Origin of the sequence: Acinetobacter genomosp. 15BJ (genome assembly GCF_000400715.1) — a bacterium.
GTDB lineage: Bacteria > Pseudomonadota > Gammaproteobacteria > Pseudomonadales > Moraxellaceae > Acinetobacter.
The window spans coordinates 360,708-476,050 of sequence record NZ_KE007345.1 but is presented as its reverse complement, the minus strand read 5'-3'; the positions used below and the strand labels follow the sequence as shown (position 1 = coordinate 476,050).

105 protein-coding genes, 2 pseudogenes and 1 riboswitch (2 of these 108 cut by a window edge) are annotated in these 115,343 nt (G+C 40.8%); of the genes and pseudogenes, 70 read left to right on the top strand and 37 right to left on the bottom strand.

Annotation, left to right across the window (positions count from 1 at the left end; translation table 11 throughout):
• A protein-coding gene (locus tag F896_RS17040) for an aKG-HExxH-type peptide beta-hydroxylase (RefSeq protein ID WP_016162473.1) crosses the window boundary here: on the top strand, positions 1-117 show its 3' end. The gene continues 753 nt to the left of window position 1, outside the view; 117 of the gene's 870 nt are visible here — the last part of the coding sequence; the start codon falls outside the window, past its left edge; it ends in the stop codon at positions 115-117.
• A 6-nt stretch (positions 118-123) separates the two neighbouring features.
• Positions 124-1,470, top strand: a complete 1,347-nt coding sequence (locus F896_RS17045; RefSeq protein ID WP_016162472.1) for an ATP-binding cassette domain-containing protein — start codon at positions 124-126, stop codon at positions 1,468-1,470.
• Positions 1,471-2,030: 560 nt separating this feature from the next.
• Here F896_RS17045 and F896_RS17050 read toward each other — a convergent pair.
• Positions 2,031-2,936, bottom strand: coding sequence for a LysR family transcriptional regulator (locus F896_RS17050; protein ID WP_016162471.1), 906 nt, complete (start codon positions 2,934-2,936; stop codon positions 2,031-2,033).
• 96 nt (positions 2,937-3,032) lie between these two features.
• On the opposite strand from F896_RS17050, the gene F896_RS21325 reads away from it, so the two are divergent.
• Positions 3,033-3,158, top strand: a complete 126-nt coding sequence (locus F896_RS21325) for a hypothetical protein (protein WP_016162470.1) — start codon at positions 3,033-3,035, stop codon at positions 3,156-3,158.
• A 403-nt stretch (positions 3,159-3,561) separates the two neighbouring features.
• Here the strand turns inward: F896_RS21325 and F896_RS17055 are convergent, their stop codons facing one another.
• A complete protein-coding gene (locus F896_RS17055; protein ID WP_016162469.1) occupies positions 3,562-3,903 on the bottom strand; it encodes a DHCW motif cupin fold protein in 342 nt (113 codons plus the stop codon).
• A 429-nt stretch (positions 3,904-4,332) separates the two neighbouring features.
• The gene (locus F896_RS17060) at positions 4,333-5,226 is read right to left on the bottom strand and encodes a LysR family transcriptional regulator (RefSeq protein ID WP_016162468.1); all 894 of its coding nucleotides are present in this window, start codon (positions 5,224-5,226) and stop codon (positions 4,333-4,335) included.
• Positions 5,227-5,320: 94 nt separating this feature from the next.
• Between F896_RS17060 and F896_RS17065 the strand changes: the two genes are divergently transcribed.
• A complete protein-coding gene (locus tag F896_RS17065) occupies positions 5,321-5,773 on the top strand; it encodes a PACE efflux transporter (protein ID WP_016162467.1) in 453 nt (150 codons plus the stop codon).
• A gap of 96 nt (positions 5,774-5,869) precedes the next feature.
• Here F896_RS17065 and F896_RS17070 read toward each other — a convergent pair whose 3' ends face one another.
• The 4 genes from F896_RS17070 to F896_RS17085 all read right to left on the bottom strand — a co-directional run bounded on the left by F896_RS17070 (position 5,870) and on the right by F896_RS17085 (position 9,454).
• Positions 5,870-6,337, bottom strand: coding sequence for a DUF2147 domain-containing protein (locus F896_RS17070; RefSeq protein ID WP_016162466.1), 468 nt, complete (start codon positions 6,335-6,337; stop codon positions 5,870-5,872).
• A gap of 109 nt (positions 6,338-6,446) precedes the next feature.
• Positions 6,447-7,805, bottom strand: a complete 1,359-nt coding sequence (gene phoR, locus F896_RS17075; RefSeq protein ID WP_016162465.1) for a phosphate regulon sensor histidine kinase PhoR — start codon at positions 7,803-7,805, stop codon at positions 6,447-6,449.
• A gap of 9 nt (positions 7,806-7,814) precedes the next feature.
• The gene (gene phoB / locus F896_RS17080) at positions 7,815-8,525 is read right to left on the bottom strand and encodes a phosphate regulon transcriptional regulator PhoB (protein ID WP_004803505.1); all 711 of its coding nucleotides are present in this window, start codon (positions 8,523-8,525) and stop codon (positions 7,815-7,817) included.
• 251 nt (positions 8,526-8,776) lie between these two features.
• Positions 8,777-9,454, bottom strand: coding sequence for a TetR/AcrR family transcriptional regulator (locus tag F896_RS17085; protein ID WP_016162464.1), 678 nt, complete (start codon positions 9,452-9,454; stop codon positions 8,777-8,779).
• Positions 9,455-9,754: 300 nt separating this feature from the next.
• Here F896_RS17085 and F896_RS17090 point away from each other — a divergent pair, with 300 nt between their 5' ends.
• On the top strand, positions 9,755-10,582 hold the full coding sequence (locus tag F896_RS17090; protein WP_004657060.1) for an SDR family NAD(P)-dependent oxidoreductase: 828 nt from the start codon (positions 9,755-9,757) through the stop codon (positions 10,580-10,582).
• Positions 10,583-10,647: 65 nt separating this feature from the next.
• On the opposite strand, the gene F896_RS17095 is transcribed toward F896_RS17090, so the two are convergent.
• The 5 genes from F896_RS17095 to F896_RS17115 form a co-directional block, all read right to left on the bottom strand.
• Positions 10,648-12,015 carry an MATE family efflux transporter gene (locus tag F896_RS17095; RefSeq protein WP_016162463.1) on the bottom strand — a complete coding sequence of 456 codons (1,368 nt, stop codon included), beginning with the start codon at positions 12,013-12,015 and terminating at the stop codon, positions 10,648-10,650.
• A gap of 97 nt (positions 12,016-12,112) precedes the next feature.
• On the bottom strand, positions 12,113-13,267 hold the full coding sequence (locus tag F896_RS17100) for a pyridoxal phosphate-dependent aminotransferase (protein WP_016162462.1): 1,155 nt from the start codon (positions 13,265-13,267) through the stop codon (positions 12,113-12,115).
• Positions 13,268-13,512: 245 nt separating this feature from the next.
• Positions 13,513-14,820 carry a DUF445 domain-containing protein gene (locus F896_RS17105; protein ID WP_016162461.1) on the bottom strand — a complete coding sequence of 436 codons (1,308 nt, stop codon included), beginning with the start codon at positions 14,818-14,820 and terminating at the stop codon, positions 13,513-13,515.
• A gap of 18 nt (positions 14,821-14,838) precedes the next feature.
• Complete coding sequence (locus F896_RS17110; protein ID WP_016162460.1) at positions 14,839-15,396, bottom strand: CC0125/CC1285 family lipoprotein; 558 nt, start codon at positions 15,394-15,396, stop codon at positions 14,839-14,841.
• Positions 15,397-15,432: 36 nt separating this feature from the next.
• On the bottom strand, positions 15,433-15,972 hold the full coding sequence (locus F896_RS17115) for a DUF924 family protein (protein WP_016162459.1): 540 nt from the start codon (positions 15,970-15,972) through the stop codon (positions 15,433-15,435).
• A 227-nt stretch (positions 15,973-16,199) separates the two neighbouring features.
• Here F896_RS17115 and gshA point away from each other — a divergent pair, with 227 nt between their 5' ends.
• The 8 genes from gshA to F896_RS17155 all read left to right on the top strand — a co-directional run bounded on the left by gshA (position 16,200) and on the right by F896_RS17155 (position 26,664).
• Positions 16,200-17,774 carry a glutamate--cysteine ligase gene (gene gshA, locus F896_RS17120; RefSeq protein WP_016162458.1) on the top strand — a complete coding sequence of 525 codons (1,575 nt, stop codon included), beginning with the start codon at positions 16,200-16,202 and terminating at the stop codon, positions 17,772-17,774.
• 18 nt (positions 17,775-17,792) lie between these two features.
• On the top strand, positions 17,793-18,299 hold the full coding sequence (locus F896_RS17125) for a disulfide bond formation protein B (protein ID WP_016162457.1): 507 nt from the start codon (positions 17,793-17,795) through the stop codon (positions 18,297-18,299).
• A 177-nt stretch (positions 18,300-18,476) separates the two neighbouring features.
• Positions 18,477-21,878: a type VI secretion system Vgr family protein gene (locus F896_RS17130; protein WP_016162456.1), complete on the top strand. Its 3,402-nt coding sequence runs from the start codon at positions 18,477-18,479 to the stop codon at positions 21,876-21,878.
• Between the two features lie 7 nt (positions 21,879-21,885).
• Positions 21,886-22,419, top strand: a complete 534-nt coding sequence (locus tag F896_RS17135; RefSeq protein WP_016162455.1) for a hypothetical protein — start codon at positions 21,886-21,888, stop codon at positions 22,417-22,419.
• Positions 22,419-24,836, top strand: coding sequence for a hypothetical protein (locus F896_RS17140; protein WP_016162454.1), 2,418 nt, complete (start codon positions 22,419-22,421; stop codon positions 24,834-24,836). Before F896_RS17135 ends, F896_RS17140 begins: the two co-directional genes overlap by 1 nt.
• 2 nt (positions 24,837-24,838) lie before the next feature.
• On the top strand, positions 24,839-25,330 hold the full coding sequence (locus F896_RS17145; RefSeq protein WP_016162453.1) for a hypothetical protein: 492 nt from the start codon (positions 24,839-24,841) through the stop codon (positions 25,328-25,330).
• A 29-nt stretch (positions 25,331-25,359) separates the two neighbouring features.
• Positions 25,360-26,070 (top strand): hypothetical protein, encoded by a 711-nt coding sequence (locus tag F896_RS17150; RefSeq protein ID WP_016162452.1) that lies wholly within the window; start codon positions 25,360-25,362, stop codon positions 26,068-26,070.
• A gap of 45 nt (positions 26,071-26,115) precedes the next feature.
• The gene (locus F896_RS17155) at positions 26,116-26,664 is read left to right on the top strand and encodes a hypothetical protein (RefSeq protein WP_016162451.1); all 549 of its coding nucleotides are present in this window, start codon (positions 26,116-26,118) and stop codon (positions 26,662-26,664) included.
• An 80-nt stretch (positions 26,665-26,744) separates the two neighbouring features.
• Here F896_RS17155 and F896_RS17160 read toward each other — a convergent pair whose 3' ends face one another.
• On the bottom strand, positions 26,745-28,091 hold the full coding sequence (locus F896_RS17160; RefSeq protein ID WP_016162450.1) for a PGAP1-like alpha/beta domain-containing protein: 1,347 nt from the start codon (positions 28,089-28,091) through the stop codon (positions 26,745-26,747).
• Between the two features lie 262 nt (positions 28,092-28,353).
• Between F896_RS17160 and F896_RS17165 the strand changes: the two genes are divergently transcribed.
• Together F896_RS17165 and parE are read left to right on the top strand one after the other, a co-directional pair.
• The gene (locus F896_RS17165; protein ID WP_016162449.1) at positions 28,354-28,944 is read left to right on the top strand and encodes a YqiA/YcfP family alpha/beta fold hydrolase; all 591 of its coding nucleotides are present in this window, start codon (positions 28,354-28,356) and stop codon (positions 28,942-28,944) included.
• A gap of 14 nt (positions 28,945-28,958) precedes the next feature.
• A complete protein-coding gene (parE, locus tag F896_RS17170; RefSeq protein ID WP_004803540.1) occupies positions 28,959-30,842 on the top strand; it encodes a DNA topoisomerase IV subunit B in 1,884 nt (627 codons plus the stop codon).
• A gap of 331 nt (positions 30,843-31,173) precedes the next feature.
• Here the strand turns inward: parE and F896_RS17180 are convergent.
• Positions 31,174-32,339, bottom strand: a protein-coding gene (locus tag F896_RS17180) for an IS3-like element ISAba21 family transposase (RefSeq protein ID WP_085940850.1) whose coding sequence is annotated in 2 segments (ribosomal slippage) — positions 31,174-32,081 and positions 32,081-32,339 — 1,167 coding nt in all. Because the reading frame shifts where the segments join, the coding sequence is not laid out codon by codon here.
• Positions 32,340-32,355: 16 nt separating this feature from the next.
• Here F896_RS17180 and F896_RS20725 point away from each other — a divergent pair.
• The 14 genes from F896_RS20725 (at position 32,356) to urtE (ending at position 49,340) form a co-directional block, all read left to right on the top strand.
• On the top strand, positions 32,356-32,868 hold the full coding sequence (locus tag F896_RS20725) for a hypothetical protein (protein ID WP_016162447.1): 513 nt from the start codon (positions 32,356-32,358) through the stop codon (positions 32,866-32,868).
• Positions 32,858-34,774, top strand: coding sequence for a Mu transposase C-terminal domain-containing protein (locus tag F896_RS17195; RefSeq protein ID WP_016162446.1), 1,917 nt, complete (start codon positions 32,858-32,860; stop codon positions 34,772-34,774). The genes F896_RS20725 and F896_RS17195 overlap by 11 nt, the downstream gene beginning before the upstream one ends.
• Positions 34,774-35,769: a TniB family NTP-binding protein gene (locus F896_RS17200; RefSeq protein ID WP_016162445.1), complete on the top strand. Its 996-nt coding sequence runs from the start codon at positions 34,774-34,776 to the stop codon at positions 35,767-35,769. The genes F896_RS17195 and F896_RS17200 overlap by 1 nt, the downstream gene beginning before the upstream one ends.
• 28 nt (positions 35,770-35,797) lie before the next feature.
• On the top strand, positions 35,798-36,316 hold the full coding sequence (locus F896_RS17205) for a hypothetical protein (RefSeq protein WP_016162444.1): 519 nt from the start codon (positions 35,798-35,800) through the stop codon (positions 36,314-36,316).
• Between the two features lie 67 nt (positions 36,317-36,383).
• Positions 36,384-37,244 carry a TniQ family protein gene (locus F896_RS17210; protein ID WP_016162443.1) on the top strand — a complete coding sequence of 287 codons (861 nt, stop codon included), beginning with the start codon at positions 36,384-36,386 and terminating at the stop codon, positions 37,242-37,244.
• A gap of 758 nt (positions 37,245-38,002) precedes the next feature.
• Positions 38,003-39,259 (top strand): DNA cytosine methyltransferase, encoded by a 1,257-nt coding sequence (locus F896_RS17215; protein WP_016162442.1) that lies wholly within the window; start codon positions 38,003-38,005, stop codon positions 39,257-39,259.
• The gene (locus F896_RS17220) at positions 39,259-41,361 is read left to right on the top strand and encodes an ATP-binding protein (RefSeq protein WP_016162441.1); all 2,103 of its coding nucleotides are present in this window, start codon (positions 39,259-39,261) and stop codon (positions 41,359-41,361) included. The genes F896_RS17215 and F896_RS17220 overlap by 1 nt, the downstream gene beginning before the upstream one ends.
• 22 nt (positions 41,362-41,383) lie before the next feature.
• Positions 41,384-42,766, top strand: a complete 1,383-nt coding sequence (locus F896_RS17225; protein ID WP_016162440.1) for a hypothetical protein — start codon at positions 41,384-41,386, stop codon at positions 42,764-42,766.
• A gap of 107 nt (positions 42,767-42,873) precedes the next feature.
• Positions 42,874-43,338, top strand: coding sequence for a 3'-5' exoribonuclease (locus F896_RS17230; protein WP_016162439.1), 465 nt, complete (start codon positions 42,874-42,876; stop codon positions 43,336-43,338).
• Positions 43,339-43,737: 399 nt separating this feature from the next.
• Positions 43,738-45,018: an urea ABC transporter substrate-binding protein gene (urtA, locus tag F896_RS17235; RefSeq protein WP_004657099.1), complete on the top strand. Its 1,281-nt coding sequence runs from the start codon at positions 43,738-43,740 to the stop codon at positions 45,016-45,018.
• Positions 45,019-45,106: 88 nt separating this feature from the next.
• The gene (gene urtB, locus F896_RS17240) at positions 45,107-46,729 is read left to right on the top strand and encodes an urea ABC transporter permease subunit UrtB (RefSeq protein WP_016162438.1); all 1,623 of its coding nucleotides are present in this window, start codon (positions 45,107-45,109) and stop codon (positions 46,727-46,729) included.
• Between the two features lie 4 nt (positions 46,730-46,733).
• Positions 46,734-47,804 carry an urea ABC transporter permease subunit UrtC gene (gene urtC / locus F896_RS17245; RefSeq protein WP_016162437.1) on the top strand — a complete coding sequence of 357 codons (1,071 nt, stop codon included), beginning with the start codon at positions 46,734-46,736 and terminating at the stop codon, positions 47,802-47,804.
• On the top strand, positions 47,805-48,632 hold the full coding sequence (gene urtD, locus F896_RS17250; protein ID WP_016162436.1) for an urea ABC transporter ATP-binding protein UrtD: 828 nt from the start codon (positions 47,805-47,807) through the stop codon (positions 48,630-48,632).
• Between the two features lie 9 nt (positions 48,633-48,641).
• Positions 48,642-49,340, top strand: coding sequence for an urea ABC transporter ATP-binding subunit UrtE (gene urtE / locus F896_RS17255; RefSeq protein ID WP_016162435.1), 699 nt, complete (start codon positions 48,642-48,644; stop codon positions 49,338-49,340).
• A 290-nt stretch (positions 49,341-49,630) separates the two neighbouring features.
• Here the strand turns inward: urtE and F896_RS17260 are convergent, their stop codons facing one another.
• The 3 genes from F896_RS17260 to F896_RS17270 all read right to left on the bottom strand — a co-directional run bounded on the left by F896_RS17260 (position 49,631) and on the right by F896_RS17270 (position 51,865).
• Positions 49,631-50,371 (bottom strand): hypothetical protein, encoded by a 741-nt coding sequence (locus F896_RS17260; protein WP_016162434.1) that lies wholly within the window; start codon positions 50,369-50,371, stop codon positions 49,631-49,633.
• Between the two features lie 81 nt (positions 50,372-50,452).
• Positions 50,453-51,004 carry a GNAT family N-acetyltransferase gene (locus F896_RS17265; RefSeq protein ID WP_016162433.1) on the bottom strand — a complete coding sequence of 184 codons (552 nt, stop codon included), beginning with the start codon at positions 51,002-51,004 and terminating at the stop codon, positions 50,453-50,455.
• Positions 51,005-51,139: 135 nt separating this feature from the next.
• A complete protein-coding gene (locus tag F896_RS17270; protein WP_005201617.1) occupies positions 51,140-51,865 on the bottom strand; it encodes an outer membrane protein OmpK in 726 nt (241 codons plus the stop codon).
• A gap of 369 nt (positions 51,866-52,234) precedes the next feature.
• On the opposite strand from F896_RS17270, the gene F896_RS17275 reads away from it, so the two are divergent.
• The 5 genes from F896_RS17275 (at position 52,235) to F896_RS17295 (ending at position 56,714) form a co-directional block, all read left to right on the top strand.
• Positions 52,235-52,609: an HPF/RaiA family ribosome-associated protein gene (locus tag F896_RS17275; RefSeq protein WP_016162432.1), complete on the top strand. Its 375-nt coding sequence runs from the start codon at positions 52,235-52,237 to the stop codon at positions 52,607-52,609.
• A 143-nt stretch (positions 52,610-52,752) separates the two neighbouring features.
• A complete protein-coding gene (locus tag F896_RS17280; protein ID WP_004803559.1) occupies positions 52,753-53,298 on the top strand; it encodes an ankyrin repeat domain-containing protein in 546 nt (181 codons plus the stop codon).
• Positions 53,299-53,330: 32 nt separating this feature from the next.
• Positions 53,331-54,098, top strand: coding sequence for a transporter (locus F896_RS17285; RefSeq protein WP_016162431.1), 768 nt, complete (start codon positions 53,331-53,333; stop codon positions 54,096-54,098).
• 73 nt (positions 54,099-54,171) lie between these two features.
• Positions 54,172-56,016: a protein-disulfide reductase DsbD gene (dsbD, locus tag F896_RS17290; RefSeq protein WP_016162430.1), complete on the top strand. Its 1,845-nt coding sequence runs from the start codon at positions 54,172-54,174 to the stop codon at positions 56,014-56,016.
• Positions 56,017-56,018: 2 nt separating this feature from the next.
• On the top strand, positions 56,019-56,714 hold the full coding sequence (locus tag F896_RS17295; RefSeq protein WP_016162429.1) for a glutathione S-transferase family protein: 696 nt from the start codon (positions 56,019-56,021) through the stop codon (positions 56,712-56,714).
• Positions 56,715-56,752: 38 nt separating this feature from the next.
• Here F896_RS17295 and F896_RS17300 read toward each other — a convergent pair whose 3' ends face one another.
• Positions 56,753-57,940: a GGDEF domain-containing protein gene (locus tag F896_RS17300; RefSeq protein WP_016162428.1), complete on the bottom strand. Its 1,188-nt coding sequence runs from the start codon at positions 57,938-57,940 to the stop codon at positions 56,753-56,755.
• Between the two features lie 272 nt (positions 57,941-58,212).
• Complete coding sequence (locus tag F896_RS17305; RefSeq protein ID WP_016162427.1) at positions 58,213-59,124, bottom strand: alpha/beta hydrolase; 912 nt, start codon at positions 59,122-59,124, stop codon at positions 58,213-58,215.
• A gap of 204 nt (positions 59,125-59,328) precedes the next feature.
• On the opposite strand from F896_RS17305, the gene F896_RS17310 reads away from it, so the two are divergent.
• Entirely contained in the window at positions 59,329-59,766 is a 438-nt protein-coding gene (locus F896_RS17310; protein WP_016162426.1) for a DUF2147 domain-containing protein, read from the top strand.
• Positions 59,767-59,834: 68 nt separating this feature from the next.
• Here F896_RS17310 and F896_RS17315 read toward each other — a convergent pair whose 3' ends face one another.
• Both F896_RS17315 and F896_RS17325 read right to left on the bottom strand, forming a co-directional pair.
• A complete protein-coding gene (locus F896_RS17315) occupies positions 59,835-60,185 on the bottom strand; it encodes an arsenate reductase (protein WP_032881991.1) in 351 nt (116 codons plus the stop codon).
• 436 nt (positions 60,186-60,621) lie between these two features.
• The gene (locus F896_RS17325) at positions 60,622-61,446 is read right to left on the bottom strand and encodes an exodeoxyribonuclease III (protein ID WP_016162423.1); all 825 of its coding nucleotides are present in this window, start codon (positions 61,444-61,446) and stop codon (positions 60,622-60,624) included.
• 41 nt (positions 61,447-61,487) lie between these two features.
• On the opposite strand from F896_RS17325, the gene pyrE reads away from it, so the two are divergent.
• Both pyrE and F896_RS17335 read left to right on the top strand, forming a co-directional pair.
• On the top strand, positions 61,488-62,138 hold the full coding sequence (pyrE, locus tag F896_RS17330) for an orotate phosphoribosyltransferase (RefSeq protein ID WP_016162422.1): 651 nt from the start codon (positions 61,488-61,490) through the stop codon (positions 62,136-62,138).
• A gap of 101 nt (positions 62,139-62,239) precedes the next feature.
• Positions 62,240-62,440: a hypothetical protein gene (locus F896_RS17335; protein ID WP_016162421.1), complete on the top strand. Its 201-nt coding sequence runs from the start codon at positions 62,240-62,242 to the stop codon at positions 62,438-62,440.
• Between the two features lie 136 nt (positions 62,441-62,576).
• On the opposite strand, the gene F896_RS17340 is transcribed toward F896_RS17335, so the two are convergent.
• Positions 62,577-63,296 (bottom strand): SDR family oxidoreductase, encoded by a 720-nt coding sequence (locus F896_RS17340; protein WP_016162420.1) that lies wholly within the window; start codon positions 63,294-63,296, stop codon positions 62,577-62,579.
• Between the two features lie 160 nt (positions 63,297-63,456).
• On the opposite strand from F896_RS17340, the gene F896_RS17345 reads away from it, so the two are divergent.
• The gene (locus F896_RS17345; RefSeq protein WP_016162419.1) at positions 63,457-64,350 is read left to right on the top strand and encodes a hypothetical protein; all 894 of its coding nucleotides are present in this window, start codon (positions 63,457-63,459) and stop codon (positions 64,348-64,350) included.
• Here F896_RS17345 and F896_RS17350 read toward each other — a convergent pair.
• Complete coding sequence (locus F896_RS17350) at positions 64,339-64,548, bottom strand: DUF3565 domain-containing protein (RefSeq protein WP_016162418.1); 210 nt, start codon at positions 64,546-64,548, stop codon at positions 64,339-64,341. The genes F896_RS17345 and F896_RS17350 overlap by 12 nt on opposite strands.
• Entirely contained in the window at positions 64,549-65,001 is a 453-nt protein-coding gene (locus F896_RS17355; RefSeq protein WP_016162417.1) for a MarR family winged helix-turn-helix transcriptional regulator, read from the bottom strand.
• A gap of 182 nt (positions 65,002-65,183) precedes the next feature.
• Between F896_RS17355 and F896_RS17360 the strand changes: the two genes are divergently transcribed.
• The 9 genes from F896_RS17360 (at position 65,184) to lpxC (ending at position 75,180) form a co-directional block, all read left to right on the top strand.
• Positions 65,184-65,663, top strand: a complete 480-nt coding sequence (locus F896_RS17360) for a glutathione peroxidase (protein WP_005209477.1) — start codon at positions 65,184-65,186, stop codon at positions 65,661-65,663.
• Between the two features lie 216 nt (positions 65,664-65,879).
• Positions 65,880-66,824 (top strand): glutathione synthase, encoded by a 945-nt coding sequence (gshB, locus tag F896_RS17365; protein WP_016162416.1) that lies wholly within the window; start codon positions 65,880-65,882, stop codon positions 66,822-66,824.
• Positions 66,825-67,051: 227 nt separating this feature from the next.
• Positions 67,052-68,149 (top strand): undecaprenyldiphospho-muramoylpentapeptide beta-N-acetylglucosaminyltransferase, encoded by a 1,098-nt coding sequence (gene murG / locus F896_RS17370; RefSeq protein WP_081401977.1) that lies wholly within the window; start codon positions 67,052-67,054, stop codon positions 68,147-68,149.
• A gap of 13 nt (positions 68,150-68,162) precedes the next feature.
• Positions 68,163-69,614 carry a UDP-N-acetylmuramate--L-alanine ligase gene (gene murC / locus F896_RS17375; protein ID WP_005209474.1) on the top strand — a complete coding sequence of 484 codons (1,452 nt, stop codon included), beginning with the start codon at positions 68,163-68,165 and terminating at the stop codon, positions 69,612-69,614.
• A 91-nt stretch (positions 69,615-69,705) separates the two neighbouring features.
• The gene (locus F896_RS17380; protein WP_016162415.1) at positions 69,706-70,632 is read left to right on the top strand and encodes a D-alanine--D-alanine ligase; all 927 of its coding nucleotides are present in this window, start codon (positions 69,706-69,708) and stop codon (positions 70,630-70,632) included.
• Positions 70,633-70,638: 6 nt separating this feature from the next.
• Entirely contained in the window at positions 70,639-71,496 is an 858-nt protein-coding gene (locus tag F896_RS17385; RefSeq protein WP_016162414.1) for a cell division protein FtsQ/DivIB, read from the top strand.
• Positions 71,497-71,557: 61 nt separating this feature from the next.
• Positions 71,558-72,820, top strand: a complete 1,263-nt coding sequence (gene ftsA, locus F896_RS17390) for a cell division protein FtsA (RefSeq protein ID WP_016162413.1) — start codon at positions 71,558-71,560, stop codon at positions 72,818-72,820.
• A 164-nt stretch (positions 72,821-72,984) separates the two neighbouring features.
• Complete coding sequence (gene ftsZ / locus F896_RS17395; RefSeq protein ID WP_004803609.1) at positions 72,985-74,166, top strand: cell division protein FtsZ; 1,182 nt, start codon at positions 72,985-72,987, stop codon at positions 74,164-74,166.
• Between the two features lie 111 nt (positions 74,167-74,277).
• A complete protein-coding gene (gene lpxC, locus F896_RS17400; RefSeq protein ID WP_004803611.1) occupies positions 74,278-75,180 on the top strand; it encodes a UDP-3-O-acyl-N-acetylglucosamine deacetylase in 903 nt (300 codons plus the stop codon).
• Between the two features lie 98 nt (positions 75,181-75,278).
• Here the strand turns inward: lpxC and F896_RS17405 are convergent, their stop codons facing one another.
• Positions 75,279-75,719, bottom strand: coding sequence for a hypothetical protein (locus tag F896_RS17405; RefSeq protein WP_004803613.1), 441 nt, complete (start codon positions 75,717-75,719; stop codon positions 75,279-75,281).
• 105 nt (positions 75,720-75,824) lie between these two features.
• On the opposite strand from F896_RS17405, the gene F896_RS17410 reads away from it, so the two are divergent.
• The 11 genes and pseudogenes from F896_RS17410 to recJ all read left to right on the top strand — a co-directional run bounded on the left by F896_RS17410 (position 75,825) and on the right by recJ (position 89,547).
• Positions 75,825-76,526: a M23 family metallopeptidase gene (locus tag F896_RS17410; protein WP_005201593.1), complete on the top strand. Its 702-nt coding sequence runs from the start codon at positions 75,825-75,827 to the stop codon at positions 76,524-76,526.
• A gap of 204 nt (positions 76,527-76,730) precedes the next feature.
• Positions 76,731-79,448, top strand: a complete 2,718-nt coding sequence (aceE, locus tag F896_RS17415) for a pyruvate dehydrogenase (acetyl-transferring), homodimeric type (protein WP_016162412.1) — start codon at positions 76,731-76,733, stop codon at positions 79,446-79,448.
• Positions 79,449-79,450: 2 nt separating this feature from the next.
• Positions 79,451-81,403, top strand: a complete 1,953-nt coding sequence (locus F896_RS17420; protein WP_016162411.1) for a 2-oxo acid dehydrogenase subunit E2 — start codon at positions 79,451-79,453, stop codon at positions 81,401-81,403.
• A gap of 122 nt (positions 81,404-81,525) precedes the next feature.
• On the top strand, positions 81,526-81,813 hold the full coding sequence (locus tag F896_RS17425) for a hypothetical protein (RefSeq protein WP_016162410.1): 288 nt from the start codon (positions 81,526-81,528) through the stop codon (positions 81,811-81,813).
• A 34-nt stretch (positions 81,814-81,847) separates the two neighbouring features.
• Positions 81,848-81,988, top strand: a riboswitch (yybP-ykoY riboswitch).
• Positions 81,989-82,072: 84 nt separating this feature from the next.
• Positions 82,073-82,648, top strand: coding sequence for a TMEM165/GDT1 family protein (locus F896_RS17430; protein WP_004657162.1), 576 nt, complete (start codon positions 82,073-82,075; stop codon positions 82,646-82,648).
• Positions 82,649-82,810: 162 nt separating this feature from the next.
• Positions 82,811-83,617 (top strand): oxygen-binding di-iron domain-containing protein, encoded by an 807-nt coding sequence (locus F896_RS17435; protein WP_016162409.1) that lies wholly within the window; start codon positions 82,811-82,813, stop codon positions 83,615-83,617.
• A gap of 127 nt (positions 83,618-83,744) precedes the next feature.
• A pseudogene (locus F896_RS0119590) lies at positions 83,745-84,110 on the top strand (YkgJ family cysteine cluster protein).
• A gap of 141 nt (positions 84,111-84,251) precedes the next feature.
• Positions 84,252-85,718: an IMP dehydrogenase gene (guaB, locus tag F896_RS17440; protein WP_004803627.1), complete on the top strand. Its 1,467-nt coding sequence runs from the start codon at positions 84,252-84,254 to the stop codon at positions 85,716-85,718.
• A 127-nt stretch (positions 85,719-85,845) separates the two neighbouring features.
• Positions 85,846-87,183 carry a phosphoglucosamine mutase gene (glmM, locus tag F896_RS17445; protein WP_016162407.1) on the top strand — a complete coding sequence of 446 codons (1,338 nt, stop codon included), beginning with the start codon at positions 85,846-85,848 and terminating at the stop codon, positions 87,181-87,183.
• Positions 87,184-87,195: 12 nt separating this feature from the next.
• On the top strand, positions 87,196-87,846 hold the full coding sequence (gene pdxH / locus F896_RS17450) for a pyridoxamine 5'-phosphate oxidase (RefSeq protein WP_016162406.1): 651 nt from the start codon (positions 87,196-87,198) through the stop codon (positions 87,844-87,846).
• Complete coding sequence (recJ, locus tag F896_RS17455; protein ID WP_016162405.1) at positions 87,847-89,547, top strand: single-stranded-DNA-specific exonuclease RecJ; 1,701 nt, start codon at positions 87,847-87,849, stop codon at positions 89,545-89,547.
• A 47-nt stretch (positions 89,548-89,594) separates the two neighbouring features.
• Here the strand turns inward: recJ and F896_RS17460 are convergent, their stop codons facing one another.
• On the bottom strand, positions 89,595-90,452 hold the full coding sequence (locus F896_RS17460; RefSeq protein ID WP_016162404.1) for a putative porin: 858 nt from the start codon (positions 90,450-90,452) through the stop codon (positions 89,595-89,597).
• A gap of 206 nt (positions 90,453-90,658) precedes the next feature.
• A complete protein-coding gene (locus F896_RS17465; protein WP_016162403.1) occupies positions 90,659-91,471 on the bottom strand; it encodes a putative porin in 813 nt (270 codons plus the stop codon).
• A 409-nt stretch (positions 91,472-91,880) separates the two neighbouring features.
• Here F896_RS17465 and prfB point away from each other — a divergent pair.
• From prfB to F896_RS17490, 5 genes are all read left to right on the top strand, one after another.
• A protein-coding gene (gene prfB, locus F896_RS17470; protein ID WP_096089470.1) for a peptide chain release factor 2 occupies positions 91,881-92,976 on the top strand; the annotation gives its coding sequence in 2 pieces (ribosomal slippage) (positions 91,881-91,952 and positions 91,954-92,976; 1,095 coding nt in all).
• 162 nt (positions 92,977-93,138) lie between these two features.
• Positions 93,139-93,441 (top strand): ArsR/SmtB family transcription factor, encoded by a 303-nt coding sequence (locus tag F896_RS17475; RefSeq protein WP_010590065.1) that lies wholly within the window; start codon positions 93,139-93,141, stop codon positions 93,439-93,441.
• 27 nt (positions 93,442-93,468) lie between these two features.
• Complete coding sequence (locus F896_RS17480) at positions 93,469-94,533, top strand: alkene reductase (RefSeq protein ID WP_016162402.1); 1,065 nt, start codon at positions 93,469-93,471, stop codon at positions 94,531-94,533.
• A 110-nt stretch (positions 94,534-94,643) separates the two neighbouring features.
• Positions 94,644-95,963: a 3-deoxy-D-manno-octulosonic acid transferase gene (locus tag F896_RS17485; protein WP_016162401.1), complete on the top strand. Its 1,320-nt coding sequence runs from the start codon at positions 94,644-94,646 to the stop codon at positions 95,961-95,963.
• Entirely contained in the window at positions 95,960-96,670 is a 711-nt protein-coding gene (locus F896_RS17490; protein WP_016162400.1) for a 16S rRNA (uracil(1498)-N(3))-methyltransferase, read from the top strand. The genes F896_RS17485 and F896_RS17490 overlap by 4 nt, the downstream gene beginning before the upstream one ends.
• Here F896_RS17490 and F896_RS17495 read toward each other — a convergent pair.
• Together F896_RS17495 and F896_RS17500 are read right to left on the bottom strand one after the other, a co-directional pair.
• A complete protein-coding gene (locus F896_RS17495) occupies positions 96,659-97,630 on the bottom strand; it encodes a mechanosensitive ion channel family protein (protein WP_004803649.1) in 972 nt (323 codons plus the stop codon). The two genes, F896_RS17490 and F896_RS17495, sit on opposite strands and share 12 nt — an antisense overlap.
• A gap of 131 nt (positions 97,631-97,761) precedes the next feature.
• Positions 97,762-98,325 (bottom strand): DUF805 domain-containing protein, encoded by a 564-nt coding sequence (locus F896_RS17500; protein ID WP_016162399.1) that lies wholly within the window; start codon positions 98,323-98,325, stop codon positions 97,762-97,764.
• A 337-nt stretch (positions 98,326-98,662) separates the two neighbouring features.
• Here F896_RS17500 and acs point away from each other — a divergent pair.
• A pseudogene (gene acs, locus F896_RS0119585) lies at positions 98,663-100,608 on the top strand (acetate--CoA ligase).
• Positions 100,609-100,666: 58 nt separating this feature from the next.
• On the opposite strand, the gene F896_RS17505 reads toward acs, so the two are convergent.
• On the bottom strand, positions 100,667-101,209 hold the full coding sequence (locus F896_RS17505) for a cysteine hydrolase family protein (RefSeq protein ID WP_032882019.1): 543 nt from the start codon (positions 101,207-101,209) through the stop codon (positions 100,667-100,669).
• A gap of 104 nt (positions 101,210-101,313) precedes the next feature.
• Between F896_RS17505 and F896_RS17510 the strand changes: the two genes are divergently transcribed.
• Complete coding sequence (locus tag F896_RS17510) at positions 101,314-101,727, top strand: Lrp/AsnC family transcriptional regulator (protein WP_016162395.1); 414 nt, start codon at positions 101,314-101,316, stop codon at positions 101,725-101,727.
• Positions 101,728-101,803: 76 nt separating this feature from the next.
• Here F896_RS17510 and sfnG read toward each other — a convergent pair whose 3' ends face one another.
• The gene (sfnG, locus tag F896_RS17515; RefSeq protein ID WP_016162394.1) at positions 101,804-102,910 is read right to left on the bottom strand and encodes a dimethylsulfone monooxygenase SfnG; all 1,107 of its coding nucleotides are present in this window, start codon (positions 102,908-102,910) and stop codon (positions 101,804-101,806) included.
• A 27-nt stretch (positions 102,911-102,937) separates the two neighbouring features.
• The gene (gene msuE / locus F896_RS17520; RefSeq protein WP_016162393.1) at positions 102,938-103,678 is read right to left on the bottom strand and encodes an FMN reductase; all 741 of its coding nucleotides are present in this window, start codon (positions 103,676-103,678) and stop codon (positions 102,938-102,940) included.
• A gap of 349 nt (positions 103,679-104,027) precedes the next feature.
• On the opposite strand from msuE, the gene F896_RS17525 reads away from it, so the two are divergent.
• The gene (locus tag F896_RS17525; protein ID WP_016162392.1) at positions 104,028-104,663 is read left to right on the top strand and encodes a response regulator transcription factor; all 636 of its coding nucleotides are present in this window, start codon (positions 104,028-104,030) and stop codon (positions 104,661-104,663) included.
• 120 nt (positions 104,664-104,783) lie between these two features.
• Here F896_RS17525 and omp33-36 read toward each other — a convergent pair whose 3' ends face one another.
• Entirely contained in the window at positions 104,784-105,728 is a 945-nt protein-coding gene (gene omp33-36 / locus F896_RS17530; protein ID WP_265596746.1) for a porin Omp33-36, read from the bottom strand.
• Between the two features lie 683 nt (positions 105,729-106,411).
• Between omp33-36 and F896_RS17535 the strand changes: the two genes are divergently transcribed.
• Positions 106,412-107,254 (top strand): OXA-286 family carbapenem-hydrolyzing class D beta-lactamase OXA-673, encoded by an 843-nt coding sequence (locus F896_RS17535; protein ID WP_016162389.1) that lies wholly within the window; start codon positions 106,412-106,414, stop codon positions 107,252-107,254.
• A 344-nt stretch (positions 107,255-107,598) separates the two neighbouring features.
• Here the strand turns inward: F896_RS17535 and F896_RS17540 are convergent, their stop codons facing one another.
• Genes F896_RS17540 through kynU form a run of 4 tightly spaced genes read right to left on the bottom strand, consistent with a single transcriptional unit; the run spans position 107,599 to position 112,244 of the window.
• The gene (locus F896_RS17540) at positions 107,599-108,759 is read right to left on the bottom strand and encodes a porin (protein ID WP_016162388.1); all 1,161 of its coding nucleotides are present in this window, start codon (positions 108,757-108,759) and stop codon (positions 107,599-107,601) included.
• A 24-nt stretch (positions 108,760-108,783) separates the two neighbouring features.
• Positions 108,784-109,539, bottom strand: a complete 756-nt coding sequence (locus F896_RS17545; protein WP_016162387.1) for an alpha/beta hydrolase — start codon at positions 109,537-109,539, stop codon at positions 108,784-108,786.
• Between the two features lie 7 nt (positions 109,540-109,546).
• A complete protein-coding gene (locus F896_RS17550) occupies positions 109,547-110,953 on the bottom strand; it encodes an amino acid permease (RefSeq protein ID WP_016162386.1) in 1,407 nt (468 codons plus the stop codon).
• A 40-nt stretch (positions 110,954-110,993) separates the two neighbouring features.
• Positions 110,994-112,244 (bottom strand): kynureninase, encoded by a 1,251-nt coding sequence (gene kynU, locus F896_RS17555; RefSeq protein WP_016162385.1) that lies wholly within the window; start codon positions 112,242-112,244, stop codon positions 110,994-110,996.
• Positions 112,245-112,391: 147 nt separating this feature from the next.
• Here kynU and gigD point away from each other — a divergent pair, with 147 nt between their 5' ends.
• From gigD to F896_RS17570, 3 genes are all read left to right on the top strand, one after another.
• Positions 112,392-112,844, top strand: a complete 453-nt coding sequence (gigD, locus tag F896_RS17560) for an Lrp/AsnC family transcriptional regulator GigD (protein ID WP_016162384.1) — start codon at positions 112,392-112,394, stop codon at positions 112,842-112,844.
• A 272-nt stretch (positions 112,845-113,116) separates the two neighbouring features.
• Positions 113,117-114,838, top strand: a complete 1,722-nt coding sequence (locus F896_RS17565; RefSeq protein WP_016162383.1) for a GGDEF domain-containing protein — start codon at positions 113,117-113,119, stop codon at positions 114,836-114,838.
• A gap of 55 nt (positions 114,839-114,893) precedes the next feature.
• On the top strand, positions 114,894-115,343 hold the start of the coding sequence (locus tag F896_RS17570; RefSeq protein WP_016162382.1) for a hypothetical protein. It continues 1,263 nt past the right edge of the window; 450 of the gene's 1,713 nt are visible here — the first part of the coding sequence; the start codon lies at positions 114,894-114,896; the stop codon falls past the right edge of the window.

Genomic DNA, 115,343 nt, shown 5'->3' with positions numbered 1-115,343 from the left:
GCGATAAAATCTTTGCAGCACACTATTGCAATAAATGAAAATAAAGGACAAATAGTTCTCCAAGAAAGAGCGAAAAATATTCTAACTAATGTTGAAAATTCAATTGTGAACTTTTAGAAGACTATGAAAAAGAATTATTTTTTAAAAAGAATGTTCTTTCAAAAGGAAGCGACTGTAACGCTTTCTTTGATCGGAATACATCAATTTTTTATAGCATTGTCTGTATATTATTTGACATTGCTAATCCAAAATTATCAAAGTAAAGTTGATTTTAAATACAATTTAATGATGTATTTTTTTTGCATGTTATTTCCTTATATTCCGGCATTTTTGTCATTTATAAGCATGCAAAAATGGATAAATAAGGCCCATTTTGATTTTGTTAAAATATTAATTAAAGGTCCTTTCTTTTTTCCAGCACAATTTAAGAATATAAAATTAAAAGACAAGTTTGATTCAATTATCTCAAGAAATTCATTTGGAACAATAAGTAGCTATTTTGTATTTATTCATGATGCTTTAAGCCTTTTACTAAATAGCATATTCAGTATGTTTGTGATTGGATTATTGTTACCATCTGAACTTGTAGGGGGTTATTTAATTAGTGTGCTTTTAAGTTTTATTATTATTTTTTTAAGCCATAAAAAATTAGATCATGCTGCTGTAGATTCAGAACTTAAATTCATTAACTATAGTTCTTTGTTGGCTAAGGGATGGAGCAATTTAAGTCTTAAAAATAAAATAAACACAAATATATGGAGATCTAATTTAGATAAAGAATCTGAAAATTATTACAAAAGTACAATTTATTTGCAAATTTTAAAACAGTCCATCAATGGGCTTTTAGCCGCAGTAGCTCTAATACCTACAGCTTATTTGATTTATCATATTATATTTAATGGATACGAAGATGCTGCTGTTATTGCGGCTATAATTGTAAACCTTACAAGGATTTTCAATATTTTAAGCTCTTTAAATTCATTATTACATTTATTGATTGAGCTACCTGTTATGAATGCGCATTTCAAGGTTTTGTTTTCATTTGAAGATTTTTTAGACAAAAAAATTAATACAGCCACATCTGGTAATATTACCATTAATGGAGAAAAAATATACGATTATAAAGATGCATTTAATATGATTGAAGCGGCCTCAAATGGAAGGTTTACTTTAAGGGGGAGTAATGGCTCAGGAAAAACAACATTACTTTATTATTTAAAAAATTTATTTGGTGAAAAAGCAATCTTAATGCCAGCTAGCCATAATTTTTTAATGTGGGGAGTTGATGGTAAAGCTCTTTCAACGGGGCAACTTGCAATACAAACAATAAAGGAGTTATATAGTCAGCCTGAAAATATTTTGTTTTTAGATGAGTGGGATGCAAATCTTGATAGTCAAAACAAGTCGGAAATAAATCAACTATTAGATAATCTATCTACCCAAAAAATTATTGTAGAAGTAAGGCATTAATAAAATATTTAGTGACTAGCTGATAGATAGTTGGATTTTTCACCAGTGAAATTAAAGAGATTAGAGAAAAGGGAGGATTGATTATAATAGTCAAGTAAAATCCAACACCAGTATAGAAAAATTGGTAAAAATATTTTATATAGGGGTATTCGTAATTACAAATGAGCAAATTCCCTTATACTTAACCTAATGACCACTATGTGAAATCTTTTGAATTTATTTTTAGAATCAATATCCTATTTTTAAACAATCTAAAGAACTGTTAGAAAGATCAATTTGAAAAAATTATATTTTGTATAAGTAATTTTCATTTAATTAATAAACTAAAAATCCATGTACGTTTTTGCTTACATCGATTAGGGGCAATGTCCCATTTTCAGACTCAGTCGAATTGCCTAATATGAACTCATCAGGAACAGGAAGTTCCAAAACATAAAACAAGAATGATAAGTTTGCGCATCAGGACGTGAGATATGACAGGAGTTATATCTAGTGAAAGGAATACGAAAAAGCCCGACAGGATGTCGGGCTTTTTTCATTTGAGCTAAACTCAGTCAATTTTAGCTCACCTGCTTGGCACTATAATAAGCATGAATCGAGGCTGCACAACGTTCAACGATGAAGTCTTCATCCTTTTTCCAAATGAGTTTCACCTCGCTGAGTGTGTGCTCGTCCTGAATCGGAATCAGTCTGACATTGCTGGGCAAAATCACTTTAAATTCTTCAGGCACAATACAAACGCCAAAACCATTGGCGACCAGTTCCAGTTGAGATCTTTTTCTTGAGTAGATTCTGGTTCTTTTCGGACTAAAACCATTAACCAAACATAAATTGGCTGCTAAATAACTTAAGCCACCACGGGCTTTATGCGGTACAGAAACAAAATTTAATGGCTCCAATTCACGGATCGATATACTTTCTTTTTCACTTAATAATGGGTCTGCGATATGGGCAGCAACATATAAGGGGGCAGTGTATAAACTGATCGAATTGACATCCTTTAAATTATGATAAATCGGGGGGCGAATAAAACCCAGATCAATTGTCCCATTCAACAAATATTCAAGCTGTAATTCAGAGGATAGAGTATTCATTTCGATATCAATATTATGGGTATCACAGAGTTGCTCAAAGATTTCCAACTTGTTTTGATCCAACACAATACTACTGGAATGGGCAATTTTAATGATTCGACCTTCACCACGGCTGATACTTTGAGCACTGACAATTGAACTTTTTAAATGATCGACATTGGTTTTTAAACTTTTATACAGTGCTTCACCTGCAGGTGTGAGTCTAATTTTCTTCTCAGATCGATCAAAAATTTCAAAACCTATTTCTTCTTCTAAATTTTTAATTTGTCTGCTTAGGGCCGATTGAGCAATAAATAGCTTTTCCGAGGCAGCAATAAAACCCCCAGTTTCAACAATTGTGATTAGATAATTGAATTGTTTGAATGTCCACATATCTCAAAATTAGATCAGTGCTTGTTTTTTCTATATTAGATTAGATGGAAGAAATCTTATACCTTTTTTATAGATCCTTGATTCAGGTCGATGACGATGACAATCAGAAATAAGATTTTGACCTTGATTGCTGCTGTAGTGATTTGTCTACTGGCACAAAGCTATGATCAGTATATGGGTGTGATGACGACAGAGCAGACTATTGATTTATTGGGAGATTGATAAATTTTCCGTACTCAGTTCCATATGATCACTGACTTTTTAAAGGGTGAGAAAGCTCAGCAGTGTACGCTTTTTCTTACACAGATTAGGGGCAATGTCCCATTTTCAGCTAAGGCTGAATTGCCTAATATGAACTCATCGGGAACAGGAAGTTCCAAAACATAAAACAAGAATGATAAGTTTGTGCATCAGGATGTGAGATATGACAGGAGTTGTATCTAGTGAAAGGAATACGAAAAAGCCCGACTTGGATGTCGGGCTTTTTTATTGCAAATCTAACAAGTGTTTGAGTGCGTTGGCTTGTTGTTTTATAACCAACAGAATTGCAGTGAATAGGTGTATCACTGAACTTAAGGCTTAAGATTAACTCTTATGTCTTTTACATGAGCCACATAATCTTAACTCAATCAACAATGAGTAATTTAGCTCCATTTAAACTGAAGGATTGGTGCGGTTCGGCATGATCACCAACCTGATAGCTCATTCCTTGAGTTAAAATAAACGTCCTTCCATCTTTTAATCTGCTTTCAAGTTCACCTTCTAAGCAAAATAGAATATGCCCTTTTTCACACCAATGATCAGCTAAGTAATTCGCTGAATATTCTACAATTCTTACTCTAATTTTATTTCCTTCTTCACCAAAGTATTGTGTTTTCCAATACGCTTTTCCAGTTTCTCCACGGTATTCTACCGATTCTATTTTATCCCAGTCAGTCACTTGAAATGGAAAAGGAAAAATATTCATATACTGTTCCAAAGCTTTAGATTTATTCTAAAAATATAGATAAATTTAGCTTTTGCAATACTCTTATTTAAGCGAAGAGCTGTAATGCGCAGGAACATTAATGAAAAAATTTAAATTCAATACTTATTTAGACCATATTAAAAAACTACAAAAGCCATTGATTTAAAATAAGATAGATTCTTTATGAGTGACTTAGATATTCCTTGTCAGATTTTTAAACATAAACCATGTACGCTTTTTCTTACACCAATTCAGGGCAATGTCCCATTTTCAGACTCAATTGAATTGCCTAAGATGAACTCATTAGGAACAGGAAGTTCCAGAACATAAAACAAGAATGATAAGTTTGCGCATCAGGACGTGAGATATGACAGGAGTTGTATCTAATGAAAGGAATACGAAAAAGCCCGACTCGGATGTCGGGCTTTTTTATTTAATATTGATTTGTTTTTCCCATAGCTCAATCAACAGTTGCATGGATTTGCTCAGTGGTTTATAAGCTGGCCAAATCGCATGAATCGGCATATCCAGCCCATTGGTGGTATCGAGAAAAGCTAAGCGCACCAGACTTTGTTTGGCAAAATGTGTTTGCACCACGGAAAGGGGAAAATTACCCCAACCTAAGCCTTGTTCCACCATATCAATCGCCATGGATAAGTTATCGCTATACCAATAAGAATCCGAGACCAATACCCGACTATCAGGTAATGGATAATGCTTGCTGGCCACAATAATCTGTCTGAGTTCAGATAACATGGTGAGTTCATTTTTATTATGTGCTTTGAGTTGTTGCGCATCTTTCGGTGAAACGGCTGCAACAAATTGTTCCATGCCCAGTAAGCGGAAACGTTCATTATTATCGAGTTGTGATGAGCTATAAGCGATATAGAGATCGATCTCGTTCTGGTGTAGCCGTGTTTTGAGCTCTTGTTGTGGTGCGTTGACCATTTCAATATTTAACAAGGGATAACGTTGAATCAGCTGTTCAATCCCTGCCAATAAAAACTTTTGATTCACATCTGCAGCGATGCCAATACAAAGACTGGTCTCGAGTCCCGTTGAAAGTTCAGTCAGATGCAGGTCGAGCTGACGTAATTTGGTCACAATTAGTCGGGCATGCGGTTCGATTGAAAGCGCGACTTCGGTGGGGGCAAGATGATTTTTGCTGCGTTCAAACAATTTTAAATTCAATTCTGCTTCGAGATTGGCAATCGCCATGCTAACTGCGGACGGCACTCGATTTAAGGCGCGTGCTGCTGCAGAAAAATTACCACGATCAATAATCTCAAGAATCAGTTCAAGCTGCTCACGGCTGAGTTTCATGGCAATTTCCTTGTCAGTAAATCTGATGACGATTGACTTTTTTTATCAAATTTAAGGCGTAAAATCCACCCATTATTGATTTTAAGGTGTGGTCATGCAAGGAACTAAGAGAAGAGTCACTTATGTATTTTTCTATGAAGTTTTTAGCTTTTTTATCTGTGCAATGGTGCTGGCAGTGCTTTCGGGCACCACCATCAGCCATACAGGACCTTTATCGATCTTGATTGCGGTGATTGCAGTGACGGTCAATTTCTTTTATAACGCTGTGTTTGAGATGTGGGAAAAGAAGCAGACATCAAAAAAAAGGACAGTACTCAGACGTGTAGCACATGCCATTGGCTTTCAAATTGTTTTGGTGATGATTTTGATTCCCTTGATTGCTTGGTGGATGCAGATCAGTTTAGTCAAAGCCTTCTTGTTGGATTTTAGTTTGATGGTGCTGATTCCATGTTATACCTTTGTTTATAATTACTTTTTTGATCATATTTTTGGTTTACCCAGCCATTTGCTTGAGCCAGCAGCGATGAGTGCCAAAACCAGCGCTTAATTGACAGTTTTATCGTTAAACTCATAAAAAAGAGTGCATAAATTGCACTCTTTTTTATGTGAAATATAAATTATTACTGTGACTGAATTTAAATCATTAAAGTCGAATCCAGGTCATATTGCGGAAACTATTATTGCTTGGGTTTTTGGCATTGATACTCAACATTTTACCTGTTTTACTTAAACGGCCACTCAGGCTGTATTTTTGACCATCATAAGGATTGAGCCAAACGCCTTGTCCAAATTCCTCGTTTTGATTGAGCATTTTCAGTCCTGTTAATACTTCCATGCCGATCATCTGTTGATTCTTTAAGGTGCCCGTACATGCTGTACATACAGTGGGTGCAGCCTCCTTGGCAGAAGGATACATTTTGACAATCACAGCACTGTATTGCTCGGTTGCAGAATGCCTGCGAATGACGATATCTGACAGGTAAGAACCCGTACGTTCATCCACGACTTTCCACGTCCCAATCAGTGGATCAGTCGGTGCAGCGTGAATTGCCAAAGGCGTATTGAGCCCAAGTAAGAAAATACAAGCGCGAAGAAAAGGGATATTTAGCATGAGAATGATATCAAAAAATAGAAATAATGAAATGAAACAACAATTTATTATATTGTTTTAGTGGAATGATCACATCATATTTTAGGGAACTTGGCAGTTCCCTTCGGGTTTAAATCATGCGGTATAAGCGTTCTTTCGGGAACACAGCAGTAAAGGTCGAACCTTCATTTTCTTTAGAGGTAATTTCTAAGTGTGCGCCGTGTTGCATTAACACATGTTTCACAATTGCCAATCCAAGTCCGGTTCCACCCGTTTGACGGCTACGTGCGCTATCAACACGGTAGAAACGTTCTGTTAGACGCGGCAAATGTTTTGGGTTAATCCCAATACCATTATCCTGTACGGTAAAGTACGCATGATCACCATCTTCATGCCAGCCAATGGTGATAATACCGCCTGCAGGGGTGTATTTAATCGCATTGGTGATTAAGTTGCTGAATGCACTGGCAATTTCGATATCAGAACCAATCAGGTCGCAATGGCTATCAATATCTAGATTTAAGGTATGCCCATAATCGAGATTGTAGGCACGAGCATCATCAAAGATCTGGTTCATCAGATTGGCCATATCAATGATCTGATTTTTCGCGACTTTTTTATTATTTTCTAAATTAGATAACAACAATAAATCATTAACCAAAGCATTCATACGCTTGGTTTGTGACTGCATTTGTGTGAAAGCACGTTTCCAGCGCGGGGTAATATCGTCTTGATCAATAAAAGTTTCGATATAACCACTGAGTACGGTAAGCGGTGTACGTAATTCATGTGAAATATTATCAACAAAGTCTTTACGCATTTGCTCGAGATTATGTACTCGTGTGGTGTCATAAGCGACCAATAGGCGACTTTCTCCACCGAAGCGGGTCAGTTTGACTTGCACATAACGATCTTCATCCAGCTGTGCTTGCAGACGGATACCATCAGGAGATTGATCACTGTGGTTAAAATATTCAATAAAACTGGGTTGGCGCAAAATCGACAATAAATTGCGGCCACGGTCCAAGGGACTAATCCCTAACAGTTTTTCAGCGGCAGGATTCCACCATTCGATTTGATGTTGATCATCAATTAAAACCACGGCTTCGGCCAATGCCACCAAAGAAGATTGCGCGCGATCAATCAAACCTACCATTTCAGCTTGAACAATGCGTTCTTGCCGTTGTGCACGGTAGACGTTGAACAGCAATGCGCCCCAGATCCCATTTAGATTTGGAGGGACATCATAAGGCCGATTGGAAATCCATTCATTCACCAGATAAAGCGAGCGGAGCTGTAGCATGAAGAACAGCACAAAGGCGACAAAAATACAGCTCCAGAAGTAACCCACCCCGAATCCGACTAAGCTCGCAATCAATAAGAAAAAAAGTAACAGTCTTAAATCTTGCTTTGCAAAGGTCCATAAACTGCTATAGCGAAAACGTTGGTGTTCACGTGCCAGTTCAGGGACGGGGTAAGGCTCATACATAAAGGATTTTTAACCTACTGCTAAATCTGCTCGTGTCGAGAAACGGTAACCTGTGCCACGAACGGTTTGCACAAAACGATCGACACCAAAAGGCTCTAACACTTTGCGTAAACGACGGATATGCACATCAATGGTACGGTCTTCAATATAGACATTACCACCCCAGACTTGATCTAGGAGTTGAGCACGTGTATAGGCACGCTCAGGATGGGTCATAAAGAAGGCCAATAAACGATATTCAGTTGGACCCATCTCTAAAATACTGTTGCCGAAACTGACGCGCTGGCTAACAGGATCAAGTAATAAGCCATTGGCATCAATCACTTTCTCACCGCTCAATGCATTGGCACGACGTAACACTGCTTTGATACGAGACACCAGTTCACGGGTTGAAAATGGCTTGGTCATGTAATCGTCTGCACCTGCATCAAGACCTTGTACTTTATGGTCTTCTTCACCACGTGCAGTCAGCATGATTACAGGAATCTCTGCCAAGTTCTCATCGCGTTTGAGACGGCGGCATAAATCTACACCACTCACACCACCTGGTAGCATCCAATCCAGCAAAATAAGCGCAGGACGCTGATCAACGATAATCTGATGCGCTTGTTTGGCATCCTCTGCTTGTAAACATTGGAAGCCTGCCATATCTAAAGAGGTATGGATCATTTCGCGGATCGGTAGCTCATCATCGACAATTAAAATATAGTCATCTTTCACAGCGCAATACCCTTAAAATCTGTAACGGTTTAACCGTTTTGTTGTTATGACAGGCTTATTACAAAGATTAATTATGACAATATCATTGCAAAAGAATTAATAAAGTCGAATTTAGCAATAAATTGTGACAATTGTAGGGCAGCATGGTGACGGATTGATGACAATCTGCTTAGCAATAAAGCAAATAAATTCATTTGCTTAACTGAAGTGTAGTTTAACAGCTTTGTTTGTCATAAAACTGTAAAACGATTTTAATTTTTTTGCGAGGTTGTTTCGATAAAAGACAAAAAGACAGCACAACAGGCTGACAAAACATCTTCTAGAGGCTGTTTGAAGCCTTCCGAGACCCAACGAATAATAATATGCGTGACATAACCATTTAAGCCAGTTGCCATCAGCGAGACTTCTTCAGCACTTTGTGGTGCATTCGGCATGGTGATCATCACAAAGCCTTGAATAATACGATCGAACTGGGTCAAAGTCTCTTGAATGGTGGCTTGGTTATGCAGATCTTGCACCAGCATCGCATCAATATAAATAATCCGTGCCATACGTGGATCATCTTTAATCGCACCCAATAAAGCCGACAGACCTGCGGTCACCATATTCTTGGGTTCAGGCGCAGCCATTAAAACGGCTTGGGTTAAACAGGTTTGCATTTTCTCAATCATTTTTAAGAATACGGTTTGAAACAGCTCTTCGCTTTTCTTAAAAGATTCATAAAAATAGCGTTCAGTCAGCTTGGCTTCATTACAGACATCTTTGACGGTGACCGAGAAAAAGCCTTGTGTGCCGTAGGTTGCAATACCTGCTTCAATCAATTTTTCACGGCGTGCTTCTTTGCGCTCGGTTAAAGAAAGACCTTTAAATTGTCGTTCTTTCGCTTCTGTATTTTTTTTCTTGCTTGTCGTTTGATCTTGAGTTGCCATTGAGAAAACCGTTCCCTAAAAAGTCTTTAAATCGTGTGTCTAATATGTGCATTTCAACCATGTTGTGCTGACTAGCATAACCAAATTTTGAAAATATGCTTTGTCTCTTTTAAACATCATCAGTCATGAAATGTAAATAGGCCTATTATGACATGTAGGATGTTGGTTATTGCCATTTGTCTTAAAGCTATAGTGTACTATATTGACAACACGTATTGTCAAAATTATATTGGTTACAGGTTAAACAGCACATGGTCTGAGCGAATATGTGCGTATCATTCGCAGTACAAAGGATAGGCAATGAAAAATTTTAAAAATAAAGTCGCAGCGATCACCGGTGCAGGTTCTGGGATTGGACAACAATTGGCAGTTTTATTGGCGAAACAAGGCTGTCATTTGTCATTGAGTGATATCAATGAAAAAGGTCTGACGCAAACTGTTGAATTAGTGAAGCAATACCCTGTAACAGTGACCACCAAAGTACTTGATGTTTCAAACCGTGATGCGGTAAAACAGTGGGCGCAAGAGACTGTACAGGATCATGGCTCAGTCAATTTGATCTTCAATAACGCAGGCGTAGCACTTGGCTCGACAGTAGAAGGCGCAAGCTATGAAGATTTAGAATGGATCGTTGGGATTAATTTCTGGGGTGTGGTCTATGGCACTAAAGAATTCCTGCCATTCATCAAACAAACCAAAGATGGTCATATCATCAACATCTCTAGTATTTTTGGTTTAACCTCGCAACCAACACAATCAGCGTATAACGCAACTAAATTTGCGGTACGTGGTTTTACTGAATCACTACGTCAGGAATTGGACATTGAGAAGGGTGGTGTCAGCTCACTCTGCGTACATCCGGGTGGGATTCGTACCAATATCGCCAAAGCAGCGAAAATGAATGACAGCTTGAAGAGCTTGGGCATGGACCCGAACAAATCAATCAAGCAGTTTGATAAGTTCCTACGCACCCCACCAGAAGAAGCTGCACGTCAAATTTTAAATGCGGTATTGAAAGATAAACGCCGTTTATTGATTGGGACCGATGCGCGTATTGTGGATTCGTTCCAACGCTTATTCCCAACGGGTTATCAACGTATTGCAGCGCTTGCAACCAAGATGATGTAAGTTGTCATCATTAAAAAAAAGCCATTCTCTGTGAATGGCTTTTTTTTATCCGTCAGAAGGTGGTTTTAGATCAGCACCTTAATTTTGGTCTTCTTCCAAAAGAATTGATAATAAAAGGCTTGGAACAGACATAGACAAACAAAGGACAGCGCATAGGCAATCCAGATTCCTGTTAAGCCCCACAATGAACTAAACCAATACGCACACGGCACTTCGATCAGAACAATTGTGAAAATATTGATGAGCATCGGGATATTGACTGCACCACTGGCACGCATAATCGATGCAAAAATGGCACTGGCGCCAAAGAATAGAATCGACCACAGTACAATAAATAACAGTTGTTGACCCAGCTCAATTACACTGTGATCGGTAATAAACAGCGCCATTAGATATTTTGAGAACAAATAAGCCAGAGCAATCAAACTACCGGTAAATAAGAAATTCATGCCCAAAGCGGTACGGGTGACTTTGGCCAATAAATCAGGTTTACCTGCGCCAATCGCCTGTGCAGCAAAAATCGAAGCGGCAATCGAAATCGACAAGGCTGGAAATTGAATGTAGTTCAGTACCTGATTGACTGCGCCGTAGGCAGCGGTGGCATGTGCACCATAATGGTTAATCAAGCCAATAATCACCAGACCAGCTAAGGAGGTGGTGACCATTTGAATCCCTGTTGGAATACCGAGTTTTAAAATTAATTTACTCAGCTCAGCATCATGACGAATATGTTGCAGCAATAGACTATCAATTTTCAGTGGATGATTTTTATAGTTTAGATAAATTGCTAAGAAAATCAGCACCGCGGCATAACCGATAATGGTTGCAATCGCAGGGGCAACAATACCTAAAGCTGGAAAACCAAAATAACCTTTCAGTAAAACGGGCGTCACGCCTAAACCAATCAAGCTGGTGAGGCTTAGTGCAATTAGTGGCGTCACACTATCACCGACACCCCGCAAGATCGAGGTATAGATAATATAGACGAACAGTAAGGGGCTGCCCACCAACATCCATTGCACATAAGGCAAGGATAGGTGCATCACTTTGGGATCGGTGCCCAGTAACTCCAGAATATGTTTGGCGAAGATTAGTCCCAAGACCGCAATAATGCTGCCGCCGATCAAGGTCATAAACACGGTGGAGCCAATCACAGAACGGACTTTTTCCAGATTTTGTGCACCCCATGCCTGCCCAATCAGCACCGTGGAGCCTGCGGAAATACCGATCACAAAGGCCAATAAAAAGAACAGGATGGGAAAGAATACCGATACAGCAGCAATTGCATTCACACCCATCATTTGTCCGACGAAGATGGTATTAATCGTTCCCGACAGGTTTTGTAAAATATTGGTGGCGATCAGCGGCACCAGAAACACAAAAAAGGTTTTCCAGAGGTTTGGTTGCATCACCAGAGGTTGGCGTGGTGTCATTCAATTTCCTTCAAGCTTCATCCTGAAACGATTGTATTTTTGTCAACATAACATTCTCAGTTGTGTTGAAGATGAGGGTTCAGTTTATTTTTGTTGATCAACATTGTACGAGGATTTCACCTGCGCGTTGTAGTGTTTGATCAGTTTTGGCGAAGCAGAAGCGAATCAAGCGTAGTGATTCTGGTGCTTGTCGATAGAACACCGAAATTGGAATTGCCACAATTTTATGTTGCTCCGCAAGGAATTGGCACATCTCGATATCATTAAGATCAGGACGAATAGCACTGTAATCCAGATTTTGGAAATAGGTGCCTTGAGATGGGATGAAGTCAAAACGTGAATTTTGAATTTGAGCATTGAACAAGTCACGTTTTGCCTGATAAAAGCTAGGCAATTCTTGAATATGCTCAGGGTGTTGTTGCATATAGTTGGCCAGTGCAATCTGGCACGGGGTGGTGCCACAGAAATTGGCAAATTGATAAATCTGGCGGAACAGGCGCATGAGTTGCGGTGAGGCGACACAATAGCCCGTTTTCCAACCAGTGACATGATAGGTTTTACCGAAAGAACCAATCACAAAACTACGTTCACGCAATTCGGGGAATTGCAGTGCGCTATGGTGCTTTTGCCCATCAAAAATTAGATGTTCATAGACTTCATCGGATAACACCACGATATTTTTATCTTGAATCAGCTCAATTAACTGTCGCCAATCCTGTTCTGACCAGATTGCCCCTGTTGGATTATGTGGTGTGTTGACAATGATCATGCGGGTGTTGGCATTGATACTGTCTTTGACCTTTTGCCAATTCACCTGAAAGCTAGGGGCATCTAAATGGATATGTACGGATGTTCCACCTGCCAACTGAACCGCAGGGGCATAGCTGTCATAGCTTGGATCGAAAATAATTACTTCATCACCTGCATGGATACAGGCTTGAATAGCACAGAAAATCGCAATGGTTGCACCAGGGGTGATGGTGATTTCAGTGACTGGATCAAGTTGCAGTTGATCGCGCGTCAAGAATTGCGTAGCCAGTTGTTGTCTTAAGGTCAGTACACCATCGCCAGATGGATATTGGTTATAGCCTGAAAGTGTCGCTTGGCTCAGTGCTTCGAGCAATGCTGGTGGCGCAGGGAAATCGGGGAAGCCTTGGGATAAGTTCAAGGCATTCAGGCGGTGTGCGAGTTCAGTCATGACACTAAAAATGGTGACGCCTTGGCTTGGGAGTTTTGACTGAAGTTGCAACATCGGATGTCCTTTTTAATATCTAATTTCTTTTTTACGATGACTCTGCACAGCCTCGTATGCTGTGAGAAATTATATGTAATTTGCATAGGCATGTTTTACTTTTCAAGGATGAAAAGTAACAAAAATCCTTTGTAGTACTGACGGCCCATCCTTGAGGCCGCAGCACTACGGGCGGCATCCATGCCGCCGCCACGATAGCTGACCTCAATTTAAATTTAGCTAAAGGATTTTAGAATTTGATTTATTTACAAAACATTTTCCACAATGGCACGAATCACACCCAGTGCTAAACCAATAAACGCGCCGACAATGACACCATTGACGCGGATCATATGCAAATCACCGCCAACTTCACTTTCGATTTTGGCAATCATTTCACGTGAATCCCACTCATGGATGCGTTCACTGATATAACGAATGATCTTGTCGCTATACTGTTCACTGAAATTAATGGCTAAGCCGACCATTTTTTCATTCAGTACCTGACGCACTTTTTCATTCTGAATCAGGCTTTCGCCGAGCTGTTGAATCGCAGCTTGTAAATTGGTGGCAATGCCTGAATCTTCCTGCATTAAATCAGTTTTAATCGCATCACATAATATTGCCACAGCGCCACTGATAAAGTTCAATACCTGTGGACTATCAAGCAGCGCATCTTTACCACGATTTAAACGTTGGCTGGCTTCACTATCGGGTTCTGCCAGTTCCAGCATCAAGTTATGCGTGGTGGCTTCAATATCTTGACGCCAAGGATGGTCAGGATTGGCCAGCATCGATTCAACTTTTTCGATCAAGGAGTCAATAGTACGTTGTTGTACATCAATACCGATCCAGCTAGCACCTTTAGCCAGTTTCCAAACACCTAATTCTTGGAATAATTTACGTGATAAATCACGTGCTTCTTCAGGGTGAGACACCATCCATTCATGTGCCAGATCCAGTCCACGTTGTAATACGTCTTGATGGAAATCATTTTCCAGTACGGCACGCAGCATTTCACTGGCCAATTTATTGACCTTGGTACTTCTGACCCATTGCACACTGTTATTTTGCACAAAATGTGCAATTTGATCTTGGCTGACAAATTCAAAAATTCTCGGCACAGTGTGTTGGATCATCTGCACCACATGCTGATTGTTCTTAGGATTAGCCAACCACTGACCTACCGCCAAACTGATATCGGCATTTTGTAGACTACGTTCTACGATCTGTGGGGAGAGGAAATTTTCCTGTACGAAGCGACCCATTGACTCGGCAATACGGGCCTTATTGCGCGGAATAATTTCGGTATGATCACGCAACAGTTTGGGCAGCGGCATTCTGCCGAAAGGGTTGCGGAATAAGACGGTGACTGCATACCAATCGGCTAAGCCACCAACCACGCCTGCTTCTGCACCGAGCATGAAAATATGGATGAGCCATTTATATTCAGGCAGGAAATGTGCCGCGACCATTAAAGCGACCCATGACACCACTGCAATAATCAGTGCCATGGTGGCGAAGTATTTACTTCGTTGTAAGCTTGGGACGTGGATTTCTTCGACTGAACTCATTGAGTCATCCTTTTAATTTCATTTCTTGTTTTGAGGTGGTGCAGGTGGCTGCAACACGTCTCCTGTTGGACTCAAGCCATATTTAGGCCCTAAGGATTGCAAAATCAGTTGTGCATCAAAGGCATCTGGTGATTGCTGCTGTGTCTTAAAGCACTCAATAGTATACGACACTTGAATCGGATCAATATTGACCACTTGTGGGGTATCGTAGAATGGATCCGGCCAAAAGGCTGGATGACGACGATAATAACCATAAGGATAATACGATGGTGTCGGATAAATTACCGCCTGACGAGGTGCTTTATGACGGGCATTGCTTGGATCGTCCACTACGCTAAAATAGCGGAACCCATTTTTGACCGTGGTTTGCGCTGCCTTAAGTAGGGTGATTTCCTCAGCCGTACCATAACTCAAATTATTATCCGTCTGGAAACCAACGCGGTAAGTTTTGTTATTTAACGGATAAGCGGTGAATTGTCCGAGTTGGTCAAAGGTTCTGGGTTTGGAGGGAACCGTTGCACATCCTGCAAATGTCAGTGCGACAAGGAGCGGGGTGCATATTAATAAAGTTTTCATATGCCATTCCTGTGTACAGTGTCGAGGGAGATCGACTTAAAAACTACTATTGGGTTGAGTTAAAAATTCCAGTTCTTCAGCGCTTGAGTGACGACCTAAAATTGCATTGCGATGTGGATAACGACCAAAACGATCAATGATCACTTTATGCTTTTTCTCAAAGTTTAAATTGATTTCATTGCCTAAACGTTGAAATAATTTTAGGGCAAACTCATGTATGAGTTTGGATTCACTATGCATAAACGGCATATAAAGAAAGGAACGTTGCTCAGGACTGAGTTGTGCATCCAACTGCAAACTAATCGCTTCTTGTGAAAGTGTTAAAGCCAAGCTGTCGTAGGCAAAGGCCTGTGCCTGATCTCGATATAAATTTCGTGAGAACTGATCGAGGACAATAATTTCAGCCAAACGCCCTTCAGGCGTTTGGCGCCATGACCACAGCTCCGCCTGAGCAGCTTGCTGATGAATCTCTGCAAAGGACGCACGAATTTTTGCATCAAAATCATCACTTTTGGCAAACCAAAGTGAACGATGCTCAGGGTCAAACCAAAAATTAAGAATGTCTTGCGCTTGCATGGGCGAGTATCCATTGGAAGATTTATTTTTCAATAAAATCACAATTTTTGCGTGTCTTATGTAACAAGATTGTGATAAAAATTGCCAAACTAAATCAGATGACTAGATTGTAATTGTCGTTATAATTGGCTGAGTCGAAGGGATTGGCATGCACATCATGTCTGTAGAATCGACGACGTCGCTACCATGCATGTAGTCGGCTGATCTTGAATAAGCGAGCATAGAATATGAATCAACCCAGCCTTACTTCCTCTGTGATACCAACTTGGGTAGATGCCTCGCTATTAAAGGGGATGTTACGTGGGATTGAGCGTGAAAGCCTACGCATGCAAAGCAATGGATTTTTATCACAACAAAATCACCCAATCGCTTTAGGTTCGGCACTCACACATCCGCATATCACCACTGATTATTCAGAAGCATTGATGGAGTTTATCACGACGCCACAAACGACCATTGCTGCCGCTTTAAATGAGTTGAGTGATATCCATAGCATCGTACATCAACAGTTAGAAGAGGGTGAGAAACTCTGGCCTTTGTCGATGCCATGTATGCTGGATGATAACGAAGAAAATATTAAACTGGCACAATATGGCAGTTCCAATATTGGCCGCTTTAAAACCTTATACCGACGTGGTTTAGGCGTGCGTTACGGGCGCCGTATGCAAACCATTTCAGGCGTTCATTATAATTTGTCCTTTCCAGAACAACTATTTGCAGTTTTGCAGCAGCATGAGAGCAACCCACAATTAAAACAGCTCAGCCTGCAAGATTATCGTAGCCATCGTTATTTTGGTTTGATCCGCAATTTTATTCGCCTGATTCCTTTGGTGATGTATATGCTGGGTGCAAGTCCATCGGTGTGTCGTTGCTTCCTGACAGGTCGTCAACATCACTTACAGCCTTTAGTCAAAGGCACGCTCTATTTGCCTGAAGCGACTGCATTGCGGATGGGACGTTTGGGCTATCAAAACTCAGCACAAAAAGAACTTGGGATTCATTATAACGATCTGCATGATTATTTAGATGGCTTACAAAAAGCCGTGCACACCCCATATCCAGAATTTACTCAGCTCGGTTTAAATGATGAACAGGGCGAGCCGATTCAGATCAATGATCATGTGCTACAGATAGAAAATGAATACTACAGTCTGGTGCGTCCTAAACAGGTGCCACAAGCGGGTGAAACACCTTCACAAGCCTTAAAAAATCGTGGCGTCGGCTACGTCGAATTACGTGCAGTGGATGTGAATCCGTATAGTGCCATTGGCATTGATGAAATCTCGGCAGGCTTTCTTGAAAGTTTAGCCTTGTACTGCTTACTCAAAGACAGTCCAGATTTATTTGCTGAAGAACAAGAACAGATTGATCGTAACCAAACGGAAGTAGTCAATCGTGGTCGTGCGGCAGATGCCAAGATCGAAGAGGGAAACCAGTCGATTGCTTTAAAAGACTGGGCACAAACTCATTTAAATGCAATTCAAGCTTGTGCCAAGATCCTAGACCAAATGGATGGCACCCAGCTATATCAAGATGCCATTCAAGTGATGCAACAACGCCTAGACCATGTCGAAAATACCCCTTCGGCTCATGTGATTGCAGATACCTTGCAACATGGGGGCACATGGAATTTTGGGAGTGTCATGGCGCAGCAACATGTCGATCATTATGACCAGCATCCACTCAGTGAAGAACGCAAACAATATTTTGAACAATTGGCGCAAACTTCGTTGCAAAAACAGGCGCAACTTGAACAAGATAACGACATGAGTTTTGAACAATATCTTGCACAATACCGTTAAAATTTTAGAGGACTTCCCATGCGATGGAATTACCGCTTAGTCAGTGCAGTACTGGTACTGACCAGCATTATTGGTATCTCATTTGCGTTGTATTTAGAACATGTGCAAGGTTTGGATCCTTGTCCACTCTGTATTTTTCAACGCCTTGGCTTAATTGGAATGGGTTTAATTGCGCTTGTCGCATTTATCCATAATCCAGTTTCGAGCGGATTTAAACGTTTTTATGCCTTCTTGGCCACTTTATCGATTGGTTGGTCAGTTGGTGTTGCGGCACGTCATGTTTGGTTGCAAAGTTTACCACCTGATCAGGTTCCAAGTTGTGGGCCTGGCTTAAACTATCTAGTTGATGCCTTGCCAATGAAAACTGTACTACAAGAAGTGCTTTCGGGTTCAGGTGAATGCGCCGCGATAGATTGGACTTTCCTCGGTCAATCGCTACCCGTTTGGTCTCTGGTTTATTTTAGTTTGATTTTATTGATCTGCTTATGGCAATTATTTAGAAACTATAGCGTTACACAAAAATAAGCGAACCGTTATTCTAAATCCTTTTAAAAACCCGAAATATGAATGCATGTTTCGGGTTTTATTTTCTCAATAACTAATCAAGTTGTGCCATTTTGTTGCTTAAAGGCTTTTTTTATGGACAGATAGGTCTGTTTTTTGTAAAGTTCAGCCGATTCCCGTACGATCTGATTATAAAAAATGCTTTTTAATATATTTAATGTATTAGAAAAAATAGGGCTAAATGCACAGAAACGTGCCATTCACGTACAATTTTCTAATAATCTACTGAATAATCAAGTTTTTTTACAACGCATACAAGGCCAGCATCAACTCAATGTGGGTTTGGAAGCCGAGCTGATTTGTCTTTCGACCAATGCCCAGATTCCGCTCAAACAATTTATTGGGACTCAGGTTGCAGTTGATCAGGTCACCGATTCAGGGCAACTGTTTCGCACCACAGGGATTGTAACTGAGGCCAGTTATGGACAAAGCGATGGCGCATTAACGCTGTATAAGCTGACTGTAAACGATGCGACCCATTTATGGCATAAGCGCCGTAATAGCCGTGTTTTTATGAATAAAAGCATTGTGGAAATCACCGAAGTTTTATTCAAGGAATGGCAGCAAAGAAGTCCACTATTTGCGGCAAGTTTGAGTTTGGATCTGAGTGGCTTAAGCCAGAATTATGATATACGCCCATTTGTAATGGGCCATAATGAATCCGACTATTCTTTTCTCACACGCCTATGGCGCAGTGAAGGCATAAACTGGCTGATTGATGAAGCTGAGCTTTTTGTAGCGCATTCAAGTACCCCTGTTAAAGCACAGAAGTTAAGATTGATTGATGATAATAGTCAATATCAAGCTTTGGCTCGACGGAGTATTCGTTATCACCGCAGCAGTGCCACTGAATTCCAAGACAGCATGACCAGTTTTGTGGCCGTGCGTAGCTTGCAGCCGACTGCGGTGCATCTGCAACGTTGGCAGCCCGATGCCTTGGCACAAGAAGAAGGTGCAGGCTCAGTGGTCACCAGCCATAACCATTCGGAAAGTTTTGATTCTGCCAGTTTAAGCCTTGAGCAGGCATGGCATATCAGTCCAGCTTGGATGCAGGACTTAAAGGGTGAAGACCAAGCTACTGCCTCCGGTGGCAGTCAGTTGGAAAAACTGAATCAGCAATTCAATGACATGTACGCCAGTCAAGCCAAATACTTTAAGGCTTATAGTACCGTGCGCGATAGCCAAGTTGGTTATTGGTTTAATCTCAGGGAACATCCTGAAATTGATCAGCATGAAGGGGCCGATCAAGAGTTCCTGATTATTGCCAAGAATTTCTATAATCAAAATAATTTACCGAAAGATTTACAGCAACAAGTCAGTCAACTGCTCAGCCAAAGCCGCTGGGATCAACGAGGCTATGACGACATCGAGCGTCAAGGCAATGAACTGACCTTGATTCGCCGTCAGATCAAAATCACCCCTGAATATGATCCAGAGTTGCATCGTCCGATTGCTTATCCGCAACGCGCCAAAGTGGTCGGGCCAGAAGGGGAAACCATTTATGTGGATGAGTGGGGGCGGATTAAAGTACGCTTTCTGTTTACTCGTAGTGATGATCATGGACATGATGGCGGTGCGGGCAGCAATGACAATGACACCGACTCCGCATGGGTGGATGTCCTTACGCCTTGGGCGGGGGAAGGCTATGGAGCACGCTTCTTGCCGCGTATCGGTGAGGTGGTGGTCATCGACTTCTTTGATGGCAATATCGACCGTCCTTTTGTGACAGGGCGAATCCATGAAGCACAGCGTTCTCCAACCAAATTTGATGTCAAAGGGCAGCTTCCCGACACTAAAAAACTCAGTGGTATCTGCAGTCAGGAAGTGAATGGGAGTGGTTTTAACCAGTTACGCTTTGATGATACGACAGGGCAAATCAGTACCCAGTTACAAAGTAGCCATGCGGCAACACAGTTGAATTTAGGTAATTTAAGTCACCCTAAAGTGCAGGAAAGCAGCAACGGCCGTGGTGAGGGCTTCGAGCTCAGAACCGATGCTTGGGGTGCTGTACGGGCGGGTAAAGGCATGCTGATTAGTACCTATGCCCAAGAACAGGCCATTGCTGATCATCTGGAAGCCGCTCAAGCACAATCTTTGCTGTCACAGGGTTATGACAGTATGAAAATGCTCAGTGAAGTGGCTGCAAAGCAACAGACCGATGCGCTGAATGTGATTAACCGTTTACCGAAGTTTATTCAGTCATTGGAACTTAAAACCACGGGACAAGCATTAGGTAGCACCTTAAATCTATTTAAAGAAGGGATGAGTAATGATCCGATTCATGCTTTAAAGGATTGTGGTGGTTTTATTGAGGATATTGGTGCGCTCGGCGGCAATGCCAAAGGCGCGGTAGAAGAATTTAATGCATTCTTTAGTGATGCCAAAGATGCGGTTGAAAATCTGAAAGAGTTCATTGAAAACGTAGAAGAGCATGGTGCTGATATTGTCAAAGGCAAGCTTGCCAGTATTAAAGATCGGATTCAGCAAAACCCGTTTGAGAGTATTAAAGAAGTCGGAAAGGTTTTGGCCAATGTCGATATTAAAGATTTTGAGCTGATGAGTACCTGTGGCACCTTTAGTAAAGGCAGCAAGTTAGACATCACCCCGTCCAAAGCATTGAGCTCCTTACAGGGCTTTATGGAAGGTTATACCCAAGGTTTGGAAAGTAGTTCCGATACCAAGCAACAAGAGAAAGGCAAGATTTTCAGACAGGCCTTGATGTTGTTGGCATCACCGAATGGGATTGCGTTAACCACGCCTGAAAATATTATTTTGCAGGCTTCTCAGGATATTGCCGAGAGTGCCAGCGGTTCAATTAACTTGAGTGCACAGAAGAATATTATTGGTCATGCACAGGACAAAATCAGTTTGTTTGCTGCACAAAAGGGCTTTAGGGCGTACGCAGCAAAAGGGAAATTGGAGTTGCAGGCGCAGGACGATGCGATTGAAGCAATTGCCAAGAAGGTGGTTAAACTGATTTCTACTGAAGATAAGATTGAAATCACCAGTCCTAAAGAGATTGTACTTACAGCGGGTGGTTCTCAGTTGAAGATCAATGCCAACGGGGTGTTTTCAACCACAGGTGGTAAGTTTGAGAGTAAGGCTGGTCAACATTTGTTTGTGAGTGGGGCAACCGTAAATGCTGAACTGCCTAAAATGCCAGAAAGTGGAATCTTTAGCCGCCGATTTGATTTTAGCGAGTTGATTAATGCGGATTTATTGAAAGATGGATTTAAATATAAAGTTATTAATCACGCTAAGAAAACAGAATACATCGGTTTTCTTGATCAGTTCGCAAGGACGGGGCGGATCTTTAGTGATAACCCAGATAGCGTTGAAATTCTTTTACTCGGTAAGAATGATGACAGTTCAGATAAGCTACAACTGGTTGAAGAAGTGATCACGGAAGGGCAAGGTCATGGTTCAGATGAGGCTTGTTGCGGTGGCGATGATGATCATAACCATGAGCACGATAGTGATGAACATATTGATGATACAGATTTAAAAGCAGATTTTGAAAGTTTTGGACTTAAGGATTAATTTAATAATGAAAACTGTAAAGATAATGATTGGTGCATGTATTTTGCTAAATAGTATAAATTTACATGCAGAAAGTGCTAAAGAATGTATGAAATATTGGAGCGAGCCAGCAGTACAAGTGATTGTATTAGAAGATGTTCAGTGTCCTGATATATGGGAAGATAACTTTAGTAAAGAAAACAAAAAAATAGCAAAAAACATTGGCTTTGATTTAAAAGATAAAAATTGGACATCTACAGGAACATGTAATCATGTTCAGTATAAAAATAAAAATTATTATATTTATTGGGCGGAAATGAAACATAATAAAACTGATCTTATCATGATTTATAATGATATTAATTCATTCGCATATTCAAGGAAAATAGATCGAAAAAAAATTAAAAATGGGTTTAGAAAAGAAGATTCCGTAGATGTGAATTTATCTTGTAGTAAAGTTGGAGAGGATGTAAATATTGTATCCACTCTAAATGGATATTTATTCAAAGAAACATCTATTAGTAATATTTCTAAATATAAGATTAATGACAGGTTTAAATAATGAAAAAGACTATACAGTTTCAAGATGGATCAGTACAAGATTTTGAATTAAATAGAAATGGATTTATACAAGCTGTTAGTTATAAAGAATCAAGTGCTGATTTAAAGTTAGGCTTAAATCACAAATCGAATATAATAGCAGCAGCTAAAAAAAGCTCAGGAGGATATCGTGGTTTTTTTCAAATGGGAGAGTCTGCCTTATTTGAAACTGGATACTATTTAGGAGATTTAGGTGTAGATTTTAGAAAGCTAAATCCAGAGAAAGAGAAGCAAAGAATAGATACGATTAGAGCAACTTTTGATAAAAATGACTGGAAAGGGGAATGGTCAGGTAAAAATGGAATTCATTCATTCAATGATTTTCTTACAAAGCCTGAATTACAATTAATGGCAGTTAGTGATTGGATAAATTATTTATGTAAACGTATGCAGATATTAAACTTCAATCAATATTATGGGAAAATTATTAACGGGGTCGAGGTAACTGAATCAGGAGCAATAGCTAGTGCTCATTTAATGGGTGAAGGAGGGCTAGCAACTTTTCTTGGCTCACCTGTATTTAAGAAAAAATCAGCTGTATCTGATGGTAATGGAACACATATCTCTTCATACTTATCAATGTTCGGTGGCTTTGATTTAGAAAGCTGTTGCAAAAGAAAAATTTATATTACTCTAAAAGATAGTGCAGGTTTAGAATTAAAAAATAAAGAAGTAACAATTGTTTCTAAAAATAATGGTAAATATATTTCAGGCGAAACAAGAGTTAAGGTTAAGAGTGATGAGAATGGTAACCTTCCTGTTATTGTTAGAAACCCAAACACAGAAATAAAAATAGTTGCTGATGGAAAAGAGTCGAATAGTATTATTCAAAAAGCAAATGAAAAACAAAAAGCAACTTTAAGTGATTTTAAAGTTACAAGCCATTCAGCAACTTTAGAGACAGATAGTACGCCTCAACCAAGACCTCAGGTTAATAAAACACCTCAAGAAGTAAGAAATGAACAGGAACAATCTTCGACCTCTCAAGAGGCAGAGGCAACTCCTGCATCTAAAGATGTAAACTTTAATATTGAAATAGTCGAAGGGGATTCTGGTAAAGCAATCTCTAATATGAATTTTTTTCTTACCTACAAAGGTAATATTAAAAAACATACAGCTGATAGTCGTGGGGTCAAGCAAGGCATTATTGCGGAGGAAGGACAAGATGTTGAGGTTTCAGTAGAAGGTGATGGGCAGAAACAGGTTATTCATCATTTTCAAGTAACTACGGCATTAAAAAATACAACAGTCAAAGTGAAGCTTCCTGTACATCCTTTTAATATTTCAGTAACTCAAGACGGCAAACCTGTTCCAAACACATTGTTTAGTCTCTTTTACCGAGGTCGAGAAATACCGAAAAGAACAAATAATCGCGGTGTAATGAATGTACGAATGTTAACGGGTTTTGTTTTTGGCTTTGGTATAAAAGGAAAAAGTTTAGTTTTAAGTCGCGTTGAAAAATCAAGCTCAACTAAACCCTTTACCGTAAATGGTAGTGCTGTTCAGGCATCGAAATTATATGAAATTGCAGATGCAAAACGTAAACAGGCTGAAGATCTAAAAAGACAACAGCAGCAGAAAGATGTTCAGGAAAAGAAAGCAAAAGAAGAAGCGGAAAAAGCGAAAACTGAGCCAGATAAGAAGAATCAAACGAAGCAAAATAATACGTATACTGAAAGTGGAGGAAAGCCATTAACAACGGTAAGTAATCAATCACCGCCAACAAGTGATACGACTCGATATCATATTTATCATGATGGAAAAATCAAAAGAGAGAATAAAGCTGCAACTGGTTTTGCTGAGTTCATTTATTATGACCAGAACGGTAAGACTCATAATTTAGGGAAATCTAAATTTGTTAAGGCGCCTATGCGTAAAGCAGGAAATGAGGTTATCTCTGGGAGCTGCTATCTTATTGATTTTACAAAACATGGCTCTTATAGGAGTGGAAATATTGGATATAAATGGTTTATGACAGGAGGGAATATAAGATTTTATTTAAATGGTATTACCATGTCAGGAGTCCTTGGTACATTCATGAGTCTCGGTTATGAGGAATACCCAAGTTCAGGGGGCAGCCTTATTGATGGTAGTTCACAGGCACCAAGTGTTACGCATCGTAATGGTGAAGCATGTGATTTCAGATACATAGGAAAAAACAATGCGCATAGAACGAACGCAATTTGGACACAAAATAATGATTATGATGAACAAAGGAATATTACTTTAGTTCGTGAGTTAAGAAAGTTTGGCTTTACAGTATTTTATACTCAGGATGGTTATAATAAGAAACCTAAAATATCAGGCACAAGCTATGCAAAAAACCATTATCACCATTTACATATTGGCGCATGTTTGCCTAAAATCGAGGATATTTAATAATGTATAAGCTTTGTATTTTTCCTTTGTGTTTTATCATGATAGCGTGTAATGCCAAAGAAGGAACTAAGACTGTAGATAATAATTATTCATTAAATAATTTATTGTCTGAATTTAAAAATATGAATATAGGCCAAGATTACACTAAGTTGGCAAAAGAAGGTCTTGTAAAACAAGTAGATGATACAGAAATTGTTGATAATTGTTTATATGCAGAAACTAAGGATGAAAATATTAGTTATTTAGTCTTTGATAATAAGCTTTCAACTGCCTCATATCAGAAATCTGAATTTATGGGACTTCCTGTTGCAGATTTAAAATCTAAGGTTAAAGACTTAAGTTTAGTAAAAAGTGCATATGATGACAATACATACTACTTGCAGCGCCAATTAGATAGTAATAATGGTGTTAAATTTTATATTGTTGAGAATAAGGTGACTGAGGTTACATATGGAACACTTGATAAATTGAAATATCAAGAGGGATGTTCATGATAACTTCTTTTTTAAACATCAATTTTTAAATGTTTATTATGAATAAATTTATTTTTTTAAAGATGATAGTTGCTTGTAATTTTTTCTTTAACTTTTGTTATGCAAAAGAAAATTCTTCATGGAATGATTATTTGCAAGATTCTACCCAAGTAAAATCACCTGTGGAATATATAGATGCATATAATAAATATTCAGTTATTAACCCTAATTTAAAAATAAAGTTAACGGATTTTGGTAATATTGATAAAACAAAGAAAAATATTAACTACACATTAAAAAAATATGGTGTCCAAATATTAAATGGTAAGGTTGTTTATGATGTTTTAAGGACAGCAGTGCCTGTGGAGTCTAATGTTGACTTAGCTTTACTATATCACGATAAAGCTATTTTAGCTTTTAGAGTGAGAGAAGTAAGTACTATTAATTATGTTAAAATTCCATTTAAAAGAAATCAAGTCACTACTTTTTTATATAATATAAGGAATAATAATTTTATAGGAATACCCGTTATACACTCTGATAGTGAAGATAAGAGTGAACAAACAGACCTCCTCATGGGCGATCAGGTAACATATGATGCTAAGAAAGGACTGTATACGTATCTTGCAAATGTTAAAACTTATCAAGATGGAAAAATTTTCCCATTCAAGCTTGTTTTGAATAGTAGCTTAAAATGTATTTCTTCAACCTTAGGTTGTGAAACTACAGGTGTTTTAGCAGCTGAAAAAGATATTAAGTAATTCAATTTAGATTTTAGTTCGGTTTTTATTCTAAAGGGGTTTATTATGCATTCTTCTTGTAAAAAATATACGTGTATCCTCGGTTTAGTCAGCCTCAGCATCATAACTGCTTCCTGTAGCACTGCTTCAGAAAAGAAAAATGAGATTTCTCATCAAAACCAAACACAAAAAGCTTCATCACATCTTGCAAAGTTAAAAAATGATGATGGTTTCCTGATCACTTCACTTCCTTATAACTCAAATGCACATCTGAATTGTATTTTATCTGCCCAAAGAATGAATTGTGGCTCAATCAATTTGATTGATAGCAGTCGTCTGATTAAAGTTTATAGCTTTATCAACCCAAGTTATGGTGATTCAGTCGTTTTCCCAGAAACAAGCACGGGTATTTTATTAATTGCATCTCCTTCTTCAAGTAAAGCTGGAAATCCAGAAATAAATCTGACAACGGTAAACAAATTTGGCTTCGTTAAAAGCATTACCTTAGATGCATCTCAAAATATTGTTATTAATCAGAAGTATGAAATTTTATATAAAGAAGATGGAAAAGATCTAAAACTGAAATTAAATGACCAAGGTGAATTTGTGAAGTAAAGCTATTCCTAAGCTGATTGAGCCTGTTACAGCTTTTGAGCGAAAAAAGCTCAGCTAGAACCTAACTGAGCATTTATCGTTTAGGTCTCAACAATGCCTTCTAAATCATCAAAGGTATAGTTATGGGGTACGTTGATCATATGGGTTTGTACACCAGCTTCAACTTTCTCTTTAGCATCTGGATATAACCAGCGTGTGATTTGTTCGGCTACACTGGAGTGATACTGAATTTCAAAATGATTCAGCCCATAGAAAACTGCTTTATGCGTATCAGGCAACTTCAACTGAAAACGTGGATTCTGGTGTTCACCTAAAGCACTCTTCACACTGACCAGATAATCCCCAATTACAGACAGCGCTTTATTACGTAACTTCTCGAACTCTAAAGTCCCTGCAATTAAGAAGGTATTAATATGGGACGGTAGCGGAGCGGGTTTACGATTATCGTCGGCAAAACCAATGCGCGCATCATTATGTTCCCAGTCATCATCACGGACACTGCCATAACGCAGATCAAGTATGCCGTTACTACGCACATTCACCAACTGACCAAGCAAGTTGATAAATGGGAATCCACCGAGTTTGTCTTGTAAAACGAAACCAAAGCGTTCAAGTACTGCACCATGATGTGGCGAACCGATACAAACCAGATTCTCGACCATATGCACCCATTGATACAGATTCTGCTTGCCATAAAACAGGGCACTACGCGAAACCAAGCCGCCCATACTGTGCCCGATTAGATCGATACTGGTAATACGCGGATTACGCTGTACCAAATCCTCTAAGGTATTGGCAAAACTACGGCCATTAGCGGAAATTCGGCGTCCAGTGTTGTAGTTCAAATACAGCATGGTGTTGTTATCACGTTGTGCGAGCAAACGCTCACCAATCCCGCCATAACGATGATTAGACCAGGTTAAATGATTCATACATAAACCATGGGCAAGAATCACCACACGGCCTGTTAGCTCGCCTTGCTGTAATGAACCATAGTGATCATAAAGCACCATTGGCAAAGCCATTGGATTGTGTTGCTTTAAAAAGAAATCACCAAAAATTCCATTCAGCGCACCCACCAAAAAATGCAGGGTTGGGGTTAAGGGTTTGTCATGCAAGACTGGAAATTTTTCAATAATGCGACGTAAATTGGGCGCTAGAAAATGACTGCCATATTTTTGTAGTGCCACATAAGAAAACTGATAAAACTTTTGCAGTTGCGGATGCTTTTGTAATTGTTTGGCTTTTTGTGCACTTAAACCGAGCGTTGTCCTTAATACCTCAGTTTGTACCACTTGGATCAGTTCGTGTACACCACTGAGGCTGGTACTGACCAGCTGTGCCAAACCCTCCAAAACATCTGCCTGACTCGGGGGCGTGCGATCCCACTTACAATAGGTTTCATGCAGAGGTGTTAAACTTGGCATATTGATTTCCCCATCCTTGATATATACCGAAGGTTTGAAGTGATTTTTCTGAATATTGTTTAGATAAACTACAACAAACGCTTACATCTTATGTCTTTCATACGTAATTTTTTTAGAATACTGATGAACGGAGTACAGTATCGTTTTTTGTGTCAGACAATATCTAGCTTATATGTAATTTATATTGTTATTTGTTTAACTATTAATCGAAATAATGTGATTTATTTCACTTTATGTCAAGTCATTGCCTATTTTGGTGTGTATGCAAATTATCTATCTACATGGTTTTCGAAGCAGCCCGATGTCGATAAAAGGGCAACAGTTGCAACAATATTGTGCACAGCATGATGCGATACAAGTGCATTTACCTGATTTAAATCAGCCACCCAATCAAGTGCTAGAACAACTCTCTCAGCTTATCGAAAATTTATCACAGGATAAAGTGGTTTTGGTTGGCAGCAGTCTTGGTGGTTTTTATGCGACATATCTTGTCGCTAAGTATGATTGTGCTGCTGTATTGATTAATCCTGCTATGCGACCATGGCAATTATTTGAAGATTTATTTGGGGTTGAACAAATCCCACTCAAAGTCACTGCATCATGGACACTTGATGCCGATCAACTGCAGCAATTACAATCGATTGCTGACACGAAACTCGTTCATGCTGATAAAATTCTGGTGCTATTGCAACAAGGCGACGAAGTCTTGGATTATCAGCAAGCTCAACGTTATTATAGTGCAGTTCATCCATCATCATTGATTTTAACCGACGCTAATGGTAATCATGCAATGGATGATTTTGAAGAAAAATTACCTTTAATTCTCGAATTTTTATCGGCAGCGATCCAATAAGGAAGTCAGACCAAGTGACACAATACACGGCCCAATCCCTTGAAGTTCTTTCTGGTTTAGATCCTGTTCGTCGTCGACCAGGCATGTATACCGATACCTCACGTCCAAACCATTTGGCGCAAGAGGTGATTGATAATGCAGTCGATGAAGCACTTGCGGGTCATGCCAACCAGATTTGTGTCACGGTCTATGAAGATGGTTCATTGTCAGTCGAAGATAATGGTCGTGGTATGCCAGTCGATATCCATCCAGAATATGGACAAAGTGGCATCGAAATCATTTTGACCAAGCTACATGCGGGTGGCAAATTCAGCACCGATAACTATCAGTTCTCTGGTGGTTTGCATGGCGTCGGGATTTCAGTGGTGAATGCCTTATCGACCCGTGTTGAAGTGGCAGTACAGCGTCAAGGTAATCTGTATCAAATGGCCTTTGAACAAGGCGAGCCCGTTGCGCCTTTGTCGGTTTTAGAAGGTAAGGTCGCTAAGCGTGCCACAGGCACGACCGTGCGTTTCTGGCCTGAAACCAAATATTTTGATAGTCCTAAATTTGCACTTAAAGCACTGAAACATAATTTAAAAGCCAAGGCTGTGTTAGCGGCAGGTTTGAAAATAATTTATGACGATAAAATCAATAACGAAAAGATCGAATGGCAGTTTGAAAATGGTCTGGTCGACTATTTGATGGATGAGCTGCAAGATCGTGACATCTTGCCAGATCCTGCTTTTGTCAGTAGTGGCCAAGCCGACCGCGCTGCCTGTGAATTTGCGATTTGCTGGAATGTGGAAGGTGGCGAGCAGATTCAGGAAAGTTATGTCAACTTGATTCCAACCGCGCAAGGTGGTACCCATGTCAATGGTCTACGTTCGGGTGTAACTGAAGCACTGCGCGAGTTCTGTGAATTACGCAATTTATTGCCACGTAATATGAAGCTCTCTGCGGAAGATGTTTGGGATGGCGTAAATTTTATTCTATCGCTGAAATTCCAAGAGCCGCAATTTTCAGGGCAAACCAAAGAACGTTTATCCAGTCGCGAAGCCTCTAATATTGTGCTGAATATTGCCAAAGATGCGTTTGCCTTATGGCTGAATCAACATGCAGAGATTGCGACACAACTGGCTGAAATGGCGATTGCCAAAGCAGGGCGTCGTTTAAAAGCAGCGAAAAAAGTTGAACGTAAGAAGATTGTGGCAGGTCCAGCGCTGCCTGGAAAACTGGCGGACTGTGTGGGCTTAACCCGTGAGGACAGTGAACTATTTATTGTCGAAGGGGATTCTGCGGGCGGTAGTGCCAAACAGGCACGCGATAAGAATTTCCAAGCGATTATGCCGATTCGTGGAAAAATTCTGAATACATGGGAAGTATCTTCGGATGAAGTATTGGCTTCTCAAGAAGTACATGATATTGCCATCGCGATCGGGGTCGATCCGGGCAGTGATGATCTGTCTGAATTACGTTATGGCAAGATCTGTATCCTTGCCGATGCGGACTCGGATGGTTTGCATATCGCAACCTTATTATGCGCTTTATTCGTCAAACATTTCCCAACCTTGGTTGAAGAAGGTCATCTGTTTGTAGCAATGCCACCGCTCTATCGTATCGATATTGGTAAAGAGGTGTACTATGCCTTGGATGATGACGAGCTTGAAAGCATCCTGAAAAAAGTTAAAGGCAACAAGAATCCGCAGATCACCCGATTTAAAGGTTTGGGCGAGATGAATGCCAGTCAGTTGCGTGAAACCACCATGGACCCGAATACCCGTCGTTTGGTGCAATTGGACTTGGACGATGCACATTTAACCGCAGGTTTATTGGATAAATTGCTGGCGAAAAAACGTTCAGCAGACCGTAAACACTGGTTAGAGCAAAAGGGTAATTTAGCAGATATTACGGTTTAAGTGTAGATTGTAGGATAAGTTTATAAAATTGTAGGAATAGTCTATAAATTATGTAGGATAAACTTATAAAAAAGCTTATAATTTGAACAAGGAAGTTCAGGATGAGCTAGAAAATGAATAGCCCTGCACGCAAAATTCAGAAATCTGCTGTTAAGAACATTGTTCGTTTCCCTTCAATAAAGGCTAATGATGGAAAGACAATTCTTGTTGAGTCCATCTTAGAGTCGAAATATTGTCTTCATTTAGAGTTTGACGCTGAGGTAGAGACATATTTCCCGCAACCTCGAAATGATATGTGCTGAATTAGCAGGAGACTTTCACTTGGGATATGCTAGGCAGCTAACCGATAAAAGTTCTCTGCTATTTGATTTGGCGTTTTAAAATCCAAACTCTTTTGAATTCTTCGCTGATTATAAAATAACACAATGTATTTTGTAATATCTGCTTTAGCTTCATCTCTGGTTTTATAGTTGCAATGATGCACTAATTCATTCTTGAGTATGCCCCAGAAACTTTCAATCGGTGCATTATCGTAACAGTCCCCACGTTTGCTCATTGAACCTTGAAAATCACATTTTTCCAGTATCTTTCGATATTCATGGCTGCAATATTGGCTGCCTCTGTCCGAATGAACAATTAAGCCTTTCGTTGGTTTTTGATTACGAATCGCCATAGTCAGTGCATTGCAAACAAGTTGTGCGGTCATACGCTCATTTAAGCTATAGCCAACCACTTGTTTCGTGTACAGGTCTTTTACTGCTGCCAAGTATAACCAACCTTCAGCAGTCCAAATGTATGTAATATCGCTTGACCATGCAAGATTGGGCTTAGTCATTGAAAACTGTTGCTCTAGTAAATTTGCGTAGATCGCTCGATTATGATCACTCTTCGTAGTTCTTTTGAAACGCTTATGACGCTTACAATACAGCTGGTTGAGCTTTTTTATTTGACGTACAGCATACGTACTGATTTTGATACCTTGCGCTTGTAAATGCTTAGTTAATCGAATATAGCCATAGCTTTGTTTAGTTTCCTCATGAGCTATTTTGACCAAAATTGTCTGTTGATTTCGCTGAACCAATCTTTTATTCATGCCTCGTTTTAGCCAATCATAAAATCGTGACACTGAAACGTGAAGTAATCTAGCCATAAAGCTAATCGGGAATAAATGTCTTTGCTGTTTCATATAGGCGTACCTTACTGACTTTCTTTCGCAAAGTACGCTGCTGCCTTTTTTAGAAATTCACGTTCCATTTCAGCTGTTTTGAGCTGTTGTTTGAGCTTTTTATTTTCTTCGAGTAAGGCATTTAGATCAGGTGAATATTGTTTAGTGCCTGCTAAGGTGCCAGTCTTTGCTTTATTATTCCAATTTGAAAGAGTTTGCATTGAAATGCCAAGTTGTCTGGCTGTTTCCGATACATTGCCTTGATTGGCTTCAATCAATTTTATTGCTTCAACTTTAAATTCTGCGGTGTAAGTCTTCTGTTTCTTGCTCATGGTAAACTCCTGATGAGTGTCTATAGTTTACCAAGTTAAAACCTCCTGTTTTCTCAGCACACATCAAAAATTTGAAATTCCTGATAATGATGGTGAGTGTAGTATCTACACACCTGATTTTGAAATTCTTTATACTTCTGGTGTTAGGAAGTATGCGGAGGTCAAACCCTCTGAATATACTCAAACTGAACATTATCAATCTCTTTTTTCTCGCTTTAATAATTTTTTAAATGATACTAATACTGATTTTTTGATCGTGAGTGAAATTGAAATCTATCAGCAGCCATTACTATCAAACTATGAAAAACTTTATCAATATAAAAAACGCCCTTTATTAAAAATGAAGAATCTTCAGCAGTGTGCAGAAGATATTCATGATTTGATGCCATTAGCGCAGTTAGTGAATAGGCTTGGTGACCGTGCACACTTGAGGGAAATATATTCATGGATTGCGCTAGGGTATTTGCGATTTGATATGAACTCTGAACCATTAAGTATGACAACAGAGGTGAAATTCGATGTCTGCTGAGTTATGGGAACAAGGTGTAATCATTGAATTTAACAAGGGTATTCCTTGTCATCGTGCTATGGTCCGGTCTGTTGGAAAAGCAGAAGTCGTTTTAGTAGATATTGAGAATGGGACCGTATTTAGATTGAGCCGAGAAGAACTAGGTACAGTTTATACTTCAGGAGGCATCAAATTTCTTGCGGAATCACGAGATTTTGGCGATCTTAAGTTTATTGATCTTTCAGAAATTGAGCAGCGTGAAACTAATAGAAAATATAGATATATCAAACGGCTTCAGGAAAATGGTATTAGCAAAATCACTGAGAAAAGTGCCAGAAATACGATAGATGAAGTTGCTTTAGAATTAGGTGAGAAAGCACCACATTGGCAATCAGTAAGAAGTTGGTACGCTAATTTTGTCGAAGCAGGTCTAAAGATACGAGGTCTTTATCCTAAGCATCGATTTAAAGGTCATAGAATTCCTAAGATCGATACAAAAGTTATTGAAATTATTGAAGATGCTGCAAAGCGATATTACACACTTAGCCAGTCGTCAATGGCTTCGGTGGTTCGTAATGTTGAAGCTAAAATTATGTCACACAATTTAGATCACCCTGATGCACCACTTCAGAAACCAACATATCATACTGTTCAGGACCGTGTTTTACGTGGACTGTACCAAACTAAGAGAAAAGGGGGACATGGAGCTCGAGTTTTGCAGGCTGAACTAGCCAAAGCATTAAGTGGAATAACTACTACTAGAGTCTTGGAACGTATTGAGCTTGATCACACTCAGTTGGATATTCATGTTCTGCATGATGATTATAAAACCTTACTTGGTCGGCCTTATATTACTGCTTTGATAGACCATTACTCTGGAATGTTACTTGGATTTCAAATGTCTTTTGAAGAGCCTTCATATGCGTCAGTTTGTTTGGCTTGTTTGAATGCGTTTTTACCAAAAGATGATTGCATGAAAGAGTTGGGATTAAACAGTTTGTGGCCTGCTCACGGTGTTCCTTCTACACTTGTAACAGACAATGGTAATGAGTTTTGGGGACAGAAGTTTATTGCTGTGGCAGATGAATTAGGGGCGGTTTTTCAGTATTGTCCGATTCGTAAAGGTAATTATAAAAGTCGTATTGAACGTTTCTTCGGTATAGTCAATGCACTGGTACTTGATGATTTGCCTGGTGTGGTCAGAAAAATTGGTAAATGTGGAGATGGCTATGATGCAAGGCAGGAAGCTGTGCTCACATTTTCAGAGTTTAAACGCTATTTTGTGAAGTGGGTGACAGAAGATTATCACCATACACCTCTAGAAGACTCAGATTTAACACCTTATGAAATTTGGGCTAGTTCGGAGGAATGCTTTCCAGTACCAGTAGAAGATAAAGAAGAGTTGACTACTATTTTATTGGCGACTACTACACGTACGCTACATAAAGGTGGCATAGAAATTTTTTCGATGAACTATGACTCAAGCCTTCTCAAAGACTTATATAGAAGAGATGGACCTAGAGAGGTAACTGTTAAATACAATCCTTTTGATATTGGTTATATCTTGGTGCTAGATCAGATTAACAAGGTCTATTTAAAAGTAGATTGCCTGAAATATTCTTATGCCTCCAATCTTTCTGAGTTTGAGCATAAGAAGATCCGAGCTGCTGCAAAAGTTGCTCGACAATCCAAATTTGACAACTTGAATCTCCAAAAGACTAAAGTTCAACTTGCTAAAGAACGTGAAGAATATCATGCAAGAAATGTTCGAAGAAATAAGCAAGTAACAACATCTAAAGCCGCAAGGTCAGATAAAACAGGTGTCCCTAATATCAGCCTCGTAGTGGATAATTCACATCGTAAGATGAAAGTTGATTTTGAGGATGATGGAGATAATCTCAGCTTAAATGGATGGAGTATGGGCTAATGAGAACTACTTTCGAGGATCATCCATTCATTAAAAGTCCATTCCTTACGAAGATGGTGAATTTATTTGACTCTTTGCGTAATAAGAAGAAAAAATACGGTGTTGCTTCTTGCATGTTGGTAACTGGAGAATCTGGGAGTGGGAAATCTGAGTTAGCAAAATATTATGCAAAGAATAATCCGAAAATAGAACAAGCAGAGCGAACATATATCCCTGTTTTACACTACGAATTAAGATCAGTTTCTACACCAGAAGAGTTCTTAAGATCACTGTTGGTCACTATTGGCGATCCACAGTGTGGACGGGGTGCGAGAAACAAAGGTGAGCTTTATGAGCGATTGATTACGCTACTTAAGGTAGTTGGTATAGAGTTGCTGATCCTTGATGAAATTCAGGTGATCATTGAGCGTCGTAGTGCAAAGGTTGTCACAGGAATTGCGGATTTATTTAAAGATCTAATCAATGATACAGAAATACCGATTATTTTTATGGGAATGCCTTGGAGTAGATATCTGGTTGAATCAAATCAACAATTAGCACGTCGAATATCATATCGCTACACCATACCACCATTTAGGATCAGCAGTAACGAGGATCGTGATGATTACAGAAGGCTCTTGATGTGCCTGTCAGAGGCATATGGGCTTTCTAAAAAGATTAAATTAGAAGAAATTACAGTGGCTCTAAGGTTTTTTAGTGCAACGAGTGGAAATCTAGCAACTACGGCTAATCTTGTTCGAGATGCTAAGATGATGTCTGAAATGGAAGAGATGAAGGTAGATATGAATTTATTTGCTGAGGTTCTTAGCAGCTATGGTATTGATGAGCGAAACAATGCTTTTTTACAGCCGATTGAAAAGTTGGTCTTAAGAGAACTCATCGTTCATTCAGATTGGCATTTTGGGTATAGAGCAAATAAAAATGCGATCATTGATGCTGAATATGTTGAGTTCGGTGTATCAAAAAGCAATAAAGTGTATTGTTTGGCTGGATAAATGATAAGTTATTTCAAGGTGAAGCATAGTGTTACTTGATCGATCAAGACCAACTGATCAGCAAACCTTTAGCGATTACTTGAATGATTTGGGAATGAAAAATGGTTTCTCTGATATTAAAAGTTTTAAGAAATTTCTAATAAATTCCTCTAGAAAGAGGTATTACATCTATTCTGCTGACAGCGTGGATATATTTAGAGTTATTTCTGGGCTTTTTATTGAACTTGGTATCGATCAAGTCGAAGTATCAGATGTTATGCGGACACAATGTTTCAAGTGTCTTGATAGATATCCAGAAATGTGGTCGTGGAATAAGATAGCTGAAAACGGATGTATAGGGCCAACCTTTACCAGTAAAAAATATAAGCAGCTACAGCAAGTATTTAAGACCAACAATAAAGAGGAATATTGCGGTTTAATAAAATGTTCTATGAGTAAGCTGGGACTAAATAGTTCACCTTTGTCAGATAGACTTTATTTTGCTGATCTAATCCCCGAAGGAACTTTATCTTCAAAGAAATATGGATTAAGAAAGGAATATCTATAAATAGCCTGATAGTCTTAAGATTTTGGTAAGTATTGGATATTTTACTATTTATTATGAGATCATTGAGATGCTTCTCGCCAGACCTAGAATTCAACCAAATGAATGTTTAGTCAGTTATCTGATCCGAATATCAGAGCAAAATGGCTTTAAACACATAGGTCATTTGCTGCATCATGCTGGTTTGGCTTGGAAAAATAACCGTGTACCAGTCCATGAGATTTTAACTGGAGAGTTTGATCTTAATGTGTATTTTTTGCAGCTTGGGTTAACAAGTTGTTCTTCTCAAATTGAGCCAATATTTTATTCTTTTCAACACGTCATTGATACACCCTATCTACTTGTGAAGTATCCAAAGGTATGTCCAGATTGTATCGAAGAATTTGGGTTTTGTAGATTTGAATGGAGCTTATTGCCATACCTTGCATGTGCTCGACATGGAAAATTATTGATAGATGTTCACTATAGTACTGGCAAACGGTTGAATTGGTATCGTCGCTATTTAAATAAATTTGATGATGATACTGATGTTATCAACTCATTAAGTAATGTTGCTCCGTCTGAAGCAATCAAACTCAGCCAATATATTGAAGCACTATTACAAGGAGGAAATAGAATTTCTTGCCCTGAAATTTTGCAAGGTTTGGAGCTCCGAGAATCTCTTAGCATAATTCATTTTATTGCTCATTATAGATCAAGGTTATTGGGTGGTTCATTTCAACCTCTTTCGATAACGAATGGTGAGCTTGCTCAATATTATCAATACGTATGGGAAATGCTTGAAAATTGGCCAGATGCTTACTACAAGTTTCTCAATCAATATCTTGAGCGCCCGATGAGCAATAAGGAGTTGGTGGCTTACATAAACATTTTAGGGATTTATATGAGTCTCTGCATCGTCAGGCGGGGAACAGGGGAATTGCTCGGATAAAAGTTGAATTTGACCATTACATAGAGAGTTATTGGCCTAGTGTCTTAGAACCGGAGCGTATAACACGTATCCAGTTAACTACCCTAGAGCGAAATATTGTTTCCAAAAAAGAAGCTGCCAAAATTCTTAATTGTCATCCAGATAGAGTGGATAAATTAGTACAACAACAAAAGCTTACACCCAGTGTTTTTGAAGGGAAAAAGCACTATTCTCGCGAACAGGTTGAGGATCTTGCAATACAGATATCCTCAAATTGGACGATGGATGAGGCTTGTGAGGAATTACAGCTCACAAGATATCAGCTAAAGCAATTGTTAGACGCTGGTATATTACGTACGCTTCAATGCCCCAGTTCCTTAAATCGGGATTGGATTATTGATAAAATACAATGCCAAGATTTGATCGAGAGTTTATGTCAGAAAGCACGGAAAAGCTCTCCACCTTCGAGGATATTATCAATGGCAAGTATGCAGCGTAGAGGTTACTCAATAGTTCGATTAGTTCTATCTATGCAAGCTGGGTATATTGAATTTGGGCAATACCCTGATATTGATCATCCTTTAAGTTGCAAGCAATTTACAGATTTTACTTTCAAATAGCATTTTGGCCCACTAAAGGTTGATAGTAAGAACCAATAGATCTTCGAATAGGAATCGTTGAGGTGCTAGGGTTTTAGTCTTTTAAATTAGTCTCTATATTTTTGCTAAATCTTAAGTTTCCTGGTATCCTGGCACTTATTTATTTTCTATTGATGTATTATGTCTAGCACTTTAAAATTTCTTGATTTATTCGCTGGTGCTGGCGGCTTGTCAGAGGGATTTATTCGTGCTGGGTTCAAACCAATTGCCCACGTTGAAGCAGATGCTTCAGCATGTTTTACGCTAAAGACACGTCAAGCTTTCCATTGGCTAAAAAATAATAGCTCGATAGATTTATACTCAAAATATTTAAAAAATGAGATCACTCGAAATGAACTGTATTGTGCTGTTCCAATAAGTGAAATCGATTCTGTTATCAACGAATTTATAGGGCCAGACACTCTAGATACAATTTTTCAAAAAGTAGATGAACAACTTGGTAAATCGAAATTAGATTTAATTATTGGGGGACCTCCTTGCCAAGCCTATTCTCTTATTGGTAGAGCACGTGGGAATATGGATGACGATCCACGCAACCATTTATATAAATACTATGCTGAATTTTTGAAAAGATATAAACCTAAATATTTTGTCTTTGAAAATGTATTAGGGCTTCTAACAGCTAAAGATCCAAGCGACGAACTTTATTTCGAGAAAATGAAAAGTTTGTTCATCGAAATCGGTTACTCAATTGAATATCAAGTTTTAGCGGCAAATGAGTATGGTGTTCTTCAAAATCGCAAACGTATTATTTTGGTAGGAAAGAAAGGACATCGTAGTAAAAATTCATTTTATCCGAAGATAGAGAAGTGGATACCTGAAGCTGAAGTATGGGATTTGCTCAAGGATCTTCCTAAGATAAATGCTGGTGGTGGTCAAGCTTTCCCATTAAAACCAATCACCAAGCCATCAAAGTGGCTGAAGCAAGCTCAAATATCTACGACTCTTCCATTAACTTGGCATGAAGCACGTCCGCATTCACAACAAGATTTAGAAATCTATAAATATGCCGTGAATTTATGGAATACTGAAAAAAGACGACTGCACTATGATGATTTACCAGAACATTTAAAAAGTCATAAAGGGCGAAATTCGTTTGTGGATCGGTTTAAAGTAGTTGCTGGTGATTTAGCTGCCTGCCATACTGTTGTTGCACATATCTCTAAGGATGGGCATCATTATATTCATCCTGATATTGAACAAAATCGTTCATTGACACCTAGAGAGGCAGCAAGAATTCAAAGTTTTCCTGATGATTATTATTTTGAAAATGTTTCAGGTAAGCCTGCACGTACAAGTGCTTTTAAACAAATTGGGAATGCTGTTCCTGTTTTACTTGCACAGAAGATTGCCGAAAAATTATTAAAGGATTGGTAATGACTGAAAATTATATTACTTCCGAGGACTTAGCATTTCGCCCACGAGCACGCCTATTACAGATGCTAGGTGATCAGCTAATTGGTTCTCATCGCTTAGCTATTTTTGAATTAGTTAAAAATGCCTATGATGCAGATGCTGATACTGTTTTAATTACTCTTAATAAGGTCAATACTCCAGAGGCTGAAATTATTGTTGAGGATAATGGGGATGGGATGTCATTAGCTATAATCAAAGATATTTGGTTAGTTCCTGCTCATGACCACAAACAAAAACAAAAACTAGATAAAAAAAGAACTCGTTTAAATCGATTGCCGCTAGGCGAAAAGGGTCTAGGGCGCTTTGCAGTACATAAATTAGGAAATGAAATTGAGTTAATTACCAGATCAAAAAATGAAGATGAATGTCTGGTCAAAATTAATTGGTCTGAATTAATTGAAAAACCTTTTCTCGAAGATACTCGTGTTGAGGTCATTACAAGAACACCTCAAGTATTTCTTGGTGAAAATACTGGGACACAAATTAATATACGTGATTTGAGAGAACAAACGTGGACAAGGGGTGATGTAAGAAAGTTACTAAGACAAATTACATCTATTTCAACACCATTTACTGATAAAAGAAGTGATAAGTTTGAGACTTTACTTGAAGTAACTGGTTACCCTGAATGGACTCAAGGCATTCCTGATATTGATATGCTTAAAGAAAGAGCTCCTTGGCATATAAAGTTTGAGTTAAAAGATGGACTTCTAAATTTAGACTATCATTTCAGAGGGGTGCCAGGTATAAGAATAGAGGAACGACAAAAAGAACTTGTAAATGAAAATCTACCATTAGCTGCATCCACAAAGAAACAGAAAAAAGTTGCGATTCCTGAAGACTTCAATGGAATCGGCGAGATATCTGGTGAATTTTATATTTATGACCGAGATAGAAAAATATTATCTAAATTTGGTGAACAACAATTAGTTGAAAATTTTCTAGATGAGAATGGTGGCATCAGAGTTTATCGAGATAATATCCGTGTTTATAATTATGGCGAACCGGGAGATGATTGGTTAGGGTTAGATTTACGTCGTGTAAATGTCCCTGGACGACATATTAGTCGAAATATCATTGTTGGTTCTTTAGATCTGAACATCGAGGATAGTTATGATCTTATAGAAAAAACAAACCGTGAAGGATTTGTTGAAAATGATAGTTACAATCGATTTCAAAATATCATTTTAGCCGTTTTATCAATTGTTGAAACTGAGCGACTAATTGACAAAGAACGTCTTAGAGATGCAACTGAAGAACCTAAAAACATAGAAGTAAAAAAGATAGAAAAACCTTTAGATGATCTTAGAAAGATCGCAAAAAAACATAATTTGTCAGATGAATTAGAACCTTTGATTCAAAAAACAGAAAAAAACTATAACGAAATGCGTGATGTCATGCTTAATACAGGCTTCAATAATATGGGGCTAGCTATAGTATTCCATGAAGTTGAACATGGTGTTAGATCATTATATGCAACAATCGAACATTCTGATGACATCTCATTAATTAAGCAGCATGCTCATGAGTTAGTGAAAATCTTGGATAGTTTTTCTGATTTATTACGCAAGGGTGAGAACAAACCAGCTAGTTTAAAGAATCTTATTAGAAAAGCTCGCGATGTAGCAAAGATAAGATTTAGAAAACACAAAATACAGTTTGTTTGCCCTTTCCTTGAAGAGAATATACCTGATATCGAACAAAGTTTTATTTTTAAAATTCTGATTGGTAGCTTAAATAATATCTTTGATAATTCAATTTACTGGCTACAAACACGATGGCCAGAAGATACTATTGGTCAAAGAAAAATTTACGTAAATGTAACTAATAATTTTTATGGAAAAACAGCCATTATCATTGCTGATAATGGTCCGGGTTTTCAAGATGAACAAGAACAATTAGTAAAACCGTTTTTCACAAGACGACCAAATGGTATGGGAATTGGACTTTATTATATAAATCTTGCGATGGAAGTAAATAAGGGGCGCTTAGTTATTCTTGATGATCAAGATGATGTACCAAATGAGTTTGATGGTGCTGCTATGGCATTAGTATTTGATTGAGATATTCGGGGAAAATAATTTAATGTTAACACCACCAAGATTTGTTGTTTTGGATGACAAGCCAGAGCATTTAACACCAATTATTGAAGCTTTTAAGCACATAGGAACCTCCTGCATCGGACTTCCATATAATGGAGAAACTGATGAACATTTATCTATTGATTTCTATAAAGGTGTAAGAGGGCTTTTTATCGATCTGAATTTAAGTGGTGGCTCTGTTGGAACAAATCAACATTATGCTGAGATTGCTCGTATTTTAGAAACGGTTATTACTAAAGACAATGGACCTTTCATTCTAGTTTTATGGACTGAAAACCCACATGAATGTCCTGCCTTAATAACTTATTTAGAAGAAAGTATTGAAGAAGGTTGCGAGTATTGTAAACCTTTAGCTGTAGAATCTTTATCTAAAACAGAATATATAAATACTATTAAAGATCATCCAGATTTCGGGAAAATTTTTCCTGGTAGAGAGGAAGAGTTTAAAAATATAATTAGAGCTTTTTTCACTACACATCCTCAAATAGCAGTTCTATTCGATTGGGAATCAAAAGTCTTAGAGGCCGTAAATCAAACTCTAATTGAATTAATGAATTTAGTTCCAAATGATAAAAGAAATTTCAATGATTATCCATCTGAAATAGATAAGGTACTCAGTTGTATTGTTAGAGAAACTGTAGGAAAAAGTCATGTTGCAACTGATCCTAAAAAAGCACTTAACTTAGCTATTTATCCTATTTTGGTCGATAAGATACTAAATAACACTCCTAATCAAGAAAATATTCAGCTTTGGAATAATGCTATTACACAAGTCAGATCTGCTTCGATTTCTGATGAAAAAGCTGTTGGGAAATTCAATAAGATGCTTCATCTAGCGGTAACTGGACATGAGTCAATGAGTCCATATGATTGGGGAGCTGTGGTTGAAATACCTTCTGAGATTTTCAATGATGAATTTTGTTTAGGGCACTTTGGATATAATCAAAAATGCCTTATTAAAAACACTTTTTGTTTTAATGGCATAGAAAAGCTCAAACCTATTCTAATACGTTTAGGAGCATCATGTGATTATGCACAAAATAAACAAGGACCTATCCCATATATTTTTGGATTCGTTGTTGAATCAGAAAAATACCATGAAAGAGAACGGGACTTTTTGGATCCAGCTCAAAAATTTATGAGTAAGAAACTCTCAGACTGGGTATCACCATTATTTAGTTATATAGATGCAGATCCAGCATTTTATATAGTTTTAAATCTTCAGTTAGTAATTTCTAAAGTTCAAGGACAACTTGATAGCTATCAGACTCTATATCGGCTTCGAGAACAATTACTCAATCAAGTTATTGTAAGAGCAACCAGTTTTGCTTCTAGGCCTGGCATTAATGAGCTACATGTAGGGTAAATAAACTGGCAAAGCTAAAGTGGGCTTGAATTAAATCATCTAAATTTAGCAATTTTGTAATACTTGATATGCCCTATGCATTACTTTTACATGTTATGAGGTGACTTATGCATCTTTTTTTGGATTGTGAATTTAATGGTTGGCATGACCAAGGTACAGGTGAGTTGATTTCATTAGGCTTGGTATCCGCCAATGGTAAATATGAGTTTTATGAAGTCGTGGGTTGTAAAACCCCTAGTTCATTTGTTTTACAACATGTTATGCCAATTTTAGGGCAATCAGCTATTCCTATGTGGGAGTTAGTTAATAAGCTGTGCAGTTTCTTATGGGAAGTGAACTCTCAAGAAGAGGAGCAGATTACTATCGTAGCTGACTATCCTTCAGATATAGAATTATTTAACCGTATTTTGCTCCTAGGACAAGGGCAATGTATCGATGTGCCAGTATTAGGTTTCTTACTCGATTTGTCGCTCACTACCAAGGATTCTGTGATTCCTCACAATGCATTAGCTGATGCTAGAGCTTTGAGCAAAGATTATATGTTGAAGTATGCCCATAAGATTTTAAAGTGAGTTGATATCGAAATTAGTCACAAAAAGTGGCTTTTTATAGTTTTATCCTACAATTCAATTTATAGACTTATGCTACAAAAGGCTTAGTTGAGCGGGAATTAGGCCATGTTTTTATAAAGTTATCCTACAACTGACATTAAGCTCTTTGTCTCATTGTTAGATTAAAGCCAAGCATCAGCTTGGCTTTTTCTTTTGCTGAACTTTTAATGTCCGAACTGAACAAATTTGCATCATTTTAGGTCGCTGCGTATTTTTTGTATGCAATGTTGTATACAAGATTGAGGGATTAAGGCTTAACTTTTATTTAAATTAATTAAAAACAATAGCTTGTTGTGTTGGCATAAAAATTGAATAACTCCACCCAGTAAAAATCACAATATTGATGGGTGGAGAAACAAGATGCAAAACAAATTGATGTCGATGTCTGTACTGATGGCAGCCATGATGGGGATCGGTCTAGTTGGCTGTTCAAAACCAGCAGAAAAAACAGAACAGACCAAAACAGAAGCCAAAACTGCACCCGCTGCGAGTGGCGATACTATTAAAGTGGGGATTCTACATTCGCTTTCAGGCACCATGGCGATTTCTGAAACGTCATTGAAAGATACTGCCTTGATGACTATTAATGAGATCAATGCCAATGGTGGGGTACTGGGTAAAAAATTAGAACCTGTGATTGTTGACCCTGCATCGGATTGGCCATTATTTGCAGAAAAAGCCCGTCAGTTGATTACCCAAGATAAAGTGGCTGTTATTTTTGGTTGCTGGACATCCGTTTCGCGTAAATCGGTGTTGCCTGTGGTGGAAGAACTGAATGGTTTATTGTTCTATCCAGTGCAATATGAAGGTCAGGAACAGTCTAAAAACATCTTCTATACTGGCGCAGCGCCAAATCAACAAGCGATTCCAGCAGTTGAATATTTGATGGGGGATGAAGGCGGTAAAGCAGAACGTTTTGTGTTACTCGGTACAGATTATGTCTATCCACGCACCACCAATAAAATTTTACGTGCATTCCTGAAATCGAAAGGCGTCGCCGATGCTGACATCATGGAAGAATACACGCCATTTGGTCACAGCAACTATCAAACCATTGTTTCCAATATCAAGAAGTTCTCTGCGGGTAAAAAGACTGCGGTCATTTCGACTATCAATGGCGATTCCAATGTACCGTTCTATCGTGAATTGGGTAACCAAGGCATTAAAGCGTCTGATATTCCAGTCATGGCTTTCTCTGTAGGTGAGGAAGAATTACGTGGTATCGATACCAAACCATTGGTCGGTCATTTAGCGTCATGGAATTATTTCATGTCGGTGAAAAATCCTAAAAATACTGAGTTTGTGAATAAATTCAAACAATATGCGGTGGAATACAAACTTCCAAATGCAGACAAAGTGGTGACCAACGATCCGATGGAAGCGACCTATGTCGGTATTAATATGTGGAAGCAAGCCGTTGAAAAAGCGGGTACGACCGAGGTGGATAAAGTTCGTGATGCGATGGCAGGTCAGACCTTTGCTGCACCATCGGGCTATACCTTAAAAATGGATGAAACTAATCACCATCTACATAAACCCGTAATGATTGGACAGATCCGCGGCGATGGTCAATTCGACGTGGTCTATAAAACACCGCAAACCATCAAGGCAGAGCCTTGGAGTCCGTACATCCCGAAATAATGGGCTTTTAGCCTGCTGTATTTACAGCAGGCATTTTTATTCTGATTTTTTTATTTGATCTATTTAAAACCGTAATAAGGGAAGTTCTATGGCGAAACACTATGTTTTGGCACTGCTCTGCATCATGGCACAGATGATTTTTAGTCCAGCATGGGCAGAAGCCACATCCGCAACAACCGTGACGTCTACAGCTTCTCAAGATGCCATTCAGACCTTTGTGAAGTCCGATTTTGCGACGCGTCGTGCCATGCTCAATCAATGGCCTGCCAGTATTGAACAACTAGATCAACTGGTGGCCTATATTGATCAAAACGAGCTGTATACCGATAGCGCAGGCAATACCTATCTGTTAAAAAATGATGACAAGCTATTCAGCTATCCTGAGCAACAGGCGCTGGAACAATGGCCTGCGGATTTATCCCAAGTGACTTTGGTGAATACCTTACGCAAGGCACTGAATTTTGGTCAAGCCAAGGCCAAACTCAATTCAACAGATGCCTCGCAACGTTTAGCTGCGGTCGATATTTTAGAAAATAATTTGGCAGAACTCGATGTAGCGATGGTGAAGCAGCTTTATCTGAATGAAAAAAATGATCAGGTCAAAGCACGTTTAGCACAGCTCAAAGCCCGTTTGGATTTTAACAGTAACGATGAGTTTACCAAGCTTGAAGCAGTGAAAGTCTTGGCAGATTCAAATCGGCCCGATGTGTTCGCCTTAATCAACCAAACTTTAGAACAACCACAAAACAATCCTGCATTGAAGGCAGCGTTGTTGGATGCACACAATAAAATTAAGACCCGTCTGCAAATCAGTGAGTGGTCAGGTCATGTATTTTCAGGCTTAAGTACTGCCAGCATTTTGTTGCTTGCGGCACTTGGTTTAGCGATTACCTATGGTCTGCTTGGGGTAATTAACATGGCACATGGTGAGCTCATCATGATTGGTGCCTATACCACGTATGTGATCCAGAGCTTTTTTAAAACCCATTTTGCTGGACTAGTCGATTGGTATCTGTTGGCAGCAATTCCTGCGGCATTTTTGGTGAGTGCCTTGATTGGTATGTTGATTGAGCGCACCGTGATTCGCCCGCTGTATGGTCGTCAACTCGAGACTTTACTTGCCACCTTTGGGGTGAGCCTGATCCTGATGCAGTTGGTACGCATGGTGTTTGGTGCGCAGAATGTTGAGGTTTCCAATGTGGCATGGTTGAGTGGTGGGATCGCAGTTACACCGAGCCTGATGTTGCCTTATAACCGTATTGCCATTATTGGTTTTACCGTCGCAGTGTTATTGCTATTGCTGTTCCTACTCAATAAAACCCGTTTTGGTTTATTTGTACGTGCGGTGACGCAAAACCGTCAAATGGCACGCGCTGTTGGTATTCGTTCTGCACGGATTGACATGATGGCTTTTGGTCTGGGGTCAGGCTTGGCAGGTTTGGCAGGTTGTGCCTTGGCACAGGTGGGTAATGTTGGACCAGACCTTGGACAAAACTACATTATTGATGCCTTCCTTGTGGTCGTGGTGGGTGGTGTCGGTCAAGTCTGGGGTGCAGTATTGGCAGCGCTCGGACTGGGGATTAGCGGTACAGTTTTAGAGATTGGTTTAGGGGCTGTTCTCGCAAAAATTATTCTCTTGGTTCTTGTGATTTTGTTTATCCAAAAGCGTCCACAAGGTTTGTTTGCCATTAAAGGCCGGTTTGTGGAGTAAGCCAATGAAAATCACTTCTTTATTTGCCAACAAGCCCTATAGCGCCATGGCGATTGCGCTTTGTTTCGGCGTGCTGTTGTTGTTGCCATGGTTACACCTGCTGTCTCCTGACTCGGCATTTTATCTGTCTGCTTATTGGATCACCTTGATTGGCAAGATCATGTGTTTGGCCTTGGTGGCTCTTGCACTGGATTTGGTTTGGGGTTATGCCGGCATTCTGAGCTTAGGACATGGTTTGTATTTTGCTTTGGGGGGGTATGCCTTTGGTATGTACCTGATGCGCCAATCCGCAGGTGATGGGCTGCCTGATTTTATGCGCTTCCTCAGTTGGACTGAGTTGCCTTGGTATTGGGTCGGCACCGAGCATATTGCGTGGGCTTTAGCACTGGTGGTGCTGGTACCTGGTTTGATCGCGTTTATTTTTGGCTTTTTTGCCTTTCGCTCCAAAATCAAAGGCGTGTATTTCTCGATTATTACCCAAGCCATGACCTTTGCCGCCGCATTACTGTTCTTCCGTAATGAAACAGGCTTTGGGGGCAATAATGGTTTTACGGGTTTTAAGACCATTCTCGGTTTTGATATTACCTCTGCACCGATGCGTGCAACGCTATGCTTTGTGACTGCGTTAATGTTGATGTTGTGCTTCCTTGGCCTGCGTCAACTGATGAATCGTCCTTATGGACGGGTCTTGGGTGCAATTCGAGACAGTGAAAATCGCTTGCAATATCTCGGCTATCGAACGTTGTGGTACAAGCTGTCGGCATGGGTATTGTCCGCGGTGATTGCAGGCATCGCAGGGGCGTTGTATGTGCCACAGGCAGGCATCATTAATCCAAGTGAAATGAACCCCGTCAATTCAATTGAAATGGCGGTGTGGGTGGCTGCGGGTGGACGTGGCACTTTGATTGGTCCGATTTTAGGGGCAGGTTTAATCAATGCTGTGAAAACCTATTTTACTGTGGCTGCGCCAGAAGCATGGTTATTGATCTTGGGCGCACTTTTCATCGTGGTGACCTTGTTCTTGCCTAAGGGCGTCATTGGTTTATTTGACCGTTTTAAAAAGGAGCGTGATTAAATGAGTGATGTATTAATAGACTCTGCTCAACATGGCGGTCAACTTGGTGAGGGCTATGGTCGTGCCAAGCCACAAGGTGCGGATTTTAGTCACGGTATAGCCTTGTATCTGGAAAAAGTCAGTGTCTGGTTTGACTCATTTCGAGCCTTGAATGATTTATCGCTGTACATTGCCGAGGGCGAATTACGCTGCATTATTGGACCGAATGGTGCGGGTAAAACCACCTTGATGGATGTCATAACTGGCAAAACTCGTCCGACCACAGGTACGGCATTTTTTGGGCAAAACTATGATCTTGCCAAAATGAGTACCGAGCAAATTGCTGAGGCGGGCATCGGTCGAAAATTCCAAAAACCAACGGTATTTGAAAATTTTACTGTAATGGAAAATTTACTGCTGGCAGCACCACGAGATAAACGGGTGAAGAAAAGCTTCTTTTCTCGTTTAGATCCAGAAGCGCAATTGGCTTTGGATGAAAGCTTGGAACAGATTCGTTTAAAGGAGTTTGTACATAAGCCAGCGGGTTTGCTCTCACATGGACAAAAACAGTGGTTGGAAATCGGCATGTTGTTGATGCAACGGCCGAAGTTAATTTTACTGGATGAGCCTGTTGCTGGCATGACCGATGCTGAAACTGAGCGCACCGCTGAACTGTGTCTAGAACTCAAAAAAAATCACACGCTAGTAGTGGTGGAGCATGACATGAATTTCATTGACACCATCAGTGAAAAAGTCACGGTATTGGCGCAAGGGGCAATCTTGGCCGAGGGTACATTGGCAGAGGTTCAGGCCAATGACGATGTGATTGAAAAGTATTTAGGACGCTAGGAGAGACACATGCTAGAAGTGAAACAAATTAATCAATTCTATGGTGGCAGTCATATTCTCCGTGATGTGTCTTTTGCTGCGCCTGTGGGTGAATGTAGTGTGGTGCTAGGACGTAACGGCGTGGGCAAAACTACCTTGCTGAAATGCCTCATGGGGATTCTGCCGATTAAGTCAGGGCAGATTCTATTAGATGGTAAAGACATGGCCAAGATGTCCCCTGAGCAACGGGTGCGTGCGGGTTTGGCCTATGTGCCGCAAGGTCGTGATATCTTTTCGACTTTAACGGTAGAAGAAAATATTTTAATTGGCATGGCTAAATTTTCAGGGGCTAAGACGCGTAAGGTACCAAGCCATTTATATGAAATTTTCCCTGTGTTGGATGAAATGAAACACCGCCGTGGCGGTGATTTATCCGGTGGTCAGCAACAGCAGCTTGCGATTGCCCGAGCGTTGGCTTCGGAGCCGAGTGTTTTGATTTTAGATGAACCGACCGAAGGGATTCAGCCCTCGATTATTAAAGATATTGGTCGGGTGATTCGTAAGCTGGCCGATCAGGGCGAAATGGCGATTATTCTGGTAGAGCAGTTTTATGACTTTGCCGAGGAGTTGGCAGATGCGTATACCGTGATGGCGCGTGGGCAGGTGATTGCGCAAGGGCGAGGGGAGGAGATGCCTGAGAAGGGGATTCGAGAGTTGGTGGCGATTTAATATCAATCTCTACATATCACTATTTAGAAAAGTAGATATTAAAAAAATGATTATTTTACGGAGTCATACCAAGTAGTTTTCTAATTTCTAAATAAGCCTTCGGCTAGAGTTACTTTGGTTTTGCCCTGAGAAGCGTTTGAAGCTTCGTAAGGGCAAAAGCATTCTTTATTGCAACTTTTCTTGCGCTTCGCTAAAGCTTTAGTCGCTTTAGCTTGCTCAGGTTGTGAATAACGTTTCCGAGTATCATACTTTTTCTTAAATTTTTTGTAGAGTTTGGGTGTAATGATCACTCATTTGTTTTCAACTTTATAGAACGTCCCGCCAGCATAGACATTGTGTCCAAAGCCACATGAGGACTCGCCATTATGCTGTTCAACCTCAATTTTTTGTCCAAGATTCGCATCATTGGCGAATTGAAGTTTGATCTGACAGTCCTCATAGCGATAGCTGGCTTGCTTTGACTTGATTGGCATGCTGGTTTCAAACTGTCCCATATTGGGTCCATAGATCAGGCCACGTAGTCCAAAGTAATAACCATCAAAGGCAATCGCATATTTATTCAGTTTTTTGCTGACCTTGATGTAATCCCATTGTCCAAAACCATTGGCGCGGACATATGTCCCTTGTAAATCTGAAGATAGTTTTGGTTTAGGGAGCTGTTTTAAGTTGTATTGACTGGTTTTGGAGTCTTTATCTCTAAGAAACCAGACTCTTGCCCATTGTGGTTTGTCCAGTTTGGCATAGCTTAACCCGACATTATTGTTGGCGATTTCAATGTCTCGGTCACTGACCTGAATGCCACTTTCATCAGCATTGGCCTGACAGAAATGTGTCCATGCAGCTTGGTCTTCAAATTGCTTGGCAGCTTTGAGATATTGCTTTTGATCGTAAAACTTTTTACCTGCCTGCGCATATTGCTTTACTTTGGCGCAACCTTGTTGCAATTCTTGTTCAAAAGAAACTTCGGCAAAGCTCGCGCATGAAGCGATTGCAACGGAAATACACAGACCGAGTTGAGATGTTTTAATCATTTTGGCTATTTTTGAAATCAAGTATTGCTTTCATTCTAAGCCACAATTTAGTCGTAGGACAGTAGGGTAACAGTAAGGTTTTTATTGAGATTCTGTGAGTTGCAGTTGCATCCAGACCAAATCCCGCCATGTGCCAAACTTTTGCCCCACTTGTGGCATATAACCTGTCTGGACGAAGCCAAGCTGTTCATGTAACACAATCGAGCCCTTATTTTCACTATCAATCGCAGCCACCATGATATGCATATTTTGCTGTTTGGCCAGATGAATCAGTTGTTGCATCAGGGCTTTGCCCAGACCTTGGCGAGCGTAGCTTGGGTCAACAAAAACAGAATGCTCAATGCTTTGACGATAACCGCTGATGGTCCGAAAAGCAGTGTAATAGGCATAGCCTGCCACTTGATGGCTATTCAGGTCTTCGACCACGATCATGGGAAATTGTTGTTGCTGCATGCTGTAAAAACGTTGCTGATAATCCGCTAAGGAAACCGCCTGATCATTCCAATTCGCTGTGCCATTGAGAATCTCCGCATTATAAATGGCGAGGATTTGTTCGAGGTCATCGACTGTGGCGAAACGAATGTGGAAATGTGCGGCTAAGTTAGAAGAGGTAAGTGCAATATTTTCAGACATGGGCAAAGGTCATCGAATGAGACAAAACAAAAGATAAGGCATTGGGAAAGAGGCAAATCGTTTCAGGTTTATATTCAGCGATACCAACAAAAACAGCAAGGAATTCCTTGCTGTTTTTTTCACATCCTAAAAGGCTTAGAAGTGATATTTGATCAAAGCGCTGACGTTATTTTCGTCACGGTTTTTCATACCAAATTTGTTATTCCAAACAGAATGTTCAACACCTAAATAGAGGCGAGTGTCTGGTGAAATGTGTTTACCCAAGTTCCACTTGTATTGTGTGGTCCAGTTCAATTCACTGGCGTGATCTTTTTCGCCTGTAGACCAGTCAAGGAAACCATCCACCAAGAAATCTTCGTTTGATACTTTAAATGGCAAAGCATAAGCAATGGTCATTTGGTAGTCATCAGCCGTATTTTCATTGTTGGCGCGGTAGAAGTTCACATTCGCATATTGGAAATATGGAATGGCTAAATCGAAACCGACACCATATAAGAAGTTGTCAAAGCTAGCGAAGTCATCATTATTGCTTTCCCAAGTAGTTGAGATCAGCACATCTTTGATTGGACCAAACGCAAGTTTCTGACCTGAAATCTCACCCAAGCTTAAACGCGGAGAAAGTTCGAAATAGGTACTTTTATGGTCATCGCTGCCACGCATACGGTCCATAAAGAAGAATACATCGGCATATTTTACTTTTGCCGCATATTCAACCGTGATCGTTGTTTGCTTTTCATCAACAACTTCGTAGTTTTCACCGTACAAACCAGTCAAGCTGAAATCTTGCCAAATCGGCTTTGCTTGAGTGAAAGCGGCTGTAGATACCAATAAACATGTTGCTGCAAGTTGCTTCAATTGCATTTAAAAAATCTCCCCCCAAAAGGCGTGTAAAGGATACAAGGTATTAAGCAAAAATAAAGCCAAATTTGACCAAATGAACAAAAGAATTGTATATGCCAGAAGCCATCTAAAAGGACGTTAAAGTTAATCATCTTTTTGTTGAAGATTTCATCAAAATGTCAAAAATCAGCTTGCATATTTTGGAGGAAAGTCAGATATTGGAATTATAGAAGATCTTCTTACATACTGAAAAACAACAGATGCAAAGCGAGGAGACAACACGCATTTACACAATCAGAATATACAACTGCACTGAATGACTGCATGCTCAAAGTGTGCAAAGAAAAAAGTTTTGTAGCACCGTCTCACAGAAAAGAGAGGAAGATATTTATGAATATTGAAATCCGTACAGATAAAAACATTCAAGGTAGTGAACGCTTAAACAGTTATGTTCGTGCAGAACTTACACAAGAATTCCAACGTTATAGCGAGCGTATTACACATTTTTCGGTTCATATTAGTGATGAAAATGGGGACAAAACGGGCGATCATGACAAACGTTGTATGATTGAAGCTCGCCCAGCAGGCATGAAACCTATCGCTGTGACTCATAAAGCAGCAAATATTGATAATTCGATTCATGGTGCGATTGATAAGCTAAAACGTAGCTTAGAGCATCTGTATGAGAAAAAAGATCAGCATCGTGGTGGTTTACCTGAATATGTCGATGTAGATGACGATGTAAAAGTGGATGATGAAGCATAAAAATCGACGCATAAAAAAAGCCCTGTTCAGGGCTTTTTTTATGCGTGTATCAAATTTATACATGATTTTTTAGATGGTTTTATAAAATCCTGTCAGGATATTCGGCATAATAGACATATTAAAAAATATTGTGAGAATTGGTCATGTTAAATAAGCAACAGCAGGCCTTGGTGCAAGCCATACAACAACTCGATTTGGACCAAGTGCAATCTTTACTTGCTGAAGGACTCGACCCGAATTTTATTGACCCTGAACAAGGTCCTCCTGTCTCTGTGATTTGCGATGGTTTATTCGTATGGTGGGAACGAATTTGTGAAGCTTATGAAGCAGGCAAGCCTTTCACTGACGAAGAAAAGCAACAACAACTCAAAGTTTATTTAGATATTTTAGATGTATTGATTCAAGCCAAAGCCAATCTACATCTATGGGATTCAGAAGAGTTTTATGGTCCATTGTGGGATGCGGCAAGTTCTGCTTGCGTGCCTGTAGTAGAACGCTTATTGGTTGAAAAAGTAGATCCAAATACCCGTGATGAAGAAGGCTTAACGGTTTTATCATCGATCAGCCAATTGTTCTTTGATTGCGAATTTGATGAAATTGATTGGTCAGAGTCATTGCCAGAAGAGCGTGCAACACTAGAATTGCTACGTGAACATGGTGCAAAAATGTCAAAAGAGCTCAGCGCATAAGCCAAGCCATTAGAAATAGAATGAGGAATAGAATGAAAACATTACAAACATTGAGCTTAATTGCTGCATCTATGCTGACAAGTACCGTTTTTGCGGCTGACTTTTCTTTTGACCGCCCTGGTACGGGGATAGGGACAGGTATTACCCCTGTGGGACAGTTGGCATGGGAACAAGGTTTACCGAGTGTCAATTACCAAGAAGGTAATGTAGATGGGGTCAAAGACAAGACCTTAACCCTGAATGGTGACATGTTGTTGCGTACCGGTTTGGCCGATGGTTTGGAATTGCAATTGGGTTGGCAAGGTCCAGTGTGGCAGCAGTACAAGCGTGCAGGTACGAAAAAAGAAAACAATGGTCTAGGCGATGTCAGCATTGGTTTGAAAAAAGCCATTGATCTAAAAGATGATCGTTTATCCATGGCATTGTTGGCAGAAGCCATCATTGCAACGGGCAATGATGAATTCACCAACCACGATGATATCTATAGTCTCACCTCAGCGGTTGCTTACGAATTTAGCGACTTGATTGGAACTTCGATCACGATGCGTTATGAAGCGCAGAACAGTAACTGGGCAGTGACTGCCATTCCAACCATTGATTATAAAATTGCAGGAAAATTATCGGGTTATTCAGAATTTGTTTATCGTAAAGCGGAGAGCCAAGATTATGAATATGGTCTTGGTACAGGTCTGATTTATGCCTTGAATAATCGCACGCAATTGGATGCAAGCATTGGCGTTGATCTTAATGGCGATCAAAAAGGTTATAACGGTGGCTTCGGCGTATCGGTTTTATTCTAACAATAATGAATTCTCTTAAATTCACTTCTGCATAAGTGGGAGGGAGGTTCAGGAGAGTGATAGTGAGATAATCATGCAAATGTCTGTTCAGATTGGGAAATCTTTCCCGCTGATGCGTTACTTTCTTGGGACTTTATTGTTGTTATGTGGGTCTTTGACTTACGCCCAAGAAAATTCATCGGCGCCATTGCTCAGCCCCGAACAGGCTTTTGCATTTACGGTTGAGTCGACTGCACAGAATCAAGCGCGCTTGCATTGGTCGATTCAGCCGAATTACTATTTATATCAACACAAATTTGAAGTGCAGCAGGGTAACCAGCCCGTCGCACTGACTTTACCGAAAGCGGTAGAGCAGTATGATGAGAACTATGGCCACAGCCAAGTCTATTATCAACAAGCCGAATTTAGTATTCCAACCCAAGCTTCGCAGCATTATCGTGTGACTTGGCAGGGCTGTGCCAAAGACCGTATTTGTTATCCTCCACAAAATATTGAATTTCAAACCGATGCTGATGGCTTGGTCAGTGCACAGAATGTCAGCACAAATACGAAAAAAAGCTTTTTAGATGTAGCACGTTCATCTCAAGCCTTAAATACCCAAACGGCAACAAATGATGAGGCGCAAGCTGAGCCGACGGCAAAAAATTCAAATAATTCAGGTGTGATGGCGCAAGACCAAAAGTGGTCAAGCGCACTCGAACAGCATTCGTTGGCCTATAGCATCTTATTATTCTTAGGCTTAGGAATTTTATTGGCGTTCACGCCATGTTCCTTACCAATGTTACCGATTCTGACCTCATTGATTGTGCGTGACAATAAAGGCGTCAAGGCTTGGTCGATTGCACTGACTTTTGTCGTGAGTATGGCCTTGGTCTATGCGGTATTAGGTTTAATTGCTTCGGCGGCAGGATTGAATTTCCAGCGTTGGTTACAACAGCCTGCAACATTGATTGCATTTAGCTTATTGTTTGTGGTGTTTGCCCTCAATTTATTTGGCCTGTTCGAGTTGAAACTGCCACAGAGCTGGATCAATCGACTGGATCAGATGCAATCCAATCAAAAAGGCGGTACTTTGGTCGGTGCTGGTGTCATGGGCATGATCTCTGCGCTATTGGTCGGGCCATGTATGACCGCACCTTTAGCAGGCGTACTACTATTTATTTCACAAACACAGAGTCAATGGCAAGGTGGGTTGTTGCTGTTTACACTCGGTTTTGGGATGGGCATTCCATTGCTGTTGGCCAGCGTTTTGGGGGCAAAAGCTTTACCCAAAGCAGGTGACTGGATGAATCAAATCAAGGTGATCTTTGCCTTTTTAATGTTGGCCTTGAGCATTTATTTTATTCGTCCTTTATTGCCAGAACTCGCGATTCAAATTCTTAGCTTAATTCTCGGTTTGGCCTTTATTATTTATGCGGCATATCGCCTGTTTGCACAGAAAAGTAAGCTGCAATGGTTGTATGCGATATTACTGATTTTAGCGATTCCAGCATTGGCCTTTAATCAATATCAGCATTTTCAAAGTCTCAATTCGGTTCAGGCAGATAAGCTGGCCGAATGGCATGTGGCAAAAACAGCAGATGAATTTCAGCAGATTTTAGCCAATGCGCCCAAAGACCGTGGCATTGTGGTTGATGTCTATGCGGATTGGTGTGTGGCTTGTCAGCCGATTGAGCATCGCATTCTAAAAGATGCAGAGGTGCAACAGGCCTTGTCTGGTTATTATCTGATTAAAATGGATTTAAGCCATTATGATGCGTCACACCAAGCATTGTTGGCACAAAGGGATATTTTGGGACCACCAACGTATTTATTCTTAGATCAGCAACAACAAGAAATTCGCTCGCTACGCTTAACGGGTGCATTCCAAAAAGCTGAGCTATTACAACAATTGGCTTTATTTAAAGGGAAACAATAACAATGTATCAACTCTTTATCGGCAATAAAAATTACTCCACGTGGTCGATGCGTCCATGGATTTTACTTACACAAGCGGGGATTTCCTTTCAGGAGCATTTGATTCAGTTTGATAGTTTTGAACCTGAAAGTGAATTTAAAACAGAAATTTTAAAACTCAATCCAACGGGTAAAGTGCCTGCGCTTGTGAATGGTGAACTGGTGGTCTGGGATAGTTTGGCGATTTGTGAATATATTGCGGAACAGCATCCTGAACTTGATTTATGGCCACAAGAGAAAACATTACGGGCTAGAGCACGTTGTGTGAGTGCAGAGATGCACAGCGGCTTTCAAAGCCTGCGCAATCTCTGCCCCATGAATGTAGAAGCGGATCTAAGTCATATTGGCAAACAACTCTGGGCCGAACATGCGCAGTTACGTGCCGATGTGGCTCGAATTGATCAGATCTGGTCTGAGCGTCCGAGCGAAGACGGCTTTTTATGTGGGGAGTTTAGTATTGCAGACGCATTCTATGCGCCTGTGGTCATGCGTTTTGAATGCTATCAACTGCCACTCTCCACATCCAGCCAAGCCTATGTGCAAAAAATCTTATCTTTGCCATCGGTACAGCAATGGATTGACGAAGCCAAACAAGAGCAGATGTTTGTGCCTTTTGATGAACCTTATCGTCAACATCGAGAAGAATTTTTGAAAGGTTAATCAACATTGCAATGAAGGCATATTGTGCCTTCATTGTTCTAGCTTGTTGCAAGATCAGTAAATATTTTCACTTGATTACGTCCCGCAGCTTTGACGGCATATAGGGCTTGATCGGCCTGACTGATGATCAAATGTGGCTCATCGGCACTGAGTGAACTACTAATCCCAAAGCTGGCACTCACGCTAAACTCCTGCTTATATTCTGTAATAAAGCGCAGTTGTGATACTGCATGGCGACAGCGTTCAGCTACGTTCTGTGCTTGCATCGTCGGCGTATTAGGCAGCAATAAAATAAACTCCTCGCCACCAAAACGACCAATGATATCTTGATCACGGAGATTACTTGCCAAGCACCGTGCGACTTGGATCAGCACTTGATCGCCCATGCTATGCCCATATTGATCATTAATCGTTTTAAAATGATCAAGATCGAGCAGAATAATGGAATAGAGAGGGTGAGGGTGTTGATGCAACTTATTTAAATAACTACTGATACTACGTCGATTGAGTACATTGGTCAGAGGGTCGAGACGACTGAGAATCTGAATGGTCATTTCCCGCGTTCGCCATTGCGTCAGTAAAATTTCAAATAAGAATAAACATGCCAATAAGATCGGTAATAAGAAAAATACCATACTGCCGACCCAGAATGGATGCATCGGTACTTCATTTAGGCGCTGCATATTAAACAGAGGCGCATAAGTTAGCACCCCAATCATGCTCAGGTAGTTGCATAGCAATAAGGCAAGTGTTGCTGGAATCAAAGCACAATACACCATCCTGCGGTCAAACAGCACTAAGCCTACACCCACCACACTGACATAACCCACCATAGTGGCTGGGCTAAAACTGCCTGCTAAATAGCCTTTATGGCATAGCATTGCAGTAAAAATCTGCACACTGAGGATAGGTAAAACATTCTGCGCCCAAGTTCGATCCTTAAATACATGGCAAGGAATAATCAGCAGCAGCATCACTGTTAGCGTAATCAGACTAGTAATTAAGTGCGAGCGCACAATCCCAAGATTGACCCATTCAGAATACTGTGGATGTATCAGGACAAAAATATCCCAACTGATCCAAAATAGGCTCATAAATGCAGCAAGTATCAGTAATAAAATACTTTTTTTGAGTATGGTCCAATTGACTACAATATGATGTTCCCAAGAAAGCTTAAAGCCCCATCCTTTTGTGTCAGTTGACCGATTAAAACGAATCTTCACCATTGGCATGCATCCTTTTATGCAATGAGATTCCTAGCAACTGTAGATCTGTCGTCAAAATACCGAAGAACGATTATTGAAATAACAATAACATCTTTAGAATGAGAAAAAAGTCTAGCTCTGGGCTTTTTAATGCAAATCAGGACGGGAAAAATTCTTTGATAAATCAGCTCTTATCAGAATATCCAATCAATTTTATTTTATGATGACAAAAGTAAATTAAGAATGACAATGGTCAGACATAGCTGACCATTTTTTGCACGAATATAAGTCGGTTAATCGCGATCGATTGCATGCGCAAATTCAGCAATATCTGCCAAGGCTTGTTTGGCTTCTGGGAACCAGGCATTAAACATCTGGAAATTATGCCACATGCCGGTATACAGCTTGAACTGGACTTTGACATCGGCTTTTTCCGCTTTTTCTCTAAAGCGTTTTGAATCATCCAGTAAAATTTCTTTAGAGCCGACTTGTACCAAGGTGGGTGGAAGCCCTTTTAAATCATCAAACAACGGTGAAACACGTGGATCATCGGCTTGAATATTATCGGTAAGATAATGATTAATACCTGCCTGTAAGGCCTCAATAGACAATAAGGCATCATGTTTTTGGTTAAAGCGTAGCGATTCACTGGTCAAGGTGAGGTCAAGATAAGGCGACATCAGAATCAAGCCACTTGGCATCAACTCAGGTTGCTGTTTGAGACGCAAACACAAGGCCAAAGCAAGGTTAGCACCGCAAGAATCACCTGAGATAATAATATCTTTCGGTTTAATCCCTTGTACCAGCAGCGCTTGATAGACATCGAAAATCGCATCAATGGCTTCAGGATAAGGATGTTCAGGTGCAAGTGGATAATCAACATGAATCACTTGCATTTGGGTACGTGCGGCGATATCTGTCATCAAGGCACGATGCGTATTTAAACTACCAAGGAAAAAAGCACCACCGTGAATGTGGAAAATCAGCTGTGTCGCCGCTGCTTGAGCTTTAATTTCTTCACCACGTACACCAGCTAGGCGTATTGGACGGACTTGTACTGTTGAATCCTGTGGAAATAGACGACACAGTTGATCGAGCAACGGACGTAATGCATTTGGGGCCAAGTTAAATTGACTAGGTGTCCGAATCGTCGCTTTAAGTAAGGATTCAGTAAAATAATATTTCCAAACAGTAGCAAATTTCATAATTTTTCCATATTGTTAGATCAGTATAGCAATAAGAAAGTTCTTGAAAATAAGCTATGTCTAAGCACGACGATAAAATCTGAAAAAATGTGCACTACGACACTCTTACTCAGGTTATACCAAATAGTCATAATCAAGAATTGCAATATTGATTGAAGTTCTCAATACTTTCAGTTTGAAAGACCCCTTAAGGATATTACAAAAATGAAGAAAATTGCTTTAGCATTTGGATTGCTCGGTTTGACAACTTTTGCCAATGCAGCGGATGCGCTGAATGGCAGCGTTTGGCAGACTATTGATGATGAAACAAAACAGCCAAAGGCGATCGTGAAGTTCACGGAGCAAAAGGATGGAACGTTAACGGCGTCGATTCAAAAATATTTAGTGGCAGGTCAGGAAAATGCTTGTTCTAAATGTGAAGGAACTTACCATAACAAACCGCTCAAAGGCGTGACTATTGTGCATAGCCTGAAAAATGTCGGTGGTGTGAATTACGATGGTGGTTCAATTATTGACCCTAAAAATGGCAAAACCTATAAATTGAAAGCTGAAATCATTGAAGGTGGTCAGAAGCTGAAATTACGTGGTTATATTGGTGTTGCTGCTTTAGGTCGTAACCAAACGTGGATTCGTACCAACTAAGCCAGATTTAGATAATAAAAAACCGAGTCTCGTGACTCGGTTTTTTTATTGTTGCTGGTTGATAAAATTTAAGCTGATAAAGCTTGATAAGTGGCCTCATCAAAGCCAATCACGAAACCTTGAGCCGTTTGCAGTACAGGACGCTTAATCAGGCTTGGCTGCGCAATTAGGGCTTCAATCAGGTTCTGTTCATTGCTGGTCGCGTGTGTTTGCTCATCCGCGCTTAATTTGCGCCATGTAGTGCCTTTTTTATTCAGTACTTTGTCTGCACCAATCTCTTTTAACCAGAGCGCTAAAGTATCTGCATCAATGCCTTGTTTTTTATAATCATGAAATTCGTAATTGATGCCGTTGGCTTGTAAGGCATCAAAGGCTTTTTTCATCGAATTACAATTTTTAATGCCGTAAATTTTAAACATACCGAAAACCATAAAAAGAACAAAAGATATGAGTCAAAGCCTAGCGCAAAAGATGGGGTATGTGCCAGTTGAAATTTTTTATCAAGTTTATCGGTAGTGTATGAAGCAAAAATTAAATGACGAAAATGATCATGTGTTTTGAGCAAACCTGCTAAAGACAGATCAAAGAAAGAAAATCTAATATCTAGAAAAGAGAAAACCCGCATATAATCTTCCTGATTATGCGGGTCTCATTTCAACGTCCAATGTCTCATCCATGCAAATAAACTTAATCTAAGTTTATTTTATCTTCCTACGGCGTCCTATCCCTTTTTGGTCATCCTGACCGCTTCCCTGTGCCGTGAAGCTATAATGCCGTTCTAGATGCGAAATAAAAATACACAAAAGCGACAAGTTATGTAAGCTAAAGAAGCGACCAAAGTGAACAAGTGTTCACTTATTCGTGTATTTTATAGTCGATAATGACGGGTGCATGGTCACTAAACCATTGTTCTTTATAGACCCATGCATTTGTTGTACGTGCTTTCCAGTCTGGAGAGCATGAATGGTAGTCAATACGCCACCCAACATTTTTTGCACGTGCTTGACCGCGATTTGACCACCATGAATACAATTCTGCTTCAGGGCGAACTTCGCGGAAAGTATCCACATAACCTAACTCGTCATACATATGATCAAGCCAAGCACGTTCATGTGGCAGTACCCCAGAAGATTTCTGGTTACCTGACCAGTTTTTAATATCGATGCGTTTATGCACGATATTGTAATCCCCACAGACAATGATTGATTTATTTTCATCTCGCCACTGTTTGAGTATTTTGGCGTATTCTTGTAAAAACACGTCTTTGCGTGCTTGCGCTTCGTCACCGCTTGATCCTGATGGCAAGTATAACGAGGCAATATGAACAGTTTGTGACAAGCCTAGATCGAATTCAGCAGCAATAAAACGCCCCTGAGAATCAGCGAGTTCAAAGCCTAAACCATTTTTTACTGACACGAATGGCAGACGGCTATAGATCGCCGTACCTGCATAACCTGCGCGTTCAGCAGGGAACAGGTGGGTATACCAACCTTCAGGTTTAAATTTATCGGTCCATTGTTCATGGGTGATGCGGCTTTCCTGCATACACACCACATCGGCACCCGACTGTTCTAACCATTCGAGTAAGCCTTTGGTGACTGATGAGCGCAAGCCATTTACGTTAATTGAAACGACTCGAAGAATTTTTACATCACTTGGATAGCTATCCTTTGGTATCATACGTCTGTTTAACCTCAATTGAAGAATTTGGAGCACTTTATATGACAACGCCTGTGTCATTTCATCCGCAAGCTTTTATCGAACTCGCATTATCACGTGGAGTGCTTAAATTTGGTGAGTTTACCTTAAAATCAGGCCGTGTCAGTCCTTATTTCTTTAACGCAGGTTTGTTAAACGATGGTGAAGCACTGTCTTTGTTAGCGCAAGGCTATGCCGACAAACTGGTGCAGTGCGATAATGTCGGTGTGATTTTTGGCCCAGCGTATAAAGGGATTCCTTTTGTCGCAGCAACAGCGGTGGCGTTGTCTCAAGTTCATGGCAAAAGCGTACCATGGGGCTTTAACCGTAAAGAAGCCAAAGATCATGGTGAAGGCGGTGTTTTGGTAGGTGCATCGGTTGCAGGTCAAAAAGTTTGGATCATTGATGATGTGATCACTGCGGGAACAGCGATTCGTGAAGTTGTGACTATCTTAAAAAATGCAGGTGCTGAAATTGCAGGTGTATTGGTGGCGTTAGATCGTCAAGAACGTGGTCAAGGTCAGCTTTCTGCGATTCAGGAAGTACAAAAAGAATTAGAAATTCCAGTACATGCATTGATTACCATGAAAGATTTGATGGATTATCTAGATACGAAAGGCGAAAAAGACGCTTTAGCCAATATGCAGGCTTATCGTGAAAAATACGGCATCTAAGTTTTAGATGTAAACGAAAAGGAAGCTGAGGCTTCCTTTTTTATTTATTATGTCTTTATATTTGGAGTAATTGATTATTTAAAAACAGAGAAATTTAATAAATGTATGATTATCAGAAAGAAGCGCTTAAAGCGAAAAAGTTAAAATATTTAATTTTGACGGTTGTATTTTCTATCGCTTCAAGTCTCGCCATTTCATTATCAATACAGCCTTTGATTAGCCTTATGGCTGCTGTTGTATGTTTTATATTGGCTATCTTTTTTGCGATTCAGTACATTAAAGTGGCGAAACAAAAATTATAAAGCTGTAATTGATATGGTTTATAGCCGTTTTAAGCTCAATTGAGTTTGATTTCTCCAGAATTACTATCATGGATACTATCTATCATTTTAAAGATGGTGGAAGAGGTATAATTGGTCTTAGAGATTAAGAGAAAAATCAAACATTCTGATCCAACATCGCAGGCATCAAGATTTCTTTAACACAAGTTGCTTTACTGGTTGAAATAATAAAATGAATCGCCTGAATCACATCGGCTAAAGGGATGAGAGAATATTCAGTCTCTTGTAAAACGTCTTGCATTGGTTTATCAATCTCATACTCACTGGCCAGATAGCCCAAGTTAATTACACTGACTCCAATCAAGTGCTCACGTAAGATTTCTCGTAATGATTGCGCAATGCCCCTTAACGCAAATTTGGTTGCCGAAAAAACAAGTTCTTTACCGTTATGATTATCAACACCCCACGTTGAGCCGATCAGAATAATTTTGGCGTTGTTGGAGAGTTTTAGATTTTCAATGAGAGATTGAATCGACAGTATACAGGTGCTGATATTGGTATGAATGATTTGGTTGATTTCAGCAGCAGAAACCTCTTCAAAATTATAGTTGTCGCTAAATGCCTGTTGCTCCCAGATACCCACATTGTAGATCAGAACATCAAGTTTTTGTTGTCCAATTGTTGCCTTTACATCGCTTACCGCTTGCTCTGGCTTGGATAGATCAGCACAAATCCAGTCTAAGTTTAGAGTTTCTTGTGGTTGGGTGCGAGATACACCATAGATGGTATCTGTTGGTTTTGGTACAGCTTGAACAATGGCTTTACCTAGGCCTTTGCTGACGCCGTATATGAGAAATGTTTTATTCGAATTATCCATCCATCTATCCGTATTCTTTCGATCAAAATACAACTATAAAAGCTCAAGTTGACTTGAGGTCAAGAGGGATTGAAATGCAGGGATGCTGCTATTGATAATATGAGAAATTTGGTGGATTATCAGAATGTAATTTGAAAAAGATATAATCAGCTAGGTTCTTATGACTGAAGATGAATTATTAGAAAGAGCATTGAATTATAGTGCAACGATTCATCAGCCTCATGCGATAAAGTCTTATCAGGCTGCGAAAAATATTTTTACTGTTTTGGGGAATAATGCTATCTGGGCGCAAGCTGATAAATTAATTTTTCAAAGTGAAATATATAATGTGCGCTCATTTACTCAAGATAGCCATGATACACAGTTTTCATTACCTCGTATTCAAAGCATATTGAATAGAAGTATTTATCCCGTTGCGTACTCAGCATTATATCAATGGTATTGCAATTATGGATTTACAAATATTTTTGATCATTATATAAAGTTAGCTGCCTCAAATAATGAATATTTATCTCATAATATAACGATATTATTATCTTTCCAGACTTTGCTGCCTACGTTGAATGAAAAACAGATATACCCTTTTTTAGATCGTTTTACAGAATTTTTAACATCCACTTTTGGTAATACAAGTAAACAACTCCTCTCTGAATCCTTTGATCAAAATATAACTTTTCAAAGTTTACTGGACGAATGTATACATCAACCTAGTTTTTTCGGACATAATTTAATTACACTTACTTGGTTGATGCGGTGTGAAAATCAGATTCCATCTGAATTAATGCGAAAGTTTAAATTTAATCTACACATACAGGCGACTACACCATTAGAAGATCCAGAGGATGAATTGGATGCAGATATTTATAGCCAAAGCTTAGAGGGTGATATAACACAGTTCATGATGAGTTTAGATAATTTAATATTTGGGATCTGTAAAAATTTGCATCAGGTAACACTGGCAGATGCTTTACTTTATCTACAACAGCAATTTCCTATATATACCCCAAAGTTAAACCGTATTACAGATTATCAAATAAGGTTATTAAGACGATAATATTGAGTTTTTTCCTTCCTCACATTTCTTACATTCCAACATCATCCCTAATTTTTCTTTACGTCCTTGTTCGGTTAACACCCAAGGGCGATTTTGCCACGGTGGATCATGGCGCACATGTTGCTCATGCCCACAAGCAAGATCAGCAACGTAATGTCCTTCCTCATCGAGATGAAAACACACAATCGCTTGCTGCATTTAATTTTCCAGACTCTCGAGTTTAGATTGTTCCAAACCCTTTAGAAAACGATGGCATAAGTTATGAATCGCCACTAAATCATTCGGGTCCATACCCAATGAGCAGGCGAGCTTAAACGGAATCAGGGTAATTTCATCTTTTGAAACCAGTGCTTTTTCCAGCAAAATCACTTTTTTCATCCGTTCATCTTCTTTGACCGCAACACGCTTTAAAAACTGCTTTTCTTCAAGTTTTTTAATAATCGGTGTCAGCGTTCCAGAATCAAAAAAAGTCTTTTGCCCAATTTCAGACAACATCACATTGTCTTGTTCATACAAAGCCAGCAATACAATAAATTGCGGATAGGTCAGATCATGTTCCTGCAGCAAAGGGCGATATTGGCGAATCATCGCATTGGTCGCGGAATACATGGCAAAACACACTTGGTTATCCAAAAATGAAACTTCAGCCATGATGATTTGTCCTCGACTCGGTTGTTGAACATTCAGTATAAATTGGATTGCTTGAAAAGTATATTGCGTATAATTAACTTGCACACAAGATAATTGTGTGAAATATTAAATGAGCAAGCTGAATGATTCAGCAAATTATTTTGAGCAAATCCACCATTGGATAGATAGAAGAGAGAACACCTATGAGCAAGATTTATGATTTTCAGGCTGAACTGTTAGAAGGCGAACAAAAGAACCTCGCCGATTACCAAGGCAAAGTGTTATTGGTGGTCAATACGGCGAGTCAGTGTGGTCTAACGCCACAATTTGAAGGTTTGGAAAAGTTATATCAGGACTATCAACAGCAAGGTTTGGTGATTCTCGGTTTTCCATGTAACCAATTTGCCAACCAAGATCCATCCAGCAATGAAGAAATTGGTAGCTTCTGTCAGCGTAATTATGGCGTATCTTTCCCAATGTTTGCCAAGGTCGATGTGAATGGCCCAACCGCACATCCTTTGTATCAATATCTCACTTCTGAAGCCAAAGGTCTGTTAGGCAGCAGCATTAAATGGAACTTCACTAAATTTCTGATCAATCAAAACGGTGAAGTGGTCAAACGCTATGCCCCAATCACCAAACCTGAAAAAATTGCCAAAGATATTCAAAAGCTTTTGGCTTAATTTGAATTTAAAATGCGATGCTTTAAAAATTACTGGCGATGGATTCATTTGCCAGTAAATTTTTATCCCTAATAAAATAGTCTATTCAAGTAAATTGAATCTAGTGATTTGAATAAATTAGATTTTTTTAGATTTAATAATTACATAACTTGTTTAAACATCATCAGTAAACTTCGCTATACTTTTTGCCAAGATTAAAAATACGAGCGTCAGATTATGCGTGTACTGGTCGTGATGGACCCGATTGAAACTGTGAATCTTAAAAAAGATTCAACTATGGCGATGTTATGGGCGGCCAGCCGTCGCGGACATGAATTGGGTTATGCATTACAACACGATTTATATATCGACCAAGGCAAAGCATTTGGCCTGATCTCACCGCTGAAAGTATTTGAAGACTACAACCATTACTATGAGTTGGGTGAGCAACGCAAAGAATCGTTGGCGGATTACGATGTGGTGTTGATGCGTAAAGACCCACCGTTCGACATGAATTTTGTCTATACCACCTATATTTTGGAACAGGCCGAGCGTGAAGGGGTGTGGATTATCAACAAACCACAATCATTACGTGACTGTAATGAAAAGCTATTCGCGACCCAATTCCCTGAATTACAAGTACCCACTTTGGTGACCTCACAACAAAGCCTGATTCGTGAATTTATCAAAGAACATGGTGATGTGATTGTGAAGCCTTTGGATGGGATGGGTGGTATGGGGATTTTCCGTTTATATCAAGATGGGGTAAACATTGGTTCGACTTTGGAAATGCTCACTGAAATGGGTACGCGTCCAATCATGGCGCAACGTTATATCCCTGAAATTGTCGAAGGCGATAAACGCATCTTGCTGGTCAATGGCGAACCGATTCCATATTGCTTGGCGCGGATTCCGCAAAATGGCGAAGTGCGGGGTAACTTGGCCGCAGGTGGTTTAGGTCAAGCTCGTCCACTGACTGAAAATGATAAATTGATTGCGGCAAAAGTCGGTCCATTCCTGCGTGAAAAAGGTCTGGTCTTTGTTGGCTTGGATGTGATCGGTAACTATGTGACTGAAATTAACGTGACCAGTCCAACCTGTATTCGTGAGATCGATGCACAATTTGGCACCTCAATTGCCGATGATCTTTTCGATGTTTTAGAAGCAGGTCGTAAAAACTAAAAAAGTTGCATTTTTGACCGAATTGCCCGTTTGAATGTCAGCGAAATTGGCAGGCAAACGGGCTTTTGTATATCGGCAGAACCTTGTTTTTAACAAAGAATCGAAAAAAGCCCAGCTTTCTGTTGTAAACAGGTGAAATTCGCTTTTCGTGAATGAAACTTTAGGATTAAAATAACTCCCGAAAACAATATACGATAACCTTCTTTTTTGAGTTGAAGAATTAGACCGTGACCAATTCACCGCAGAACAAACCCAAACATGTCATGATGATGGCAGCAGGTACAGGTGGGCATGTGTTTCCCGCGCTTGCTGTTGCCAAACAGCTGCAACAGGAAGGCTGCCAAGTCTCTTGGTTAGCGACGCCTACGGGAATGGAAAATCGGTTGCTGAAAGATCAAAATATTCCGATTTATCAAATTGATATTCAAGGTGTGCGCGGCAATGGCCTTGTCCGTAAAATCAGTGCACCGTTTAAAATTTTAAAAGCCACCCTAAGCGCCATGCGCTATATGAAACAGCTCAAGATTGATGCTGTGGCGGGTTTTGGTGGTTATGTGGCAGGTCCAGGTGGCTTGGCTGCACGTTTGCTGGGTATTCCTGTGCTGATTCATGAGCAAAATGCGATTGCAGGGTTTACCAACACCCAATTGGCACGTATTGCCAAGACCGTGTGTCAGGCTTTTCCAAATACATTTGCAAACAGTGATAAAGTCGTGACCACAGGTAATCCTGTGCGTGCGGAGATTACTGCGATTTTAAATCCTTCTTGGCGCTATCAAACCCGTGAACAAGAACAATTGCCGATCAATCTTCTAATTGTGGGGGGTTCACTGGGCGCACAAGCATTGAATGAGCGTTTGCCTGAGGCTTTGAAAAAGGTCAATGTTCCGCTGAAGGTCTTTCATCAGTGTGGTCAAAACAAGCAAGATGCCACGCGTGCACTATATCAAGGTGCACCTGCGAGTTTGGATATTCAAGTGGAACCCTTTATTCACGATATGGCAAAAGCCTATAGTGAAGCAGATTTGATTATATGCCGTGCTGGTGCTTTAACGGTGACGGAAGTCGCAACCGCAGGTTTGGCGGCGATTTTTGTGCCTTTACCGATTGCGGTGGATGACCACCAAACGGCAAATGCAAAATTCTTGGCCAATGCTGGCGCAGCCAAGATTTGCCAGCAAGCAGACATGACACCTGCTGTTTTAGATGAGTTATTAGCGACCTTATTAAATCGTCAGCTACTCTCTGAAATGGCTGTAAAAGCACGTCAACAAGCACAACCGAATGCAACACAGCATGTGGTTGATCTGATTAAAAAATTGTAATTCGAGTTTATTTATGTCTCCTACAAATCCAAACCAAGCCAAAAAGCTGATTAAAGTGCCAGAAATGCGCCGTATTAAAAATATCCACTTTGTTGGTATTGGTGGTGCGGGGATGTGCGGTATTGCCGAAGTATTGAGTAACCAAGGTTATAAAATTTCAGGCTCAGACATTAAAGCGTCGAAAACCACGGCTCAACTTGAGGCCAATGGTATTAAGGTATTTATTGGGCACTCGGCTGACAATATTAAAAATGCCAATGTACTGGTGGTGTCGACAGCGATTGATCCTGAAAACCCAGAAATTAAAGCAGCCATCGAACAACGTACCCCAATCGTGCGTCGTGCGGAAATGTTGGGTGAGTTGATGCGCTACCGTCACGGGATTGCGGTTGCGGGAACACATGGTAAAACCACGACAACAAGCTTATTGACCACCATGTTGGCGGAAGAAAACCTTGATCCAACTTATGTGATCGGTGGTTTGCTGAATAGCACTGGTGTGAATGCAGCGCTCGGTGAAAGTCGTTTTATCGTGGCAGAAGCAGATGAATCAGATGCATCCTTCTTGTATTTGCAACCGATGGCTGCGATCGTGACCAATATCGATGCGGATCACATGGATACTTATGAAGGCAGCTTTGATAAGTTAAAAGATACCTTTATCCAGTTCTTACATAACCTGCCATTCTATGGTTTGGCTGTGGTCTGTGGCGATGATGCCAATATCCGTGAGATTCTTCCGCGGGTGGGGCGTCCAGTCTTAACCTATGGTTTTGCTGAAGACAACGACATTCGTGCGGTGGATGTTGCACAAGAAGGTATGCAGTCGCATTTTACCGTATTGCGTAAAGACCGTGAGCCATTGCGTGTCACTATCAATCAACCAGGTTTGCATAATGTCTTGAATGCACTTGCTGCGATTGGTGTAGCAACTGATGAAGGCGTGTCTGATGGCGCGATTTGCCGTGCCTTAGAAGGCTTTAGTGGTGTTGGTCGTCGCTTCCAAGTTCAGGGCGAATTTGAGGTTGATGAAGGCTTGGTGAAATTGGTGGATGACTATGGTCACCATCCAAAAGAAGTTGAAGCAACCATTAAAGCAGCACGTGCCAGCCATCCAGACCGTCGTTTGGTAATGTTGTTCCAGCCGCACCGTTTTAGCCGTACCCGTGATTGTTTTGATGACTTTGTTGATGTGTTATCACAAGTGGATCAGTTGTTATTACTGGAAGTTTATCCGGCAGGTGAAAAGCCGATTGTGGGCGCTGATAGTCGTGCTTTAGCGCGTAGTATTCGTCTACGTGGTGAGGTTGAACCAATTTTGGTTGATCCAGTGGAAGGCAATTTACCGAACGTTTTACAAAAAGTGTTACAAGCAAATGACCTGTTATTAACACAAGGCGCGGGTAACGTTGGCGCAATTTCGGTAGAATTGGCTCAGCATCGCTTGTATGCCAAATCCCCCTAACCCCCTTTAACAAAGGGGGAACCCCTCCCTTTTCAAAGGGAGGCGGGGAGGGATTTAATAGAATATATGAAGTTTTTTTAAGGATATAAACGTGTCAAATGCTGCAAAATTCGGCAAAGTTGCTGTGTTGTTTGGTGGGAAGTCGGCTGAGCGTGCTGTGTCATTGGACAGCGGGCAAGCTGTTTTAGAGGCGTTATTACGTTCGGGCGTTCAGGCAGAAGCATTTGACCCACAAGATCGTAGTGTGACTGAATTGGTTGGCTATGATCGTGCTTTTATCGTATTACATGGTCGTGGTGGTGAAGACGGTCAGATCCAAGGTGTATTGGAGTGGTTAAACCTTCCTTATACTGGTACGGGTGTACAAGGTTCTGCGATTGGTATGGATAAAGTTAAAACCAAGCAAATCTGGCAAGGCAGTGATCTGCCAACAGCACCTTATCGTATTGTCACTAAAGATACCGATCTGGATGCAGTGATTGCTGAATTGGGCTTGCCAGTGATTATCAAACCTGTACATGAAGGCTCAAGTGTCGGCATGAGTAAGGTTGAGAAAGCTGAAGATTTTGCTGCGGCAATTGAAAAAGCCACGCAGCATGATGCAGTAGTAATGGCAGAAAAATGGATCACAGGTCGTGAATTCACGATTTCATTCTTAAATGGTCAACCATTACCCGTGATTCGTTTACAGCCACCCGCAGACGTTGCCTTCTATGACTATGAAGCAAAGTATCAGCGTAATGATGTGGAATATGGCATTCCTTGTGGTCTAAGCGAGGCAGAAGAGAAAAGCTTACAAGCATTGTGCTTACGTGCTTTCCAAGCGGTAGGTGCGGAAGGTTGGGGCCGTATTGATGCGATGCAAGACGAGCAGGGTAACTTCTGGTTGTTGGAAGTGAATACTGTTCCGGGAATGACCAGTCACTCTTTGGTGCCAAAAGCAGCGCAAGCTGTAGGTTATAGTTTTGATCAGCTCTGTGTTGCGATTTTAGAGCAAACCTTAGTAACGTCGGCTTAACGATTTATGGCTCAGCTTCCTGCCTCGATGCGCCGTAAAACGCGGCCAGCCATTAGCTCGATTCACGAGAAACCGCCTTCGCCTAAACAAAAAATGGTGAATGCGGGCGGTTGGGTCTTGTTAGTGATTGCATTTGCTGTTTTGGCATTGGGTTTGTTTGGCTTATATAAAGTCATGACCGATGCAAAAGCGGCGCAGTTGCAGGTGGTTGGAACCAATTCTGATATTGAGAACCAACAGTTAGTTCAATATCTGAGTCCAATTATTAAAGATAACTATTTCACTTCAGATTTAGAACAAATTCGAGATCAAGCGTTAAAAGTGTCATGGGTTGATCGTGTGGTAGTGTCACGGGCTTGGCCAAATGCAATTCGGGTACGGGTGATGCCGCGTCATGCGATTGCACGTTGGGGAACAGGGCGTTTGCTCAGTGACAATGGTGATGTATTTAGTGAGGCGGTGCCAACAGCACATCCAAACTTGCCGCTTTTACATGGGCCAGCCAGCCAATCCAAAATGATGATGCGTCGCTATAATGAAATTAATCAGTTATTTCATCCAGCGAATTTGAGATTAAAAGAATTGTATTTAACCGAGCGTATGACGTGGTTCATGCAGTTTGATTCGGGTTTACGGATTATTGTAGACCAAGATCAAACTATGAATAAGTTGCAACGCTTAAGCCATTTGGCACAAACGGATTTAAAACCTGTATGGTCAAAAATCACGGCAATCGATTTGCGTTATCGGAATGGTCTTGCCATTCAGTGGAAAAACGCAACTCCGCCGAAGATTGTCAATGGTCAGTTAGTTGTAACGATTGATGACACAAGCCTTGCAGGGGCAATTCAGGCAAAGCCATAATACGTGGCTTAAAATAAAGGGCAATCGTCCTAAACAACACTAAAGATATGGTATTGAAGTAATGAGTGAAGCTGTTCCCTCAGTTGTTGCGATTGATATTGGGACTCATAAAGTCTCAGTTTTGATTGGTAAGATCCATGCACCAGATAAGATCCAAGTCATTGGCATGGCAACTGCTCGCAACCGAGGTATGGTTAAAGGCAAGATTGTTAGCTTAGACAAGGTCATTGCGGCGATTAAGAATGCGGTATCCGAAGCCGAGGATATGGCTGAGTGTCGTATTCATAGTGCGTGGGTGTCGATTCCAAGTACTGAATTACAAAGTTTTTATGCGTCAGGCCGTACTCCTGTTGCCAACCACGATCATATTATTACGACAAATGAAGTGGTGCGCGCGCTAGAGTTGGCCAAAGCCAGTCATGTATCGCCAGACTATTATCTGGCTAGTGCTGTGCCATTGGGCTTTGAGTTGGGTGATTCAGCGGAATGGGTGCAAAACCCTGTGAATATGTCGGCGCATAGTATGACTGGGCATTATCAGTTAATGATGATGCCGATCAGCACCATGCAAAACCTTGATCGTGCCATGAAAGGGGCCAATATCGGGGTGGAGAAAATGGTGGTGTCTTGCTTGGCAACCGCTGAAGCCAGTCTGCTCAAAGACGAAAAAGAGTATGGTGTGTGTCTGGTTGATATTGGTGCGGGCATTACCAATATTGCAGTGTACCTAGATGGTCGCTTAGCCTTAGCACGGACCTTGCCGCGTGGTGGTGAGAATGTGACGCGTGATATTGCGGCTGTTTTGCAGACCACCACGGAAGAAGCAGAACGCATCAAGATTTTACACGGTTGTGTTGATTTAAGCGTCGTTAAGCCAGATCACATGATTCAAGTGCAAGCGATTGATGGAACACAAACCATCAGTCGTATTGAACTTGCAGAAATCATCATTGCGCGTTATGAAGAAATCTTCACTTTAATCCGTGAAGAATTGGAACATAGCGGTGCGATTCATGGCCTCTATCATGGTGTGGTACTGACTGGCGATTCTTGTCAAATTGAGGGTATGGTGAATTTGGCGCGCCGTATGTTGGGTGTGTCTGCTCATTTGGGCAACCCACCATTACAGGTTTATGCGGATGATCAACATTTAGCTGCATTGCGTCGTTCAATGTACGCAACCGCATCTGGCTTGTTGATGTTTAGCCAAAGTGATTTGCAAGATACGGTTGAAGAGCCAGAAGAAGCAAGTGATCGTAGTTTTGTTGATCGTGTTGCCAATGGTTGGAATGCATTAAATAGCAAATTAAAGGCCATCTTTTAAGTTGTAGTTATTTTTGGGAAAATTTGTTAGGAAGTTGTTCTAAATCAGCCACTGTACTTGACAAGCTAGCGATTATTGAACAGCATCCTAAACATCAGTTGTTTAAAAATCAGGGCAGTAACGGGCTGAAGTAACTGCCATTAATATTAGGAAATCTAAAGGTCATGGCCTCATTTGAATTTATAGAAGATGAACTAGACAATGGCAACGGTCAAGCCCGTTTCACAGTATTTGGCGTTGGTGGTGGTGGCGGTAATGCCGTGCAGCACATGGCGCAATCTGATATCCAAGGTGTAAAGTTCGTTTGTGCAAATACAGACAAACAAGCATTGGATAGTATGAACGCCCCATTCAAAATTCAATTGGGTGAACAAAGTACACGTGGTTTAGGTGCAGGCGCGAATCCAGAAGTGGGTCAAATCGCAGCGGAAGAAAGCCGTGAAGTGATTCGTCAGCATCTTGAAGGTACTGACATGGTGTTTGTCACTGCCGGCATGGGTGGTGGTACAGGTACAGGTGCTGCACCAGTGGTTGCGGAAGTTGCCAAAGAAATGGGTATCTTGACCGTAGGTGTGGTGACTACACCATTCAACTTTGAAGGCCGTCGTCGTCAAAAGTCTGCTGAAAAAGGCATTGATGCTTTAGAAGCACATGTTGATTCATTGATCATCATTCCAAACCAGCGCTTACTCAGCGTTTATGGTGATATTTCAATGAAAGATGCCTATAAAAAGGCAGATGATGTGTTGCTGAATGCAGTGCGTAGTATTTTTGATCTTGTGGTAAACCGTGGTCATATTAACCTTGACTTTGCTGACTTGAAAACAGCGATGAGTACACGTGGTTATGCCATGATGGGTGCTGGTTTAGGTCGTGGTGAAGATCGTGCTCGCCAAGCTGCTGAACAGGCAATCCGTAGCCCATTGCTTGATAATGTGAATATTATTAATGCAAAAGGCGTATTGATTAACATTACGGGCGGGGATGATATTACCCTGCGTGAAACTGAAATCATTACTGATGTCGTGAACCAGATCGTTGATTTGGATGAAGGTGAGATCTTCTATGGTACGGTATTTGACCCAGATGCGCGTGATGAGCTTCGTGTGACTGTTATCGCAACAGGTTTAACCCGTAATGCAAGTGAAGTTGATCAGAAAAGACGTGCTGTAGTTTCACATGCACCGTCTGCTCAAGCGGCTCAGCAACCAGTTGATGAAGATGATGTTCCTGCGATCAGCAAACGTGCAAATACGGATGCACCAGTGGGCGCAACAGCAAGTTCTACGCCACGTTCATCGCCAATGAGCATTCAAGACTATCTAAAAAATCAACAGCGTAAATAATAAAATCATATGTTTAGAGAAGGGGGGTAAGTAATTACCCCCTTTTTTATTTTTTTAAAATGGCAAAATATGCTAAGTTATATCGGTTTTTGCAAATGAAGTTGGTATGGCATGTTGAAACAACGTACTCTCAAACGTGTGGTGAAAGCGAGCGGTATTGGTCTGCACAGTGGTCAAAAGGTGCTGATTAATTTTGTTCCACATCATATTGATGGAGGTATTGTCTTTCGCCGTATCGACTTAAATCCCCCGATTGACCTTCCAGCCAATGCTTTATTGATTCAAGAAGCCTTTATGTGCTCGAATCTGGTTCGTGAAGATATCAAAGTCGGCACTATTGAGCATGTCATGAGTGCGATTGCAGGACTGGGGATTGATAATCTGATAGTTGAAGTCTCTGCATCCGAAGTACCGATTATGGATGGCAGTGCAGGGCCTTTTATTTATTTATTGATGCAAGGTGAATTGGCGGAGCAAGACGCGCCAAAGAAGTTCATTCGCATTTTAAAGCCCGTAGAGGCTTTAATCGACGACAAAAAAGCCATTTTTTCACCACATTCAGGCTTTCAGCTCAACTTTACTATCGATTTTGATCATCCTGCCTTTGCCAAAGAATATCAATCAGCTACGATCGATTTCTCGACGGAAACTTTCGTCTACGAAGTTAGTGAGGCGCGAACTTTTGGCTTTATGAAAGATTTGGATTATTTAAAAGCCAATAATCTGGCTTTGGGTGCGAGCCTTGAAAATGCGATTGGTGTGGATGATACGGGTGTAGTCAATGAGGAAGGCTTGCGCTTTGCCGACGAGTTTGTACGTCATAAAATTCTAGATGCGGTCGGAGACTTATATTTGCTTGGACATCAAATTATTGCCAAGTTTGATGGCTATAAATCGGGGCATGCGCTGAACAATCAGCTATTACGCAATGTTCAAAACGATCCAAGCAGCTATGAAATTGTAACATTTAATAACGAGAGTGATTGTCCAATTCCTTATGTGAGTGTGACATAAGTCATTGTCTTTTATTGCCTATGTTATATTATAACGAATGAATCTGAGATTTTCATCACATAAAATTAGTGTGTATTCCAACACTTAATCTATGCAGTTTACTTTTTATTGCTTGCCAAACGTAGTAAAGCTTGGCTAAGCTTAGGGTCGCTCACATATTCAGCGGCGCTGCGCAATTGCTCTTGGGTCTCTGATGTTAGTGTTTTTGTTGGGGGAGAGGGTTCACGAGAGACAACTGTTTTGTTTCTTAACCGAACTTGAATTTTTCGTAATTCCTTGAGTCCTTCGAGCTGAGCTAACTGCGCAACATAGTGGCTTTGTAAATAGCTGAGTTGACTAATCATTGCTTGATTCTCACCCGTTATGATCAAAACGCCATGTTGATAACAAACAACCTGCCATTGCTCTGGTTGGGGCAGTAAAGGTTGAATAATTTTCGTAAGTTGTTTCCATTGTGTGACTTGCGTCGTCAGAAACGTTAAGTTTCCAGTTTTTATGTGTTGTCCTTTCTGTTGGAAAACGTTGTTAGGGTCAGACATATAACTTCCTCGGAGGTGATGTGTCCATCTTAAGCGTTTGCTTCAGCTGTTATCAAGGAACAGATGATAAAGGAACGTTTGAAGGACGGTTTCAAGAGGTTTTTTATGCATCATACGCGTCGTATTTTACTCGCATTTTCGTTGGCTGCTTCAGCTGCTTCGGTTGCTTTCGCAGATTATCAGAACATTGGTCAAGCCACAGGTGATGACCGCTTAGAGCAATTATCAAAAACCTTAGCTCAAGGTTCTTATACTCATTCTGCTGATATGGATCTGCCAGCCGTATCGAATGTGTCAGTTAAATTACGTGAAAAAACCATTGAATTGAACAATGCAACGATTGAGAAGAAATATGGTCGTTCAGCGATCTCATCTCAAGACAACGCACCGTCATTCTCTGCAAATACAGGTTATTCTTGGTTGGTGAGTCATCCATTACAGGAAGGACGTGTCAGTTCTTCTTGGGGTAACCGCACTTTATTAGGCTCAACACGTCATCATTCTGGTGTTGATCTTGCCGCACCCTCTGGTACGCCAATCTATTCTACTGGCCCTGGTGTGGTGACGAAGTCAGGTTGGGGCACAGGTTATGGTCAGTATGTCGAGATTGATCACGGCAATGGCTATATCACCCGTTATGCTCATGCATCACGTTTAATCGTGAATGCAGGTGATCGCGTGAGTGCAGGTGAGCATATTGCCAATGTGGGTTGTACTGGTCGTTGTACGGGCCCACATTTACATTTTGAAGTAGTCAAAGATGGTCAACGTAAAAATCCATCAACTTACTTAGCAATGTTGCCTTAATGTAATTTGTTAACAGTTGTATATAAATATTCAAAAAAATCGCCTTTATTGGCGATTTTTTATGTGTTTTGTTTCATTTAGGTCAATGACTATTTTGTCAGAAAATAATAAGGCGTTTTGCATTCATCTGGGGCAATAGTTCTATCACAGCAAAACATGATAAAAATAGGGTCGACAAATAACTTAAGGGAAAAGGTGAATTGTATGGCGTTTTATGGCGACTCTGACGCGCAAGAAACCCAAGAATGGCAAGAAGCATTTGATTCAGTATTACAACATATGGGCACGGAACGTGCTGCCTTCTTACTAGAAAAACTCTATCAACGGGCAATTGCGAAACATGTGCCAATCCAGCGCTTAAATACACCTTACCTCAACACCATTTCAGTTGAAGAACAACCAGCGATGCCTGGCGACCAGGATATGGAACGCCGTATCCGTGCCTTGATTCGCTGGAATGCATTGGCAATGGTGTTGCGTGCCAATAAAACGGGCGACGATTTGGGTGGTCACCTTGCAAGTTTCGCATCATCTGCAACTTTGTATGATGTGGGCTTTAACCATTTCTTCCGTGCTGCCTCAAATAATTTCGGCGGCGACATGATTTATTACCAAGGTCATTGTGCCCCTGGTATTTATGCACGTTCTTTCTTGGAAGGGCGTTTAACTGAAGATCAATTAAATAATTTCCGCCGTGAAGTAGGTGGCAATGGTCTTCCAAGTTATCCGCATCCCTATTTAATGCCTGATTACTGGCAGTTCCCAACCGTATCGATGGGTTTGGGTCCTATTATGTCGATTTACCAAGCACACATTCAAAAGTATTTGATGAATCGTGGTTTGATCAAAGAAGAAGATCGTAAAGTCTGGGCTTATCTTGGCGATGGTGAGATGGACGAGCCAGAAAGTACAGGTGCAATTTCACTTGCTGGTCGTGAAAAGCTTGATAACCTCATTTGGGTCGTGAACTGTAACTTACAGCGTCTCGATGGTCCTGTACGTGGTAACGGTAAAATTATTCAAGAATTAGAATCTTTATTCCGTGGTGCGGGCTGGCGTGTCATTAAAGTGGTATGGGGTCGTCATTGGGATCCACTGCTTGCTCAAGATACTTCAGGCGCTTTAAAAGCGGTCATGGACGAAACAGTTGATGGTGAGTACCAGCGCTATCAAGTGAAAGGTGGTGCATATACACGTGAGAAATTCTTTGGCAAGTACCCAGAAGCTGCGGAACTGGTCAAAGATTTAAGTGATGAAGACATCGATAATCTTAACCGTGGTGGTCATGACCCGTACAAAGTTTTTGCTGCCTATGCAGAAGCAATGAAAGCCAAAGGTCAACCAACCGTTATTCTTGCGAAAACGGTTAAAGGTTACGGTCTGTCTGAGGAAATTGAAGCGGTGAACAAAACGCACCAAATCAAAAAAATGCAGATCGACTCTTTGAAATATGTACGTGACCGTTTTAACCTGCCATTTACAGATGATAAGTTAGAAGACCTCCCATTCTATCGCCCAAGTGAAAACTCTCCAGAAATGAAGTACATGAAGGCGCGTCGTGAAGCATTAGGTGGTTACCTACCAGCACGTCGTCGTGAGAGTGAAACTTTAGCGATTCCTGAACTCTCTGTATTTGATGCTGTATTAAATGGTTCAGGTGGTAAAGAACAATCGACCACAATGCTAATGGTTCGTTTAATTGCTGCTTTACTTAAAGAAAAAGCCATTAAAGACCGCGTCGTACCAATCGTGCCAGACGAAGCACGTACTTTTGGTTTGGAAGGGATGTTCCGTCAGCTTGGTATTTATGCCGCTCATGGTCAAAAATATACCCCAGAAGACCAAGAACAGTTAATGCATTACCGTGAAGCAAGTGACGGTCACATGCTGCAAGAAGGAATTAACGAAGCAGGTGCGATGAGTGCATGGGCTGCGTTGGCAACTAGTTATTCAACCAATAACTTGCCAATGATTCCAATGTACATGTACTACTCAATGTTCGGTTTCCAACGTATTGGTGACATTGCATGGGCTGCTGGTGATGCACAAGCACAAGGTTTCTTACTCGGTGCGACTGCTGGCCGTACCACATTGAACGGTGAAGGTTTACAGCACCAAGATGGTCATTCACATATCTTGGCGAACACAATTCCAAACTGTGTATCTTATGATCCATGTTTTGGTTATGAATTGGCTGTGATCGTACATGACGGTTTACAGCGGATGTATGTGAACCAAGAGCGAGTGTTCTATTACTTAACCGTAATGAACGAAAACTACGAGCATCCTGCAATGCCAGAAGGCGCTGAGGAAGGCATTAAACGTGGTATGTACTTGTTCGAAAAAGATGAAAAGGCAACGGTTCAATTACTTGGCTCAGGTGTCATTCTTCGTGAAGTGATTAAAGCTGCGAAAATCTTACGTGATGAATACCAAATCCATTCAAACGTTTGGAGTGTAACAAGCTTCAATGAGTTGTCTCGTGATGGTATGGCGTGTGAAGAATACAACCGCTTACACCCGCTTGCTGAAGAAGAGAAAGAATCTTGGGTATCTAAACAGTTACGTGGCACAGAAGGTGTGGTCGTTTCTGCGACAGACCATATGCGTGCGTACAGCGAACAAATTCGTGCATATCTTCCGGATGGTCGTCCATTTGTTGCATTAGGTACAGATGGTTATGGCCGTTCAGATACACGTGCGAACTTGCGTAGTTTCTTTGGTGTTGATGCTGCGCATATCGTGGTTGCGACTTTGAAAAAATTAGCGGATGAAGGTGAAGTGGATGCTCGTTTAGTTAAAGATGCAATTTCTAACTTTGAGCTAGATACTGACCGTCCAGTGGCATGGGCTCCACAAGCGCATCCGGAAGTTCAGGCCGTTGCTGAATACAATGAAACGCAAACAGGTGAGGGGAAATAATCATGCAAATCCAAGCACCTGATATTGGCGTAGATAAAGCTCTCGTTGCAGAAATCTTGGTCAAAGTGGGCGACCATGTTGCAGTTGACGATAGCCTTCTAGTTTTAGAATCAGATAAGGCAACGGTAGAAGTACCAAGTACTGCGGCAGGGATCGTGAAAAGTATTCTGGTACAGCAAGGCGATGAGGTCACTGAAGGTGTGGCCTTGATCGAGCTTGAGTCTGAAACCGCTGAAGAGGCCCCTGCAAAGGAAGCACCGAAAGCGGAAGCGCCAAAAGCAGAAGCAAAACCTGTAGAAGCTGAAATAAAAGCGCAACCTGCTGTTCCAACAGCGACAGCAAGCCAGATTGTGGATGTAAAAGTTCCAGATATTGGTGTAGAAAAAGCGTTGGTTGCAGAAGTGTTGGTGAAAGTCGGCGATCAGATTGAACCAGAACAAAGTATTGTAGTGGTTGAATCAGACAAAGCGACGGTAGAAGTACCAAGCTCTGTTGCGGGTGTTGTCGAAGCCATTCAAATCAAAGAAGGCGATAGCATTAAAGAAGGCGTGGTATTGATTCAGGTCAAGACCGCGAGCGCTGCAACGCCATCTGAACCGCAAGCAGCTCCAGCTCAAACAGAAGTGCCAGTAGCAACAACAGAAGCACCAGCTGCAACTCATACCTCAACAGGTAATGTTGAAATTGAAGTACCTGATCTAGGTGTAGAAAAAGCACTTGTTTCAGAAATTCTAGTCAATGTGGGTGATCGCGTTGAAGCTCAACAAAGCTTATGCGTGGTTGAGTCAGATAAGGCTTCGGTTGAAGTGCCGAGCTCAGTTGCAGGTATTGTGAAAGCAATTCATGTCTCTGCCAATCAAGAAGTTCGTCAAGGCATGGCTTTGGCAACGATTGAAGTGAGTGGCTCGGCCGCTGCACCAGCAGCAGCGTCAAAAGTTCAACCAGCGGCTACGCCTGCTACTCAAGCTGCAGCAGTAAAACCACAGGCGGCACCGAGTGCGTCAGCGCAAGCTGAGAAGTTGACCAAACAGCAAGAAGCTGACAATGCCAAAGTCTATGCTGGTCCAGCTGTACGAAAACTGGCACGCGAGTTAGGTGTGGTTCTTGGACAGGTGAAAGCATCTGGTGAACATGGCCGTGTGATGAAGGACGATGTTTTTGCCTATGTGAAAACACGTTTGACTGCACTACAGGCTGCATCGACCTCTCAAGCCGCTCCAGTGGCTTCAGGCTTACCTAAGTTGCCAGACTTTAATGCATTTGGTGGTGGTGAAGTGAAAGCGATGACGCGTTTACAGCAAGTGTCTGTACCGCAATTGTCATTGAACAATTTCATTCCACAAGTGACACAATTCGATTTAGCGGACATTACTGAACTCGAAGCATGGCGTGGCGAACTGAAAGATGGTTTTAAAAAGCAAGGTTTGAGCTTAACTATTTTGGCCTTTATTGCCAAAGCGGTTGCACACTTGCTGAAGGAAGAGCCGTATTTTGCTGGGCATTTGGCCGATGATCAGAAGGCAGTGTTGTTGCGTAACGAAATTCATATGGGTATTGCAGTTGCGACCCCAGATGGCTTAACAGTGCCTGTATTGCGTAACCCTGACCAAAAATCAATTAAGCAGATTGCAGCAGAATTGGCTGAACTCAGCCAAAAAGCCCGTGATCGTAAATTGTCACCGAAAGATCTACAAGGTGCCAACTTTACCATTACCAGCCTAGGCAGTATCGGTGGAACAGCATTCACACCATTGGTGAACTGGCCACAAGTGGCGATTTTAGGTATCTCACCTGCCACGATGCAACCTGTGTGGAATGGTAAAGACTTTGATCCGCGCTTAATGTTGCCGTTGTCATTGTCTTATGACCACCGTGTGATTAATGGTGCAGATGCAGCACGTTTTACCAATAAGCTGACTAAGTTGTTAAAAGATATTCGTAGCTTATTGCTCTAATTGTTTTTGCACTTAGAAAACCTCGCTGAAGCGAGGTTTTCTATTTTTAGGCTGAATAAAATATGAATATATCTATGTTATGTTGAACTGAGAATAAATTTTCATTGCTTGAAGGAGCAGGGATGTTGGTGATTTATCGGGTGATGCTGCCTTTATTACTGATTGTTTTTGTGGCGATGGGCTTGTGGGTTAGCTTCTTACATTTTCCATGGGATTGGGTGATGTATGTGGTCATGGGGTTTGAAGTGCTGCTTGCGACTGTCGTCATGGCGATGGAATATCAAGCCCAAGATGTGGGCGGAGCGAGTGGCTGGGGTAGCTTTGGGTTTTTGGGGCTAAGTGCCTATTTGGCCTTTTTGTTGGGTTTTTTACGGGTGTTGGTGTGGAGTTACCAAAAATTTTGGTTTTAGTGATTTAAAACCATTTTATTGTTTGATAGAATGAAGTCACTTCATTGGGGAGTAGCCGCTCTTTACGCAAAGTAAAGAGGTGATGATCAACATAATTGTTCAACTGAACATGGTCATCATAGCAAAGAACCAAGAACAGCTTCTCAGCTGTGCTTTTGTTGGCAAGACCTTTGATTTACCACTCTGCATCAATCTATTTGATTTTGGCTAGCAGGAGGGGTAGGTCATCGGTATATTTTGCTAGCCAGAGCATTCAACTATGTATGAATTTCTCATTTCCACTTCAATTGTTGCCCTTGCTGAAATGGGTGATAAAACACAATTGCTCGCACTCTTGCTTGCAGCACGTTTCCGTAAACCAATTCCGATTTTAATTGCCATTCTATTAGCAACCACGATTAATCATGGTATTTCTGCTGTCTTGGGACAATGGATTACCACCGTACTCAGCCCTGAAATTCTATTATGGATTCTTGCGCTTGGTTTCATCGGGATGGCGATCTGGATGCTGATTCCAGATGAACTGGGGGATGAAACTGAAAATATCAATAAATGGCAGAAATTCGGGGTGTTTGGTGCCACCTTCATCTTATTCTTCTTGGCTGAAATTGGTGATAAAACCCAGATTGCAACAGTTGCTTTAGCGGCACGTTTTGACAGTGTGTTCTGGGTGATGCTAGGCACCACATTTGGGATGATGCTTGCCAATGCCCCTGCGGTATTTATTGGCAATAAGCTGGCGGATAAATTGCCGATTTCATTAATTCATAAAATTGGTGCCGCGATTTTCTTGATTGTGGGTGTTTCAACACTAGTACAGCATTACTTTTTCTAAGTCGTTTGAATTTAAAATCAGTAATGGCCCATCCAAATGTGATGGGCTTTTTCTTATAAATTATGATAAAAGTCCAATATCTGATTGAAACATGAACTAAATCCCATTATTTTATTATGGAATTAAAATATTTCATATTTAAAGAATTTTTCTGGGGTGGTTATGAGTTTTGAGCGGACAACATCGCAAATACTGTTTGATAATGGTACACATAAATGCATTAGTTTTACCAGTTTGGTTAAAGGCGAAGGTATTCAGGCTAATCAATTTTTAATTATTGATCATGAACGTGCAGCGGTTTTGGATCCTGGTGGTGATCTCACTTATGTTCCTTTAACCATGGAACTCAACCGTTATACCAAACTGAAAAATCTCGACTATGTAATGGCCTCGCATCAAGACCCTGACATTATTACCTCAATGCCGCGTTGGTTAGTCTATACCGATGCCAAAGTAGTGGCTTCTAAGCTGTGGGCGCGCTTTTTACCGCATCTTAACTCTGCTTTTATGAGTGAGCGTATGAAGGGGAATTGGGAAGAGCGTCTGATTGAACTGTCCGATACAGGGCAAATTATTCCTTTGGGAGAGTCTGTGATTGTTGCAGTGCCTGCACATTTCCTGCATTCCGTTGGTAATTTCCAGTTTTATGATCCAACTGCCAAAATCCTATTTTCTGGGGATATGGGGGCTTCGATCGTTGACGATGCAAGCCTACCGATTACAGATTTTGAAACACATATCAAAAAGATGAAAGGTTTCCATCAACGGTATATGTGTTCCAATAAGGTGATTCGTTTATGGGTCAATATGGTTCGTCAAATGGATATCGACATGATTGTGCCGCAACATGGAACCGCTTTTGTTGGTAAAGAGATGATCAATCAATTTCTAGACTGGATTGAAACTTTGGAATGTGGCGTAGATTTGATGAATGAATATGTTTTTAGTTTACCGACTGAAATGAGCTAAATTTCTGAGTCAGGAAAATGACTGGGAAATACATAAATCGCTGATTGAGCACTCTTGTCGCTATCAATAAATTTTCTTAGGATTCATCAGATAAAGGATTGAATTTGATAACGAGAATTTTAAGAAAATGTTGTCTCAAATTGCGACACCAGATGCGTGTGTCAGTTGTGGTGCCTGCTGTGCAAATTACCGTGTTTCTTTCTATTGGGCTGAGGCAGAACAGATCCCTGAGAACATGGTTGAACCACTTACAGCTGTTTATTCCTGTATGAAGGGAACCAAGCAAGCACAAGTCAAATGTGTGGCTTTGCAAGGGGAAGTGGGACAGTAAGTGAGCTGTTCCATCTATCCATTTCAGAGTTCAAGTTGCAAGGAAGTGCAGATTGCCGATTCACATTGTAACAAGGCGCGGTTGGTGCACAAACTGATTCCGTTGGTCACGATTGAGCAGCAGCCCTCTGAAAATAATGACAATTATGATCAGGTTTGCTAACAGGAGTTATAGGATTCGGTAGGCATAAACGTGCATCAGAAAGCTTTTTAAGCAGCGCTTGAAATTATTTTCATCATAGAAAATGAAAATCACAGTGAAATTTGTTTATAATAGCTCACGGAAATTACCAGTGAGATTGTTATGCTGACCATCGTTCAAGAAGCGCTAACCTTCGATGATGTCTTATTACTTCCTGCCTACTCAACTGTTCTCCCAAAAGATGTCTCCTTAAAGACACGTTTAACTCGCGGAATTCAACTTAATATCCCTCTCGTTTCTGCTGCAATGGATACCGTGACTGAGTCACGTATGGCAATTGCGATGGCGCAAAATGGTGGTATTGGTATTTTGCACAAAAACATGGATATTGCAGCGCAAGCCGCTGAAGTTCGCCGTGTGAAAAAATTTGAAGCTGGTATGGTGAAAGATCCAATCACTGTTGGCCCTGAAACGACAGTGCGTGAGCTGATTGCGATTACCCAAGCGAATAATATTAGCGGTGTGCCTGTTGTAAAAGATGGCAAAGTGGTGGGGATTGTCACGGGTCGTGATACACGCTTTGAAACCAATCTTGAACAACCTGTAAGCAACATCATGACAGGTCAAGACCGTCTTGTGACTGTTCGTGAAGGCGAGTCTAAAGAAAATATCCAAGCATTATTGCAAAAACACCGTATTGAAAAAGTTTTGGTTGTTGGTGAGAACCATGAGCTTAAAGGCTTAATTACCGTAACTGACTTCCGTAAAGCTGAAAGTTATCCAAACAGCTGTAAAGATGATTTGGGTCGTTTACGTGTTGGTGCTGCGGTGGGTACAGGTGCAGAAACACCAAGTCGTGTAGAAGCTTTGGTCGATGCAGGTGTAGATGCGATTGTGGTGGATACTGCTCATGGTCACTCAGCTGGTGTAATTGAACGTGTTCGTTGGGTAAAAGCTAACTATCCACAAGTTCAAGTCATTGGCGGTAACATTGCAACTGGTGATGCAGCATTGGCATTGCTTGATGCAGGTGCAGATGCTGTGAAAGTCGGTATCGGCCCTGGTTCAATCTGTACGACACGTATTGTGGCTGGTATTGGTATGCCACAGATTTCTGCAATTGATAGCGTTGCAAATGCACTGAAAGATCAAATCCCTTTGATTGCAGATGGTGGTATTCGTTTCTCTGGCGATATGGCGAAAGCAATTGGCGCAGGTGCGAGCACGATTATGGTCGGTTCACTCCTCGCTGGAACAGAAGAAGCACCAGGTGAAGTTGAATTCTTCCAAGGCCGTTACTACAAAGCATACCGTGGCATGGGTTCATTGGGTGCAATGGCGGGTGTATCTGGTTCTGCTGACCGTTACTTCCAAGATGCTAAAGCGGGTGCGGAAAAGTTGGTACCAGAAGGCATTGAAGGTCGAGTGCCATACAAAGGCCCAATGGGTAATATCGTACATCAAATGATGGGTGGTTTACGTTCATCAATGGGTTATACGGGTTCATCTGTCATTGAAGATCTTCGTCAAAATGCAAAATTTGTGAAAATTACTTCAGCAGGCATGTCAGAATCACATGTTCATGACGTGACGATTACCAAGGAAGCGCCAAACTATCGAGTTGGTTGATTTTTGGTAATTTTGTTGACAGAAAAACCGTCAGTCCACTGACGGTTTTTTCGTTTTGGTGTAAAGTGAATCAGATGAAGAAAGATATGGTTCCACACCATATAAAAGATAAGAAAGTGAGTAAAAGATGAGCTATTTTGGTACTGATGGAATTCGCGGCAAATTTGGACAAATGCCAATTACCCCAGAGTTCGCATTAAAACTTGGCTTTGCTGCAGGGAAAGTATTAAAAAGAAATAGTCCTAAAAATAAACCGATTGTGGTGTTGGGGAAAGACACACGCTTATCAGGTTATATTTTAGAAGCAGCTTTACAGGCAGGTTTGAATGCAGCTGGTGTTTATGTACATTTATTGGGCCCACTCCCAACACCTGCCATTGCACATTTAACTCGCGCATTACACGCACATGCTGGGATCGTGATTTCAGCATCACATAATCCTTATTTTGATAACGGTATTAAATTCTTCTCAAGTGCAGGTAAGAAATTACCTGATACGTTGCAAGACGAAATCAATCAGGAACTCGAAAAAGATTTAGTGATTGAAGACACTGCAAATTTGGGTAAAAGTGTTCGTGTTAAAGATGCCAATGGTCGTTATATCGAATTCTGTAAATCGACTTTCCCGTATCACTTTGACTTACGCAATTTAAAAATCGTAGTGGACTGTGCCAATGGTGCAGCCTATAGCGTAGGGCCTTCTGTATTCCGTGAGCTCGGTGCCAAAGTTATTCCTTTATTTAATGAACCTGATGGTTTAAACATTAATGAAAATTGCGGTTCGACTCATCCAGAACAGCTACAAAAAGTAGTGTTGGAACATCAGGCTGATGTTGGTATTGCTTTCGACGGAGATGCTGATCGTGTGGTCATGGTCGATAAAAATGGTCAGTTGATTGATGGTGACCATATTCTCTATATTCTTGCAACACAGGCGAAGAATAAGCCAGCGGGTGTTGTAGGCACCGTGATGAGTAATATGGCACTCGAGTTGGCCCTAGAACAAGCTAAGGTTGGCTTTGTTCGTGCTAAAGTTGGCGATCGCTATGTATTACAAGCCCTAGAAGAAAAGAATTGGGTTACAGGTGGTGAGCCTTCAGGTCATATTCTAACTTTGGATAAGAGCACCACAGGTGATGCGATTATTGCAGCATTACAAGTGCTCACTGTAATGGTGGAACAAGGCAAAGCACTGCATGAGTTGGTTGAAGGCTTTGTGTTATTCCCGCAAGTACTGGTGAATGTTCGTCTACAACACATGATTGATCCATATTCAATTCCAGCCTTGGTTGCAGAATTTGAAAAAGCTGAACAGCAACTGAAAGGTCGAGGTCGTTTGTTGATTCGTAAGTCAGGTACCGAGCCTGTGATTCGTGTCATGGTGGAAGGTGATCAGCAGCAAGAGGTTGAGGCTTTAGCCAACCATTTAGCTGATGCGGTACGCGCTCAAGCCCAAGCTGCTTAAGGGGGAGCCATCATGAGTGATGTCATTAAAGACCTGAGTGAGTTGCGTTTGAGCTATGAGCAGGGTGAATTACATGAAGCCCAGATCAGCGTACAGCCGCATTTACAGTTTCTGAATTGGTTTAATCATGCATTAGCTGCCAATTTACATGAACCCTATGCGATGTCATTAGCGACAGCAAATGCTCAAGGTCGACCGCATGTGCGTACAGTATTATTACGTGGTGCGACAGAAGCAGGTTATGATTTCTATACCAATTATGACAGCCAAAAGGGTTTAGACTTAGCTGACAATCCATATGCGGAGTTGCTGTTTTATTGGCCAAGTCTAGAGCGTCAGATCCGCATTGGTGGCAAGGTCATCAAAATTTCTGAGCAAGAATCGACGGATTATTATCATAAACGTCCGCGTGATAGTCAGATTGCTGCGCATATCAGTACCCCACAAAGTGGGGTAATTGAAAGTCGTGAGTTATTACAACAACGTTTTCAAGCGCTGCAAAGCCAAGTTCAAGATGAGTTGGATAAGCCTGAATTTTGGGGCGGTTATCGCTTAGAAGCAGATTATTATGAGTTTTGGCAAGGGCGACCAAATCGCTTACATGATCGTTTAAGTTATGAAAAACAAAACGGTCTTTGGACTATACAACGTTTGATGCCATAAATGACGCAGATTCAAATTCAAAAAAGACCATTGCTCACACGCCCTGAACAGTTTCAGGGCGTGCCTGCTTTTATTGCTGAAATTTTAGCAAGGCGTGGTGTGCAGTCTGAGCAAGAGCTGGAACTGAAGCTTAAACACTTGCTATCTCCAGAGCTTAAGGGATTGGGGCAGGCAGTTGCATTGATCGATCAAGCCATTGATCAGCAAAAACAGATCGTGATTGTAGGGGACTATGATGCTGATGGCGCGACCAGTACCGCTTTAATGGTTCTGGTTTTGCAAGATATGGGCGCCAAAGTTGAGTATTTGGTTCCTGATCGTTTTAAGTATGGTTATGGGCTCACACCTGCAATTGCTGAATTGGCAAAGCAAAGCTATCAGCCAGATCTTTTGATTACTGTGGATAATGGTATATCGAGCCATGCGGGTGTAGACACGGCTCAGGCTTTAGGTATGCAGGTAATCATTACCGATCACCATTTAACCACCAAGTCGACACCTTGTGCTGAGGCTGTGGTTAATCCGAACCAACTCGGTTGTGAGTTTTCAAGTAAGGCTTTGGCTGGGGTTGGGGTGGCTTTTTATGTATTGGCGAAATTAGCCAGTGCTCGCAGCCAGCAGGGCAAAAGCAGCAGTAAAGTGACCCAGTATCTCGATTTGGTTGCATTGGGTACCTATGCTGATGTCGCCAGTTTGGATTATAACAATCGTATCTTGATTGATGCCGGATTAAAGCGGATTCAGCAACATCAATGTCGTGCGGGTATTTTAGCCTTACTGGATATTGCAGGACGTGACGCAGCCAGTTTACGTGCACAGGATTTAGGTTTTGTGGTGGGCCCGCGAATCAATGCGGCAGGCCGTATGGAAAGCATGCGGATCGGAATTGAGTGTTTACTTGCGGCGGATATGGTAACTGCTTATCCGATTGCACAACAGTTGAATCAGCTCAATATCGAACGCCGTCAAGTTGAAACCGAAATGAAGCAGCAAGCGCTAAGTGCTTTGCAACATATTCAGTTGGAAACAGAGCATTTACCTGCAGCACTGGTGATGTTTGATGAGCAATGGCACCAAGGTGTGATTGGCATTGTGGCTGGGCGTTTAAAAGAGCAATTCCATCGTCCAAGTCTGGTATTTGCTCCCGATGAAGATGGCATTCATATTAAAGGTTCAGCACGGTCGATTGATGGTATTCATATTCGCGATACCATTGAGCAAGTTGCAGAACAATATCCACATTTGGTCAGTCATTTTGGTGGGCATGCCGCTGCAGCGGGTTTAACTCTGAAGAAAGAAAACTTCGATGCATTCAAAATCGCTTTCACCCAAGCGATTGCCGCAATGGATGATGATTTATTCACGGCGACCTTATGGACTGATGGTGAGCTGGGTGATGCAGATTTACATTTAGGGACGCTAGATTGGATTGAGCAACTTGGGCCTTGGGGGCAGAAGTTTCCACTGCCGCAATTTGAGGGGCGATTCAAAATAATCGATTATCGTTGGCTCAAAGAGCAACATTTAAAACTCAAATTAGCGGTCGGCTCACATTCGATTGATGCGATTGCATTTAATGCGATGGACCGTTTTGAATTTAATCCAATGCTGGGTTATGTCGATTTAGTCTACACCTTGGAACGGAATGTCTTTAATGGCAACACCAGCCTACAATTGCAAATCGCTTATTTAAAACAGTAAAAAATCCGCTCTGATGAGCGGATTTTTTAATCGTTACACGTTATTGATTAGAAGCGGACAGTACCGTTGAGACCATAAGAATCAACACCATCTGTTGTGGTATAACCGATGCCTAAAGCAAATTGTGGCGTAAAGAATTTCTGAGCGTGAATATTGAAAACACTGTCTGAATCATCAGCGGTAGAATCTGCAAATGAGATGCCGACACTGAGGGTTGGATCAAGATAAAGATCAGCACCTAGGCGATACGTCGTTTCATCTCCAATATAACTCAGTGCTTCAAAGTTGGTATAGTAACCGCCAATTTGTGAAACATATTTCGCGCGTAAAGAAACAGCGGTATCGTTATTTTCGCCAGATACAATTGCAGCGTTTGAAAGCGTATTGCTAAAGCCGTATTGAGCAACCTGAACTGGATTTAGGCTATCAGATAAATCTGCAACACCCACTGCAAGGAGTAATCCATTGATTGGTAAGAAACCTGCTTCAAGACTGTAGCCATCGCCATTTTCAGAATTAGAGCCTACACCATTAATTGTTGCTTTGACATTGGTACGATGGAGGGCACCAGAAAGATAGAATTGTGAGTTAGGGACGTAGAACTCGCCTTGAAAGCCGATAATATTGAATTGTAAGTCACCAAAATCTTCGTCATCTTTCAGTTTGCTATAAGCATAGCCACCGCCAATATTTGATGCTTTATCTAAGAAAGCAGCCTCTGCCAAAGGCGCATTACGGGTTTGCACAGAGTTAAAATAATATTTCCCGCTGATGACTGCGCTGTTGCCTTTCCCTTCATCCATATTGATATGTTCATATGCACCGTTGGCTTCAGTTTGATAAGCATGGGCATTGATGGCAAAGCCAGCACTTACAAGTGTTGCAAGAAGACTTAATTTTTTCATTCGAATTTCCCCCGATTAAAAATAATACATATTTTGTTACACGGAGTAGTGTATTCAAAAATAGCTAAGCGTCAATTCTTAAATAAAGGATTAAGCTGAAAAAAGATCAGAAAGGGAGGATTGAAAATGATAAGAAAACAGGGGGCAATAAAAAACGCCCTGAATGATTCAGGGCGTTTCCGATGTTACAAACTTCTGTTCAAGTCTTAGAAGCGGTATGCACCACGAATACCAAATGACGTGTAGTCATTATCAATATATGATTTATCGTTACCGAAGCCTACACGGCCTTCTAAACTCACTTGTTGATTGAAGAATTTCTTCGCAGAAATACCCCATTCATTTGAATTGATGATAGTGTCATCATATTTAAGTTTTTGATAATCAACACCAACACTTAAAGTTTTATCGATGAAGTAATCACCTTTCAACTTCACTTCTTTGTTGTCACCAAAAGCAGTATATGCTTCTAAGTTCACGTCATTTTGACCCATTTTAGTCACATACTTCGCACGAAGTGTTGGACTAGTTTCACGGTCGCCATCTTTCACGTCAACAGTCTTCGCACCCGCGGCAACCAATAAACCTGGTGCTGGTAAGTAACCAACTTCCGCTGAATAATGGTTGATTTTTAATTTGTCTTCGTCAGTTGCATATTTAGAATTTGGTTTGATTTCTTCACGGCCAATATTACCGCTTAAATAGAAATCGCTGTTTGGAACAAAGTATTCAATACCTGCGCCATATTGATTGTTTTTGAATGCATCGTCTTTTTCATAAGCGTACTGTGCTTTTACATTGCTCGCACGGTCAAGGAACGCTGCTTCTGCAAGAGGTGCATTACGTGTTTGTACTGGATTAAAATAATATTTGCCGTCTACGCTGAAACGATCACTGTCACCAAAACGATCTTGGTCTTTATAGGTATAAGAACCACCTACCTCAGCTTGATAAGCATGAGCAGTGCCTGTTACTGCGATTGCAGATAAAAGTGCTGATGCAATTGCTAATTTTTTCATGGTTGTTTCCTCATTAAGATTTAAACCAAGTGTTAAACACTGATACATGTTTTGTTACAACTCGAGTCTAGAGTAATTTTCGTGATCGTCAATCTTGATAAAGTAATCAAACAGTACAAATGTAATTGACTTGTAATTTTGACATTTTATCTTATTGATATTGTTTGATAAAAAATCAATGTTTTGATTTATTAAAACTTAGGAGAGATTGTGTGTTTTAGTGTAAATAGTCTAATTTTCATACAAAAACTTGGAGCTAATACATTTGAACAAACATTTTGGGCATAAAATTAAGTAATTAAAAAAATCAATTTTAATAAATAAAGGTATTGAAAATGACATGGCTGTGTCGACCAAAACAGTTATGTTAAAATAGCGGATTAAGTGAAAAAGTTGTGAGAAAACACGCGTGGAAATTAATCCGTATTTAATTCAATTGAAAGATTTATCTGATCGTAGCCAAACACTACGGGGGTATCTTTGACTACGATCTAAAAGCTGAGCGTTTAGAAGAAGTTTTAAGAGAATTAGAAGACCCTGCGATTTGGAATGATCAAAGCCGTGCTCAGGCCATCGCAAAAGAAAAGGGCAGTTTAGAAAACACATTAGGTGTATTTGATCGTCTTGCTGAACAGTTAGATGATGCAAAAGCCATGCTTGACCTTGCAGTTGAAGCGGATGATGAAAGTTTATTGTTGGATGTTCAAGCAGAATTAGACAGTGCTGAACAGGCATTAGGTAATCTTGAATTCCGCCGTATGTTCAGTAATCCGATGGATCCAAATCCGTGCTTCCTTGAAATTCAATCAGGTTCAGGTGGTACAGAAGCGCAAGACTGGGCTTCGATGTTATTGCGCATGTATCTACGCTGGATCGAACGTCATGGCTTTAAAGCTGAATTGATGGAAGTATCAGACGGTGATGTCGCTGGAATTAAATCAGCAACCATTCGTGTGGATGGTGAATTTGCTTATGGTTGGTTACGTACTGAAAGTGGCGTACATCGTTTAGTGCGTAAGTCACCATTTGACAGTAATAACAACCGCCATACTTCATTCTCTGCGGTATTCATTTCCCCTGAGATTGATGACAATATCGAAATTGATATCAATCCATCCGATGTCCGTACCGATACTTACCGTGCTTCGGGTGCAGGTGGTCAGCACATTAACAAAACTGATTCCGCGGTTCGTTTAACTCACGCACCGACAGGTATTGTGGTGGCGTGTCAGAACCAACGTTCACAGCATGCCAACCGTGACCATGCGTGGAAGCAATTACGTGCCAAACTCTATGAATTAGAGATGAGTAAACGTAATGAAGCTGCTCAAGCCTTAGAAGACTCGAAGTCAGATATCGGTTGGGGAAGTCAAATTCGTTCGTATGTCCTAGATGACTCACGTATTAAAGACTTACGTACAGGTGTGGAAAACTCCAATACCAAAGCAGTGCTAGATGGTGACTTAGATAAGTTCATCGAAGCAAGTTTGAAACAAGGTTTATAAGTTTTAATCCAATTGAAACGGCAATCTCGTTCAGCATCGGCTGGTTAATCGAAAAAATATGATATTAATATCGAAAAAAATGGATATTAATATTTAAAAACTTCGATATACTGGTTTCAGGTGCTGAACAAAGCGTTGCCGCTTGAGAAACGTGGTGAGTCTATGGATATTGATGTTATAAGCAAAGCCTTAGCCAATCCATTACGTCGACAGATTTTGCAATGGCTAAAAGAGCCTGAGCAATTTCTACCCGTTGAGCAATGTGGTGGTAGTTTTGAACGGGGTGTATGTGCAGGGCACATCGAACGTTTAGGAAAAGTTGCGCAATCGACCATGTCGAATCATTTGTCTGTACTACAACAGGCAGGTTTGATTAAGGTTGAGAAATATGGACAGTGGTCTTATTTCACGCGCAATGAAGCTTTGATTCAGCAATATATCGAACATTTAAAACAAGCACTTTAAATCGAAGAAGTGTAAGTTGAGGCGATCATGGCTGAACTAAATTCTACTTTGCAAGTAGGTGATTTCACGATTAAAAACCGCTTGGTTTTAGCTCCTTTAACGAGAGCACGTAGTGGTGCACAGCGTATTCCAAACGATTTGATGGTGGAATATTACCAACAACGCGCTAATGCTGGCCTTATTATTACCGAAGCAACAGTGATTAGCCCTAAAGCAGCGGGATATGCCAATACACCAGGCTTATGGTCGCAAGAACAAGCACAGGCATGGCATAAAATTGTTGAAGCCGTACATGCACAAGGTTCAAAAATTGTGGTTCAGTTGTGGCATGTCGGTCGTATTTCACATCCAGACTTATTGGATGGTGATACACCTGTGGCACCAAGTGCGATTCAACCTGCTGGTGAAGTGAGCTTACTTCGTCCAAAGCGTCCTTTTGTGACGCCACGTGCGTTATCGCATGAAGAAATTCAAGAAATCGTTGCACAATATAGAAATGCAGCTGAACAGGCCAAAGCCGCTGGTTTTGATGGTGTGGAATTACACGCAGCCAATGGTTATCTGATTGATCAATTCCTGCAAAGCAGCACCAATCATCGTGATGATGAATACGGCGGTGCAATTGAAAACCGTGCACGTTTATTACTACAAGTTGTAGATACCTTCATCGAAGTATGGGGTGCTGGTCGAGTGGGTGTACATCTTGCCCCACGCGGTGATTCGCACGATATGGGCGATGAAAATCCATTAGCAACGTTTGGTTATGTGGTTGAGCAATTAGATCAACGCAATATTGGTTTTATTTTCACGCGTGAATATGAAGCTGCAGACAGCTTATTGCCACAACTCCGTCCTAAATTTAAAGGCGTGTGGATTGCTAATGAAGGTTTAACGGCGGATTCTGCGAAACGTATTTTGGCAACAGGCCAAGCGGATGCGGTTTCATTCGGTAAACAATATATTGCGAATCCAGATTTATTTGAACGTTTGCAACATGATTTACCTTTAAATCCACTTCAAGCACAAACCTTATATGGGGACGGTGCTGAGGGTTATACCGATTATCCTGCCTTTGAACAGCTGGAAGCATAATTTGCTTTAAAACTTTAAAAAATGACTCATGTGATTTACCAAAATTGCATGAGTTTTTGTTTTAAATTCCGCATAATGGGCAGGAATCACATTGTAAATCATGGTCTCGGATGGCGCAGAACACAGCAGCACAGCAAACACCGTTTTGGTATAACGTTTTATTGGCTTGTATCAAGCCCTTATACCGTTGGAAAATCAAACAACGGGCAGAAAGTGATGCGCTGTTTCAGCAGGAATGTATCGAGCGTTTTGGGCCGTTTCAGCCTGCTAAAAATTTAGGGGCAATTTGGTTTCATACTGTTTCTGTTGGCGAAACCAACGCGGCACAGCCTTTGATAGAACATTATTTAGAATTAGGTCATCCCGTTTTAGTGACCAATACCACCAAGACGGGGCAAGCGCGCGCCAAATCCCTGTTTTTAAAAGCACCCTACCTCGATTTATTTCAGGCGGTATATTTGCCTGTCGATCAAAAAGCATTATTAAAACAATTTTTTAATCTGTATCAACCGAGACTATTGGCATTGGTTGAAACAGAGATCTGGCCCAATCTTATTGCCGAAGCACAACAGCAACAGATTACCTGTATTTTATTGAATGCACGCCTTTCCGAGAAATCAGCCAAAGGTTATGGCAAGGTCCGTCGTTTAACTCAACCCATGCTGCAACAACTGACTTGGTTACTGGCACAAGATGTGGCAACGCAACAGCGTTATGTCAATTTAGGTCTTGATCTTGCCAAAAGTCAGGTGGTTGGCAATATTAAATTTGATATTTCAGCACCAGAACAGTATCTGCAACAAGCACAGCTGTTGAAACAAGATTGGCAATTGGAGAGTCGTCAGATTATTACTTTGGCCAGTACCCATGCGCCTGAAGAACAAAGTTTACTGAAACAATTGCAGTCGCATTTAAATTCAAATCCGAATTTGCTCTGTATTGTGGTGCCTCGTCATCCAGAACGTTTTGATGAAGTGTATCAAGTCTGCCAAAGTTTAAATTTAAAAACTCAACGCCGTAGTCTGCAGCAATCTATTCAAGCGGATACCCAAGTATTTCTTGCTGATAGTATGGGGGAAATGTGGCTCTGGTATGCCTTGAGTCAAGCCTGTTTTGTCGGTGGTTCACTGAATGAGCCAGGTGGTGGGCATAATATTTTAGAGCCGATGGTGTTGAATGTACCCACCGTCATTGGGCCGCGTTATTTCAATTTTCAAACCATTGTGGATGAGTTTGTGGCTCAGCAAGGGATTCTGATTGGAGAGGATGCAGCGCAGGTGGGGCAGCAGTTACTCGCCTGTCTAGGGGATAATGCACAGACTCAGCAACTGGTTACACAGGCTCAGCGGGTTCTACATGCAAATAAAGGCTCACTACAGCAGCATATTCAGTGTCTTGATCACTATTTACAGCAAACAGCATTGTCATGAATATTGTTTTACTCGAGCCAGATCAGTGTGCTTCAGCGGATGTCTGGCAGATTAGCCAGCCTAGGCAATTACAGCATTTAGGTCAGCATTTACAGCTCAATGTTGGTGATACCTTAAAAGTGGGGATTCGTGAAGGTCAGCGCTACCTAACTGAGGTGGTCGCTATCAGCGAAGAATGCATTAGGGTTCGTCCGGTTCAAACAGAAGCGGTTCCTGCAAAGCTTCCCGTGCATCTAATTCTGGCCTTGCCCCGTCCTAAAGTATTACGTCGCATCATGATGGATGCTGTGACTTTGGGGGTGGAACGGATTAGCCTGATTCATAGTTATCGCGTAGATAAAAGCTATTGGCAAACCCCCTTTTTACAGCAACTGAATGATTATGTGACTTTGGGCTTGGAGCAGGCGGGCGATACCATAGCACCCGAAATCCAGCTGTATAAACGTTTTAAACCTTTTGTTGAAGATGTTCTACCGACTTTGATCAGTGCAGAACAGCCTGCTTATGTGGCGCATCCCTATGCAGAGCAGCCAATGCCGTATGCAATTCAGCACTCTTGTAGTTTGATCGTTGGCCCAGAGGGAGGATTTATTCCCTATGAGGTTGATCTACTCATAAAAAACGGCTGCCAAGCGATGAGCTTAGGCAACCGAATTTTGCGAACTGAAACAGCTGTATCGAATATTTTAGGGCGATTATTTGTCTAAAGCATCGCTCAGCTCAGATTGATCACCACGATAGACTTTGACTTCCTGCACTGGATAAGGAATTGAAATTCCTTTTTCGTCAAAGGCAGTCACCACCAATTCTTGGATTTCACTGATAGAGGCTGAGGTGGTGGTTTCAGTGGTATTGACCCACCAGCGTACCGTTAAATTAATTGAGAAATCTGCCAGTGCGGTGACGTTGACCGAGAAGCCCGGTTGACTCAGTACATTTAAATTACGATCCAAAATATCAAGAATAATCTTCTTGGCTTTTTGCATGTCATCTTCATAGCCAATACCGACCACAAACTCACAACGACGACGTTGATAGGCATTATTGACTGTGACTGCACTGGTATACACTGTTGCATTGGGAATCACGATGCGACGGCCATCGGGCGAACGTAGGAATGTTGCGCGGATTTGAATATCTTCCACATTACCTTCTAAACCATTCACCACAATATCATCGCCAATGCGAAACGGTTCGCTGATCAGAATCAGAATCCCAGACAATAAGTTCTGAAAAATATCTTTGAAAGCAAAACCAATCGCAACCGAACCGATTCCCAAAGCACCAATCAATTGACTTGGCGTAAAGCCTGGGATGGCAATCACCAACGCAATTAAGAAGCCAAAGAAGATAATAAAGGTACTACCGACACGATTGAGTACCAATACTAAATTTTGACGGGTATAGCTGCGATTTTCTAAAGTCTTGCGAATAAAGAGTTTAAACAACTTGGTGAGGAGCCAAAAGATAATGAAAACTGTAATCGCGATACCGATATAGGGAATACGCTCCCAAAAGCTGTCCATGATTTTATCAATCGTGGTATAGGCATCGTGATACTTTTCAGTATGGGCCAAGACTGTTTCAGTGGTCTTGGTACTGGCTTGATGAATCAGCGCACCCGTATCTTTTGCCACTTCAGTCAATGTTGTTTGTTCGTTTGCCACAGCAAGATCTCTATTTCGCAAAGGAAGGAGTAAATGAGGGAAGCAATCATAATGAATTTATTGCCAACACGCATGCAAAATTCAGTCTTTGTTTCCCATGAAGATTAAATCAATTCGCTGAATACGGTCGTTTAAAAATATTCGGTCGTATTTTGAATGATTTGTGTTGGTGCTTCCCATAAATCTGGGCTAGCAAAATAATAAGCAAAAACAAACATACCAAACAGCATGAATAAGCTGAACAGAATCATGATCCATGCGAGAATTTTTTCCCATCCACGAGATGGGCGAACATCACCATAGTCATTGCGATGTGGCGTTCCTGGTGCAAGCAAAACATATAAGGTAAACAGCAGCTGAATCACGGGTACCAATAGCAACAAGCATAGCCAGCCAGTCTTATTTAAGTCATGTAAGCGACGAATCAAAAGCACGATTTGCAAATAAAAGGCACCCAGCCACACTGCAATCATGGCAAAGACAGACATGCCTGAAAACGCACTAAATATGGCATCATCGACATTGCTGCTTGCAAAAATACCCGCGAAAGCAAAGATCACGATAAAAGCAGCCAGACAAGCTAAACTGAGCAAACCGTACCAACCTAAATAGCTGAGACGGTTGAAACGACCTTTAGGAGAAAGTGGATGGTCATTGATTGGTTGTACTTGGGTCGTTATTACAGGGTCAAACATAGTGCATTCCTATTTTTCTGATTATTAAATCTTTTAAGCTTTTGGCAATGATCAAAATAATCACTTATTTTAAGAACAAAAAGCATAGACAAGCAGTTCAAATTTAAATTATTTTGAGTAAATTTTTGAAAAGAAATGGATCGTAAAAGCGTCGGCTTTGCTATTTTAGCCTAAAACTAAGACAAGATTGAAAGATTAAAAGCCCTGACATTTCTACGACCAAAGCCGCATTGTTTGCACTTGTAAATGGTGTCAATACTGCAAGTGAGAACAAAACATACCCGTGTAATAGATGAGAACATCTAAGGTATGAGATAAAAAACCAAGGAAGTGAGCTATGAAAGAAATCTACCCAGTGCCTGATAAATTCAAAGAAACGGCAAGAATCTCTGAAGCAGACTATTTCAAACGTTACCAGCATTCGATTGAGCAACCTGAAGCATTTTGGGCAGAGGAAGCCAGCAAGATTGAATGGATCAAACCATTTACACAGGTCAAAAATACCAGTTTTAATCAAGACAATTTTAAAATCGAATGGTTTGCCGATGGTGAGCTGAATGTCTCAGCCAACTGCTTAGATCGACATCTTAAAGATAATCCCTTAAAGCCTGCCATTATTTGGGAAGGTGATCACCCTTCGCGTCATAAAATCATCTCATTTTCTGAACTGCATGATGAAGTCTGTCGTTTTGCCAATGTGCTAAAGAAACAAGGTATTCGCAAAGGCGATCGTGTGGTGCTGTATATGCCTATGGTGCCTGAAGCAGCAATAGCGATGCTGGCCTGTGCACGTATTGGTGCAGTGCATTGTGTGGTGTTTGGTGGCTTCTCTCCAGACTCATTGGCCAGTCGTATTGAAGACTGCCAAGCAAAACTGGTGATTACTGCGGATGCTGGCATGCGCGGTGTGGAAAGTTACTGCCACTGAAAGAAAATGTGGATGCTGCTTTAGAGATTGATGGCACCAGTAGTGTTGAAAACGTGATTGTAGTGCATCGTACAGGTAATCCAATTCAGTTCAATGCACCACGAGATGTTTGGTATCACCTTGCCATCATGGAAGTAGACGAACACTGTCCACCAGAACCAATGAAAGCAGAGGACCCGTTATTCATTCTGTATACCTCTGGTTCTACAGGGAAACCGAAAGGTGTATTACATACCACAGGTGGTTATCTGGTTTATGTGAATACCACCTTTAGAGAAGTCTTTGATCTACGTGAAGATGATGTGTATTGGTGTACTGCCGATGTGGGCTGGATTACAGGACATAGTTATTTACTCTATGGCCCACTGAGTAATGCCACCACCACGGTGATGTTTGAGGGGATTCCACAATATCCAACTTGGGCACGTATCGGTCATGTGATTGATAAGCATAACGTCACCATTCTATATACGGCACCCACTGCGATTCGCGCCATGATGCGTGAAGGCGATGCCTATGTGCGTGAAAGTGATCGGAGTAGTTTACGTTTACTTGGTTCGGTCGGTGAGCCAATCAATCCAGAAGCATGGAATTGGTATCATGAAGTGGTCGGTGAAGGCCGTTGTCCAATTGTCGATACATGGTGGCAAACAGAGACAGGTGGAATTCTAATTTCACCATTGCCGGGTGCAACTGCCTTAAAACCAGGTTCTGCGACACGTCCATTCTTTGGTGTTCAACCAGCACTGGTGGATGGAGAGGGCAATGAGCTAGAAGGTGCGACTGAAGGCAATCTGGTGATTAAGGATTCTTGGCCAGGTCAAATGCGGACTATTTGGGGTGATCCACAACGTTTTATTGAGGCTTATTTCTCGACCTTTAAAAACTACTATTTCACAGGTGATGGTGCACGTCGTGATGCTGATGGCTACTATTGGATTACCGGACGTGTCGATGATGTGCTCAACGTATCGGGGCATCGTTTAGGTACAGCCGAGATAGAGAGTGCTTTAGTCTCGCATGTGGCAGTCGCAGAGGCTGCAGTGGTGGGGATGCCGCATGATATTAAAGGACAGGGGATTTGTACTTTTGTCACTTTACAAGCCGATGTGGCTGAATCTGAGGAGCTACGTAAGGAATTGGTGAATTGGGTGCGTAAAGTGCTTGGGCCTGTGGCAACCCCAGATGCTCTACATTGGGCACCTGCCTTACCTAAAACCCGTTCAGGTAAAATCATGCGCCGTATCTTAAGAAAGATCGCGGCAAATGAGTTGGATAGCTTAGGCGATACCTCGACCCTTGCGGAACCTGCTGTGGTTGATCATTTGATTGCAACGGTTTATCCAAACCGATAAACCCGATTCAAATGTGAAAAGAGCGTTCGATTGAACGCTCTTTTTTTAGCTGTATGATTTAATTGTGCGCTAAAAAATCTGCCGTGTTTTGTACGGTGGCGAAGAAACCCAGTGCAGATAAGAACGCCGTTTGTACATCTGCTGCTTTGACGATTTTACCCTGATGTTCGAGATCACGGGTTGCAGTAGCATCGGCGATGACAATCGGTTGGTAGCCAAGCTCTTTGGCTGCACGTGTCCCTGAGTCAATACAGACATGGGTCATCATACCTGTGATCACTAACTGTTCAACTTGATGCTGTTCAAGGATGGCTTGAAGATTGGTTTCTAGAAAGCTATTTGGGAAATTTTTTTCGACAATCAGTGATTGATTGGTGGCTTTAAGTTGTGGATGTAATTCAACACCGACTGTATTTTCTTGAAAAAAACTGGCTGAAGCTGGATTAATATGCTGAATATAAATAATCGGTAAATTATTTTGAATAAAATGATCTTCTAATTGGTTGGTTTTCGCCAGAGCGAGCTCTGGATTGACCAATTCCATTTTGCCATTTTTAAAATAGTCGTTTTGCACATCAATAATCAGTAAGGCTTGTTTCATCATTTTTACGTCCAGCATTAAGATAAAACAAGAGTAGGGTGAAACTGAGAAATCGGCTATATTCAAATGAAAGCATTGTTGCTGGTTTTCTTTCGTAATGAAAAATGAATATTGAACTTGATCCCATCGATTTAAAAATTATTGAATTGCTGAAACATGATTCGCGTTTAAGTCATAAAGAAATTGGACAGCGGGTACATCGGACTGGGCAGGCGGTTGGAGCTCGTATTGCACAGTTAATGGATGCAGGTATTATCAAAAATTACACTGTCGCGATAAAGTATGAACATAAACAATTCATCCAACTGTTTATGAATGATCAGCAAGCTTTTATTGAGGTTGAACACTTAGTCAAACAATACGAGCAGGTAGATGAATGTTTTAAAATTCTAGGTAATGCCTGTTATATGATTGTTAGCCATTTTAACCCGTCACAATTAAATGAATTCATTGAGCAGCTGTCGAAATGGTGCCGTTATTCGGTTGAAACGGTCATGCGAGAAATTGAGACCCGTTAAAATAAAAAAAGCCCCAAGCCGAGCCTTGGGGAGTATTTGCCATTTCTTTTGTTTTTCTTCTTATTTAATACTGAAACTACGCTGATTTTGCGGCGAGATGATGCTCCTGTTGTTGTTCAAGTTGACGGACGAGGGGTAGAACTTTTTCTCCAAAATATTCAACTTCCTCAATGAAATGCAGAAAGCCTGAAAGCACTAGATCAACACCCACATTTTTTAGGGCCACAATACGTTCCGCAATTTGCTGTGGTGTACCGATCAGATTGGTTTTAAAGCCATCGTTATATTGCACCAAATCATCAAAGGTCGATTTTGCCCAATTGCCCTCACGCTCAGGCGCTGCTGCACCTGCTTCACGAGTGGCATCACCGAAGGCATTCACCGCTTCGACATTGGCTTGCGCAATGATGTCATTCAGTACTGCTTTGGCTTCTTCCTCAGTATCACGTGCGATAATAAAAGCATTGACCCCAATCTTGACTTGTCTGTTGGCTAACTTTGCTTTGCTGCGGACATCATCAACCTGCTTTTTGATTTCTTCAACGCTATTGCCGTTAGTAAAATACCAGTCTGATACACGCGCGGCCATATCACGTGCGGCACGGGAACTGCCGCCTTGAAACACTTCGATATAAGGTTTTTGCAAAGGTTTCGGTTTAAGCGTGTAATTCTGGAATTGGTAATATTTGCCATCAAAGCTGTAATTGTCAGTTGTCCAGATGCCTTTGAGGGTACGAATAAATTCTTCGGAACGAACATAACGTTGATCATGCTCAGGCCAAGGTTCACCAATGGCATCAAATTCGCCACGGAACCAGCCGCTGACGACATTAATCGCAATACGCCCTTGGGTGAGGTAGTCAATGGTTGCCAGTTGTTTAGCCGCAAGTACAGGCTTCCAAGGGCCAGGTAGGATCGCTGCAATCACTTTGAGTTTTTCGGTCTTTGCTAATAAAGCATGACTAAAACTGACCGATTCATGTTGGTTTTCTGCGCCATAGCCAGCGGTAAAACGGATTTGTGTGAGGGCATATTCAAAGCCGCTTCGTTCCGCTGCTTGTGCTAAGCGCACATTATAGTCATAGCTCCAGTCCGTACGTTGTTCAATGTTGCTTACAACGAGACCGCCACTCACATTGGGAACCCAGTAGGCAAATTTAATTGCGGATGCTGTTGTTGTCATCGTTGTATCCTCCATAACAGATATGGTTTATGCGACGTGGGTTAAATTCTTGGTTGATTTTGGGTGTAGGCGAGATTCAGCTGCATCCAGATTTGGTACAGCCGCAGATGGCAAGACTTCTGCTTGTTCGATTTGTTTGTTGATGCCGAGATTCTGATTCGCTAGCTCAGTTTTAGTTTTGATGGCCGCTGCACGTTGGCCTTTGGCTGGTGCCCATTCTAAAATTGGTAAGGCACGTGCCACAGCGAGGGTGACGCGATCAGACAATTGCTCGCTTTTTACCGTATATTCAGGGGTAAAGTCACGATCAGTGGCATAGACGCCGATCGGTAAAGTTTGTGCTTGGAAAAAGCTAAATAAAGGGCGTAATTGATGTTCTAACACCAGTGCATGACGGTCACTGCCACCTGAAGCGGCGAGCAAGACAGGTACATCAACCAAAGCAGTTTGCTCAACAAAGTCGAAGAAATGCTTAAATAAGCCCGTAAACGAAGCACGATAAACAGGGGTGCCGACAATCAATGCATCTGCTGCTTCTACCGCTGCGAGATCATCTTGTACGCGTTGAGGCAGTTGGTTGCGGTAAATGGCTCCACCCAATAAAGGTCCAATTTCACTGAGCTTGACGAAATGTACTTTAATATTAATTGCTTCCGAAAGCTCATCCAGAATCGCCTGAACTAAACTTTCTGTTTTTGATGGGCTATTTAAACCACCAGATACTGCGACAATATTAAGGGGAGTTGTGAGGGTATTGTGATTGGACATAATAACAGCCTAAAAGATCATTTCGAATTGCTATTTATTTATCTACACCGCATGCCAAGCTGTAAAATAAGGAAATGCTGCAAGCTTATCTTTTTTAAAGATATGTCGATAAATCACAATAAATATCAAATTTTAGGTTGTTAATTTTCTGTTTCTATTCAATATTTTTAAATCTGTTTTATGCAAAGATGATTTTAATCAAGTTATATCAATATTTGATTTATTTTGCGGGAAAAGGAAATAAATCATGTCTTGTGCTTGACCTAGCCTTGAATTGAAAATAGGCTTAAGCGGATTGAATTTAAATAAACATCGTACAGTGACGTACTTGCAGATAGCTTAAGCGCTTATGAATATTTTAATTGTAGACGACCATCCTTTATTTAGACATGCTTTGATTCAAGCGGTTCGTTATAGTTTGCCACAGGCGCAGATTCAGGAAACAGCCGATGTTGATGAGTTTTATGCACGTTTAGAGCATGGCGCAGAGCCGGATCTGAATCTTCCGGGTGCATCAGGTTTCTCTGCCTTAGTCTATGTCAGGGCCCAATATCCTGCGATTCCGATTATTGTGGTCTCAGCACATGAAGAGGTTTCGATTATTCAGCGTGCGATTGCGCATGGTGCAATGGGCTATATTCCGAAATCCTCCCATCCAAGCCATATTGGTGAAGCCATCAAGCATGTGTTGGAAGGTGAGATCTGGTTACCACCGAACTTACCGACCCATGCAGGCTTTGATCCGCGTGCAGCCGATGAAACTGCTTTAGCCGAACGTTTACAATCACTCACGCCACAGCAGTTCCGTGTGTTGATGATGGTGGCAGAAGGTTTATTGAATAAGCAAATTGCTTATGAATTAGAGGTTTCAGAAGCCACAATCAAAGCACATGTCACCGCAATTTTCCGCAAACTGGGTGTACAAAATCGTACTCAGGCGGTCTTGGCGATTAGTGCCTTAAATATTGAAGATAAGAAGATGTAAGGTTTAAAGATGAGAAATTTAAGCTCTCATTATATTGAAGGTCAGAAAACAAAAAACCAGTTCATAAGAACTGGTTTTTTGTTATGAATTAGATGTTCTATGTAGAACCCAAATCCAATATTAGAAACGGAACTTCGCGTTTAAGCCAACAGTTTGCGTATCTACGTTTGCATGTAATGCATTTGCATTTACATAGCTAGCACCAACAGCAATCGCTGGAGTGATGAAGTAGTTTACGTTCGCGCCCCAAGCAGACTTGATTGGCGAGAAGTTGTCGTTAGTTGGATTTTTGCTAAAGTTTGCTTCAGCATAAGAAGCACCAACGCTTAACTGAGGAGTTACATAAAGATCAGTTTTCAAACCGTAAGCTTGGTTTTCGCCGTATACAAGGCCAGTTTCAAAACCTAATGCCATGTTTGTACCGTCGATGTTACCTACGTATTTAGTACGTGCAGTTACAACGTCTTGTTTGTCGCCAATCGTTGCTGCATCAGCAACAGCGCTGAATACGCCATTTTCAACAGCTTTGTTTGCATCTAAAGCAATTTGGTCAGCAACGCGAGTATAACCTACAGCAACCAAGAAGTTAGGTAAAACCATAGCACCAAGTTCTACAGAGTAGCGGTCGCCATTGTCTTTTTCGTCTTCAAACTTAGTTTGAGAGTGGCTGTATGCAGCACTTGCATAAGCAGGTACATAAGGAGTAGGAAGGTAAACTTCACCTTTTGCACCGAAAGTGTTGTTCTTAACAGTTAATGACTCATCACCGCTTAATTTTGCATAGCTGTAAGCAGCAGAAACATTAGAAGCTTGGTTTAAGAATGCAGCTTCAGCTAAAGGACCTTTAGAAGCATCAACATTTTTGAAGTAGTAAGTACCTTTTACCGCACCAGTATAATCTTGATCATTTAAGTCTTTTGCTTCGATAAATTCAGACTGACCTTGAACTTCTACTTGGTATGCGTGAGCACCGGTCATGGCTAAAACTAAAGCAGTGGCTAAACCGAGTTTTTTCATAATAATTTCCAGCTTTAAAACAAGAAGAAAGAGTAAAGTTGGAGCCATTGTATTGTAACAAAGTATGAAGTCAATGTAATAAATTTGAGCTTCCGATAAATGAACAAATACCGATCAGGAGGTGTGTAAAAAGTGAACAATTAGGAGAAACGCTGTCAACCTTTTATAAAATATATATCTAACAAATAGATAAGTTTATTTTTTAACAAGATAAGTGATGTCATAAGAATGTCATCCGCAAACATTTCAATTGGTTTATTCAATCAATATGATCGTTTTTTTCATTTAAGTCATTCTTGTTATTGTCATAATTTTGACGATAAAAGTGTGCATTGAAATATTATTCTACTGTTTTTATGCGACCTGCTTTGCATAATTTCATATTATTGGCTGCGCGTTAATATAAACCAAAAGCGGCAAATAAATCTGATTTTAAATGAACAATCAACAAAATCGATTGTAACGATAAACCCGATCTATTTAATCAACTTTACTTTGTGAGAGCTAATTCACATAATACAAAGCAAGGGATATCTAATTTGCATTTAAATATCTCATAACATTTTCTTTTGAGTTTTTTGATGTTTTTACATCATCGTTTTACTAGCTCGGCTTTCCCCAAGGCTGAGCTTTTTTTTGTCTGTTTTTTACAAAGCATTGATGAAAATAACACTACAGAACAGCCGTGATAAAACAATTATAGTGATAGATTATTCTACTTTTCCAGCTTTATGATCATGTCGAAAAAATTAACATGTCTGGCCCTGTTTACAGCCATCTTTTTTGCGATTCCCATGGCCGCTTGTCAAAGTTTTAGTCAACAAAAGCAACAGCTTTCGACACAGAAAAATGAACAGCAACAGATTTCAAGCTTATTTCAGAGTGCCCAAACCAGTGGTGTTTTGGTGATTTATGATGGCAAGAAAATTCAAAGCTATGGCAATGATCTTGATCGTGCAGAACAGCGCTATATTCCTGCCTCAACCTTTAAAATGTTAAACGCCTTGATCGGCATACAGCATCATAAGACCACACCAGATGAAGTGTTTAAATGGGATGGTAAAAAGCGGGCATTCAGCAGTTGGGAAAAAGATTTAACCTTGGCTGAAGCCATGCAGGCATCGGCGGTACCTGTCTATCAGGAATTGGCACGACGTATTGGCTTAGAACTGATGACCCGTGAAGTGAAGCGTGTAGGTTATGGCAATAAAAATATCGGGACGCAAGTTGATACTTTCTGGTTGGTTGGCCCATTAAAAATCACCCCCGTAGAAGAAGTTCGCTTTGCCTATGCATTGGCAAAACAGAAGCTGCCATTTGACCAGCCAACGCAGCAACAAGTCAAAGCGATGTTATTGGTGGATCAGATTCAGGGAACTAAAATCTATGCCAAAAGTGGTTGGGGCATGGATGTTAGCCCTCAAGTGGGGTGGTTGACAGGCTGGATTGAACAGCCAAACGGTAAGATCACTGCCTTCTCGCTCAATATGCAAATGAGTCAGCCTGAACATGCAGATGCACGCAAAGTGATTGTGTATCAAGCCTTGCAACAGTTGGGATTGTTAGCCCATTAAATACGCAAAAAAAGACCCAGCTTTTGGGGAAAGCTGGGCTGAGAAAGGATGTTTAGCTTTGGGGAGAAAACATCCTAGAGGGTTAGGGGCTTAAATTCTGTAATCTCTGTATGCTTAAATTATGTTCTCTGGAAAGTAATTTGTAAAATTGATAATTTATATACTTGGAATAGTTTTTTTCGATTTTTAAATGTATTCAATTGTGGACAAGCAAGCGCATAACCAAAGTGATATATGATTGATTTTATTTAAAATAGAAGTTCATTGGCAAAACGTTAGATCTCTTGGCATGTGTACGTGTGACTCAAAACGTTTTGCCCATATGAGTGAATTAAATTTCGTGATTACCACTCGTAGCGTAAGCGAAATAAATGCATGTCAGGCGTATGGTTACTGTCTTGGGTATACAGGCGCTCGTAGTCAAAGCCAAGACCATGATTGAAACGGATCGCCACGCCAATACCATGGTCGCGTCGAGAGAAATCGTAGCCGCTACGATATTTTAAATAATTCCCCATCAGATAAGGTTGGATGTATTTCATGCCATGATGGTCAAGGTCGACATGATAGCCTGCATAATATTCAAACCCATACGCTTCAGTGTCTAACAGGTTTTCAACAGATTGAGTGGATGTCTGATTGAATGCATCAAAATTAGGCAATAGATTTTTATACCAGCCAGCACCTGTACTGAGCATCCAAGTCCCATCAAAATAGAACAAGGCAGACGCAAGCATGTCTTGAGAGAGCTTAGATGTTGCATGATCAGATTGGAGCTGAGCTTTGTTGTGTTTCCATGAAATCGCCCAGTTTGAGTTTTTATTTAAGTGAATATCGATAGCGGCTTCTTGACCAGACTTGCGTTGATAACGGAGCTGATTCAGGCTAGTGTGATCCTCAAATAAATAAGCTGCATAAAAATCAATATTTTTCGTTTTCTTTTCATATCTTAAGGTCTTACTGGCTGCTTGTGTTCCATCGAAATAAGCAAAAGGGCTCCATGTTTGCGGTTGAGCCAGCGTACTATAGTCCCAAAGATCGGTTTTACTCCCCACCACATCGTAATACAGACTATAAATTTTTCCATATTTTAAGCTGCCATAGCGATGGCTCGAGATTCCTGCATAGGCTTGCTCTGTGGTCAGACGCTCATCATTGTTTTGATAATGCCCATCCCAATCTAAAATTTTGGCTGGATTAATAAAATTCTGATAACCCGTAATCAAATGCAGATCATCATTGATTTTATAGTCGCTATTGAGATAGATCCTGCTGGTTGAGCTATAGCCATTGCGACGATATTTCTGGCCGGCATTGGATGGCTGATACTGATCGAAATTCAGAGCTTGCAATCTGAGACTGCCGGCACTGGTCAGTTTAAAGTTGTCCTGCGCATTGAAAATCTGATCCTGATTGATCAATTCAATCTGTGCAAATGCCGAAGAGCAGAGTGCAAAACTCAGGCCAATAAAAACCCGATGGTATTGAAGTTTGAACTTAACCATTTTTAAATACGTCCATGTATAGATTTAAGTGTGAGCGGTTAATCTCCGATGAAAATATTCATCTAAGATATTGTAATGATGTGTATTATCTGGCAACTGGAAGGAGACAAAGTCTGGGTCGATGTCTTTCCTTTGATGAAAATACGACTGACTTTGCCAGATCAACTCATCGAGTTCTTCAGCGCCACAGAGAATGGTGTAGGGCTTTGGGACAGCGGCCTCGATCAGGATGGGACTATATTGCCGAATCTCGTGTTCAGAGAGATTCAACGCTGCATTTAAATGAGTCTGTTGAATGGGGGCGAGATCATAAATGCCACTCAATAAAACCGCTTCGCTCACAGCAGGATGATTGAGCATTAATGCAGATAAATGAGCCCCCGCAGAATGCCCAACCAGTATGATGTCTTGAGTGCTCCATGCTTGTTGTTGGATAAAATCAAGCGCTTGTTGGATTTGCTTGACGATTTCGCCCATGCTGCGTTGCGGGGCCAAGTCATATTCAAGCAAGACACATTGCATATTGTTTGCAACAACATCAGCGGCGATAAAGGCAAAATCGGATTTATTGCACCATTGCCAATAGCCACCATGTACAAACACAACGGTTTTGCGTGCCTGTGCTAAAGGAAATAGATCTAAGCACGATCGAGCTGTCGCCGCATAGGCAATATTCTGAATACAGGGATGTTGCTGATAGCTCAACAGGCTACGCTGTTGAAACTCCACCAGAATATCCTGCTCATTAGCAACCGTTCGAGAATTATCATAAAGCTTCATGATGTGTTTACTCGGAAGCCTCAGTCTTTGTGCTTAAATCGAGCTTTGCCGAGCTGCGTTTTAGCATATAAAAAACGATTAAGAGCACAATAAAGGGAATGCCAAACTGTAGGGTAGATTTAAATTCGGCAGTAAACCAAGTGGTGAGGGTAATGCTCAGAATACTGAATAAGCCAAATAGTGAAATGAACTGACTTGCTGGAATTTTGTATTTTAATCCGATGCCATTTTTCGCAATATGCTGTCTAAAGCACATATGGGTCACAAAGATGCTGCCCCAAGTAAATAATGCGCCGAACATGGATAAGGCAATCATGATGGGGAAGGCCGATTCAGGATTGATGGTATAGACCACGCTTGCAACAGCAATCCCCATGGCGGATAAAAACAACGCATTGATGGGCACGCCATTGGGGCGGATTTTACCGAAGATTTGAGGTGCATCGCCTGCCCGTGACAAGCTAAATAACATTCGGGTTGAAATATACAACATGCTATTCATGGCAGAGAGGGCGGCAACAATCACGATGAAATTGAGAATACTATCTGCATATGGAATACCGACAATTTTCATCACAGTCACAAAGGGGCTGCTGGCATCTTTGCCAATCAGTTCTGTCCAAGGAACCAATGCCACAATTAAGGACAAGGACAGTAAATAGAATAAAATCAGACGCAGTGCGGTACTCTTAAAGGCGTATTTGACCGCTTTTTCCGGATTCGATGCTTCACCTGCAGCAACGGCAATCATTTCAATACTTAAATAACTGAAAATCGAAATAATCACCCCAATCCAGACGCCACTGAATCCATTGGGAAAGAAGCCACCGTGTCCAGTTAGATTACTCAGCACATGATGACTTTGCTGGGTATTTTGAGTCAGAATGCCGATTGCCAACAGAATAAACACGATAATCGCAAAGATTTTAATGGTGGAGAACCAGTATTCCACCAGTCCAAATGCCTTGACGCTATAGGCATTCACTGCAAGTAAAGTACCTGAAAAAAATACAATCCAGATCCATGCGGGCAGATCGGGAAACCACATTTTCATATAGTCTGCGACGGCAGTGATTTCGGTTCCAACCGCCAGCACGATACAGGCCCAATAACTGTAGCGCACCAAGAAACCCGCCAAGGGGCTGATATAATGTTCAGCATAGGCGCCAAATGAGCCTGAAGTCGGGTGCTGTACGGTCATTTCTGCGAGACATGCCATCAGCGCAAAGGCAATCAACCCGCCAATGGCATAACTCAAAATGACAGCAGGGCCAGCAAAGCTAATTGCAAATTTGCTCCCCATAAACAATCCTGTTCCAATCGCGCCACCAATCGCAATCATTGCCATCTGTTTGGCGGATAATTTCTTATGTAGCCCTGCTTCACGTGCTTGAATCTTGTCAAAATTATTCATCGGCCTCTCCTAGCCATAAGCTCAATCTGAACGTGACAACTTAGGTCACTTCACCCCGTACCAGGTAGCTTTGATTGTTCCATTCTTGATGCTGCATGATGGCTTTGAGATGTTGCACCGCATGCCAGATATCTTCAAATCCAAGATACAGCGGGGTAATGCCAAAGCGTAAGACTTCAGGTTCACGATAGTCTCCGATCACCCCACGGGCGATTAATGCCTGAATAATTTCATAGCCATGCGGATGTTGATAGCTGACATGGCTGCCGCGATATTGATGCGCTTTCGGTGTGATCAGCTCGAAACCATACTCGGCACATTCCTGATCAACCAAGGCAATAAATAGGTCAGTCAATTTAAGCGATTTCTCACGAATTTTCTGCATGTTGGCTTTCAGGAAAATATCCACCCCACATTCAATCAGACTCATGGAAATAATCGGCTGAGTACCGCACAGATAGCGGCGAATATTGTTGGCTGGTTGATAATGCTGAGCCATGGCGAAGGGCTTTTGATGTCCCCACCAGCCAGAAAGTGGTTGCCAGAACTGATCCCGATGTTTGGGGTTAACCCAGAGCAGCGCAGGTGAGCCAGGACCGCCGTTGAGATATTTATAGGTACAGCCAATGGCAAAATCACTGTTTGTTTGATTGAGATTCATCGGTACAGCGCCAACAGAGTGGCATAAATCCCAGATGATTAAGGCATTACTGGCATGGATTTGCTGGTTAATCGTGGTCATATCATAGAAATAACCAGTGCGATAATTAACATGAGACAGCACCACAACAGCGACATCAGTCGTTAAAATCTCGCTTAAACCTGCGGCACCTTCAATCAATTTGACCTGATAGCCTTGATTGATCAAGTCAATAAAGCCTTCGATAATATAAATATCGGTGGGGAAAGCGTCTTTTTCCGCGACAATGATTTTACGCTGCGGATGTTTCTCGGCCTGAATTTTGACTGCAGCGGATAGCACTTTAAATAAATTTAAGGTGGTTGAATCAGAAATCACGGTTTCGCCAGCATTGGCGCCGATCAGTTGTCCGACTTTATCGCCTAAACGGGTTGGTAAGCCCCACCAATCTGCTTTATTCCAACTGTTAATGAGATCTTCACCCCATTCTTGTTGAATAATATGCTGCGCATAATTTAAAGATTCCTTCGGTCTGGCACCTAAAGAGTTACCGTCTAGATAAATCACATTATTAGGCAAGGCAAATTCATGTTTAAATGCGCTGAGCTCGTCTTGTTTATCCCAATAAAGGCATTGTTCTTGTGTCACCATATTGAATTGCATCCCTATATTTATTGAATTCCACTGTTAAATTTTATCACTGCATTTTTTGTTTTTTATCCGATAAAATCAGTAGATAAAGTTGAAAATTAGGATATGATTTCAATTATATTTAAATTATTAGAATAATTTCCGAATATGAATATTGATGCGATTGATCTTAAAATTCTAAATTTCTTGCAGAACGATGCACGTCTGAGCAATCAGGAGTTGGCCGATCTGGTGAACCTTTCACCCTCTGCCTGTCATCGACGGGTCAAGCTTTTGGAAAGCAATGGCATTATTGAGAAGTACCAAGCTAGGCTCAATTATGAAAAATTAGGCATTAAAATTGAGGCAATTGTTGAAATAAAATTAATTCAACTCACTGAAAGTGATCATAATTTTTTCTTAAAACAAATTGAGGACTTTGAAGAAGTTGTGAACGCCTATGTGATTACAGGCGAATCGAATTATGTGCTGCATGTGGCGACCAAAGACCTGAATGCGTTTTCACAATTCATTATTAATAAATTGAATAAGATTAAGGGCATTATGAGTATTAATTCTAAGATCATTTTAGATAAGGTCATTCAGAAAAAAATGCTTTGATTCCCGATTCGCTATTGAACCTTGGTCTAGATTTAAAAAAATTATTTTAATGATATAAAATACTTAGCTAAATTTAATTAAATAAAAATCATTCTCATAATCAATTTTGAAAAATAATTTCGGGACTGAAATAACGATTTAATAAAGTCAGTCACGATTAATGTAACCAAAAACCTCGGTTTAAGCGTGGTAGTGCGTTTTATAATTCAGGTAAAATTAAGTTCTGTTTAAAAATCAATTGAGATCGTTTTTGAAAAGTACAAGGTGTCTGAATGGGGCGTGAATTAAAAAGCTCGAAATTACGTTCTGAGCAGATTAGTCGTCGTCTCTTTTTCTGCATGATAGTCATTATCTTTTCGATTTTTTATCTCTCCATCCCTTTAATTATTAATAGTTATCAAGAATATATAAAATCAGAACAAACACTCAATGAAATTACCTGCCTTCGCGCCTTAGTTAAAACAGCCAATAAAATTTCCAGAGAACGGGCACCTTCCAATAAAATGATGTCGAGCGAACCGAATGTGCTATTGGAAAATCAAAAAGAATTATTAGAGTATCGAAAGATTGTTGATGCAGAAATTGATAACAGCATCGAAGTTTTAAAACAAAACGGTTTTAGGCTGATTGCTTATGAACTGGAAACAGATTTAAAAGTTAAATTGGCTTCAGCGCGAGCCATTGTTGATGCATATACCAGCACACCACATGCTGAGCGAACATCGAAGCAATATGATCATGCGATTTTATCCATGTTTAGTGTTTGGGATGAAAGTCGTGAGTTCTTAACTTGGTTGTTGGTTCGTTCCAATAGTAAGAACAGCAAAATGTCGAATTACTTTACCTCGATTTTGGTGCTCACCGATATGCGTGATCAGGCGGGTAGAGTTGCGTCTAATGTCATGGCACCCGTGACATTTGGGGAAAAAATTTCGGATGAAAATCGAGCACGCTCATTACAGACACAGCATCAAGCAATCTATCTTTGGGAGCTAATTGATACGATCCAGCCTGAACAGTCGAAGACGCTTGAATATGTAGACTTATATCGTCGTGTTAAAACGGAATTTTTAGATAAAGGATTACCGATCATTGCGCGCTTATTGGATGAAAGTAAAAATAATAAAGCGTACTTTCTTTCTGGGACACAATTGACAGAACGAATGGTGGGGAAATTTACTCCGGTAATGGACTTGCAAAACTATATTCTGGATTACAGCATTCAGGTTGCAGTGAATGAAAATAAATTCGCAAAGCGGCAGTTCATTTTTACTTTAATTATTTCTAGTCTGTCTTTATTGATTGCAATTTTCACCATGATTTATGCCAAGCGCAAGGTGTTTAGTCCCCTGATCCATGCCCGTAATATGATTTTGCGCTTATCTGGAACGTCGGATGAACTTCCTTCAGGTAAAAATAATAAGGAAGAGTTTGTCTCGCTGTTTGAAGCGATTGATAAATTAAAAGGGATGTTAAAGCAGCGCGATACCATGGAGTTGCAACTCAAGCGGATTGCAAATTCTGATGTATTAACGGGTGTGGCAAACCGCTTGGCTTTAGATGAATATATTCGGCTTCTTGAATCCAAACCTGAGGCTTTATCTCAGACTTGTGTGATTGCGATTGATATTGATAATTTTAAGTTTGTAAATGATCAGTATGGGCATATTGTCGGTGATCAGGTGATTACCATGATTGCTGATCAACTCAAGCATAATGTTCGTGCATCTGACTTAATTGTGCGTTATGGCGGTGATGAGTTCTTGGTCGTGATCGAGAATATTCAGATGACCGCTGCAAAAGTTGTAGCAGAGAGTATTCGTTCCGCAATTTTAAAAGAGCAAATCATTATTCCAAATGCGGCTGAGCCGATTCAGGTGTCCGTCAGTATTGGTGTTGCGATTGGGGCAAATAGCTGGTTAGAGTTATTAGAAAAAGCTGATCAGTCATTGTTAAAAGCGAAGGCGAAAGGGAAGAATATTGTAGAAACTTGATTCACACAATTATTTAATTATTATAAAGTTTTATAATTAAGTGTGACCAAGAAAGATGAATGTCTTCGAGAAAGAAAAAAAGCTAAAAGAATTATTAGAGCACCATATTCGAAATGAGAAAATCGGAACAGCAATTGCGATTACTGGGCCTTGGGGTGTCGGGAAGACGTTCTTTTGGAGAACTTTTCTAGAGAAACAGCTATCGGATGAACGAATTTATAAAAAAGATAATTTATTCAACCGTAAGTATGCTTATGTTTCATTATTTGGGCTGGAGTCCTTGAGTGAGCTAAAAACTCAGATTTATAGCAGTATAGAAAGTTATCATTCTTCAATAGAAGTTCCTAAATGGATTAAAGGCTTACCATCAATTTTTAAAGATACAAAAATTTCTCAGTTTGGAATAAGTGCACCGGCAAAACTCTTTGACAGCTTAATGTTCGCGCAAGTTAAAGATGTGATTATTTGTTTCGATGACTTTGAAAGAATGTCAAAGAAGCTAGAT

Coding starts and splice junctions, on each gene's coding strand:
- F896_RS17060 (WP_016162468.1), bottom strand. CDS start 5,226: ATGAAACTCAGCCGTGAGCAGCTTGAACTGATTCTTGAGATTATTGAT.
- F896_RS17355 (WP_016162417.1), bottom strand. CDS start 65,001: ATGGCTGAAGTTTCATTTTTGGATAACCAAGTGTGTTTTGCCATGTAT.
- F896_RS17215 (WP_016162442.1), top strand. CDS start 38,003: ATGTCTAGCACTTTAAAATTTCTTGATTTATTCGCTGGTGCTGGCGGC.
- F896_RS17100 (WP_016162462.1), bottom strand. CDS start 13,267: ATGTTGCAACTTCAGTCAAAACTCCCAAGCCAAGGCGTCACCATTTTT.
- ftsA (WP_016162413.1), top strand. CDS start 71,558: ATGAGTGAAGCTGTTCCCTCAGTTGTTGCGATTGATATTGGGACTCAT.
- F896_RS17045 (WP_016162472.1), top strand. CDS start 124: ATGAAAAAGAATTATTTTTTAAAAAGAATGTTCTTTCAAAAGGAAGCG.
- F896_RS17210 (WP_016162443.1), top strand. CDS start 36,384: ATGCTTCTCGCCAGACCTAGAATTCAACCAAATGAATGTTTAGTCAGT.
- F896_RS17165 (WP_016162449.1), top strand. CDS start 28,354: ATGCAAATTATCTATCTACATGGTTTTCGAAGCAGCCCGATGTCGATA.
- F896_RS17465 (WP_016162403.1), bottom strand. CDS start 91,471: ATGAAAAAATTAGCAATTGCATCAGCACTTTTATCTGCAATCGCAGTA.
- recJ (WP_016162405.1), top strand. CDS start 87,847: ATGACGCAGATTCAAATTCAAAAAAGACCATTGCTCACACGCCCTGAA.
- F896_RS17095 (WP_016162463.1), bottom strand. CDS start 12,015: ATGACACCACGCCAACCTCTGGTGATGCAACCAAACCTCTGGAAAACC.
- F896_RS17360 (WP_005209477.1), top strand. CDS start 65,184: ATGAGCAAGATTTATGATTTTCAGGCTGAACTGTTAGAAGGCGAACAA.
- urtE (WP_016162435.1), top strand. CDS start 48,642: ATGCTAGAAGTGAAACAAATTAATCAATTCTATGGTGGCAGTCATATT.
- F896_RS17410 (WP_005201593.1), top strand. CDS start 75,825: ATGCATCATACGCGTCGTATTTTACTCGCATTTTCGTTGGCTGCTTCA.
- ftsZ (WP_004803609.1), top strand. CDS start 72,985: ATGGCCTCATTTGAATTTATAGAAGATGAACTAGACAATGGCAACGGT.
- urtD (WP_016162436.1), top strand. CDS start 47,805: ATGAGTGATGTATTAATAGACTCTGCTCAACATGGCGGTCAACTTGGT.
- F896_RS17425 (WP_016162410.1), top strand. CDS start 81,526: ATGTTGGTGATTTATCGGGTGATGCTGCCTTTATTACTGATTGTTTTT.
- F896_RS17430 (WP_004657162.1), top strand. CDS start 82,073: ATGTATGAATTTCTCATTTCCACTTCAATTGTTGCCCTTGCTGAAATG.
- lpxC (WP_004803611.1), top strand. CDS start 74,278: ATGTTGAAACAACGTACTCTCAAACGTGTGGTGAAAGCGAGCGGTATT.
- F896_RS17435 (WP_016162409.1), top strand. CDS start 82,811: ATGAGTTTTGAGCGGACAACATCGCAAATACTGTTTGATAATGGTACA.
- F896_RS17345 (WP_016162419.1), top strand. CDS start 63,457: ATGACTGAAGATGAATTATTAGAAAGAGCATTGAATTATAGTGCAACG.
- F896_RS17195 (WP_016162446.1), top strand. CDS start 32,858: ATGTCTGCTGAGTTATGGGAACAAGGTGTAATCATTGAATTTAACAAG.
- murC (WP_005209474.1), top strand. CDS start 68,163: ATGTCTCCTACAAATCCAAACCAAGCCAAAAAGCTGATTAAAGTGCCA.
- F896_RS17140 (WP_016162454.1), top strand. CDS start 22,419: ATGAAAAAGACTATACAGTTTCAAGATGGATCAGTACAAGATTTTGAA.
- F896_RS17305 (WP_016162427.1), bottom strand. CDS start 59,124: ATGAAATTTGCTACTGTTTGGAAATATTATTTTACTGAATCCTTACTT.
- F896_RS17505 (WP_032882019.1), bottom strand. CDS start 101,209: ATGAAACAAGCCTTACTGATTATTGATGTGCAAAACGACTATTTTAAA.
- gshA (WP_016162458.1), top strand. CDS start 16,200: ATGAATCAACCCAGCCTTACTTCCTCTGTGATACCAACTTGGGTAGAT.
- gshB (WP_016162416.1), top strand. CDS start 65,880: ATGCGTGTACTGGTCGTGATGGACCCGATTGAAACTGTGAATCTTAAA.
- F896_RS17460 (WP_016162404.1), bottom strand. CDS start 90,452: ATGAAAAAATTAAGTCTTCTTGCAACACTTGTAAGTGCTGGCTTTGCC.
- F896_RS17150 (WP_016162452.1), top strand. CDS start 25,360: ATGTTTATTATGAATAAATTTATTTTTTTAAAGATGATAGTTGCTTGT.
- F896_RS17325 (WP_016162423.1), bottom strand. CDS start 61,446: ATGATACCAAAGGATAGCTATCCAAGTGATGTAAAAATTCTTCGAGTC.
- glmM (WP_016162407.1), top strand. CDS start 85,846: ATGAGCTATTTTGGTACTGATGGAATTCGCGGCAAATTTGGACAAATG.
- F896_RS17285 (WP_016162431.1), top strand. CDS start 53,331: ATGAAAACATTACAAACATTGAGCTTAATTGCTGCATCTATGCTGACA.
- F896_RS17225 (WP_016162440.1), top strand. CDS start 41,384: ATGTTAACACCACCAAGATTTGTTGTTTTGGATGACAAGCCAGAGCAT.
- F896_RS17280 (WP_004803559.1), top strand. CDS start 52,753: ATGTTAAATAAGCAACAGCAGGCCTTGGTGCAAGCCATACAACAACTC.
- F896_RS17050 (WP_016162471.1), bottom strand. CDS start 2,936: ATGTGGACATTCAAACAATTCAATTATCTAATCACAATTGTTGAAACT.
- F896_RS17340 (WP_016162420.1), bottom strand. CDS start 63,296: ATGGATAATTCGAATAAAACATTTCTCATATACGGCGTCAGCAAAGGC.
- F896_RS17335 (WP_016162421.1), top strand. CDS start 62,240: ATGTATGATTATCAGAAAGAAGCGCTTAAAGCGAAAAAGTTAAAATAT.
- F896_RS17065 (WP_016162467.1), top strand. CDS start 5,321: ATGCAAGGAACTAAGAGAAGAGTCACTTATGTATTTTTCTATGAAGTT.
- F896_RS17070 (WP_016162466.1), bottom strand. CDS start 6,337: ATGCTAAATATCCCTTTTCTTCGCGCTTGTATTTTCTTACTTGGGCTC.
- F896_RS17115 (WP_016162459.1), bottom strand. CDS start 15,972: ATGCAAGCGCAAGACATTCTTAATTTTTGGTTTGACCCTGAGCATCGT.
- F896_RS17500 (WP_016162399.1), bottom strand. CDS start 98,325: ATGTTTGACCCTGTAATAACGACCCAAGTACAACCAATCAATGACCAT.
- F896_RS17535 (WP_016162389.1), top strand. CDS start 106,412: ATGATCATGTCGAAAAAATTAACATGTCTGGCCCTGTTTACAGCCATC.
- F896_RS17490 (WP_016162400.1), top strand. CDS start 95,960: ATGAATATTGTTTTACTCGAGCCAGATCAGTGTGCTTCAGCGGATGTC.
- F896_RS17200 (WP_016162445.1), top strand. CDS start 34,774: ATGAGAACTACTTTCGAGGATCATCCATTCATTAAAAGTCCATTCCTT.
- gigD (WP_016162384.1), top strand. CDS start 112,392: ATGAATATTGATGCGATTGATCTTAAAATTCTAAATTTCTTGCAGAAC.
- F896_RS17265 (WP_016162433.1), bottom strand. CDS start 51,004: ATGTCTGAAAATATTGCACTTACCTCTTCTAACTTAGCCGCACATTTC.
- F896_RS17220 (WP_016162441.1), top strand. CDS start 39,259: ATGACTGAAAATTATATTACTTCCGAGGACTTAGCATTTCGCCCACGA.
- F896_RS17350 (WP_016162418.1), bottom strand. CDS start 64,548: ATGCAGCAAGCGATTGTGTGTTTTCATCTCGATGAGGAAGGACATTAC.
- F896_RS17230 (WP_016162439.1), top strand. CDS start 42,874: ATGCATCTTTTTTTGGATTGTGAATTTAATGGTTGGCATGACCAAGGT.
- urtB (WP_016162438.1), top strand. CDS start 45,107: ATGGCGAAACACTATGTTTTGGCACTGCTCTGCATCATGGCACAGATG.
- F896_RS17270 (WP_005201617.1), bottom strand. CDS start 51,865: ATGCAATTGAAGCAACTTGCAGCAACATGTTTATTGGTATCTACAGCC.
- urtC (WP_016162437.1), top strand. CDS start 46,734: ATGAAAATCACTTCTTTATTTGCCAACAAGCCCTATAGCGCCATGGCG.
- F896_RS17155 (WP_016162451.1), top strand. CDS start 26,116: ATGCATTCTTCTTGTAAAAAATATACGTGTATCCTCGGTTTAGTCAGC.
- F896_RS17135 (WP_016162455.1), top strand. CDS start 21,886: ATGAAAACTGTAAAGATAATGATTGGTGCATGTATTTTGCTAAATAGT.
- pdxH (WP_016162406.1), top strand. CDS start 87,196: ATGAGTGATGTCATTAAAGACCTGAGTGAGTTGCGTTTGAGCTATGAG.
- F896_RS17550 (WP_016162386.1), bottom strand. CDS start 110,953: ATGAATAATTTTGACAAGATTCAAGCACGTGAAGCAGGGCTACATAAG.
- F896_RS17130 (WP_016162456.1), top strand. CDS start 18,477: ATGCTTTTTAATATATTTAATGTATTAGAAAAAATAGGGCTAAATGCA.
- F896_RS17315 (WP_032881991.1), bottom strand. CDS start 60,185: ATGTTTAAAATTTACGGCATTAAAAATTGTAATTCGATGAAAAAAGCC.
- urtA (WP_004657099.1), top strand. CDS start 43,738: ATGCAAAACAAATTGATGTCGATGTCTGTACTGATGGCAGCCATGATG.
- F896_RS17300 (WP_016162428.1), bottom strand. CDS start 57,940: ATGGTGAAGATTCGTTTTAATCGGTCAACTGACACAAAAGGATGGGGC.
- F896_RS17420 (WP_016162411.1), top strand. CDS start 79,451: ATGCAAATCCAAGCACCTGATATTGGCGTAGATAAAGCTCTCGTTGCA.
- F896_RS17545 (WP_016162387.1), bottom strand. CDS start 109,539: ATGAAGCTTTATGATAATTCTCGAACGGTTGCTAATGAGCAGGATATT.
- pyrE (WP_016162422.1), top strand. CDS start 61,488: ATGACAACGCCTGTGTCATTTCATCCGCAAGCTTTTATCGAACTCGCA.
- F896_RS17385 (WP_016162414.1), top strand. CDS start 70,639: ATGGCTCAGCTTCCTGCCTCGATGCGCCGTAAAACGCGGCCAGCCATT.
- F896_RS17160 (WP_016162450.1), bottom strand. CDS start 28,091: ATGCCAAGTTTAACACCTCTGCATGAAACCTATTGTAAGTGGGATCGC.
- sfnG (WP_016162394.1), bottom strand. CDS start 102,910: ATGACAACAACAGCATCCGCAATTAAATTTGCCTACTGGGTTCCCAAT.
- kynU (WP_016162385.1), bottom strand. CDS start 112,244: ATGGTGACACAAGAACAATGCCTTTATTGGGATAAACAAGACGAGCTC.
- F896_RS17525 (WP_016162392.1), top strand. CDS start 104,028: ATGAATATTTTAATTGTAGACGACCATCCTTTATTTAGACATGCTTTG.
- F896_RS17475 (WP_010590065.1), top strand. CDS start 93,139: ATGGATATTGATGTTATAAGCAAAGCCTTAGCCAATCCATTACGTCGA.
- F896_RS17310 (WP_016162426.1), top strand. CDS start 59,329: ATGAAGAAAATTGCTTTAGCATTTGGATTGCTCGGTTTGACAACTTTT.
- F896_RS17405 (WP_004803613.1), bottom strand. CDS start 75,719: ATGTCTGACCCTAACAACGTTTTCCAACAGAAAGGACAACACATAAAA.
- F896_RS21325 (WP_016162470.1), top strand. CDS start 3,033: ATGACAATCAGAAATAAGATTTTGACCTTGATTGCTGCTGTAGTGATT.
- aceE (WP_016162412.1), top strand. CDS start 76,731: ATGGCGTTTTATGGCGACTCTGACGCGCAAGAAACCCAAGAATGGCAA.
- F896_RS17540 (WP_016162388.1), bottom strand. CDS start 108,759: ATGGTTAAGTTCAAACTTCAATACCATCGGGTTTTTATTGGCCTGAGT.
- F896_RS17295 (WP_016162429.1), top strand. CDS start 56,019: ATGTATCAACTCTTTATCGGCAATAAAAATTACTCCACGTGGTCGATG.
- guaB (WP_004803627.1), top strand. CDS start 84,252: ATGCTGACCATCGTTCAAGAAGCGCTAACCTTCGATGATGTCTTATTA.
- F896_RS17565 (WP_016162383.1), top strand. CDS start 113,117: ATGGGGCGTGAATTAAAAAGCTCGAAATTACGTTCTGAGCAGATTAGT.
- F896_RS17510 (WP_016162395.1), top strand. CDS start 101,314: ATGAATATTGAACTTGATCCCATCGATTTAAAAATTATTGAATTGCTG.
- phoR (WP_016162465.1), bottom strand. CDS start 7,805: ATGTATGAGCCTTACCCCGTCCCTGAACTGGCACGTGAACACCAACGT.
- omp33-36 (WP_265596746.1), bottom strand. CDS start 105,728: ATGGCTCCAACTTTACTCTTTCTTCTTGTTTTAAAGCTGGAAATTATT.
- F896_RS17145 (WP_016162453.1), top strand. CDS start 24,839: ATGTATAAGCTTTGTATTTTTCCTTTGTGTTTTATCATGATAGCGTGT.
- F896_RS17090 (WP_004657060.1), top strand. CDS start 9,755: ATGAAAAATTTTAAAAATAAAGTCGCAGCGATCACCGGTGCAGGTTCT.
- F896_RS17260 (WP_016162434.1), bottom strand. CDS start 50,371: ATGATTAAAACATCTCAACTCGGTCTGTGTATTTCCGTTGCAATCGCT.
- F896_RS17275 (WP_016162432.1), top strand. CDS start 52,235: ATGAATATTGAAATCCGTACAGATAAAAACATTCAAGGTAGTGAACGC.
- F896_RS17085 (WP_016162464.1), bottom strand. CDS start 9,454: ATGGCAACTCAAGATCAAACGACAAGCAAGAAAAAAAATACAGAAGCG.
- F896_RS17110 (WP_016162460.1), bottom strand. CDS start 15,396: ATGAAAACTTTATTAATATGCACCCCGCTCCTTGTCGCACTGACATTT.
- F896_RS17105 (WP_016162461.1), bottom strand. CDS start 14,820: ATGAGTTCAGTCGAAGAAATCCACGTCCCAAGCTTACAACGAAGTAAA.
- F896_RS17125 (WP_016162457.1), top strand. CDS start 17,793: ATGCGATGGAATTACCGCTTAGTCAGTGCAGTACTGGTACTGACCAGC.
- F896_RS17485 (WP_016162401.1), top strand. CDS start 94,644: ATGGCGCAGAACACAGCAGCACAGCAAACACCGTTTTGGTATAACGTT.
- F896_RS17480 (WP_016162402.1), top strand. CDS start 93,469: ATGGCTGAACTAAATTCTACTTTGCAAGTAGGTGATTTCACGATTAAA.
- F896_RS17055 (WP_016162469.1), bottom strand. CDS start 3,903: ATGAATATTTTTCCTTTTCCATTTCAAGTGACTGACTGGGATAAAATA.
- msuE (WP_016162393.1), bottom strand. CDS start 103,678: ATGTCCAATCACAATACCCTCACAACTCCCCTTAATATTGTCGCAGTA.
- dsbD (WP_016162430.1), top strand. CDS start 54,172: ATGCAAATGTCTGTTCAGATTGGGAAATCTTTCCCGCTGATGCGTTAC.